Origin of the sequence: Microbacterium aurantiacum (assembly GCF_002872075.1) — a bacterium.
Classification (GTDB): Bacteria; Actinomycetota; Actinomycetes; order Actinomycetales; family Microbacteriaceae; genus Microbacterium; species Microbacterium aurantiacum_A.
Genome location: NZ_PGGU01000002.1, coordinates 56307 through 171649, shown reverse-complemented (window position 1 = coordinate 171649; position 115343 = coordinate 56307). Strand labels below are relative to the sequence as shown.

Annotated in this window: 95 protein-coding genes (2 of these 95 cut by a window edge); 51 read left to right on the top strand and 44 right to left on the bottom strand. The window is 68.7% G+C overall.

Translation table 11 applies throughout. The features are described from left to right. The 3 genes in view from CUR96_RS01305 to CUR96_RS01295 are tightly spaced (at most 14 nt apart) and all read right to left on the bottom strand, a layout consistent with a single transcriptional unit that may run on beyond the window. Window positions 1–37: the start of a hypothetical protein gene (locus CUR96_RS01305; RefSeq protein WP_102191484.1), read on the bottom strand. 545 nt of this gene lie to the left of the window's left edge; only the first 37 of its 582 coding nucleotides appear in the window; the start codon lies at window positions 35–37; its stop codon lies off the left edge, out of view. Beyond that, window positions 34–582, bottom strand: coding sequence for a DUF4352 domain-containing protein (locus CUR96_RS01300; RefSeq protein WP_146008103.1), 549 nt, complete (start codon window positions 580–582; stop codon window positions 34–36). Before CUR96_RS01300 ends, CUR96_RS01305 begins: the two co-directional genes overlap by 4 nt. Before the next feature lie 14 nt (window positions 583–596). Further along, window positions 597–1298, bottom strand: a complete 702-nt coding sequence (locus tag CUR96_RS01295; protein ID WP_146008102.1) for a hypothetical protein — start codon at window positions 1296–1298, stop codon at window positions 597–599. Between the two features lie 199 nt (window positions 1299–1497). On the opposite strand from CUR96_RS01295, the gene CUR96_RS01290 reads away from it, so the two are divergent. The 8 genes from CUR96_RS01290 to rocD all read left to right on the top strand — a co-directional run bounded on the left by CUR96_RS01290 (window position 1498) and on the right by rocD (window position 12315). After that, on the top strand, window positions 1498–3051 hold the full coding sequence (locus CUR96_RS01290) for a Re/Si-specific NAD(P)(+) transhydrogenase subunit alpha (RefSeq protein ID WP_102191481.1): 1554 nt from the start codon (window positions 1498–1500) through the stop codon (window positions 3049–3051). Beyond that, window positions 3048–4445: a Re/Si-specific NAD(P)(+) transhydrogenase subunit beta gene (pntB, locus tag CUR96_RS01285; protein ID WP_102191480.1), complete on the top strand. Its 1398-nt coding sequence runs from the start codon at window positions 3048–3050 to the stop codon at window positions 4443–4445. The genes CUR96_RS01290 and pntB overlap by 4 nt, the downstream gene beginning before the upstream one ends. A 71-nt stretch (window positions 4446–4516) precedes the next feature. Beyond that, window positions 4517–8167 (top strand): proline dehydrogenase family protein, encoded by a 3651-nt coding sequence (locus tag CUR96_RS01280; protein ID WP_102191479.1) that lies wholly within the window; start codon window positions 4517–4519, stop codon window positions 8165–8167. A gap of 142 nt (window positions 8168–8309) precedes the next feature. Then, a complete protein-coding gene (locus CUR96_RS01275) occupies window positions 8310–8774 on the top strand; it encodes a hypothetical protein (RefSeq protein ID WP_245861051.1) in 465 nt (154 codons plus the stop codon). Next, entirely contained in the window at window positions 8774–9004 is a 231-nt protein-coding gene (locus CUR96_RS01270; RefSeq protein ID WP_102191477.1) for a helix-turn-helix transcriptional regulator, read from the top strand. The genes CUR96_RS01275 and CUR96_RS01270 overlap by 1 nt, the downstream gene beginning before the upstream one ends. Before the next feature lies 1 nt (window position 9005). Further along, window positions 9006–10016, top strand: coding sequence for an NAD(P)-dependent alcohol dehydrogenase (locus CUR96_RS01265; protein ID WP_245861050.1), 1011 nt, complete (start codon window positions 9006–9008; stop codon window positions 10014–10016). A gap of 224 nt (window positions 10017–10240) precedes the next feature. After that, entirely contained in the window at window positions 10241–11119 is an 879-nt protein-coding gene (gene ddaH, locus CUR96_RS01260; protein WP_102191476.1) for a dimethylargininase, read from the top strand. Beyond that, the gene (rocD, locus tag CUR96_RS01255; RefSeq protein WP_102191475.1) at window positions 11116–12315 is read left to right on the top strand and encodes an ornithine--oxo-acid transaminase; all 1200 of its coding nucleotides are present in this window, start codon (window positions 11116–11118) and stop codon (window positions 12313–12315) included. Before ddaH ends, rocD begins: the two co-directional genes overlap by 4 nt. A 24-nt stretch (window positions 12316–12339) precedes the next feature. Here the strand turns inward: rocD and CUR96_RS01250 are convergent, their stop codons facing one another. The 4 genes from CUR96_RS01250 to CUR96_RS01235 form a co-directional block, all read right to left on the bottom strand. Beyond that, entirely contained in the window at window positions 12340–12603 is a 264-nt protein-coding gene (locus tag CUR96_RS01250) for a hypothetical protein (RefSeq protein WP_102191474.1), read from the bottom strand. Window positions 12604–12662: 59 nt separating this feature from the next. After that, the gene (locus CUR96_RS01245; protein WP_102191473.1) at window positions 12663–14552 is read right to left on the bottom strand and encodes a BCCT family transporter; all 1890 of its coding nucleotides are present in this window, start codon (window positions 14550–14552) and stop codon (window positions 12663–12665) included. A 77-nt stretch (window positions 14553–14629) separates the two neighbouring features. Then, window positions 14630–15955: an MFS transporter gene (locus tag CUR96_RS01240; protein ID WP_102191501.1), complete on the bottom strand. Its 1326-nt coding sequence runs from the start codon at window positions 15953–15955 to the stop codon at window positions 14630–14632. 5 nt (window positions 15956–15960) lie between these two features. Continuing rightward, the gene (locus CUR96_RS01235) at window positions 15961–16401 is read right to left on the bottom strand and encodes a MarR family winged helix-turn-helix transcriptional regulator (RefSeq protein ID WP_102191472.1); all 441 of its coding nucleotides are present in this window, start codon (window positions 16399–16401) and stop codon (window positions 15961–15963) included. A 65-nt stretch (window positions 16402–16466) separates the two neighbouring features. On the opposite strand from CUR96_RS01235, the gene CUR96_RS01230 reads away from it, so the two are divergent. From CUR96_RS01230 to CUR96_RS01210, 5 genes are all read left to right on the top strand, one after another. Then, window positions 16467–17204 (top strand): copper homeostasis protein CutC, encoded by a 738-nt coding sequence (locus CUR96_RS01230; protein WP_102191471.1) that lies wholly within the window; start codon window positions 16467–16469, stop codon window positions 17202–17204. A 129-nt stretch (window positions 17205–17333) separates the two neighbouring features. Then, the gene (locus tag CUR96_RS01225; protein WP_102191470.1) at window positions 17334–18857 is read left to right on the top strand and encodes a glycoside hydrolase family 43 protein; all 1524 of its coding nucleotides are present in this window, start codon (window positions 17334–17336) and stop codon (window positions 18855–18857) included. A gap of 2 nt (window positions 18858–18859) precedes the next feature. Beyond that, the gene (locus CUR96_RS01220) at window positions 18860–19876 is read left to right on the top strand and encodes a LacI family DNA-binding transcriptional regulator (RefSeq protein WP_102191469.1); all 1017 of its coding nucleotides are present in this window, start codon (window positions 18860–18862) and stop codon (window positions 19874–19876) included. Beyond that, window positions 19873–20688 (top strand): DUF6807 family protein, encoded by an 816-nt coding sequence (locus CUR96_RS01215; RefSeq protein ID WP_102191468.1) that lies wholly within the window; start codon window positions 19873–19875, stop codon window positions 20686–20688. The genes CUR96_RS01220 and CUR96_RS01215 overlap by 4 nt, the downstream gene beginning before the upstream one ends. Continuing rightward, window positions 20685–22007, top strand: coding sequence for a serine hydrolase domain-containing protein (locus tag CUR96_RS01210; RefSeq protein ID WP_102191467.1), 1323 nt, complete (start codon window positions 20685–20687; stop codon window positions 22005–22007). Before CUR96_RS01215 ends, CUR96_RS01210 begins: the two co-directional genes overlap by 4 nt. On the opposite strand, the gene CUR96_RS01205 is transcribed toward CUR96_RS01210, so the two are convergent. From CUR96_RS01205 to CUR96_RS01180, 6 genes are read right to left on the bottom strand one after another with little or no spacing between them, the layout of a single operon-like run. Then, window positions 21997–22932, bottom strand: a complete 936-nt coding sequence (locus CUR96_RS01205; RefSeq protein ID WP_102191466.1) for a carbohydrate ABC transporter permease — start codon at window positions 22930–22932, stop codon at window positions 21997–21999. The two genes, CUR96_RS01210 and CUR96_RS01205, sit on opposite strands and share 11 nt — an antisense overlap. Continuing rightward, window positions 22929–23393 (bottom strand): hypothetical protein, encoded by a 465-nt coding sequence (locus CUR96_RS01200; RefSeq protein WP_102191465.1) that lies wholly within the window; start codon window positions 23391–23393, stop codon window positions 22929–22931. Before CUR96_RS01200 ends, CUR96_RS01205 begins: the two co-directional genes overlap by 4 nt. Further along, on the bottom strand, window positions 23381–24658 hold the full coding sequence (locus CUR96_RS01195) for a glycoside hydrolase family 28 protein (protein WP_102191500.1): 1278 nt from the start codon (window positions 24656–24658) through the stop codon (window positions 23381–23383). The genes CUR96_RS01200 and CUR96_RS01195 overlap by 13 nt, the downstream gene beginning before the upstream one ends. A gap of 25 nt (window positions 24659–24683) precedes the next feature. Beyond that, the gene (locus CUR96_RS01190) at window positions 24684–26204 is read right to left on the bottom strand and encodes an extracellular solute-binding protein (protein ID WP_102191464.1); all 1521 of its coding nucleotides are present in this window, start codon (window positions 26202–26204) and stop codon (window positions 24684–24686) included. Then, window positions 26201–26878: a YesL family protein gene (locus tag CUR96_RS01185; protein WP_102191463.1), complete on the bottom strand. Its 678-nt coding sequence runs from the start codon at window positions 26876–26878 to the stop codon at window positions 26201–26203. The genes CUR96_RS01190 and CUR96_RS01185 overlap by 4 nt, the downstream gene beginning before the upstream one ends. Beyond that, a complete protein-coding gene (locus CUR96_RS01180; RefSeq protein ID WP_102191462.1) occupies window positions 26878–27858 on the bottom strand; it encodes an ABC transporter permease in 981 nt (326 codons plus the stop codon). Before CUR96_RS01180 ends, CUR96_RS01185 begins: the two co-directional genes overlap by 1 nt. A gap of 218 nt (window positions 27859–28076) precedes the next feature. On the opposite strand from CUR96_RS01180, the gene CUR96_RS01175 reads away from it, so the two are divergent. The 3 genes from CUR96_RS01175 to CUR96_RS01165 are packed head-to-tail and all read left to right on the top strand — an operon-like array spanning window position 28077 to window position 30986. Beyond that, on the top strand, window positions 28077–28934 hold the full coding sequence (locus CUR96_RS01175; protein WP_102191461.1) for an alpha/beta fold hydrolase: 858 nt from the start codon (window positions 28077–28079) through the stop codon (window positions 28932–28934). A gap of 34 nt (window positions 28935–28968) precedes the next feature. Further along, the gene (locus tag CUR96_RS01170; RefSeq protein ID WP_102191460.1) at window positions 28969–30018 is read left to right on the top strand and encodes a lipoyl protein ligase domain-containing protein; all 1050 of its coding nucleotides are present in this window, start codon (window positions 28969–28971) and stop codon (window positions 30016–30018) included. Continuing rightward, window positions 29997–30986 (top strand): DNA-methyltransferase, encoded by a 990-nt coding sequence (locus CUR96_RS01165; protein ID WP_245861049.1) that lies wholly within the window; start codon window positions 29997–29999, stop codon window positions 30984–30986. The genes CUR96_RS01170 and CUR96_RS01165 overlap by 22 nt, the downstream gene beginning before the upstream one ends. Here CUR96_RS01165 and CUR96_RS01160 read toward each other — a convergent pair. From CUR96_RS01160 to CUR96_RS01130, 7 genes are all read right to left on the bottom strand, one after another. Continuing rightward, window positions 30983–31705, bottom strand: coding sequence for a glycosyl transferase (locus tag CUR96_RS01160; protein ID WP_102191459.1), 723 nt, complete (start codon window positions 31703–31705; stop codon window positions 30983–30985). The genes CUR96_RS01165 and CUR96_RS01160 overlap by 4 nt on opposite strands. A gap of 66 nt (window positions 31706–31771) precedes the next feature. Further along, window positions 31772–33442 carry an extracellular solute-binding protein gene (locus CUR96_RS01155; RefSeq protein ID WP_102191458.1) on the bottom strand — a complete coding sequence of 557 codons (1671 nt, stop codon included), beginning with the start codon at window positions 33440–33442 and terminating at the stop codon, window positions 31772–31774. 57 nt (window positions 33443–33499) lie between these two features. Next, on the bottom strand, window positions 33500–34432 hold the full coding sequence (locus tag CUR96_RS01150; protein WP_102191457.1) for a carbohydrate ABC transporter permease: 933 nt from the start codon (window positions 34430–34432) through the stop codon (window positions 33500–33502). Further along, the gene (locus CUR96_RS01145) at window positions 34426–35358 is read right to left on the bottom strand and encodes an ABC transporter permease (protein ID WP_245861053.1); all 933 of its coding nucleotides are present in this window, start codon (window positions 35356–35358) and stop codon (window positions 34426–34428) included. Before CUR96_RS01145 ends, CUR96_RS01150 begins: the two co-directional genes overlap by 7 nt. A gap of 156 nt (window positions 35359–35514) precedes the next feature. Further along, entirely contained in the window at window positions 35515–36576 is a 1062-nt protein-coding gene (locus CUR96_RS01140; RefSeq protein WP_102191455.1) for a Gfo/Idh/MocA family protein, read from the bottom strand. Beyond that, on the bottom strand, window positions 36573–37301 hold the full coding sequence (locus CUR96_RS01135) for a cupin domain-containing protein (RefSeq protein WP_102191454.1): 729 nt from the start codon (window positions 37299–37301) through the stop codon (window positions 36573–36575). Before CUR96_RS01135 ends, CUR96_RS01140 begins: the two co-directional genes overlap by 4 nt. Further along, complete coding sequence (locus CUR96_RS01130) at window positions 37298–38428, bottom strand: Gfo/Idh/MocA family protein (RefSeq protein WP_102191453.1); 1131 nt, start codon at window positions 38426–38428, stop codon at window positions 37298–37300. Before CUR96_RS01130 ends, CUR96_RS01135 begins: the two co-directional genes overlap by 4 nt. Before the next feature lie 111 nt (window positions 38429–38539). Between CUR96_RS01130 and CUR96_RS01125 the strand changes: the two genes are divergently transcribed. Further along, window positions 38540–39532: a LacI family DNA-binding transcriptional regulator gene (locus CUR96_RS01125; RefSeq protein ID WP_102191452.1), complete on the top strand. Its 993-nt coding sequence runs from the start codon at window positions 38540–38542 to the stop codon at window positions 39530–39532. A gap of 44 nt (window positions 39533–39576) precedes the next feature. Here CUR96_RS01125 and CUR96_RS01120 read toward each other — a convergent pair whose 3' ends face one another. Beyond that, on the bottom strand, window positions 39577–41043 hold the full coding sequence (locus tag CUR96_RS01120; protein ID WP_102191451.1) for a carboxylesterase/lipase family protein: 1467 nt from the start codon (window positions 41041–41043) through the stop codon (window positions 39577–39579). A gap of 297 nt (window positions 41044–41340) precedes the next feature. Here CUR96_RS01120 and CUR96_RS01115 point away from each other — a divergent pair, with 297 nt between their 5' ends. Then, entirely contained in the window at window positions 41341–42333 is a 993-nt protein-coding gene (locus CUR96_RS01115) for a hypothetical protein (protein WP_146008101.1), read from the top strand. A 264-nt stretch (window positions 42334–42597) separates the two neighbouring features. Here the strand turns inward: CUR96_RS01115 and CUR96_RS01110 are convergent, their stop codons facing one another. Continuing rightward, window positions 42598–43980, bottom strand: coding sequence for an aspartate aminotransferase family protein (locus CUR96_RS01110; protein WP_102191449.1), 1383 nt, complete (start codon window positions 43978–43980; stop codon window positions 42598–42600). A gap of 29 nt (window positions 43981–44009) precedes the next feature. Beyond that, the gene (locus tag CUR96_RS01105; RefSeq protein ID WP_102191448.1) at window positions 44010–45494 is read right to left on the bottom strand and encodes a CoA-acylating methylmalonate-semialdehyde dehydrogenase; all 1485 of its coding nucleotides are present in this window, start codon (window positions 45492–45494) and stop codon (window positions 44010–44012) included. A gap of 141 nt (window positions 45495–45635) precedes the next feature. On the opposite strand from CUR96_RS01105, the gene CUR96_RS01100 reads away from it, so the two are divergent. Beyond that, window positions 45636–47174 (top strand): PucR family transcriptional regulator, encoded by a 1539-nt coding sequence (locus tag CUR96_RS01100; protein ID WP_102191447.1) that lies wholly within the window; start codon window positions 45636–45638, stop codon window positions 47172–47174. Window positions 47175–47371: 197 nt separating this feature from the next. Here the strand turns inward: CUR96_RS01100 and CUR96_RS01095 are convergent, their stop codons facing one another. Genes CUR96_RS01095 through CUR96_RS01085 form a run of 3 tightly spaced genes read right to left on the bottom strand, consistent with a single transcriptional unit; the run spans window position 47372 to window position 49586 of the window. Next, window positions 47372–47719 carry a cupin domain-containing protein gene (locus tag CUR96_RS01095; RefSeq protein ID WP_102191446.1) on the bottom strand — a complete coding sequence of 116 codons (348 nt, stop codon included), beginning with the start codon at window positions 47717–47719 and terminating at the stop codon, window positions 47372–47374. Next, window positions 47716–49119 (bottom strand): NAD(P)/FAD-dependent oxidoreductase, encoded by a 1404-nt coding sequence (locus tag CUR96_RS01090; RefSeq protein WP_102191445.1) that lies wholly within the window; start codon window positions 49117–49119, stop codon window positions 47716–47718. The genes CUR96_RS01095 and CUR96_RS01090 overlap by 4 nt, the downstream gene beginning before the upstream one ends. Then, window positions 49119–49586 carry an Lrp/AsnC family transcriptional regulator gene (locus CUR96_RS01085; RefSeq protein ID WP_102191444.1) on the bottom strand — a complete coding sequence of 156 codons (468 nt, stop codon included), beginning with the start codon at window positions 49584–49586 and terminating at the stop codon, window positions 49119–49121. The genes CUR96_RS01090 and CUR96_RS01085 overlap by 1 nt, the downstream gene beginning before the upstream one ends. A 100-nt stretch (window positions 49587–49686) precedes the next feature. Here CUR96_RS01085 and CUR96_RS01080 point away from each other — a divergent pair, with 100 nt between their 5' ends. Both CUR96_RS01080 and CUR96_RS01075 read left to right on the top strand, forming a co-directional pair. Continuing rightward, a complete protein-coding gene (locus tag CUR96_RS01080) occupies window positions 49687–51123 on the top strand; it encodes a gamma-aminobutyraldehyde dehydrogenase (RefSeq protein WP_102191498.1) in 1437 nt (478 codons plus the stop codon). Window positions 51124–51286: 163 nt separating this feature from the next. Further along, window positions 51287–52489: a hypothetical protein gene (locus CUR96_RS01075; RefSeq protein ID WP_219721942.1), complete on the top strand. Its 1203-nt coding sequence runs from the start codon at window positions 51287–51289 to the stop codon at window positions 52487–52489. Here CUR96_RS01075 and CUR96_RS01070 read toward each other — a convergent pair. Beyond that, window positions 52467–53006, bottom strand: a complete 540-nt coding sequence (locus CUR96_RS01070) for a GNAT family N-acetyltransferase (RefSeq protein WP_102191442.1) — start codon at window positions 53004–53006, stop codon at window positions 52467–52469. The genes CUR96_RS01075 and CUR96_RS01070 overlap by 23 nt on opposite strands. Window positions 53007–53108: 102 nt before the next feature. Between CUR96_RS01070 and CUR96_RS01065 the strand changes: the two genes are divergently transcribed. The 6 genes from CUR96_RS01065 (at window position 53109) to CUR96_RS01040 (ending at window position 60546) form a co-directional block, all read left to right on the top strand. Next, on the top strand, window positions 53109–54581 hold the full coding sequence (locus CUR96_RS01065) for a glycoside hydrolase family 32 protein (RefSeq protein ID WP_102191441.1): 1473 nt from the start codon (window positions 53109–53111) through the stop codon (window positions 54579–54581). A 75-nt stretch (window positions 54582–54656) separates the two neighbouring features. Beyond that, window positions 54657–55994, top strand: a complete 1338-nt coding sequence (locus CUR96_RS01060; protein ID WP_102191440.1) for an ABC transporter substrate-binding protein — start codon at window positions 54657–54659, stop codon at window positions 55992–55994. A gap of 64 nt (window positions 55995–56058) precedes the next feature. Beyond that, entirely contained in the window at window positions 56059–56940 is an 882-nt protein-coding gene (locus tag CUR96_RS01055; protein ID WP_102191497.1) for a carbohydrate ABC transporter permease, read from the top strand. Then, on the top strand, window positions 56937–57848 hold the full coding sequence (locus tag CUR96_RS01050; RefSeq protein ID WP_102191439.1) for a carbohydrate ABC transporter permease: 912 nt from the start codon (window positions 56937–56939) through the stop codon (window positions 57846–57848). Before CUR96_RS01055 ends, CUR96_RS01050 begins: the two co-directional genes overlap by 4 nt. Further along, window positions 57845–58864 carry a LacI family DNA-binding transcriptional regulator gene (locus CUR96_RS01045; RefSeq protein WP_102191438.1) on the top strand — a complete coding sequence of 340 codons (1020 nt, stop codon included), beginning with the start codon at window positions 57845–57847 and terminating at the stop codon, window positions 58862–58864. The genes CUR96_RS01050 and CUR96_RS01045 overlap by 4 nt, the downstream gene beginning before the upstream one ends. A gap of 95 nt (window positions 58865–58959) precedes the next feature. Then, window positions 58960–60546, top strand: a complete 1587-nt coding sequence (locus tag CUR96_RS01040; RefSeq protein ID WP_102191437.1) for a glycoside hydrolase family 32 protein — start codon at window positions 58960–58962, stop codon at window positions 60544–60546. 69 nt (window positions 60547–60615) lie between these two features. Here the strand turns inward: CUR96_RS01040 and galE are convergent, their stop codons facing one another. The 3 genes from galE to galT all read right to left on the bottom strand — a co-directional run bounded on the left by galE (window position 60616) and on the right by galT (window position 64061). Then, the gene (galE, locus tag CUR96_RS01035) at window positions 60616–61596 is read right to left on the bottom strand and encodes a UDP-glucose 4-epimerase GalE (protein WP_102191436.1); all 981 of its coding nucleotides are present in this window, start codon (window positions 61594–61596) and stop codon (window positions 60616–60618) included. A gap of 72 nt (window positions 61597–61668) precedes the next feature. Beyond that, complete coding sequence (gene galK, locus CUR96_RS01030; protein ID WP_102191435.1) at window positions 61669–62886, bottom strand: galactokinase; 1218 nt, start codon at window positions 62884–62886, stop codon at window positions 61669–61671. Beyond that, window positions 62883–64061 carry a galactose-1-phosphate uridylyltransferase gene (gene galT / locus CUR96_RS01025; RefSeq protein WP_102191434.1) on the bottom strand — a complete coding sequence of 393 codons (1179 nt, stop codon included), beginning with the start codon at window positions 64059–64061 and terminating at the stop codon, window positions 62883–62885. The genes galK and galT overlap by 4 nt, the downstream gene beginning before the upstream one ends. A gap of 155 nt (window positions 64062–64216) precedes the next feature. On the opposite strand from galT, the gene CUR96_RS01020 reads away from it, so the two are divergent. After that, complete coding sequence (locus CUR96_RS01020) at window positions 64217–65167, top strand: LacI family DNA-binding transcriptional regulator (RefSeq protein WP_102191496.1); 951 nt, start codon at window positions 64217–64219, stop codon at window positions 65165–65167. 49 nt (window positions 65168–65216) lie between these two features. On the opposite strand, the gene CUR96_RS01015 is transcribed toward CUR96_RS01020, so the two are convergent. Continuing rightward, window positions 65217–66305: a substrate-binding domain-containing protein gene (locus CUR96_RS01015; protein WP_102191433.1), complete on the bottom strand. Its 1089-nt coding sequence runs from the start codon at window positions 66303–66305 to the stop codon at window positions 65217–65219. 142 nt (window positions 66306–66447) lie between these two features. On the opposite strand from CUR96_RS01015, the gene CUR96_RS01010 reads away from it, so the two are divergent. From CUR96_RS01010 to CUR96_RS00980, 7 genes are all read left to right on the top strand, one after another. Further along, window positions 66448–68400, top strand: a complete 1953-nt coding sequence (locus CUR96_RS01010; protein WP_245861048.1) for a DUF2264 domain-containing protein — start codon at window positions 66448–66450, stop codon at window positions 68398–68400. Window positions 68401–68455: 55 nt separating this feature from the next. Continuing rightward, a complete protein-coding gene (locus CUR96_RS01005) occupies window positions 68456–69736 on the top strand; it encodes an ABC transporter substrate-binding protein (RefSeq protein ID WP_102191432.1) in 1281 nt (426 codons plus the stop codon). 86 nt (window positions 69737–69822) lie between these two features. Continuing rightward, entirely contained in the window at window positions 69823–70779 is a 957-nt protein-coding gene (locus CUR96_RS01000; protein WP_102191431.1) for a carbohydrate ABC transporter permease, read from the top strand. After that, complete coding sequence (locus CUR96_RS00995) at window positions 70776–71681, top strand: carbohydrate ABC transporter permease (protein ID WP_102191430.1); 906 nt, start codon at window positions 70776–70778, stop codon at window positions 71679–71681. Before CUR96_RS01000 ends, CUR96_RS00995 begins: the two co-directional genes overlap by 4 nt. 3 nt (window positions 71682–71684) lie before the next feature. Further along, window positions 71685–72353 (top strand): DUF624 domain-containing protein, encoded by a 669-nt coding sequence (locus CUR96_RS00990; RefSeq protein WP_102191429.1) that lies wholly within the window; start codon window positions 71685–71687, stop codon window positions 72351–72353. Further along, a complete protein-coding gene (locus CUR96_RS00985; protein WP_245861047.1) occupies window positions 72350–73324 on the top strand; it encodes a hydroxyacid dehydrogenase in 975 nt (324 codons plus the stop codon). Before CUR96_RS00990 ends, CUR96_RS00985 begins: the two co-directional genes overlap by 4 nt. Before the next feature lie 6 nt (window positions 73325–73330). Further along, complete coding sequence (locus tag CUR96_RS00980; RefSeq protein ID WP_102191428.1) at window positions 73331–75199, top strand: heparinase II/III family protein; 1869 nt, start codon at window positions 73331–73333, stop codon at window positions 75197–75199. A gap of 32 nt (window positions 75200–75231) precedes the next feature. On the opposite strand, the gene CUR96_RS00975 is transcribed toward CUR96_RS00980, so the two are convergent. Then, window positions 75232–75993: a GntR family transcriptional regulator gene (locus tag CUR96_RS00975; protein WP_102191427.1), complete on the bottom strand. Its 762-nt coding sequence runs from the start codon at window positions 75991–75993 to the stop codon at window positions 75232–75234. Between the two features lie 193 nt (window positions 75994–76186). Here CUR96_RS00975 and iolC point away from each other — a divergent pair, with 193 nt between their 5' ends. The 7 genes from iolC to iolG are packed head-to-tail and all read left to right on the top strand — an operon-like array spanning window position 76187 to window position 84364. Beyond that, window positions 76187–77116, top strand: a complete 930-nt coding sequence (iolC, locus tag CUR96_RS00970) for a 5-dehydro-2-deoxygluconokinase (RefSeq protein ID WP_102191493.1) — start codon at window positions 76187–76189, stop codon at window positions 77114–77116. After that, window positions 77116–78012 carry a Cgl0159 family (beta/alpha)8-fold protein gene (locus tag CUR96_RS00965; RefSeq protein ID WP_180968900.1) on the top strand — a complete coding sequence of 299 codons (897 nt, stop codon included), beginning with the start codon at window positions 77116–77118 and terminating at the stop codon, window positions 78010–78012. The genes iolC and CUR96_RS00965 overlap by 1 nt, the downstream gene beginning before the upstream one ends. Before the next feature lie 23 nt (window positions 78013–78035). Next, the gene (locus CUR96_RS00960; RefSeq protein ID WP_102191425.1) at window positions 78036–79577 is read left to right on the top strand and encodes a CoA-acylating methylmalonate-semialdehyde dehydrogenase; all 1542 of its coding nucleotides are present in this window, start codon (window positions 78036–78038) and stop codon (window positions 79575–79577) included. Next, complete coding sequence (gene iolB, locus CUR96_RS00955; protein ID WP_102191424.1) at window positions 79574–80494, top strand: 5-deoxy-glucuronate isomerase; 921 nt, start codon at window positions 79574–79576, stop codon at window positions 80492–80494. The genes CUR96_RS00960 and iolB overlap by 4 nt, the downstream gene beginning before the upstream one ends. Beyond that, a complete protein-coding gene (iolD, locus tag CUR96_RS00950) occupies window positions 80491–82413 on the top strand; it encodes a 3D-(3,5/4)-trihydroxycyclohexane-1,2-dione acylhydrolase (decyclizing) (RefSeq protein WP_102191423.1) in 1923 nt (640 codons plus the stop codon). Before iolB ends, iolD begins: the two co-directional genes overlap by 4 nt. Then, the gene (locus tag CUR96_RS00945; protein ID WP_102191422.1) at window positions 82413–83330 is read left to right on the top strand and encodes a sugar phosphate isomerase/epimerase family protein; all 918 of its coding nucleotides are present in this window, start codon (window positions 82413–82415) and stop codon (window positions 83328–83330) included. Before iolD ends, CUR96_RS00945 begins: the two co-directional genes overlap by 1 nt. 23 nt (window positions 83331–83353) lie before the next feature. Continuing rightward, the gene (iolG, locus tag CUR96_RS00940) at window positions 83354–84364 is read left to right on the top strand and encodes an inositol 2-dehydrogenase (protein ID WP_102191421.1); all 1011 of its coding nucleotides are present in this window, start codon (window positions 83354–83356) and stop codon (window positions 84362–84364) included. A gap of 37 nt (window positions 84365–84401) precedes the next feature. Here iolG and CUR96_RS00935 read toward each other — a convergent pair whose 3' ends face one another. Genes CUR96_RS00935 through CUR96_RS00915 form a run of 5 tightly spaced genes read right to left on the bottom strand, consistent with a single transcriptional unit; the run spans window position 84402 to window position 92286 of the window. Next, the gene (locus tag CUR96_RS00935; RefSeq protein ID WP_102191420.1) at window positions 84402–86093 is read right to left on the bottom strand and encodes a hypothetical protein; all 1692 of its coding nucleotides are present in this window, start codon (window positions 86091–86093) and stop codon (window positions 84402–84404) included. After that, a complete protein-coding gene (locus tag CUR96_RS00930) occupies window positions 86090–89155 on the bottom strand; it encodes an alpha-mannosidase (protein ID WP_102191419.1) in 3066 nt (1021 codons plus the stop codon). The genes CUR96_RS00935 and CUR96_RS00930 overlap by 4 nt, the downstream gene beginning before the upstream one ends. Further along, the gene (locus CUR96_RS00925) at window positions 89155–90057 is read right to left on the bottom strand and encodes a carbohydrate ABC transporter permease (RefSeq protein WP_102191418.1); all 903 of its coding nucleotides are present in this window, start codon (window positions 90055–90057) and stop codon (window positions 89155–89157) included. Before CUR96_RS00925 ends, CUR96_RS00930 begins: the two co-directional genes overlap by 1 nt. Further along, window positions 90051–90989 carry a carbohydrate ABC transporter permease gene (locus CUR96_RS00920; protein ID WP_245861046.1) on the bottom strand — a complete coding sequence of 313 codons (939 nt, stop codon included), beginning with the start codon at window positions 90987–90989 and terminating at the stop codon, window positions 90051–90053. The genes CUR96_RS00925 and CUR96_RS00920 overlap by 7 nt, the downstream gene beginning before the upstream one ends. Before the next feature lie 25 nt (window positions 90990–91014). Then, window positions 91015–92286 carry an ABC transporter substrate-binding protein gene (locus CUR96_RS00915; RefSeq protein ID WP_102191416.1) on the bottom strand — a complete coding sequence of 424 codons (1272 nt, stop codon included), beginning with the start codon at window positions 92284–92286 and terminating at the stop codon, window positions 91015–91017. A gap of 192 nt (window positions 92287–92478) precedes the next feature. Between CUR96_RS00915 and CUR96_RS00910 the strand changes: the two genes are divergently transcribed. Continuing rightward, on the top strand, window positions 92479–95349 hold the full coding sequence (locus CUR96_RS00910; protein ID WP_245861045.1) for a glycoside hydrolase family 2 TIM barrel-domain containing protein: 2871 nt from the start codon (window positions 92479–92481) through the stop codon (window positions 95347–95349). A 52-nt stretch (window positions 95350–95401) separates the two neighbouring features. Here CUR96_RS00910 and CUR96_RS00905 read toward each other — a convergent pair whose 3' ends face one another. After that, window positions 95402–96208, bottom strand: a complete 807-nt coding sequence (locus CUR96_RS00905) for a GH12 family glycosyl hydrolase domain-containing protein (RefSeq protein WP_180968899.1) — start codon at window positions 96206–96208, stop codon at window positions 95402–95404. A 275-nt stretch (window positions 96209–96483) separates the two neighbouring features. Between CUR96_RS00905 and CUR96_RS00900 the strand changes: the two genes are divergently transcribed. The 6 genes from CUR96_RS00900 (at window position 96484) to CUR96_RS00875 (ending at window position 106132) form a co-directional block, all read left to right on the top strand. After that, window positions 96484–97689: a Gfo/Idh/MocA family protein gene (locus CUR96_RS00900; RefSeq protein WP_180968898.1), complete on the top strand. Its 1206-nt coding sequence runs from the start codon at window positions 96484–96486 to the stop codon at window positions 97687–97689. Continuing rightward, window positions 97689–98861 (top strand): dihydrodipicolinate synthase family protein, encoded by a 1173-nt coding sequence (locus CUR96_RS00895; protein WP_102191413.1) that lies wholly within the window; start codon window positions 97689–97691, stop codon window positions 98859–98861. Before CUR96_RS00900 ends, CUR96_RS00895 begins: the two co-directional genes overlap by 1 nt. Further along, complete coding sequence (locus CUR96_RS00890) at window positions 98858–99724, top strand: sugar phosphate isomerase/epimerase family protein (protein WP_102191412.1); 867 nt, start codon at window positions 98858–98860, stop codon at window positions 99722–99724. Before CUR96_RS00895 ends, CUR96_RS00890 begins: the two co-directional genes overlap by 4 nt. A 12-nt stretch (window positions 99725–99736) precedes the next feature. After that, window positions 99737–100492 carry a sugar phosphate isomerase/epimerase family protein gene (locus tag CUR96_RS00885; protein WP_102191411.1) on the top strand — a complete coding sequence of 252 codons (756 nt, stop codon included), beginning with the start codon at window positions 99737–99739 and terminating at the stop codon, window positions 100490–100492. Window positions 100493–100708: 216 nt separating this feature from the next. Next, on the top strand, window positions 100709–104098 hold the full coding sequence (locus tag CUR96_RS00880; protein WP_102191410.1) for a discoidin domain-containing protein: 3390 nt from the start codon (window positions 100709–100711) through the stop codon (window positions 104096–104098). Window positions 104099–104173: 75 nt separating this feature from the next. Next, on the top strand, window positions 104174–106132 hold the full coding sequence (locus CUR96_RS00875; RefSeq protein WP_180968897.1) for a chondroitinase-B domain-containing protein: 1959 nt from the start codon (window positions 104174–104176) through the stop codon (window positions 106130–106132). A gap of 82 nt (window positions 106133–106214) precedes the next feature. Here the strand turns inward: CUR96_RS00875 and uxaC are convergent, their stop codons facing one another. Continuing rightward, window positions 106215–107630 carry a glucuronate isomerase gene (gene uxaC, locus CUR96_RS00870; RefSeq protein WP_102191408.1) on the bottom strand — a complete coding sequence of 472 codons (1416 nt, stop codon included), beginning with the start codon at window positions 107628–107630 and terminating at the stop codon, window positions 106215–106217. Between the two features lie 140 nt (window positions 107631–107770). Between uxaC and CUR96_RS00865 the strand changes: the two genes are divergently transcribed. Both CUR96_RS00865 and CUR96_RS00860 read left to right on the top strand, forming a co-directional pair. Further along, window positions 107771–109105, top strand: coding sequence for a mannitol dehydrogenase family protein (locus CUR96_RS00865; protein WP_102191407.1), 1335 nt, complete (start codon window positions 107771–107773; stop codon window positions 109103–109105). A gap of 2 nt (window positions 109106–109107) precedes the next feature. Further along, a complete protein-coding gene (locus CUR96_RS00860) occupies window positions 109108–110154 on the top strand; it encodes a LacI family DNA-binding transcriptional regulator (protein WP_102191406.1) in 1047 nt (348 codons plus the stop codon). A 185-nt stretch (window positions 110155–110339) separates the two neighbouring features. On the opposite strand, the gene CUR96_RS00855 is transcribed toward CUR96_RS00860, so the two are convergent. From CUR96_RS00855 to CUR96_RS00835, 5 genes are all read right to left on the bottom strand, one after another. Further along, the gene (locus tag CUR96_RS00855; protein ID WP_102191405.1) at window positions 110340–111824 is read right to left on the bottom strand and encodes a polysaccharide lyase 6 family protein; all 1485 of its coding nucleotides are present in this window, start codon (window positions 111822–111824) and stop codon (window positions 110340–110342) included. 95 nt (window positions 111825–111919) lie between these two features. Beyond that, window positions 111920–113203, bottom strand: a complete 1284-nt coding sequence (locus CUR96_RS00850; RefSeq protein ID WP_102191404.1) for an alpha-L-fucosidase — start codon at window positions 113201–113203, stop codon at window positions 111920–111922. Further along, the gene (locus tag CUR96_RS00845; protein ID WP_245861044.1) at window positions 113200–113958 is read right to left on the bottom strand and encodes a tyrosine-protein phosphatase; all 759 of its coding nucleotides are present in this window, start codon (window positions 113956–113958) and stop codon (window positions 113200–113202) included. Before CUR96_RS00845 ends, CUR96_RS00850 begins: the two co-directional genes overlap by 4 nt. A 15-nt stretch (window positions 113959–113973) precedes the next feature. Next, the gene (locus CUR96_RS00840) at window positions 113974–114840 is read right to left on the bottom strand and encodes a carbohydrate ABC transporter permease (RefSeq protein ID WP_102191402.1); all 867 of its coding nucleotides are present in this window, start codon (window positions 114838–114840) and stop codon (window positions 113974–113976) included. Further along, window positions 114837–115343 carry the 3' portion of a carbohydrate ABC transporter permease gene (locus tag CUR96_RS00835; RefSeq protein ID WP_245861043.1) on the bottom strand. The gene runs 465 nt beyond the window's last position, so the window shows 507 of its 972 coding nt (coding positions 466–972); the start codon falls outside the window, past its right edge; it ends in the stop codon at window positions 114837–114839. The genes CUR96_RS00840 and CUR96_RS00835 overlap by 4 nt, the downstream gene beginning before the upstream one ends.

The window sequence follows — 115343 nt, the reverse complement described above, 5'->3', positions numbered from 1 at the left end:
TGGTGACGGCGGGCAGAGGCGGTTCAGGGATCGTCATCGGGCCCAGCCGTTCTCCTGGAGGGTCACCTCGGAGTCGACAGGCAATGCCGCGAGGTCGATCCGCATCTCGATCACGCCGTCGAGCACGGGATTCCCGGTCGCCCCGAGACGTAGCGTCGCGTGCTCGCCCAGGACATCGTCGGGGATCTCGAAAGCCAGGCTTCCGGATCGAGGCACGCCGGTCACCAGGCCCTCGCGGTAGAACGTGGCGCCGCGGTCGGTGGCGCTGAACGTGCGTTCCCCGATGGTCAGGGTTGCGACCCGGAGGCTCGTGCCTTCCTGCTTCACCTGTGCTGCAGCCTCGAGATCGACGACGAGCCAGGTGCCCTCGGCCGACCAGCCCTCGCTGTCGATCACCGTGCGCGCGGCATGCACCTCGGTGACCGTCACGGCGAAGTTCCGTGCGAAGGCCTCTTCTCCGAGTTCTGCGGCAGTGACGAACGGTTCCTGAGCGGACCCCACAGGGAGGGTGATCTTGACCAGTGCCCAGGCGCCAGCCAGCAGCACGACTGTCAGCAACCAGGGCAGGATTACAGTCTTCATCCTGTTCTTCACCATCACGAAGCGGCTGCCTTCTCGACGGTTGCCGTCAGCGTGGCGCCGACGCGGAGATCCTCCCAGAGGTCCTCGCCTCTCAGGACGTTGTCCCCGACGCGATGCGTCGTATCCGGCAGCGTCAGGGACACGACATCGCCGTCGTGGAAGTCGTCCGCGCCGACGCGCCAGGCGAGCAGCAGCCGGGCAGGGACATCAGGCTGCAGCATTCCCGAGCTCTCTCCATCGTCCCGATGGGACAGGGACGGCGTTTCATCCAGGCCGACGATCCGGATGGCGTCGACGGACCCCTGGTTGAGGGGGCTGCTGGTGGCGGACCTCGGCTTCTCGAACGTGTTGACGACGTCCACCGCGACGACCAGCACCTTCTCGCCCTTCTCCTCATCCGGGTAGATCGCGGAGTTTCCCGTTTCGTCCCAGAGTTCGACGTCGACGACGGTGATCTCGAGGCCCGATCCGACGTAGGTGTCGCCGACGGCGACCTCGGGGACCGGATCCGCGGGCGCGGTCGCGAGGCCGCCGAAAGCGGCGGTCGTCGCGAGGAGGACGGCCCCGGCCCCGGTGATCAGCCACGACGTCGGAATCAGGTCGATGGTGCGGCGTGCCCAGCCGAGCACTTTCGCCCGCGCGTCGGCGTTCGTCCGCGCGGCGGTCGCGGCGTCGGCCTGACCCGGCGGCTGAGCCGCTGCCTTGTTCTCCCCCACGGCAACAGCATAGAGCCGGGCGATTCCGGTTGAGGAGGCCAGGAGAGCATCCGGCATCCGCTTTCCTGAAGAACCTCGAATCTTCACGCGTCATACATCCATCGACGGGCGGTGGCCGGCTGCGGCGTCAGTAGTCTGAACCGCAACCCCGGGGGATCCCCCGGGGACCCGTCGATGCGGACGGGCGGAGGAGGTCGCAATGGCAGTCATCGGAATCGTGCGCGAGCCGGCAGGGGAGTCGAGGGTGTCGGCCACCCCGGCGACCGTCGGATCCCTGCGCAAGCTCGGCCATGAGGTCGTCGTGGAGCGAGGGGCGGGCGCCGCGGCGTCGTACCCGGACGACGGGTTCGTCGCGGCCGGCGCCACGATCGTCGATCGGGCGGCTGCGTGGGGGAGCGAGATCGTCCTCGCAATCACGGCGCCGGATGCCGAGGCGATCGGCCTGCTCTCCGACGACGCGACCATCATCGCGCTGCTCTCGCCGGCGCTCCGCCCCGACCTGGTGGAGGCGCTCGCGCAGCGGGGCATCACGGCCCTCGCCCTCGACGCGGTGCCACGCATCTCGCGCGCGCAGTCGATGGATGTGCTGAGCTCGATGGCGAACATCGCCGGCTACCGCGCCGTGGTCGAGGCCGCCCACGAGTTCGGCCGCTTCTTCACCGGGCAGGTCACCGCGGCAGGCAAGGTGCCACCCGCGAAGGTCCTGGTGGCCGGGGCAGGGGTCGCCGGACTCGCGGCGATCGGCGCGGCCAGCAGCCTCGGCGCGATCGTCCGCGCCACCGACCCCCGGCCCGAGGTCGCCGATCAGGTGTCGTCGATCGGCGGCGAATACCTGCCCGTCGACGTGGCCGTCGCCGCATCGACAGACGGCTACGCGAAGGCGACCAGCGAGGACTACGACCGTCGCGCCGCGGAGATCTACACCGAGCAGGCAGCCGACGTCGACATCATCATCACGACCGCTCTCATTCCCGGGCGCCCGGCGCCACGACTGATCACGGCATCCGATGTCGCCCGGATGAAGGCCGGCAGCGTCATCGTCGACATGGCTGCAGGGCAGGGCGGAAACGTCGAGGGGTCTGTCGCCGGTCAGCGGACGGTCACGGACAACGGCGTCATCATCCTCGGATACACGGACCTCGCTTCGCGCCTCGCGACCCAGGCCTCGCAGCTGTACGGCACGAACGTCGCCAATCTCGTCGCCCTGCTGACGCCCGCGAAGGACGGCCGGCTGACGCTCGACTTCGAAGACGTCGTGCAGCGTTCGGTCACCGTCGTCCGCGACGGCGAGGTGACCTGGCCGCCGCCTCCTGTGCAGGTCGCCGCCGCTCCGGCACCCGCCGTGCGCTCCGCCGCTGCCGAGATCGCGACGCCCGCGAAGATGTCCGCCGGGCGCAAGGGGCTGCTCATCGCGCTCGGCGTCGCCGCGCTGTTCGCCGTCAACGCCTTCGCCCCGGCACCCCTGCCGCAGCACTTCACCGTGCTCATGCTGTCGGTCGTCGTCGGGTTCTACGTCATCGGCAAAGTGCACCACGCCCTGCACACCCCGCTGATGTCGGTGACGAACGCGATCTCGGGCGTCATCGTCGTCGGCGCGATGCTGCAGGTGACCTCCGCGAACCCCGTCGTGCAGGCGCTCGCCGCGATCGCGGTGCTGCTCGCCAGCATCAACATCTTCGGAGGCTTCTCGGTCACCCGCCGGATGCTCGCGATGTTCACACTCGGGAGATCAGCACAGGGCGGCCGGAAATGACCGTCGCCGCCCTCGCCGGGGCCGCCTACATCGTCGCCGCCCTCCTCTTCATCCTCAGCCTTGCCGGGCTCTCCAAGCACGAGTCCGCACGATCCGGCGTGATCTACGGGGTCGCCGGGATGGCGATCGCATTGATCGCAACGCTCGCGCTCACGATCACGGATGCCTGGACCACCGGCGCCGTCGTCGGCCTCACGCTGCTGCTCACTGCCCTCGTCATCGGCGCGGCCATCGGCCTGTGGCGAGCCCGGGTCGTCGCGATGACCGGGATGCCCGAGCTCATCGCCCTCCTGCACAGCTTCGTCGGCCTGGCCGCCGTGCTCGTCGGCTGGAACGGACATCTCGCGCACCCGGTGATCGCGCCGCAGCTCGTCGGCATCCACAACGCCGAGGTGTTCATCGGCATCTTCATCGGCGGCGTGACCTTCACCGGCTCGATCGTCGCCTACCTGAAGCTCTCCGCGAAGATGTCGTCCGCGCCGCTCATGCTGCCGGGCAAGAACGCGCTGAACATCGGCGCGCTGATCGCCTTCATCGCACTCACTGTCTGGTTCGTGAACGATCAGCAGCTGTGGCTCCTCATCGCCGTCACCGTCCTGGCATTCGTCCTCGGCTGGCACCTGGTCGCCTCGATCGGCGGCGGCGACATGCCGGTCGTCGTCTCGATGCTGAACAGCTACTCGGGGTGGGCGGCGGCAGCCGCGGGCTTCCTGCTGAACAACGACCTGCTCATCGTCACCGGCGCCCTCGTCGGCTCCTCGGGTGCGTACCTCTCCTATGTCATGTGCAAGGCGATGAACCGCTCCTTCCTCTCGGTGATCGCCGGCGGCTTCGGGATCGTCGCGGCGACATCATCGGATGCCGAGTACGGCGAGCATCGCGAGATCACCGCCGAAGGAGCGGCCGAGCTGCTCGCGAGCGCCACGAGCGTCGTGATCACGCCCGGCTACGGGATGGCCGTCGCGCAGGCGCAGTATCCGGTCGCCGACCTCGTGCGCAGACTCCGCGATCGGGGAGTCGACGTGCGCTTCGGCATCCATCCCGTCGCCGGCCGCCTGCCGGGGCACATGAACGTGCTGCTCGCAGAGGCGAAGGTGCCGTACGACATCGTGCTGAGCATGGACGAGATCAACGACGACTTCGCCGCGACCTCGGTCGTGCTCGTGATCGGGGCGAACGACACCGTGAACCCGGCGGCAGCCGAGGACCCGGGCAGCCCGATCGCCGGGATGCCGGTGCTGCACGTGTGGGATGCCGAGAACGTCATCGTCTTCAAGCGCTCGATGGCCGCCGGTTACGCGGGCGTGCAGAATCCGCTGTTCTTCCGCGAGAACGCGTCGATGCTGTTCGGCGACGCGAAGGATCGGGTGGAGGACATCATCCAGGCTCTCTGACGCGGCTTCCCCCGCGCGGCTGCTGGCGCGGTGCCGACCGCGGGAACAGCGTCAGTCCTAGGGTGGAGAGCATGGCAGAGCCGTCGTCAACTCCTTCGGATGCCGCGGCATCCGTCCCTCTCGCAGAGCAGGCCGTCGAGCTCGCCCGCCGATGGGCGATCGAGGCGGCAGCCGTCGAGGTCGACCCTGCTGCGGAGCGCCTGGCCGGGGTGCTGCAGGACGTCAACGGCCTGCCGTTCACACTCGGCTTCGTCGACGGCGTGATGCGCCCGGAGAGCCTGGGTGCCGCCGCATCTCAGCTGCACCGGATCGCACCGATCGTGCCCGAATTCCTGCCCTGGTACGTACGCGGCGCGGTGCGGTTCGGTGGCGGCGTCGCACAGATCCTGCCGGCACCCGTGGTGCCCATCGCGCGGAAGGTGCTCCGCGAGATGGTCGGGCACCTCGTCGTCGACGCCCGCCCTGCGAAGCTCGGGCCGGCCATCGAGAAGATCCGCGAATCGGGGGCACGGCTCAACCTCAACCTGCTCGGCGAAGCCGTGCTCGGGGAGGCCGAGGCGAAGCGCCGGCTCGACGGCATCCACGAGCTGATCCGCCGCCCAGACGTCGACTACGTCTCGGTCAAGGTCTCCGCGATCATCAGCCGCATCTCGATGTGGGCGTTCGACGAGATCGTCGACGCCGTGGTCGAGCGCCTGCTGCCGTTGTATCTCACGGCGTCCTCGGACGGAACGTTCATCAACCTCGACATGGAGGAGTACCGCGACCTCGACCTCACGATCGCGGTGTTCACCCGCATCCTCGAGGACCCCCGGCTGAACGCACTCGAGTCCGGCATCGTGCTCCAGGCGTATCTGCCCGACGCCCTTCCTGCCCTGCAGGAGCTGACGGCGTGGGCGCGTGACCGCGTCGAGCATGGCGGAGCACCCATCAAGGTGCGCCTGGTGAAGGGGGCGAACCTCGCCATGGAGCGCGTCGAGGCGCGGATGCACGGCTGGACGCAGGCGACCTACGACACCAAGCTCGACACCGACGCCAATTACCTGCGCTGCCTGGACTGGGCCATGAAGCCGGAGAACACCGCGGCGGTGCGGCTGGGGAACGCCGGTCACAACCTCTTCGGCATCGCGTACGCGTGGCTGCTCGCCGGCGAGCGCGGGGTCCGCGACCGGGTCGAGTTCGAGATGCTGCTCGGCATGGCGCAGGGGCAGGTGCAGGCCGTGTCACGCGAGGTCGGCCCGGTACTGCTGTACGTGCCGGTGGTGAACCCCGCCGAGTTCGACGTGGCCATCAGCTACCTGGTGCGCCGCCTCGAGGAGAACGCATCGCCGGCGAACTTCCTCTCCGCCGCGTTCCGGCTGGATCACGACGAGAGCCTGTTCGTGCGGGAGCGGAACCGATTCCTCGACGCGCTGGACCGCTCGACCGACCCGACGCTGCGCACCGGACCGTTGCGCACCCAGAACCGCCTCGCCCCGGTGCACGAGTCGGTGCGCCAGGCACCGGCGATGCCGGCTGAGGAGAAGAACCTCACCCAGGCCGTACTCGGCATCTCCCGCGGATCGGCGGAGGACCCCTTCCTCGAGACGGCGGTGTACTCGGCGCACGAGATCGAGGTCGACGCCGGTGGAGCCCCCGGTTTCGTCAACACGCCCGACAGCGATCCGGCGCTGCCCGCAAGCCGGGACTGGGCGCGCATCGTGCGCGAGCGGATCGCCACGTCGACGGCGGGAGTGCTGACTGTCGAACGGGCGAGGATCTCTGCATCCGACGTCCTCGAGCAGACCGTCGCCCGCGTGCGGGATGCGGCCGGCGCGTGGGGTGCGCGGCCCGCGGTCGAGCGTGCCGAGGTTCTGCTGCGCGCAGCCGCCGCGCTGGAAGGCCGCCGCGGCGAACTGATCGAGGTCGCGGCATCCGAGACCGGCAAGGTGTTCGCCGAGGCCGACGTCGAGGTGAGCGAGGCCGTCGACTTCGCCCGGTACTACGCGGCGAGGGCGCGAGAGCTGGATGCCGTCACCGGCGCCACCTTCGTACCGGCCAGGGTGACCGTGGTGACGCCGCCGTGGAACTTCCCGCTCGCGATTCCCGCAGGCGGAGTGCTCGCCGCGCTCGCGGCTGGTTCCGGCGTCGTGTTCAAGCCGGCCCACCAGGCCCGTCGCTGCGCTGCCGTGCTCGCCGAGGCACTGTGGGAGGCGGGAGTGCCGCGCGACGTGCTCGCGCTCGTCGACCTCTCCGAGCGCGACCTCGGGCGCGAACTCATCGCCCATCCCGACGTCGACCGGGTCATCCTCACCGGCGCGTGGGAGACCGCTGAGCTGTTCCGCTCGTGGCGCCCGGATCTGCCACTCCTGGCCGAGACCAGCGGCAAGAACGCGATGATCATCACCCCGTCGGCCGACCTCGACCTCGCGGTGGCCGACCTCGTGCGCAGCGCGTTCGGGCATGCTGGACAGAAATGCTCCGCGGCGTCGCTGGCGATCCTGGTCGGGCCGGTCGGGCGATCCAAGCGCTTCGCACGGCAGCTCGCGGATGCGACACGCTCGCTGCACATCGGCTGGCCGACGGATCCGCTCGCCGAGGTGGGGCCCGTGATCGAGAAACCCGAGGGCAAGCTCGCCTGGGCGCTCACCGAGCTCGAAGGCGACGAGCAGTGGCTCATCAAGCCGGCACTCGTGCACGACGATCCGAGCGGACGGCTGTGGAGCCCCGGCATCCGCGTCGGGGTGCAGCCCGGCTCCCGCTTCCACCGGGAGGAGTTCTTCGGACCGGTGCTCGGTGTCATGCACGCGCCCACGCTGGCGAGGGCGGTCGAGCTGCAGAACGCCGTCGCCTTCGGACTGACCGCCGGGCTGTACACGCAGAATCCTGATGAGCTCGCCTTCTGGCTCGACCGGGTGCAGGCCGGCAATCTCTACGTGAACCGCGGTATCACCGGCGCCGTCGTGCAGCGCCAGCCGTTCGGCGGCTGGAAGCGTTCCTCGGTCGGGCCGGGCGCCAAGGCCGGCGGGCCGAACTACCTTCTCGGGCTCGGATCGTGGCGCTCGAACGCCGCAGGCGCAGCATCCAGCACCCTGCACCTGCGCGGACTGGACTCGCGCATCACGGCGCTCATCGAGGCGGCGCAGCCGTCACTCGCCTTCGAGCCCTTCGAGTGGTTGCGCCGGGCGGCGCTCTCCGACGCTCTGGCGTGGAATCGCGAATTCGGCCGGGTGCGCGACGTGTCGCACCTCGAGGTGGAGCGGAATCTGCTCCGCTACCGGCCGGTGCCGGTGGCGATCCGGGCGACGGCGGATGGCGCGTGGCAGGAGGTGCTGCGCGTCGTGATCGCCGCGGTGCGCGCCGGCGCAGGGTTCGTGCTGTCCACCCCGGTCGGCCTGCCCGCTCATGTGCGTCATGTGCTCGGCGAACTGCAGGCCGTCGTCTTCATGGAGAGCGACGAGGAGTGGGTCGAGCGCATGCGGCGGCCGGCGTCGGTGGAGGGGGAGGATCTTTCGCAGCCTGGCCCTGACCGGGTGCGCCTGGTCGGCTCGCGGGAGTCCGTCGCGGCGCTGCACCGGATGCTGGCAGTCGGCGTCGAGGGCGACCCCGACCTGGCGGTGTACTCCGGAGAGGTGACCTCTGCCGGCCGGATCGAGCTGCTGCCGTTCGTCCGCGAGCAGTCGATCTCGATCACCGCGCATCGCTACGGCAACCCCGACCCCTGGAGCGCCGCCGTCATCTGAGGCCGGGGTGGGCCGCGACCGTTCAAAGAGCGCAAACGGCTCGATGTTCGCCATTTTTTGAGCCGTTTGCGCTCTTTGAACGAGAGCTGGATGTCGAGGTGTAAAGAATTCTTGACATTGGGCTGCGAGGGGGCGTACTGTCGTGTCAAGAATCTTTTACATCGGAGGCGTCATGGTCTATGAAGAGCGCAACGCGTGGGCGGGACTCGTCGTCGGGGTCGCCTCAATGGCGGTCTACATCTGGCTCGTGCTGCAGCAGGCCGCCGGCGGCCCGCTCACCGAGGTCGATTGGCTGCCCCTGATGCTCTGGACGATCGGCGTGAGCATCGTCGTCATGATCGTGATCAGCATCCTCTCGGGCATCGTCGCCGGCCTGCGCGACGACGGCGGCGTCGGCAAGTCCGACGTCCGCGACCGTGACATCAGTCACATGGGCGGCCGCGTCGAGCAGGCATTCCTCGTGATCGCCGGTCTCGGCGTGATCGCCCTCTGCGGGATCGGTGCTGACGTGTTCTGGATCGCGAACACGATGTACCTGGGATTCGCGGTGTCCAATCTCGTCGGAGGCATCGCACGGGTCATCGCCTACCGTCGTGGACTCGTGTGATGGTCAAGCCGACACTCGTCTCCAACACCATTCGCGTGTTCCGCGAGGATGCCGGAATGACCCAGGCCGAGCTCGCCCGCACGATCGGCGTGACGCGGCAGACGCTCATCGCCATCGAGCAGGGCAGGTACTCGCCCACGCTCGAACTCGCCTTCCAGATCGCCCGCGCCTTCGACGCCGGACTCGACGATCTCTTCCAGTATCCGACGCCTTCCCGTACAGAGGACTGACATGAACGACACGATCCCCGCCACGATGACCGCCTGGCGACGCGACTCCTATGGCCCGGCCGACGGGACGCGTATCGAGAAGATGCCGGTGCCGGCACCCGGCCGCGGTCAGGTGCTGCTGCGCATCAGGGCGACGGCGCTGAACAGCGGCGACGTGCGGCTCATGCTCGGCGACCCCCTCCTCGTCCGGCCGTTCTTCGGCCTCACCCGGCCGAAGAATCCCGTGCGCGGGATGGATGTCGCCGGCACCGTCGTCGCTGTCGGGCCCGGCGTGCTGGGAGCAGAAGTCGGTGAAGACGTGATCGTCGAGCTGCCCGGCGGCGGCGGACTGGCCGGCTACGCCTGCGTCGCGGAGTCGCGCGTGGTCGCGATGGGCCGAGGGCTCGAACCGGAGGCCGCAGCCTGCCTTCCGATCGCTGGAGGCACCGCCTGGCAGGCGCTGGATCTGGCCGGCATCGGCCTGAAGGAACAGGCGACACCGCGGGTGCTCGTCATCGGGGCCTCCGGCGGTGTGGGCACCTTCGCCGTCCAGCTCGCGGCTCTCCGTGGAGCGGAGGTCTGGGCTTCGTGCGGCGATCGCAACGCCCCGCTGGTGGAGGCGCTCGGCGCCGTGCGCACCTTCGACCATCGCACAGACCCGCTGGGCGACCAGCCCGCCGGGCGGTTCGACGCCATCATCGACGTCGCCGGCGGAATCCCGTTGCGGCACCTGCAACGTCTGCTTGCGCCGGAGGGCACGGCGGTGCTGGTGACGGGCGACGGAGGCCGCGTGATGGGACCGATACCCCGGATGCTGAAGGCGGCGCTCCTCTCGATCGGGTCGCGGCGCCGCATCCTCTCCCTCACCACGGTCAACCGGCCCGAGGTGCTGCGCAAGCTGCTCGCGCTCGCCGCCGAGGGCCGCATCGTCCCGGTCATCGAGCGGGAGTACTCCTTCGACGAGGCATCCGCCGCGCTCGCGCACGTCGAGGCGGGGCGCACCGTCGGCAAGGTCGTCGTCCGCGGGGAGTGACGCCCGGGTTCGCAGAGCGCAAACGGCTCGATATCCGGCGGAGATGCAGCCGTTTGCGCTGTCTGACCGTGGAAGGTCCCGCCCTGGCGGCGCACAGCCGACGGATGAGACAATGGAGATCGGCGTGCCCGGGTCGCGTCCTCCTCATCGCCTCAGTGCGTAGCGAGCGAAGAACCGCCGGGCCCCTGGACAGCGTCCGCCGCACCTGTTTCTCAAGGAGCATCATGTCGACGCCCGAGACCACCGTGACGACCGCCCGTACCCGCACGGCGCACCATCGCCGCTACCTGATGTGCAAGCCCGAGCACTTCACCGTGAGCTACACGATCAACCCGTGGATGGAGCCGGCCAAGCCGACCGACACCGCCAAGGCGGTCGCGCAGTGGCAGCAGCTGCACGACCTCTACCTCGAGCTGGGTCACGAGATCGACCTCATCGAGCCGCTCGCGGGCTACCCCGACATGGTCTACACGGCCAACGGCGGGTTCCTCATCGACGGCCGCGCCTACGTGCCGAAGTTCCGTTTCGAGGAGCGCGCGGGCGAGGCCCCGGCCTTCGCCGACTGGTTCCGTGGAGCCGGCTACGACACCGTCATCCCCGAGGAGGTCAACGAGGGCGAGGGCGACTTCCTGCTCGTCGGTGACGTGATCCTCGCCGGTACCGGCTTCCGCTCCACCGGCGACAGCCACCGCGAGGTGGGCGAGGTGTTCGGCCGCGAGGTCGTGTCGCTCAACCTCGTCGACCCGCGCTTCTACCACCTCGACACCGCCCTCACGGTGCTCGACCCGGTGCAGGGCGTCGAGAACGGCGGACCCGAGCGCGCCAACATCGCCTACCTGCCCGGCGCCTTCGACGACGCCAGCCGCGCCATCCTCGAGGAGCGCTTCCCGGAAGCGATCCTCGTCTCGGATGAGGACGGCTCCGTGTTCGGTCTCAACTCCGCCAGCGACGGCTACAACGTCATCATCTCGCCGCGCGCCACAGGATTCGAGGCGCAGCTGCGTGAGCGCGGCTACAACCCGCTCAAGGTCGACCTCTCCGAGCTGCTGCTCGGCGGCGGCGGCATCAAGTGCTGCACCCTCGAGCTGCGCGGTGCAAAATGACGGGGGTTGCTGCCGACACGTCGGTCGAACCGCACGTCGCCGAGAACTACCACCCGCTTCCCGTCACCATCGCTCGCGGTGAGGGCGCCTGGGTGACGGATGTCGAGGGCAAGCGCTACCTCGACCTTCTCGCCGCCTACTCGGCAGTCAACTTCGGGCACCGGCATCCGGCCCTCGTCGCCGCCCTCACCGAGCAGCTCGGGCGGGTCACGCTCACCAGCCGTGCCTTCATGAGCGACCGGCTCGAGCCGTTCGCCGCAGCCCTGGCCGCGCTCTGCGGCAAGGAGCTCGTGCTACCGATGAACACCGGAGCCGAGGCGGTCGAGACCGGCATCAAGGTCGCGCGCGCCTGGGGTTACCGAGTGAAGGGCATCGCGTCCGGCAAGGCCCGCATCATCGTCGCCGCCGGCAATTTCCACGGTCGCACCACGACGATCGTCAGCTTCAGCGACGATGAGCAGGCCCGCGACGACTTCGGCCCGTACACACCCGGCTTCGACCTCGTGCCGTACGGGGATGCGGATGCCATCGCCGGCGCCATCACGGAGGACACCGCTGCGGTGCTGATCGAGCCCATCCAGGGCGAGGGCGGCGTCGTGATCCCGCCGGAGGGCTATCTCCGCCGGATCCGCGAGATCTGCGACGAACGGAACGTGCTGTTCATCGCAGACGAGATCCAGTCCGGACTCGGCCGCGTCGGCGAGACCTTCGCCTGCGACCGCGAGGGTGTCGTGCCCGATCTGTATCTGCTGGGCAAGGCCCTCGGCGGCGGCATCCTCCCGGTCTCCGCCGTCGTCGGCGACCGTGATGTGCTGGGCGTCATCCGGCCGGGTGAGCACGGTTCGACGTTCGGCGGGAATCCGCTGGCTGCCGCCGTCGGCCTGCGCGTCGTCGAGATGCTGGAGTCGGGTGAGTTCCAGGAGCGCGCCCGCGCGCTCGGCGAGCACCTCGCCGCCGCTCTCGAGCCGCTGATCGGCCACGGCATCACCGAGGTGCGGATCGCCGGTCTCTGGGCGGGTGTCGACATCGACCCGGCCCAGGGAACAGGACGGCAGATCGCCGAAAGGCTGCTCGATCGCGGCGTGCTCGTCAAGGACACGCACGGGCAGACGATCCGGATCGCGCCGCCCATCGTCGTCCGCGCCACTGAGCTCGACTGGGCTGTCGAGCAGCTGCGGATCGTGCTCGAGGCGTAGGGGGCACCGCGCCGAGGTTGACGTTCAGGCCGGCGAGTCGTCAGGGTCCAGCGTCTTCAGAGTGTCGCGCTCCGTCGGATTGTCGGCGTCCAGCTGATCCTCGGTGCCCTGATCGCCGCCCAGCGCGGACCTGGAGTCACCGCCCGGCGTCTCTTGGTGGCTTTCGTCATCGAGGCCCTCTTCCGGTGAATATCCGTCCGGGGCGGTGTTGTGCTCGGGTCCGTCGACGCCGGTGGCGCCTTCGGCCGGGTCCTCGGGGTGCGGCGTGCGTTCCATGTTCTCGGTCATGCCGTGAGCGTAGGTCCACGCGGCGCGAGCAGAAGAGGGGATTGACATCCTCAGGATCCTCATCGCGGCGTTCCGGGCGGCTCGTCCTCGCCGTGCTCCGGAACATCCGGGTCGTCGAGTGAGGACAGTTCGTCGGAGGAGACCAGCTCGTCGACGTCGACCGTCGCAGGTCCGGCATCCGATCTGTTCTCCCCGGACAGCAACCACGGAGCGACCCGGTGCGGGTTCGCGGGCGCCACCGGCATCCGGAGTCTCCGCTGGAGGTTGCGCATCCACCGCGGCTGAGCGCCGAGGATCCCGCGCTCGTCGTGCGACTCCACCTCCAGACCGTAGTAGTCGCCGATCCGGTCGATGAGCTGGGCCCGTTCGGCGCGCGCGTAGGCCCGGCGCTCGCGGATGAACGCCAGCATCGTCGCCCAGCAGATGAGCAGCAGCACGACGCTGAACGGCAGGGCGATGGTGATGGCTGCCGTCTGCAGCGCGGTGAGACCGCCGGCCAGGAGCAGAGCGATCGCGAGTGCCGCTGTCACCAGCACGAAGAACGCGCGGATCCAGCGCTTCGGGTTCTGCTGGCCGCCGGTGGCGATCATCCCCATGACGAGCGCGCCGGAATCGGCCGAGGTGATGAAGAAGATCGCGATCAGCAAGAGCGCACCGACGCTCACGATCGTCGTGCCGGGAACATGCTGCAGCAGGGCGAACAGCGCTCCCTGCAGATCGACCTTCCCGTCCGTCGTCAGGGTCCCAGGAGCATCCAGCTCGATCGCCAGCGCTGACCCGCCGAGCACCGAGAACCACAGGATGCCGAGCAGCGTCGGCACCAGGATGACCCCGGCGACGAACTCGCGGACCGTGCGCCCCTTCGAGATGCGGGCGATGAAGATGCCGACGAACGGTGCCCACGAGATCCACCAGCCCCAGTAGAACGAGGTCCACTGCGCCTGCCAGGCCTCACCGGCGTCGCCCTGGAACGCACTGACGTTGAAGGAGAGCCCGACGAAGTTCTGGATGTAGTTCCCGATCGACTGCACGAAATCCCGCAGGAGGAATTCGCTCGGGCCCGCGACCAGCAGATAGATGACCAGCAGCCCGGCCATCATCAAGTTGAGGTTCGACAGCCACTTCATGCCCTTCGTGACGCCCGAGAGCACGGACAGGAGCACGAAGACGGAGATGATCAGGATGATGATCACCTGCGTCGTCTCGTCCGGCTCCGCGATGCCGGCCGACGCGAGACCGGCGCTGATCTGAAGGACGCCCAGACCGAGCGACGTGGCGACACCGAAGAGCGTGCCGACGAGGGCGATGACGTCGATCGCATGACCCCAACCGCCCTCGACGCGCTTCCCGAGCAGCGGCTCGAGGGTCCAGCGGATCGAGATCGGCCGGCGCCGTCGGTGGATCGCATACGCGAGGGCCAGGCCGATCACCACATAGATCGACCAGGCGTGGATGCCCCAGTGCAGGTAGGTCTGGCTGAGGGCCTGCTGCGCGAGCTGTTCGGGGGTGCCGGAGACGCCGGGACGTGGGGTGACGAAGTGCGTCAACGGCTCGGCGACCCCGTAGAAGACCAGGCCGATGCCCATGCCGGCGGCGAACAGGAGCGAGAACCACGACATCACGGAGAACTCGGGCTCGTCGTCGTCGCGGCCCAGCCGGATATCGCCGAACCGGCTGAATCCGAGGAACAGGCTGAACGCCACGAAGACGGCCGCGATGAGCACGTAGTACCAGTTGAAGGCGTTGACGATCGTCGTCTGGACGGTCGAGAACAGCGCCTCGGCGAGTTGCGGCGCCGCGAGGGTGAAGGCCACGAACGCGGCGATGATCGCCGACGCCGGCCAGAACACCCACCGCTGCACGGGCGGAAGCGATCGTCGCGGCGCCTCGGTGTTCGGCGCCGCCGGGGAGGCATCCTGATTCTGGGCGTTGTTCTCCGGTCCGCTCATCCGTCCACGGTATCCGCCGGATAGAGCGTCGTGTCAGGGGGTTGCGGAAGCGGGGGAGAGGAATCCGGCCGGTTCGCTCAGTCCTTGCGCGGCGTCCGGATCGGCGTCGTCTGCGCGGCGGTGTCGCTGAACTCGACCGGGTCGACCTCGTCGACGATGCTCAGAGGGCGCGTCTCATCGAGGGTGAGCAGGAAACGGCTCTCCTCCCGGCGGTGCAGTCGCCCGGACGACAGCACCCACAACGCACCGATCAGGCAGGCGACGAAGCCGGCGGTGCCGCCGAGCATGATCGCCGCTCGGGGGCCGAAGGCATCGGCCACCCAGCCGGCGATCGGGGCGCCGACCGGCGTCGATCCCATGATCACGGCCATGTACAGCGCGAGCACCCGGCCGCGCAGGGCTGCATCGGTGGTGATCTGCACGTAGCCGTTCGCGGTCGTCAGCAGGGTGACGATCATGAACCCGGTGAACATCAGGGTGACCGCGTACGAGGCGTAGGACGGCATGGCGGCCGAGACGAAAGCAGAGACGCCGAATCCTCCGGCCGCTGCGATGACGACCCGCACTCTGGCGCGGTCGCGGCGCGCGGCGAGCAACGCGCCCATCAGCGCGCCGATCGCGAGGATCGAACTGAGCACGCCGTAGCCGTCGGCTCCGCTGCCGAACTCGAGTGCCATCGTCGACGCGAAGATCGGGAAGTTCATGCCGAACGCACCGATGAGGAACACCATCACGAAGACGACGCGCAGATCGCCGCGCCTCCAGACGTAGCGGAATCCCGCCGCCAGGCCGCCTCGGCTGCGGTTCTTTATGCGCGGGGCGAGCAGGTTCGCGCGCATCATCAGGAGAGCGAGCATCATCGCGAGGAAGGTCGCGGCGTTCACGACGAAGACCCAGCCGGAGCCGATCGCGACGATGAGCAGGCCGCCGACGGCCGGGCCGATCATCCGGGCCAGGTTGAACGACGCCGAGTTCAGCGCGACAGCGTTCGACGTCTCTCCGGTGGAGACCATGTCGGAGACGAACGCCTGACGCGCCGGGGCGTCGAAGGCATTGACGACTCCGAATGCGAGCGCGAGACCGAACATCATCGGCAGTGTCATCACGCCGGTGAGCAGGAGCACTCCGGCGGCGACGGCCAGCAGCAGCAGCGCGCTCTGGGTGGCCAGCAGGATGCGGCGGCGTTCGAAGCGGTCAGCGACCCAGCCGGTGAGGCTGACCAGCACCAGGGGAGGGGCGAACTGCAGCGCCATCGTGACGCCCATCGCAGCCGCGTCGTTGTCGGTGAGCTCGGTGAGCACGACCCAGTCCTGGGCCGTGGCCTGCATCCACCCGCCGATGTTGGAGACCAGTGCGCCGGCGAACCAGATCCGGTAGTTGACGTTGGAGAAGGAGCGGAACATCGTGCTCATCGCTCGGCCACCCTTCGCATCAGTGCGCTCGCTTCGCGGAGCGTCGCCAGCTCCGCGTCGGTGAAGTCGACGTCGCCGAGCATGGCGGCGAGCAGCTCGTCACGGCGGCGGATGGTCTCGGCGACGATCTCGATGCCGGCATCCGTGATCTCCACCTGCACGCGCCGGCGGTCCTCCTCATCCGGGATGCGCACGACATAGCCCTGCTCCTCGAGGCCGTTGACCATGCTGCTCATCGAGGGAGCGGTGATGTGCTCGACCAGCGCGAGCGTGGAGATGGTGCGCCGGCCGTGTATCCGCAGGCCGGCGAGCACTGCCAGCTGGGTGTCGCTCATCGAATCGGTGGCGCGGGCTGAGCGCAGGCGTCGCGCGAGCCGGAACGTCGCCATGCGCAGTTCTGTGGCGGTGAGGGAGAGGGATTCGTCAGACGCAGACATTACTTAGACAGTCTATCTAATTCCATCGTGCGCGGGCCGTCCGCCGGTCGCGCCAGAATGGAAGGATGCCGCAGCACATCACCCTGGAAATCGCCGTGCAGGATCCCGCCGGATCGCGTATCGCCCGCGATGTGGGGGCTGCCCGTGTCGAACTGGCTCAGGCGCTCGCCCTCGGAGGCCTCACGCCATCCCCGGCGGCGCTCGAGCTCACGCTCGAAGCCGCCGGAGCCGGCGGCCCAGAGGTCCACGTGCTGATCCGTCCGCGGGCCGGCGGTTTCCACTACGACGCCGACGAACTGGCGATCGCCGAGCGGGACATCCGCTGGGCCGTCGGCGCAGGCGCGGCCGGTGTCGTGATCGGCGCGCTCGACGCAGATGGGCACCTGGACCTCGACGCCATGACACGTCTGCGGGACGCTGCGGGCGGAGCATCCGTCACCCTGCACCGCGCCATCGACGTCACCGCCGACCCGCTCGCGACCTTGGCGGCCGCGCGCGACCTCGGGCTTCGCCGCGTGCTCACCTCGGGTGGGGCATCCGCCGCGATCGACGGCATCGACACGCTCCGCGCACTCGTGGCCGAGGCTGCGGGGCAGATCGAGATCATGGCCGGCAGCGGGGTGGATGCCGCGAACGCGCCGGCCCTCGCGGCCATCGGCGTCGACGCGCTGCACTTCTCCGCGAAGCGGGCGGTCGTCGAAGCGGGCGGCGTGCGGATGGGCTCCGCCTCGGACGGCGTCGGCGGCTATGAGGTCACCGACCGCGATACGGCGCTCGCCGTGGTCGCCGCGCTCGGACGCTGACGCGCCGGCGCTCGCGCCTGGACAGGGCTCCGCTCGACGGCTGTGACGAGCCCGCCTGTACGTGCAGCCCGGTCGGCGAACGCCGCGGCCTCGTGGACAGGAACCGGTTTCTCGACTAGATTCAGAGGGATGAACCTCGTCGACGACGCGAGCACGTATCGCAATCCGATCATTGATGCCGATGTACCGGATCCTGACGCCATCCGCGTCGGGAACCGCTTCTACCTCGTGGCGTCGAGCTTCCATCGCGCGCCCGGGCTGCCGATCTTCGCATCCGACGACCTGGTCGTGTGGGACCGCATCGGGTACGCGCTCGAGCGCAACGAGCCGGCCGCGTGGTTCGCGTTGCCGCGGCATGGGGGCGGCGTGTGGGCGCCGTCGATCCGGCACCACGACGGACGCTTCCACGTGGTGTACCCCGATCCCGATCAGGGCATCTTCGTCGTCTCGGCCGAGGACCCCTCGGGTCCCTGGACGCCGCCGCGCCTGATGCTTCCGGGCCTCGGGATCATCGACCCGTGCCCGCTCTGGGACGACGACGGAAGCACCTACCTCGTGCACGGGTGGGCGCGCTCCCGTTCCGGGCGCAAGAACGTGCTCACGGTGGTGCCGGTCGACGAAGGGCTGACCAGGACGACGGGCCCCGCGGTCGACGTCATCGACGGCGACTCGATCGAGGGCTTCACCACCCTCGAGGGGCCGAAGTTCTACAAGCGCGATGGCGAGTACTGGCTCTTCGCACCGGCCGGCGGGGTCGCCACGGGCTGGCAGACGGTATTCCGGGCCGCGCATCCCCACGGGCCTTACGAGCACCGCATCGTGCTGGCGCAGGGGGACACTGCGGTCAATGGCCCGCACCAGGGCGCCTGGGTCGACGACGGAGTCGGCGGCGACTGGTTCCTGCACTTCCAGGATCGCGGCGTTCATGGGCGCGTGCTGCATCTGCAGCCGATGGCCTGGGACGAGGACGGGTGGCCGGTCATGGGGGTGGACGGATCCGGGCAGCCTGTGCTGGCGCATCCCGCACCGTTCGGAACGCAGCAGGGCGACCGCAGTCTGGCCCGATCCGACGACTTCGCCAACGGGCGGCCGAGCACCGCATGGCAGTGGGAGGCGAACCACGATCCCGACGCGGTCGCCGCTCCGACGATCGACGGGGCGCCCGGGCTGCTGCTGCGCGGTGGGCCGGACGGAGGCAACCTGCGCACTCTGCCGCGCGTGCTCTCGCAGCCGCTGCCCGGGTGGGCGTGCACCGCGAGCATCACCGTCGACCTCGGCGGAGCGCTGCCGGGCGCGCGCGCCGGCCTCGCCGTCCTCGGCCTCGCCTACGCCTGGGCCGGCATCCGGATCACCGCGGCCGGTGCCGAGGCGATCGTGGCGGTGCGGCGACACGACGACCAGCATGAGCATGTGGCGATGACCATCCCGCTGTCCTCTCCCCGTGTCAGCGTTGCGCTCGACGTCGACGACGAGGCGCGCGTGCGCGTCCGGATCACGGCGGATGGCATCGAATCCCGCGTCGACCCCGGCTTCCGGGCCATCGAGGGGCACTGGCTCGGGGCAGCGGTCTCGCTGTTCGCGGCCGGACCGCACGGCTTGGAGGAACCCGTCGCACGGTTCACGGATTTCCGCATCCGGACGGAGACGCGCTGACCATGGCCGGCAAGCGCGCGCGGACCGCGCCCACCCGCGGCACCACGATCACCGACATCGCCAGAGCGGCCGGAGTGTCGAAGGCGACGGTGTCGCGCGTGCTGAACGGCGGCGCCACCGTCAACGAGGAGATGGCGAAGCGGGTGCGCGTCGTGATCGACGAGCTCGGGTACACGCCGAGCCAGACCGCCAGATCGCTCTCCCTCGGCGTGAGCCGCACCGTGGGTGTCGTGGTGCCCGATCTCGGCAACCCGATGTTCCACCAGGTGCTGCACGGATTCAACCGGGCGGCCGCGCGCGACGGATACCGGGTGGTCGTCGCCGACTCGTTCGAGGATCCCGAGAACGAGGCGGAACTCGCTCGGGACCTGCGCGACCGCACGGACGCGGTCGCCCTGTTCGCCCCTCGCATGACGCGCGAGAACCTCCTCGCGCTGCTGCCGCGAGTGGCGCCGGTGACCGTGTTCAACCGCACCACCGGCAAGAACGCCGGCTCGGTGCTCATCGACTACCACGCCGGCGTCATCGAGCTCGCCCGCCATCTCATCGACCTCGGCCATCGCCGTATCGCCTTCCTCGCGGGCCCCTCCGACGCCCGCTCGAACTGGGAGCGCGAACGCGGCCTCGCCGAGGTGCGCGAGGCGGAAGGCGATGTCGAGATCAACGACATCGCCTGCGGGTACTCCTTCGAGGACGGCTATCGCGCTTGGCCGGCCGTGGGCGCCTCCGCCGCGACGGCGGTGATCGCGTACAACGACGTCGTCGCGCTCGGTCTCCTCGGCCGTCTCGCCGAGGAGGGCGTGTCGGTGCCCGGTGACCTCTCGGTGACCGGTTTCGACGACATCCCGTTCGCCCGGTACTCCTCGCCCTCGCTGACGACGATGACCGCGAGCCTCGAGGACATCGGCCGGCAGATCTGGACCGTGCTGCGCGCCGAGATGACCGATTCCCCGATCCGGGACCCACTGACGTTCACGCCGGCGCTGTCGGCCCGAGGGAGCACGAGGATGCTGCCATGACGTTCACGCTGCTGCGCTCACCCGACGGCGCCGTGGAGTATCACGACGGCGTGGGACTGGACCGGATCCTCTCTCCCCGCCCCTATCTGACGGCGACGACGCCCGGCGGCGTTCCGGTGACCGAGGCCTTTCCGGATGACCATCGCCATCACCTCGGGGTGAGCCTCGCTCTTCCCGATGTGGATGGAACCTCGTTCTGGGGTGGCACCACGTACCGGCACGATCAGGGCTCGGTGATGCTCGACAACCACGGCACCCAGCAGGTGCAGGAGCGGGAGTTCGCCCCCGGCGCCGTCACCGAGCGGATCGGCTGGTTCTCTCGGAGCGGCGAGCCGCTGCTGGCGGAGACCCGGGTCATCACGGCCGGGGAGTCTGCGGGAACGTGGCAGGTGCACTGGACATCGGAGCTCGCCGCCGTGCGCGACGAGGTGACGTTCGGCAGCCCCCAGACCAATGGTCGCGGCGGCGCCTTCTACGGCGGCGTGTTCTGGCGCACCCCCTTCCGGCGCGCGCAGGTGCGCACAGCCGGCGGCGACGGAACGGACACGGCCCACGGATCGACGGCGCCGTGGCTCCAGATCACGGGTCCGGAAGCATCCCTGGTCGCGGCGACGAGCACCGGGCTGCCCTGGTTCGTCCGCGCAGACGGATACGTCGGCTTCCTCCCGGCGGTCGCGGTGGCCGAGCGTCGCGTGCTGGCACGTGGAGAGACCCTGCGGCTCGATCTCGCGGTGGCGATCTCCGGCCAGCCGCTCGATGCGCCCGACGACGTCGCCGCGCATCTGATCGACGGCGTGCGGGACGCGGTGTGAGCCTGTCGCTGCGCGAGCTGATCGTGCAGGCGCACGCGGCAGGCCTCACGATCCATTCGCTCGACGTGAGCGTCGAGGGCGAACGCGTCACCAGCCGCGGCGCGGCCCCGTTCGGCCCCGACGTGCCGCACCGGATGTACTCGGTGTCGAAGTCGATCACGGCTCTCGGCATCCTGCTGCTCGCCGACGAGCACCGGGTCGGCCTCTCGGACCCGATCATGACGCACTTCCCGGAGATGGGGGTCGTGCACCCGTGGCTGGCAGCCACCCGGATCGACGACATGCTGGCGATGACCGGCCCGCACCGCCGCACCACCTACGTCGAGGAGCACGGCGACTGGCTGGAATCGTACTTCCGCGTGCCGCCGACCCACCCGCCGGGCACCGTGTTCACCTACGACACGAGTGCCTCCTACGTGCTGGCGGCACTCGTCGAGCGCCTGGCCGGCGTCCCGCTGCTCGAATATCTTCGCCCCCGCCTTCTGGAGCCACTGGGCATCGGCAGGGATGCGCGCTTCCTCACCGGCCCGGAGGGCTACAGTCACGGCGGCTCCGGCCTGGTCGCGCGGCCGTCGGATCTGCTCAGCGTCGCGGAGACGATCGGCGGCGGCGGATGCTTCCGCGGAGCGCGGATCCTTCCCGAGGGCGTGGCGGAACTGCTCATCGAGCGGCGCAGCGACCCCGGCATGCAGACCTGGGGTGCGCCGTTCCGCGCGGGATACGGACGCCAGGTGTGGCTGCCGGCCGACGGTGCGTGGATGATGTTCGGGCTCGGCGGCCAGATCGTCTACGGCGATCCGGCTCGCTCTGTGGCGGCCGTGGCCACCGCTGACACCGGCGCCCTCACCGGCGGCGACCAGCGGTTCGCGGAGCTGCTGCTGCGCGCTCTCGCCGCCGACGAACTGACCGACCCCGGCGCGCTCTCGGCACCGCGGCCGCCGCATGAGCCCGCGCATGCGCGGGCGGTGCGCGGCCGCTGCGCCGCGCTCAGCGGTGAGGACGCGCCGGCTGAGCTGCCCCTCTCGATCGACGCCGACGGCGGCGAGGTGAGCATCCACGGCGAGCGACTGCGCTTCTCCACGACGGAGCCGACCACCGCCACGACGCGGATGGGCGATGCCGTGACGACCGCGGGCTGGACGGCGCCCGGGGTGCTCGAGATCATGGTCAGTGCGGCATCCGACGACATCGCATCCGTGCGCCTGCGTCTGATCGTGACGGAGGGGAACGTGACCGTGCAGTCGCTGGGCTTCGGCCCGGCGATGGATCCGGCGTGGACGTTCGTCGGCAGCTACCGGGCCGCCGGCATCATCCCTTGACCGAGCCGACCAGGGCGCCCTTGACGAAGAAGCGCTGCACGAACGGGTAGACGAGCAGCATCGGCAGGGTGGCGACGAAGATGACGGCCATGCGCACCGACTGCGCCGGCGGCACGATGTCGACGGCCGATTCGCTCGCGTTCATCCCGCTCGCCACGATCACGATCTGTCGCAGCAGCACCTGGATCGGCCACTTCTCGGAGCTGTTGATGTACAGGATCGCGCTCTGATACGTGTTCCAGTAGTAGACGGCGTAGAAGAGCCCGATCGTCGCGATCGACGCGAGAGACAGGGGCAGCACGATGCGCCAGAAGACGCCCATCTCGGAGCAGCCGTCGATGCGGGCGGCCTCCTCGAGGCTCTCCGGAATGCCCTGGAAGAAGCTGCGCATGATGACGAAGTTGAAGGCGTTGATCGCCACCGGGACGATCAGCGACCACAGCGAGTCGATGAGGCCCAGGTTCTTCACGACGATGAACGTCGGGATCATCCCGCCGCTGAAGAGCATCGTGAACAGCACCAGGAAGTTGATCACCCGCCGGCCCTTCAGGTGCTTCTTCGACAGCGCGTAGGCCATGAAGGCGGTCAGGATCAGGCTCAGCACGGTGCCGCCGACCGTGACGATCGTCGACACCCCCAGCGCCCGGAAGATCGTCGGCGTCGACAGGATGTAGCGGTAGGCGTCGAGCGTGAACGTCTCCGGCCACAGGATGAACGGCCGGGTCGCCAGCTCGCCCGGTGTCGCCAGAGAACTGGCCAGCACGTTCACGAAGGGCAGCAGGCACACCAGCGAGAAGGCGATCAGGATCGTCGCGTTGACGATCGCGAAGATGCGCCGGCCCGGCGTGATGTGGCGCCGCTTTCGGTTCTCGCGACGCACCTGGATCGGGATCGTGGCGCTGTCGACGCGCGGGGTGCTGGTCATGTCGAACTCCGTGGTGGGGGTGTGCGCACTGCGAACAGCGCGGCGGCGAGGAAGAGGAAGAAGGCGACCGGGTACAGCACGAACTGCGTGCCGAACAGGCAGGCCAGACCGGCGGCGAGGAACCACCAGCCGGTCGAGCGGCTTCGCGGTGCGTGCACGGCGAAGAAGAACCCGATGGCCGCGAGCAGCGCGACGATCGCGAAGGAGAATCCGAACCAGGCGGCGACGGTGTGCACGATGACGTGCGCCTCGGCATCCGCGATCCGCATGCCCGCATCGCGCAGCCCCGGCAGGATGGATGAGCGCAGCGTCTCGTCGTCGCTGCGCGTGACCACGAATGCGAACCCGCCCTGCAGGACGGCGGATGCGGTCAGACCGATTCCGGCGAGGATCAGTTCGCCCCGACGGCGGAACGGTTCATCGGCGATCTCGACCGGCGATGCCGCGCTCAGGAGAGCCATGCAGGCACGCTCCCCGGATCGGCGAAGCGCACCGTGTCGTCGGCGACCACATCAGGACCGTCCGCGCCGACGATCCGCAGTCCGCTCAGGCGCAGGCCCTCGACGAACTGCGCGTGCACGCCGGCTGCGGCCATCGCCGGCACGCCGTCGGCCATCGCCGGCACGGCGGGAGCGGCATCGGGGGCGAACGAGACGACGACGTCGTCGAGGGTGAGGTCGTCGAGCGGTGCCTCGGGGAGCCCGGACACGAAGGCCGCACAGGCCTGCACGTTCGTCGCGGTGATGTGCGACAGATGGATGCCGCGGAAGCGCGGCGTGCCGTCGCCCACCGGCTGTGGTCTGCGGTCCGAGACGATCGGCAGTTTGCCCTCGGGTCCGCAGAAGTAGAACGGGTTGATGACCAGCGGGCACATCACCCGGTCCATGACGATGTTCGTCACCCGGATGTCGGAGACGGTGCCGCCGCGTCCGCGCCGGGACTTGATCCGGATGCCGCGATCGGTGTCCTGGAAGACGCAGTTCGAGATGACCACGCCGCGCACGCCGCCGCTCATCTCGCTGCCGATCACGACGCCGCCGTGCCCGTGGATCATGGTGCAGTTGGTGATCGCGATGTTCTCGCACGGCACCCGGTCGGCCGAATGCTCACTGCCCGCCTTGATGGCGATGCAGTCGTCGCCGACGTCGATGTGGCAGTCGCTGATGCGCACGTTGCGGCACGACTCGGGGTCGATCCCGTCGGTGTTGGGGGAGTCGGGCGGATTGAGGATGCGGATGCCGGTGATCCGGACGTCGTCGCAGAGCAGCGGATGCACGGTCCAGGCGGGGGAGTCGCGCAGTGTCACGCCCGAGACCTCGACCCGGCGGCATCCGTGGAGTCCGATCAGCGTGGGCCTCGGCAGCGAGAGCGTTCCGCCTCGGAAGGCATCCCACCACCAGGCGCCTCCGCCGTCGATCACACCGCGGCCGGTGATCGCGATGTCGGTCTCGTCCCGCGCGTAGATGCAGGGGGAGTGGACCGTGGTGGCCGCGCCCTCCCAGCGGGCGCCGACAGGCGGGTAGAGGGCGGGGTCGGCGACGAAACGCAGCACCGCTCCGGCCTCCAGGTGAAGTTCCACGCGGGAGCGCAGGCGCAGAGCACCGGTCTCGTGCACGCCGGGCGCGATCGTGACGCGCCCGCCGCCGGAGTCCGCCGCCCGGTCGATGGCGTCCTGGAGGGTGCGCGTCGCGCGTTCCACTCCGCCTCTGCCGGTCAGGAGGTTCATGCTCTGCACCTGCGTCCCGCTCATCTCACTTGGTCTCTTCGTACGAGGCGCTGAGCTCTTCGATGATCGTGTCGAGGCCCTGTCCCTGCAGCTTCTCGATCGCGTCCTCGTAGCCCTTCATGTCGAGCTGACCGACCATGTACTTGTTGTACGCGTCGTTCGCGCCTTGCAGGATCGTCGACCAGCTCTGGTCGAATGCGTCGGAGGAGAGCGGCAGGGTCGGGTCGATCACCGCGAACTCGGCGTTCTCCTCGATCTTCTCGTTGCCCTCATCGACATACGGGCTGCTGCTCTTGAACGTCGTGACGTTGTCGGACGGGCGCGAGGAGTTGTACGGCTGGACCTCCTGCTCCCACTTGGGCTGGTCGGCGATGGTCACGACGCCGTCGGCGTCGACGGTGTAGTGCTCGTCCTCGATGCCGTTGGTCATCAGCGCGAACGCCTCTTCGTCGAGCATCTTGTCGATGAACGCGAGGATGGACTTCAGTTCTGCCTCGTCCTTCACCCTGGTCGTCGAGATCGCGAGCCAGCCGCCGAAGCCGCCGTTGGTGTCGGACAGGATGCGCCGCGGCACGTCGTCGAACGTGATGTCGTTGATCAGCGCCCACTCCATCGGCGTGTTCGGATCGGCACTCGTGGCGAGATTCATGTAGTTCTTCGTCTCGAACAGGCCGGTGACGACGATGCCGCCCTTGCCCTGCGCGATGGCGTCGATCTGGTTCTGCTTCTGCATGGTGACGAACTCGCTGTTCACCGCCCCCTGCTCGTAGAGGCCGCGGTACCACTCCATGGCGTCCTTGAACTCGTCGGTCTGGAACGTCGGGATCACCTCGTCGTCATCCGTGACGACGAAGTTGTTGCCGGCGCCGAAGTAGCCGGCGAGGGACTTGAAGCCCAGCCTGAAGCTCTCCAGCCGGTCGATGAAGCCCGTGGTGTCGTCCTGGCCGTTTCCGTCCGGGTCCTCGGTCGCGAACGCCACGGCGACCTCCCCGAGCTCTTCGATCGTGTGCGGCGTCTCCAGGCCCAGGTTGTCGAGCCAGTCCTGGCGCACCAGCACGCCGTAACGCGCGACCGGCTTCTGGAAGGGCACTCCGTACAGGTGCCCGTCGACGCGAGCCGAGGCGATGGTCTTCTCATCGATCTTCGACAGATTCGGGTAGTCCTTCAGGTACTCCTCGACATCCCAGAACTGTCCCGACTTCAGCGCCTGGCGCACCGAGGTGTTCGTGACGTTGGTCAGCGAGGTGATGTCGGCGAGGGAGTCGGACGCGAGCGCGGCATTGATCTTCTCGTCCTTGGACGCGTCGGGCACCCACTGGAACTCGATATCGGTGCCGGTGTGCTCCTCGAGCGCCGTCTGGATCGGACCGTCGGATTCGGGGGTGGTCGGCGTGTGCAGCATCGCCATCCAGGTGACGCTCTTCGCTGTGGTGGCGGGAGAGTCGCCGCTCGGCTCTTCCCCGCCGCCTGAGCCGCACGCGGTGAGTGCGAGCGATGCGACGGCGACGGAAGCGACGACGATTCCGACTCTGCTGTGATTCCTCATTCTGTGGTTCCTCTCGCAACATGGAGACGGGGCGTCGCGGTGCCGCGCGCCCTGGGGGGTGAAGCAGGGGTGGCCTCCTCGGCCAGCCGGCCGAAGGCGATGCGGGTGACGAAGCCGACGGCCGCGGCCGGGATGCCGACGCCGAACAGCACGAGCACGGGGAATGCGAAGGCGTACAGCACCCACACGGTGCCGGCGACCGTGGCGCTCGCCACGATCGTCCACTGCAGCGAGCCGACGCCGATGAGCAGTGCCGACGTGATCGGTCGCACGATGCCGCGGACGTCGGTCGCCGCCATGACGGGGAACACGTATGCGGTGACGATGCCGACGACGACCAGCGCGATGACATTGGCGAATTGCAGCAGCCAGTCGCCGGCCGAGAAGATGTTGGTCACCGTGATCAGCGTCACGGCCGTGAGGATCCAGCCCATCGCCGCCGCGCGCCAGAACTGGGCGCGGAAGTGGGCGATGAACGCGCGGGTCACCGGCGGCGTCTCGCCGTGGCGGAACCAGCGATCGATGTAGGCCGCCATCGCGTACGAGGCGGGTCCGATGCCGAACACGACGAGGCCGGCGAGCGTGCCGATCAGCCACAGGATGTTGAGATACGCGACCCGGTAGACGTTGCGCAGGAACAGATTGATCCGCATGAAGCCCTCGAAGGAGAACATCAGTACACTCCCTCTTCGCCGACCTTCTTGGCGAGATTGTTGGCCGCGACCACCAGGAGCAGGCCGACCAGGCCCTTGAAGAGTCCGACCGCCGTCGCGTAACTGAGCTGACCGTTCTGGATGCCCGCGGTGTACACGTAGGTGTCGAAGATCTCGCCGACGTCGCGGTTGAGCGAGTTCAGCAGCAGGAACATGTGCTCGAAGCCGAGCTCGAGGAAGTCGCCGATCGACAGGATGAACATCACGACGATGGTCGGGCGGATCGCCGGGAGAGTGATGTGCCAGGTCTGCCGCCAGCGTCCGGCGCCGTCGATCTCGGCGGCTTCATACAGCTGCAGGTCGACGGCGGTCATCGCGGCCAGGTAGATGATCGTTCCCCAGCCGGCGGTTTTCCAGATCTCCTGGATCGTGTAGAGCGGGCGCAGCCAGGCCGGGTCGGTCAGGAACGGGATCTCCGCGAAACCCCAGGCGGCGAGCAGATTGTTGATGCTGCCGCCATCGGTCGTCAGCAGTACGTAGAACAGGGAGACGACGATCACCCAGGACATGAAATGGGGCAGGTAGATCACGGTCTGCACGCTGCGCTGGAACATCTTGGTGCGCACCTCGTTCAGCATGAGCGCCAGGATGATGGGCACCGGGAACGAGAAGATCAGCAGCAGCATCGAGACCACGACCGTGTTGGTCAGCAGCATCAGGAAGGTGTCTTCGGTGAAGAACCGGATGAAGTGCTCGAAGCCGACCCAGGGGCTGTTCCAGATGCCGCGGAACGGCGAGTAGTCCTGGAAGGCGATGACGAGGCCGGCCATGGGCACGTACTTGAAGAGGAGGAAGTACGCGATGCCGGGCAGAGCCATCAGGTACAGCGCCTTCTGGCGCCAGATGCTCTGCCACCAGGGGCGTCGACGCAGCGGCGGCACGACATCAGCGCTGGTCGAGTGGTCGGGCTGCACGTCCGGCGCCGCGGCCAGAACGGTCATGCGCGCGTCCGTATCGTCGCGATCTCGGTCGCCATCGGTGTGCCTCTTCCTGCCCTCAACATCGAGTCCGGGACGGTTTGCTGCAGTGAGAAAACGCTTCCTCCAGTAACCGGTTTCCCGAGAGTAGCACGGGATGCGACCGGCATCAACCGTCGTTTCAGGACGGCGGATTCGCCCCGTCGCTGAAGCCCGACCTCGGCATCCGTAGACTCGTCGACATGGGACGCACAGCCGAATTCACGGATGCTCACGGCATCGCCATCGTCTACGACGTGCACCCCGCACAGGGCACGCCCCGGGGCGTGGTGCAGTTGCTGCACGGAGTCGGCGAGCACGCAGGCCGCTACCCGGCGCTGATCGGCGCCCTCACCGCCGCCGGGTTCGTCGTCTACGCCGACGACCACCGCGGACACGGGCGCACCGGCATCCGTCAGCACGGGGGCCCGGCGAACCTGGGGCGTCTGGGCAAGGGCGGCCTGCACGCGGCGAAGGACGCGATCTGGCAGCTCACGGGCATCATCCGCACCGAGAATCCCGACCTGCCGCTCGTTCTGCTCGGACATTCCTGGGGCTCGTTCCTGGCGCAGATGCTCGTCAACGAGCATCCCGAGGCGTGGGATGCCGTCATCCTCTCCGGCTCAGCCCTGCGCACGCCGACCATGATGAACCCGGCGCCGCTGAACGCGCGCTGGAAGGGAGCGGAGGCCACCGGCTTCGAGTGGCTCTCGCGCGATCCGGCCGTCTGGGCGGCCTTCGATGAGGATCCGCTCACCACGGATGTGCCGCTTCTGAAGCTGTTCGGCCTGGTCGAGGCCGCGAAGCTGTACGGCCGTCCCGCGAAGGACCTCGGCCGCGACTTCCCGATGCTGCTGCTCGTCGGGCGCGACGATCCGGTCGGCGGCCCGCGCAGCGTGCACAAGCTGGCCGCCGAGTACCGCACCCGCAGCGGACTCACCGACGTGACGACGCTGGTCTATCCCGATGCGCGGCACGAGATCTTCAACGATCTGCAGCAGGACGAGGTGCGCGCCGACGTGCTGTCCTGGCTGGACACGCACATCCCCCGTCGGGATTGACCGCCCCCGCCAGACCGCGCCTTAAGCTGGACCGGTGCACGGTGAATACAAGGTCCCTGGTGGAAAGCTCGTCGTCGTCGACCTCGAGGTCGAGAACGGAGCCATCGCCCGGTTCCGCCTCGCCGGCGATTTCTTCCTCGAACCCGACACGGCGCTCGACGACATCAACGCGGCGGTGACGGGGCTGCCGGTGGAGACGGATGCCACGGCGATCGCCGCCGCCGTCCGGCAGGCGCTCCCGGACGGAGCGCAGCTGCTCGGATTCACTCCGGACGCCGTCGGCACCGCGGTGCGCCGCGCCCTGGTCACCGCACCCGGTTGGCGCGACTTCGACTGGGAGATCGTGCACGACCAGGCGGTCTCGCCGCGGATGAACCTCGCCCTCGACGAGGTCCTCACCGCGCGGGTCGGTGAAGGCCGTCGGCGCCCCACCCTGCGGATCTGGGAGTGGGATCAGTCTGCCGTCGTGATCGGCTCGTTCCAGTCGTACCGCAACGAGGTCGACCCCGAGGGCGCAGCCCGGCACGGCTTCGACGTCGTCCGCCGCATCTCCGGCGGCGGCGCGATGATGATGGCCGCGGGGCAGATCATCACCTACTCGCTGTACGTTCCGGCATCGCTCGTGGCGGGCATGACGTTCGCCGATTCCTATGCCTTCCTCGACGACTGGGTGCTGCAGGCGCTGCGCTCGCTCGGCATCGACGCGGTCTATCAGCCGCTCAACGACATCGCGAGCCCCACGGGCAAGATCGGCGGAGCCGCGCAGAAGCGCCTCGCCAACGGCGGCGTGCTGCACCACGCCACCCTCTCGTACGACATCGACGGTCAGACGATGACCGAGGTGCTGCGCATCGGCCGTGAGAAGCTCAGCGACAAGGGCACGACGTCTGCCGCGAAGCGCGTCGACCCGCTGCGCAGTCAGACCGGACTCAGCCGCGCCGAGATCATCGAGCGTTTCAAGGACACCTTCCGTTCGCTGACCGGCGCCGAGGACGGCGCGGTCGCGACCGACGAACTGGCCGATGCCGAGGCTCTGGTGGAGTCGAAGTTCGCCACCGAGGCGTGGCTGCAGCGGGTGCCGTGACGCTTCCGGTTCCCGAGCCCGTCGAAGGGCCGGCGATCGGCGCCGTCTCGATCATCGAGGGCGACAACCTCGCGGCTGCTCGCGGCCTGCCGTCGGCATCGTTCACCCTCGTCTACCTCGACCCCCCGTTCAACACCGGCCGGGCGCAGGAGCGGCAGATCGTCACCGCCCGCCGGGCGTTCACCATTCAGGAAGAAGCCGCCGAACCGGGTGCGGATCGCGATGAAACACCGGTCACCGGGTCGGATGTCCTGAATTCTGAACCGGAACCGGCCGCGAGCGAAGTCCGGCACGGCTTCCACGGTCACGCCTACGAGCGGGTGCGCGGCATGCTGCGCACATACGACGACCGGTTCGACGACTACGGCGCGTTCCTGATGCCGCGGCTCGAGGAGGCGTGGCGGCTGCTCGCGGACGACGGCACGCTCTACCTGCACCTCGACTACCGGGAGGCGCACTACGCGAAGGTGATGCTGGATGCCGTCTTCGGACGCGACTGCTTCCTCAACGAGCTCATCTGGGCCTACGACTACGGTGCCAAGTCGCGGCGGCGCTGGCCGACGAAGCACGACACGATCCTCGTCTACGTCAAGAATCCGCGCGAGTACGTGTTCAACTCCGACGACATCGATCGTGAGCCGTACATGGCGCCGGGCCTTGTCACGGCTGAGAAGGCGGCACGCGGCAAGCTGCCGACCGACGTCTGGTGGCACACGATCGTGCCGACGACCGGCCGCGAGAAGACCGGCTATCCGACGCAGAAGCCGGAGGGCATCCTGCGGCGGATCGTGCGCGCGTCCAGCCGCCCGGGCGACCGGGTGCTCGACCTCTTCGCCGGCAGCGGCACGACAGGAGCGGTCGCATCGGCTCTCGGGCGCGACGCCGTGCTCGTCGACGACAACCCCGAGGCGATCCGGGTGATGCGCGAGCGGATGCCGCACGCCGAGGTGACGGCGCTCGGAGGCTAGCGAGCAGAATCCGGTGCTGCGGGACCGGGCACTGTGAACCTCGTCGTCACATCGTCGAACACGGGGCGGGCCATCAGCGCGATCAGGGCGACGAACGCCCAGAGCGCGAGCAGGAGGACGAGCTCGGACGCGGCCAGCACGATGAAGGCCGAGACGACCAGCAGCGCGAGCACGCCCAGTGAGAATCGCCACTGCGGCAGCAGCTGCGCGAGCGCGATGCGCGCGGCGTCTCGCGTGCGGAAGCGGAACCCCGCGGTGAGGACGAGCATGTGGCCGCTCCACATCACGATGAGCGCAGCGGCGACCAGGAGAAGGGGGCGCACCGCGCCGCCGCCGTCGACGGCATCGAGGTGGACGAGGTTGAACGTCAGGAGCGCCAGGGCGAGGTGCGCCGGCACCGCCCAGATCAAGGTCGTGAGCACGTCGCGCCGGTACGCGCGGAAGAAGTGCCGCCCGGGGGAGAGGTCGGGATGGACAGCCGCTGCTCGGAACGCGGCGACTCCGGCCACGAGCGCGGGCGCGAGCGGGAGGAGGGTCAGGACGAACAGCGGCAGATTCGACGCGTCGCGATCGAGCGTCAGGATCGCGACGATGGCCGGTGCAGAGGCGAGCACGAGCTGCACCTCGAGCACGAGCACGCGATAGACCACGGCGGCGGCACGGGAGAGCGGACCTCGCCCGATCTCGTCGTCGACGTGCGTTCGGTGCTGGATGCTCACTTGCTCTCCTCTGTCAGATGGATGCGGGCCGGATGCGGGGCCGGGCGTACCCGGCCCCGCATCCGCTCATTCCTTGCTGCGTCCGCGCTCGAGCGCGGTGTTGATGGTGTCGATGAGCTGATCGGCGCCGAGGCCTTCGATTTCGGAGACGTATGCGTCCCAGTCGTCTTCGATCGAGCGCTGACCGGTGATGAACCCGGCCGTCGCAGCCTGCACCGCGTCGGAGAGCTGCGTCTGCAGCAGCGAGGTCTGCTCGAGTTCGAGCTCGTTCAGCAACGGCGCGGGAGGCGTCTTCAACTGCTCCTTCGCGGCGAGCTGCCGCTCGGTCCATTCCGCGATGTCCTCGGTCATCATCGAGAGCACCAGGTCTCGGGAAGAGCCGTTCGCGAGGAGGAAGACGCCGTTGCTGTAGCCGTAGTCCGCGTTCAGGAGCTTCGGAGCTCCCGCGTTGATGGAGCTCCAGGCGATGTCCGGGTTGAGAACGCGGGTGCCGTCAGCATCCTTCGTGAAGGTTTCGCCCTCGACCCCCCACTGCGCGAACTCGAGTCCCTCGTCGGAGTAGTAGAGCCAGTCGACGAACTGCAGCAGCGCCTTGAAGTAGGGCTTCTCGGCCGTGTCGCTGCTGAGCATCAGCCCGGATGTGAAGCGCCCGCTTCCGATGTTCGACCCCGCCGGCCCTCCGGGGACGTCGATCAGCCGGATCGGGACGTCGCCCCTGCCCGCGTCGGCGAGCTTGGTGCGGTACTCGGAGAGAGCCTGCGTGTTGCCCGAGATCGCGGCCGAACGCCCGGAGACGAATTTCTGCACGGCCTGGTCGTCGCTCTGCGTGACCTCCGGGTCGAGCACACCGGTCTCGACGAGTTCGGCGGCCGCCGAGACGACCTCCCTGTACTCGTCGGAGGTTCCGGTGAAGACGTACTTCTCGGCATCCCGGTCGTACCACGTGTTGGAGTAGCCCCATCCGGCGGCGGTGCCGTAGTTGGGTCCCATCACCGAGAGAAGGGACCCCAGGGTCGTGGCATCCGTCCAGCGGTCCGACATGGCGTAGTCGAGGTCGGGGTTCGCCGCCTGGACCTTCTCGAGCTGCTCGAGGAACTCGTCCCAGGTCGCCGGGTCCTCCGTGATGCCCGCCTTCTCCCAGAGATCCTCGCGGATCACGACGGAGTACTGCATGTCGGGCACCTCGCGCAGACCGGGCAGGTGGTAGATCTTGCCGTCGTCCTGGCGACGCGTCTCGAGGTCGGCCGTGAGCTCCCACTCGTCGATCTTCTGCCTGAAGTTCGGCATGTAGTCGAAGTAGTCCGACACCGGCAGGATGGATCCGCCCGAGACGAACTGCGCCTCGGTGCCCGCGTAGCTCACCGAGACGATGTCGGTCGCCTCGCCACTGCCGATGAGCAGGGACTTCTTCTGATCGAAGTCGGCCATCGGGATGTCGGTGCGCGAGAAGGTGACGTTGTGGTCCTGCTCGAGGTGCTCGAAGATCGACCAGTCGTCCTGGACGGGATAGTTCGGGTGGTCGCGGTACATGAGTGAGAACTCGACGGGCTCGGTCGCCTTGAACGTGTCGCCGACGTCATAGTCCTCCATCGCACCGACGGACTGCGCCTCACCGATGGTCACGCCGCCGTCCTCGGCGGCCGCCTCCTCGCTCGGCGGACCGGAGCATGCAGCCAGGGCGAGGGCGAAGACGGCGATGCCTGCCACGCCCGCGATCCGGTTGTGGGTGATTGTCATGGTTCTCTCCTTCGGGAACAACGTTGTTTCGATGGTGGGGTTCGATGAGTGCGGGCATCAGCCCTTGACCGACCCGAGCATGACGCCCGAGACGAAGTAGCGCTGGATGAACGGATACAGGCAGATGATCGGCAGGACGCTGAGCAGCATCGTCACCGCCTGGATGTTGGAGGCGATCTGGACGGCTTCACCGCCCCCGGTGATCTCCTGCGTCCCGGTGGCGGCGGCGATGAGGTTGCGCAGGTAGATCGTGACTGGGAAGAGCGACTTGTCGTCCATGAACAGGAAGGCGCTGAACCATGAGTTCCACAGGCCGACCGCGTAGAACAGGGTCATCGTGGCGAGCACCGCTTTCGACAGCGGCAGGACGATCCGCAGGAAGATCCCGTACGTCGACAGGCCGTCGATCGCCGCCGCCTCTTCGAGTTCGGTGGGGAAGTTCTCGAAGAAGGATTTCATGACGAGCAGATTGAACACGCTGAGCGCCCCGGGCACCACCACAGCCCAGAGGCTGTTCCGCCAGTCGAGGTAGTTGGCGATCAGGATGTAGTTCGGGATGAGCCCGCCGCCGAAGAACATGGTGAACACCGCGATGCCGACGAAGAACGAGCGCCCCTTCAGATGGGGTTTGCTGAGCGCGTACGCGTAGGTGGTCGTGATCGCCATGGCGATGATCGTGCCGATCACCGTGTAGAGGAACGTGTTGCCGTAGTTGGTCCAGAACAGGCCGTCGCCCAGTACGGCGCGGAACGTGTCGATGTTGAATCCCCGGGGGATCAGGTTCACCTCCCCGGCGGCGATGTATCCCTCCGACGAGAACGCCTTCGCGATGAGGTTGACGAAGGGGTAGAGCGTGGCGGCGCAGATCAGGACGAGACAGATCGCGTTGACGACGCGGAAGGAGCGGTAGCCGAGAGACTCGCGGATGACGCCCGTCTCCTTGCGGACGTGCACGATATCGGGCTTGTGCGGGAGGGCTTCGGTCACCATAGCGAGGTTCCAACCAGTCGACGGGAGATGAGGTTCGCGAACAGCACGAGTACGAGACCGATGAGCGCCTCGAAGAGTCCGATGGCGGTTCCGTAGGAGAACTGGGCGGACTGGATGCCGACGCGGTAGAGGTAGGTCGAGATGACATCGGCTGTCGAGTAGATGAGCGGGTTCTGCAGCAGCAGCACCTTCTCGAATCCGACCGACATGAAGGAGCCGATGTTCAGGATGAGCAGGACCATCATGGTCGGGCGGATGCCGGGGAGCGTGATGTGCCAGGTCTGCTGCCAGCGGTTGGCGCCATCGATGCGCGAGGCCTCGTAGAGCTGATCGTCGATCGTCGTGAGCGCCGCCAGGTAGAGGATCGTGCCCCAGCCCACGGTCTGCCACGCCTCGGAGGACACATAGATCGTGCGGAACCACTCCGGTCGCTGCATGAAGGGCACCGGGTCGGCGCCGAGAGCCTCGACCGCCTGATTGATCGTCCCGTTGAGCGAGGTCAGCTGCAGCACGAGTCCTGCGACGATGACGATCGACATGAAGTGCGGCAGATACGAGATCGTCTGAACGAGGCGCTTGAACCTGCGTGAGCGCAGCTCGTTGAGCATCAGGGCCAGGATGATCGGCAGCGGGAAGCAGATCAGGAGGGTGAATCCGCCGAGGATCACCGTGTTCCAGAACACGGTCCAGAACTGCTGGTTCGTGATGAAGGCTTCGAAGTAGTAGAACCCCACCCACTCGTCGCCGAAGATCGATCCCCCTGGGCGGAACCGCCGGAAGGCGATGATGTTCCCGAGCATCGGGATGTAACGGAAGATCAGCAGGAACAGGATCGGCACCAGCAGGAACGTGTAGATCCGCCAATCCCTGGCCAGCGCGCGACGCCAGCTCTGTGTGGCACGCGGGGTCCGATCGCGGCGGAACAGGCGCCGCGGCGGGCGAGCGGTCGTGATCAGCCGTGTCTCACTGGACGGCTGAGCGGAGCCTCTGATGGACAGAGGTGCTTCGACGGTTTCAGGCAATTCAGCTCCACCTCCTTGTGGATCTCGAGAGAGTGATCTGCGCGTGCGCGCAGTCGTCGTCTAGGGCGAGAGAACCTCCGCCGCGGCCTGAGCCTGCAGGCTCAGCTCCGCAGCCTTGAAGGCGTGCGCCTGGGTCATCGCGGTTTCCGTGCGGTCGATGCAGTCGCGGATGAGTTGTCCGAAGTAGGGGAAGCCCGTCATCCCGTTCGAGTTGAACCGGTACTGGTCCTCCTGGTTCACCAGCAGGACCTGCCCGCCGCCGTTGTCGGTGCCGATGTCGATGTACTTGCGCAGCTCGATGTATCCCTCGGTGCCGAGGATGATCGTGCGCCCGTCGCCGAACACGCCGAGCCCGTCGGGGGTGAACCAGTCGACGCGCACGTACCCGGATGCACCGTTGTCGAGGATGACGTGGGCGTCGCCGAAGTCCTGCAGACCGGGGGTGTCGGGGTGGGCGTAGTTCGCGACGGCCGAGCTGGCGACACGCCCGTCCGTCGCGCCGGTGTAGTGGAGGATCTGGTCGAAGTTGTGGCTTCCGATGTCGCAGAGGATGCCGCCGTACTGCGCAGGGTCGAAGAACCATGCCGGGCGCCCCTTGCCCACTCGGTGCGGTCCGAATGAGGCGACCTGCAGCACCCGGCCGATCGCGCCCCGCCGGATGAGCTGATCGGCCAGCACCGCCGACTCCGTGTGCAGGCGCTCGCCGTAGTAGACGGCGTACTTCCTGCCGGTGCGCGCCGTCGCCTCGCGCGCCGCCTCGAGCTGCGCGAAGGTCGTCAGCGGCGCCTTGTCGACGAAGGCGTCCTTGCCGGCTTCGATCGCCCGCAATGCGACGGGTGCTCGCTCGGATGCGATCGCGGCGGTGGCGACGAGGTGCACGGCCGGATCTTCGAGGATCTCCTGTTCCGAGGACGCGATGCGTGCGCTCGGGTACCGCTCCGCGAACGCGGTGGCCTTCGCCGCATCCTGATCGAAGACCCAGGTGACGCCGGCGCCGGCTCCGAGAAGTCCGTCGGTCATGCCATAGATGTGCGCGTGGTCGAGACCGACCGCGGCGAAGCAGAACTCATCCGGTGCGACCACGGCCTCTGGAAGCGCGTCGAACGTGAAAGGGTGGTTCATGGTGCATTCTCCTGATCGGTCACGTCGTAGGTGCGCAGGCGACCGCACATGCCGAAGCCGCGTTCGCCGGCGGACGGCAGCGCCTGCCGGAGCCTCGCCTCGCCGAGGTGGCTGAGATCTCCGCCGGCGATGGCGTCGGCGAGCTCCAGCGACCGCTCGGCCTGCGCGAGCGGTCGCTCGCGGATGAGGTCTGCCCAGCCGGCCGCGCGATCACGGACGAGGGCTCCGGCGGCGATGTGGAAGGTCTCGAGGGGGCGGCGTTCGCCCGCGAGCACCGCGTCGCGAAGTGCCTCGAACCCGGCAACCGCAAGGTCTCGGCGCCGCGATGCCCGCGCCGCGCGCCCCTCGAGATCGCCTATGGAGATCGCTTCCGCATAGGCGGCGGCGTCCGAGACGATTTCGGCAGGGAAGGTCATGACCGCATCGCCCGCTTCGGGGAGCCCGGCATTGCTCATGAGCACGACGACCTTGAGATCGCCCCTGTTCACGGCGCGGTGGATCGTGCCCGGTGTGAACCACACCACGGAACCGGGCACGAGAGGGGTCTCGCGGAACCCTGCGCCGTCGATGGTCTGGAGCGCGCCCGTGCCGGACACCACGACGTAGGCCTCGGTCGAGACGAGGTGCATGTGCGGTGTGCCCCCGCAGATGCCGTCCGGGGCCGCGTCCTGATAGACGTCGAGGTGCGACAGCGAGGTGCCGCCGGGGAAGGTTGACGCGCTCATGCCACGACCTCGACGAGCGGTCGTCGCATCTCGTTGAGGCGCGGCGCATGGGCGACGAGGTGACCGGCGCGATAGTAGTGGTCATCCGCCCTCAGCGGGAGCGAGACGAGTTCATGCTCGATGCCGGCCTTGTAGATCGCGGTGACGACCTCGATCGCGTTCCGGCCGTCTCGACCGTCAGCGATCGGTGCTCGGCCATCGATGATGGCGGAGAGCAGATCGCCGATCTGCCCCTGGTGTCCGTGATGCACGAGCGGTTCCCTGGTGGCGGCGAGTGCCTCGATGGCGGCGACGAGTTCGGGGTCACCGCCCTTGGCGGGGAAGCCGCCTTCGTCGGCGCGTTCCGCCTTCACGCTCCACGGCTGCGAGACGCGTGCACGTGCGCCCTGGATGACGATCTGCTGCTCCTCGCCGTGGTGCACGACAGAGCTGGTCAGCTGCGCGAGGCCGCGCTCGTAACGGAGCACCGCGACCGAGAGGTCTTCCACCTCGCTGTTGTCGTGCTGCGCGTTGGCGAGCATGGCGGTGATCTCGGTGGGCGTGCCCAGCAGCCAGAGGAGCAGATCGATGTGATGGATGGCGTGGTTGAGCGTGCAACCGCCGCCCTCCTTCTCCCAGGTGCCGCGCCACCACAGGTCGTAGTACGCCGAGCCGCGCCACCAGGCCGAGTCGACGCGCACGTGCGAGATGCTGCCGAGCAGGCCGGAGTCGACCACGGCCTTCAACGTCGCGAGGTCGTCGCGGAAGCGATTCTGCGCCACGACGGAGAGCAGCTTCCCCGAGCGCTGCTGCGCGGCGAGCATCGCATCGCATTCCTCGAGCGAGGGCGCCATCGGCTTCTCGACGAGCACGTGGATGCCGGCCTCGAGGGCGGCGATCGCGAGGGCGGCGTGCGTGGACGGCGGTGTCGCGATGCTCACGAGGTCCAGGCGTGCGTCGGCGATCATCCGGAGCGGGTCGTCGTAGCCGATGGCGGCGGAGAGGCCGGAGTCCTGGGCCTTCTGCGCCGCCTTGCCGGGGACGACGTCGGCGAGAGCCACGATCTCGCACTGGCCGGAGAAGGCCAGATACCCGTTGATGTGGGCGTCGGCGATCCCGCCGGTTCCGATGATTCCGATTCTGAGCATTGCTTCCTCGCATCTGCTAATACGTAGTACTAAGACGTAGTAGGTACTATCGACGGAACGGGCTCCGTCCGTCAAGCGTTTTCTGAAGTTTCGAAAAGTCAGTGAGAAGAAATGGATCAACGTCCGACCAGCCGAGATGTCGCACGGCTCGCGGGTGTGTCGCAGTCGACGGTCTCGTTCGTGTACACCGGTCGTGACGGCATCTCGGATGCGACTCGCGAGCGCGTGCTGAGTGCGGCGGCCACGCTGAACTACCGTCCCAACCTCGCTGCGCGCGCCATGCGCACCCGCCGGACCGGGCGGCTGGCCGTCGTGATCCCGGTGGGTGCGCTGAGCCCGTTCTCACTTCTGCGGGGTGCGACCTCCGCCGCCGAGAAGGCAGGGTTCGTCGTCGAGGTCGTGAGTCTTCCCGACGACCCGGTGGAGCGTGCGTCGCGCCTCGCCGAGCTGATCGACGGTCGTCAGTACGAGGGCTTCCTCTCGTTCACACCGCTTCCGGCTCCGCCGGCGGACGGCGACGGTGCGCCGGTCGTGCTGTCGGTGTCGGAGTTCGACGACATGATGCACGTGACGGGTGAGCTCACGGATGCGCAGCCGATCGTCGAGCTGATGGAAAGACTCGCGGAGCTCGGCCATCGGCGCTTCCTGCATGTCACCGGTCCTCTCGATTTCCCGGCCGCGGTGGCGCGCCGTGATGCCTACGTCGCCACCGTCGAGCGGCTCGGTCTCGAGTCCCTCGGCGTGATCGAGGGCGACTGGAGCGGCCGCGCGGGCCTGGACGCCGTGGATTCGCTGCCGGACGGCGCTCTGCCTCTCGCGCTGATCGCCCCCAACGACTACGTCGCCGCCGGCGCCATCCGGGCCGCCACGCTGCGCGGCTGGTCTGTTCCCGGTGACCTGAGCGTGACGGGGTGGGACGACGTCGGCATGAGCGCGCTCCTGGTTCCGTCGCTGACGAGTGTCGTGCAGGATCGTGAGCGTCTCGGTGACTATTCGATGCGCCGTCTGATCGCCGCTCTTCGGAAAGAGACGCCGCCCGAGCGGCCGACGGACTTCCACAGGGTCGTCTGGCGCGAGTCGATCGGCGCGCCGCGCACGCGATGACCGCGGGCGCTCGGCGGCTGCGATGCCTCGAGTCGCAGGAATCGTCAGAGCAGCGCGAGCGTGCTGTCGTACGCGGTCTCGCTGATCTCGGGCCCGGAGCCGCCGAACACGCGCGACGTTCCCGGCTGAGTGCGCCAGGCCGGCCAGCCCGGATCGGCATCGCTCACGAACGCGACCGCGGCGGAGTGCATCTCGTCGGCGAGGCTCTGCGGCGGTGCGTCCCCGGCGAGGTCGTGCACCCGCTCGAGGTCGAGACCGTCGAACCAGAACGGCACGTCGAGGCAGTGACACGCCCAGCCTTTCGCCGGCGACACCCAGGAGAAGCGGTACGCCCAGGTCGGCGCCTCGGTCGACGCCCTGGCCTCCGCGGCACCGGGAACGACGACCCGGAAGATGTGGTCGCTGACGTAACGGCCGGCCACAGCCGCGGTACCCTTCGCTCGCTGTTCCGCATTGGCCTCGAGGTATGCGTGACGGACCTCGCGGTCGCGGAGGAAGGGGCGCAGCAGTAGTCCCGGCGGGATCAGCCGCAGCTTCGACTCCTCGGCCTCGGCGACCATCGTGAACTCGTCGTCGGCCGCGCCGAGGAGCAGCGGCTTGTCGCCGCCGATTCCCGAACGCAGCGATTCGAGCGTCGGAACGCGCACCAGGTCGCCGTCGACCATCGGCCCCCAGGGGGAACCCTGCTCGATGAGGTCGGTGAGGAGGCCGATGCCGCGTTTGGCGCTCTCGGCCTTGCGCTGCAGCGCGTGGATGCGCTCCTCAGGCACCGTACGGAGTTCCTCGAGGGTGGGCGCGACGCCGGTCAGCGCCGCGAGGCGCTCGGCGCGCTGGCGGGCGATGTCCACCGGAACGTCGGCGAGGGCGGCAGAGACGGCGAACGCCGAGCGGAACAGGTGCTGCGCCGTCGGCATCCCGAGCAGTGTGAGCACCGCCCCGCCGCCCGCGGACTGCCCGCCGACTGTGACGCGGTCCGGGTCGCCGCCGAAAGCCGCGATGTTCTGACGCACCCATTCGAGCGCGGCGAGCCAGTCGCGCACGCCGCGGTTGTGCGGTGCGCCGTCGATCCAGCCGAAGCCGTCGAACCCCAGCCGGTACGAGATCGTCACCGTCACGACACCATCGCGGTTGAACGCCCGGCCGTCGTACCACGGGCTCGCCGGGGATCCCGCGGTATAGCCGCCGCCGTGGATCCAGACCAGCACGGGGAGCGAGCCTTCGGCGTCCGGCGTGAACACGTTGACGTTGAGCGTGCCGTCTCCCGGGATCGCCGGTTCCGGAATGAGCGTGCCGCCCGGATCATGCCGGAGCGCCGTCGCGCCGTACCCCGTCGCATCGCGCACGTCTGTCCACGGCTCGGGCGGCACCGGTGCGGCGAACCGCAGCTCTCCCACGGGCGGCTGTGCGAACGGAATGCCGAGGAACGCCGCCGACGGCCGGTCGAGCTCCTCGCGCCAGAATCCGCGGACCGGGCCGGCGGAGGTCTGCACGATCGGGGCGTCAATCACCATGCGCTTCAGGGTATCGGGGTGAGGAGGCGCCGGAATGCTCCGCCGGCCCTGCGCCCGCACCTCTCGGGTGGCACTCGTGGTCGGTGTGTGGTGGTGATTCCGACCGGAGGTGCCACCTCGAGGCGTGCGGGGTTGGTTCGGGTGGTGCCTATGGTCGGTCTGGGCAGGCCAGAACGGCAGGAGGTGCCACCCGAGCGGATGCTGCACTCGTTCTGCACGAGCTCACCATCTGAGGAGTTGTGTACAGACGCTGGAAGACGGCAATCGGTGGGTGTCGGGATGTCGCACACTCGGTGGATGACTCGACGACCACGTCCTTTGCCGACCGAGCTCGGGGCGATGTTCACCCCGACGCAGGCCCGTGCCGCCGGCGTCACCGCTCGACGCCTGCGGGCACGAGACCTCGAGCATCCGTACCGCGGGTTGATGGTCGTTCGGCCGGAGAGACCCCTTGAGGAGGAGCAATCCGACGCCGACGCGACTCCATTCGCCCGCGACCGAGCGCAGCGGAAGGCATTGCTGCGGCGCGCTCGCGAGTATCGACCGCTCATGGTCTCGCATGCGTTCTTCGTCGGGCGCACCGCCGGCGTGCTGCACGGGCTGCCGCTCGACCCGCCTGAGGAACTGGAGGTCGGTGTGTGCGCCCCGCATCGCGCCCCACGGCGGCGGGGTATCCGGGGCCGCAAAGTCGCTCCAGGGCTGGTGTCGATCCGGGAGATCGACGGGCTGCGAGTCGCGAGTCCGGCATCGACCTGGGCGATGCTCGCTTCGGAGCTCTCCGTTCGAGAACTGGTCGTGGTCGGCGATGCCATCGTGCACGTTCCCCGTGATTCGTGGGGACGTCCGCAGTCGACGGCGGCGCTCGGCACGACGGCGCAGCTGCACGCAGCGGTCGATGCCGGACGCAGGCCGGGGCTGCACAGACTTCGAGAAGCCATCACATCGATTCGCGTCGGGAGTGCGTCGCCCTTGGAGACCGAGTATCGGCTGGATGCTGAAACGGCGGGCCTCCCCGAACCCGAACTCGACGTGCAGATCCGCGAATCGAGCGGACGTCTTCTCGGCATCACCGAGATCGTCTATCGAGATCTTCGGGTTCTGGTCGAGATCGAGGGCGATCATCACCGCACGTCGAAGACTCAGTGGAACCGCGACATCGAGAAGTATGCCGCGTACATCGCCGACGGCTGGGAGCTCGTGCGGCTCACGTCATCGCACATCCGCGGGCCGAATCCGCGTGCGACGGAGATGGTTCGCGCAGCGCTGATGCGCCATGGCTGGCGTCCCTGAGCGGACGTTCCTCTCCGTCGCGCGGTGGGGTCGGAGCGCACCTTGCTTGGCAGTTCTGAGCTTGGGCTCTGGGCTGAGGTGGCACCTCGTGACGGAATCCGCGCCCTATTCCGGCCGTAGGCGCCACTCGAAGCCCGTGACTTCGAGTTGGAGTGGCACCTGTTGTCGGAAAGCGCGTCTCTTACCGGCAACAGGTGCCACCCGAAGAGGGTTGGAGGTACTCCCGGAGGATCACCGAGTCAGGGCTCGGACCAACCCCGGCGCTCAGCCCACGTGCCCGTCCGCGACGGTCAGCGCCTCGTCGAGCACACTCAGCCCGCGGACCAGATCCTCCTCGGAGATCACGAGTGGCGGCGCGACGTGCATCCGGTTGAAGTGGGTGAAGGGCCAGACGCCACCCCGCTTCGCCGCCGCCGCGAACTCGGCCATCGGCGCAGCATCCGCGCCGCTGGCGTTGAACGGCACCAGTGGCTCGCGGGTCTCCTGGTCGCGCACGAGCTCGACGGCCCAGAACAGGCCGCGTCCTCGAACGTCTCCGACCGAAGGGTGCTTCTCCAGCCAGCCCTCCAGGGTCGGCTCGACGACACGGGCTCCGAGGTCCCGCACCCGCTCCAGGATGCCGTCGCGTTCGAACACCTCGAACGTCGCGACACCTGCGGCGCAGGCGAGCGGATGCCCCGAGTAGGTGAGCCCGCCCGGGAACGGCGTCCGGTCGAAGTGCGCTGCGACCTCGGAAGAGATCACGACGCCGCCGAGCGGCACGTATCCCGAGTTCACGCCCTTCGCGAAGGTGATCAGATCGGGACGAGCATCGAACGCGTCGATGCCGAACCACTCACCGAGGCGCCCGAAGCCGACCATGACCTCATCGGCGATGTACAGGATGCCGTGGCGATCGCACAGCTCGCGGACACCCTGCAGGTAGCCGGGCGGCGGCACCAGCACGCCGTTCGTGCCGACGACGGTCTCGATGATGATCGCCGCGATGGTGCCCGGGCCCTCCAGCAGGATCGTCTGCTCGAGGTGCTCCAGGGCGCGCTGCGACTCCTCCTCGATCGTCGAGGAGTGGAACGCCGAGCGGTACAGGTACGGGCCGAAGAAGCGCACGGTCGCGATGTCGCTCGGGTCGTTGGCCCAGCGCCGTGGGTCGCCGGTCATCGAGATCGCCGTCGACGTCGACCCGTGGTAGCTGCGGTACATCGACAGCACCTTGCGGCGGCCGGTGACCTGGCGTGCCATCCGCACGGCGTACTCGTTCGCCTCGGCGCCGCCGTTCGTGAAGAACACCTTCTCGAGGCCCTCGGGGGCCACCTCGGCGATGCGGCGGGCGAGCTCCCCGCGCACGTCGTTGGCGAGAGCAGGCTGGATCGTCGCGAGACGGCCGGCCTGCAGCTGGATCGCGGAGACCAGATCGGGATGCTGATGCCCGAGGTTCAGGTTCACCAGCTGGCTGGAGAAGTCGAGGTAGACATTGCCGGCGTAGTCCCAGAAGGTCGAACCCTCGCCGCCGGCGACGGGCAGGGGATCGATGAGCGCCTGCGCGCTCCAGGAGTGGAAGACGTGGCCGCGGTCGTCCGCGCGCACCTGCGCCTCGGCATCCGGGGCGGGGAGAGCGTGAGCGGTGCCCTGCCGGTCGGTGAAGTTCATGGGTGACTCCTCTGGAATCGGATGCTGCGTCAGTGGTTGCTCGGGAAGCCCAGGTCGACCTGAGCGGGCGTGTGGTCGGGCCAGCGTGTGGTGACGACCTTCGACCGCGTGTAGAAGTGGACCGACTCGGGGCCGTAGATGTGCGAGTCGCCGAACAGCGAGTCCTTCCAGCCGCCGAACGAGAACGCCCCGACCGGGACCGGGATCGGCACGTTCACGCCGACCATCCCGACCTCGATGTCGAACTCGAACTGACGGGCGGTGCCACCGTCGCGGGTGAAGATCGCGGTGCCGTTGCCGTAGGCGTTGGCGTTGATCAGCTCGACGGCATCCGCATAGGTCTCGACGCGCACGACCGACAGCACCGGTCCGAAGATCTCGTCCTCGTAGACCTTCATTCCGGGCTTGACGTCGTCGAGCAGGCTGACGCCGATGAAGAACCCGTCTGCGGCGAACGACTTCCGGGTGCCGTCGACGACGACCGTCGCCCCCTCGGCGGCGGCGCCGGTGACATAGGAGGCCACCTTGTCGCGGTGTTCGCGGGTGATCAGCGGGCCCATCTCGCTGGACGGGTCGGTGCCGGGACCGATCTGCAGCGTGGCGATGCGGTCGCGGATACCGGCGACGAGGTCGTCGGCGATGTCTCCGACGGCGACGAGCACCGAGACGGCCATGCAGCGCTCGCCGGCCGAACCGTAAGCGGCGGAGATCGCTGCGGCGGTCGCCGATTCGATGTCGGCATCCGGCATCACGACCATGTGATTCTTCGCGCCGCCGAGTGCCTGCACGCGCTTGCCGTTCGCCGAGGCGCGCTGGTAGATCGAGCGGGCGATCGGGGTCGAGCCGACAAAGCTGATCGCGGCGACGTCGGGGGAGTCGAGCAGCGCGTCGACCGCGACCTTGTCGCCGTGCACGACGTTCAGGACGCCGGCGGGGAGTCCCGCCTCCAGGAACGCCTTCGCCAGCCAGACCGCCGCCGACGGGTCCTTCTCGCTGGGCTTGAGCACGACGGTGTTGCCGCAGGCGATCGCCGACGCGACCATCCACAGTGGCACCATCACCGGGAAGTTGAAGGGCGTGATCGCCGCGACCACGCCGACGGGCTGCTTGACCGAGTGCACGTCGACGCCGCGCGACACCTGCTCGGCGCGCTCGCCCTTGAGCAGGTGCACGAGGCCGGCGGCGAACTCGACGTTCTCGATGCCGCGGGAGACCTCGCCGACGGCATCGGAGAGCACCTTGCCGTGTTCGTCGGTGACGATCGCGGCGAGCTCGCCGGTGCGATCCGCGAGGATCTGGCGCAGTCGGAAGAAGACATCGGCGCGCTTGATGAGGCTCGACGAGCGCCACCCGGGGAGAGCGGCCTTCGCGGCGGCGACGGCGGTCTCGGCCTCCGCCGCCGAGGCGAAAGCGACGTGTCGCTGCACGGCGCCCGTGGCCGGATTGAAGATGTCGCCGGTGCGCGCGGCCTCGGCGGTCTCTTGGCCGTCGATGAGGTGGAGGACAGTGCTCACGGAGGGGCTCCCGATATGAAGTGCAGTGATCGAACGTTCTGACCGGCGAGGTGATCTCGCTTGCTTTCCATGTTTTCAGAGGGCAGGATCGATGGGAGGCGGCAGAGCGTCGCGAACTTCGGCAGATTCCGGACAGAGTGTATGAAGCTTCACGCAGAGCAGCTCGCCGGATTGCCGGACGTCGCCGAGGTGCTGTCGATGCACGCGGTGCAGACGGGATTTCCCGACGTCCTCACCGACCCGGCCAGCCTGGAGGCGACTCTCCGCTGGGTCCACGTCTCGGACAGCCCCCGTGTCGCCGCGTTGCTCGACGGCGGGGAGCTGCTCCTCTCGACCGGTGCCGGCTGGCCGGGAGATGCCGAGGGTCTGTCCGTCCTGGCATCCGAACTCGCGGACGCCGGCGTCGCCGGGGTCGTGCTCGAGCTCGGCACCCGATTCGCCGTGGCTCCTCCCGCTTTCGTCGAGGCGTGCCGCCGGGAGCGCGTCGCCCTCATCAGCCTCGAACGGGAGGTGAAGTTCGTCGCGGTCACCGAGGCCGTGCACAGGCGCATCATCGCCGGGCAGCTCGACGCGCTGCAGCGTCGGCAGCAGCTGCATGAGCTGTTCACCGCACTGAGCCTGCGCGGCGCGCCCGCCGACGTCATCGTGCGCGAGACCGCTCGCGCGCTCGGCACCGGCGTCGTGCTGGAGAACCTCGCCCACGAGGTCGTCGCCGCCGGCTCCCGTGACGATGCGGGCCTTCTGGACGGCTGGGGGGCGCGTTCGCGGCGGATCGCCGACGGGCACGAGCAGGGCTGGAACGTGGTCCCGGTCGAGGGCCGGGGCATCCGGTGGGGGAGTCTGCTCGCAGCCCCCGGACCTTCCCATCCGGCAGGGCGCACGACTGTGCTGGAACAGGCGGCGACCGCGCTCGCACTGGCACGGCTCGCGGACGGCGAGGGGGCCTGGGAGCTGCTCTCGCAGCGCCGGCTGCTCGCGTCGCTGGTCGAGCAGCAGTACACGACGACGGCGGATGCGCAGGCACGGCTGGAGGCGAGCGGCTTCCCGGTGCGCAGGCGGCGACTTCAGGCGTTGGCGGCGGATGCGGTGTCACCGGACGTGTCCGACGCCGCGCTCGCCGCCGTCCGCGATGCCGTGCCCGGTGCCGGCTCGATCGGCGCCGCCATCGATGGCGTCATCGTCGTGCTGCTGTCATTCCCCGCCGGTGAGTCGCTGGGCGATGCTGCGGCTCGGCGCATCGCCGGTGGCATCGGACGGGGACTTGCCATCGGCGCCGCATCCGATTCCGTCGCAGAGCTGCTGGACTCCCTTCCTGCCGTCCGCGCCCTCGCGCCGGGGCTTGCGGACGGCGGCTTCCGGCGCGTGGACGACCGCCCGCTCACGCGCCTGGTGAGCGCCCTGCAGGGTGACCACCGGCTGCAGGAGCACAGCGAGCGGATGCTCGGACCGCTGATCCGGCACGACCAGGACTCCGGCGGGGATCTGCTCTTCGTGCTCGGCGCGCTCGTGCAGCACCCCGGCAACCGCACGGCCGCAGCAGCAGCATCCCACCTCTCCCGCTCGGTGTTCTATCAGCGGCTGACGCTCATCGGCGATCTGCTGGACGCCGACCTCGACGACGGTGAGATGCTCGCCGCCCTGCATCTCGCGCTCTCGGCGTACACGGCCGCATCGCGCTGAAGGGGCGCGCACGGATGTCTCACCCGCGCCCGCCCGTTCGGGTGGCGCCTGTGGTCGGAATCTGGGTGCCAGAGCGACCAGAGGTGCCACCCGAAGGAAGCGTGCACGCGCTCAGGTGGCACCTGCAGTCGGAATATGGGCGCCAGAGCGACCGGAGGTGCCACCTGAAGGACAGATGCGGATGCAGGAAGAGCGACTCAGGCGACGTACACCTTGCGCAGGGTCTCGGTGACCCTCCACACGGTGCGCATCCCCTCGGCGAGGCGCACCACGGAGCCGGGGCCGACCTCGAGATCGGGGAGCGCAGGATCCTCGAACGCGATCCGCGCGCGCCCTGACAGCACGACGAACACCTCGTCGACCTCGGTGTCGGATGCCGTGCCCGGCGACATCTCCCAGATGCCGACCTCGGTGCGGCCGACGCGGGCGAGCGGGTGGAGGGCCGTCGTCGGTTCACCGGACAGCACCGAATCGGCGGGCAGGGGTTCATGCGCGAGCGCGAGAGCTGTGGCGTCCACCCCGGTCCCCGCCGCGATCCCGGTCATGAGTCGAAGCCCATGCCGACGGCGTCGAGCGCCTTGAGGAACAGGTTGCGCCGGCCTCCGTTGTGATCCGCCTGGTTCATGGCGGCCCGCACCAGGTTGATTCCGACGGACGCGGCCGGCTCGGGCGGGAACGGGATCGGCCTCTCCCGCACCATCCGCAGCTCGGTGCGCTCCGTGGCGACGCCCGACAGCTTGTCGAGCATGACGTCGGCGGCGAAGCGCGCGGCACCGACGCCGAGCCCGGTGAATCCGGTCGCGTAAGCGACCCGCCCCCGGCGCGCTGTTCCGAAGAACGCGCAGAAGCGGCTGGAGGAGTCGATCGCCCCCGCCCAGCGGTGCGTGAAGCGCAGGCCCTCCAGCTGCGGGAAGGTCGTGAAGAAGTGCTCGGCGAGGCGGCGATGGCTCGGCATCCGGTTCTCGTACTCCGGGCGCACCTTGCCGCCGAAGTGGTAGATCGCGTCGTATCCGCCGAACAGGATGCGGTTGTCCGCAGAGAGCCGGTAGTAGTGGAACTGATTCGCGCTGTCGGCGAGGCCCTGCCGGTTCGACCATCCGATGTCGGCCAGTTGCGACGCGGTGAGCGGCTCGGTCATCAGCACGTAGTCGTAGACCGGAACGGTCATCAGGCGGTTGCGGGTCAGGAGCGAGGGGAAGACGTTCGTGCCCAGCGCGACCGCCTCGGCCGTGACCCGTCCGCCGTCGGTCTGCAGCGCGATCGGGCCGGCACCGTCTCCGTCGACACCGCGCACGCGCGAGTGCTCGTAGATCTCGACGCCGAGCTCGGTCGCCACGCGGGCGAGCTCGAGGCCCAGCTTGGCCGGGTGCACCAGGGCGCAGCCGTCGCGATCCCATGCTCCGGCGAGGTACGTGTCGGAGTTCACCTCCGCTCGCACGGCGTCCTGATCGAGGAAGCCCTCCTCTTCGCGGAGCCACTCCACCTGATGCGGTTCGACGGCCACCGCGAGCTGCCCGGTGCGCTCGAAGTCGGCGTCGATGCCGTAGCGCCGCACGGTGTCGCCGATGCCGTCGAGGTTCTCCGCGCCCAGCTCCTCGAGCCGGTCGATCTCCTTCGGCCAGCGGTTCACGCCGTTCTCGTGACCGTGCGTGAGGCTCGCCTCGCAGAACCCGCCGTTGCGCCCGGATGCCGCCCACGCGACGCGCGAAGCCTCCAGCAGCACGACGCGACGGCCGGGATCGCGTTCCTTGGCCCGGATGGCGGTCCACAGTCCGGCGTAGCCCCCGCCGACGATCGCGAGGTCGGCGCGGACGTCGCCCGCGATGCGTGGGTACTCCGTGCGTCGCACGTCGTCGAGCCAGAAGACGGCGAACGAGGTGCTCTGCAGCGCGTGGTCGACGACGGATGCCGCGGGCCGGCGGCGCTCGAAGACAGTGGTTCCCATCAGCGCGTCCCCCAGTTGTAGAGGTCCTTGTAGAGACCCGCGTAGAGCAGGCTCTCGGTGTGCGTGACGCCGGGGATGGTGCGGATGCGCGTCGCGATGAGGTCGATCAGATGCTCGTCGCTCTCGCAGACGGCCTCGACCAGGATGTCGAAGGTGCCCAGGGTGACCACGACATACGCGAGCTCTGTGATCTGGGTGAGCTCCTCGGCGATGGTGCGCGGATCGCCGGAGACGCGGATGCCGATCATCGACATGCGGTGGAATCCGAGTTGCATCGGGTCGGTGACGGCGACGATCTGGATGGTCCCCGCCTCCGTCATGCGCTGCACGCGCTGCCGGGCAGCGGCTTCGCTGAGGCCGACCGCGCGGCCGATCTCGGCGTAGGGGCGGCGGCCGTCCTCCTGGAGGAGCTCGATGATCTTCTTCGAGACATCGTCGAGTGCGGGCTGCTTCCGTGTGGCGCTCATCCGTCGATATTGACACGGAGACGTGCTCGATGCAACTGATTCAGTCGTGTAGATCCATTTCGACTATCGAAATAGTGGGCCTCTGGATAGGATGGCCGCCATGCGCACACAGTCTTCCCTGCAGAACTTCATCGGCGGTCGGTACGTCCCCGTGCACGGAGGCGGCACGATACCGCTCATCGATCCCGCAACGGAGGAGGTCTACGGCTCGCTCCCGGTCTCGGACCGCCGCGATGTCGACGCGGCGTACGCGGCAGCATCCGCCGCCTTCCCGCTGTGGCGCGAGACAACCCCGGCAGACCGTCAGCTCGCGCTTTTCCGGATCGCCGATGAGATGCAGGACCGCGCGGAGGAGTTCGCCGACCTCGAATCGCAGGACACCGGTAAGCCGCGCGCGACGCTGGTGGCGGACGAGATCATGCAGTCCGTCGACCAGCTGCGGTTCTTCGCGGGTGCCGCGCGCAGCCTCGAGGGGCGCTCGGCCGGGGAGTACCTCGCCGGGCACACCTCGTTCGTGCGCCGCGAGCCGATCGGCGTGATCGGCCAGGTCACGCCCTGGAACTACCCCCTGAACATGGCGGTCTGGAAGATCGCACCGGCGCTCGCCGCGGGCAACGCCGTCGTGCTGAAGCCGGCGGAGACGACGCCGCAGTCGACCCTGCTGCTCGCCGAGATCGTGGCGAAGCACACGCCGGCCGGAACGCTGAACGTCGTGCTCGGCGATCGCGACACCGGTGTGGCCCTCGTGGAGCATCCGACGCCGCAGATGGTGGCGATCACCGGTTCCGTGCGGGCCGGCATGGCCGTCGCGCGATCGGCGGCGAACGATGTCAAACGGGTGCACCTGGAGCTCGGCGGCAAGGCGCCGGCGATCGTGTTCGCGGACGCCTCCATCGAGAAGGCGGTGGAGGGGATCATCACCGGGGCGTTCTTCAACGCCGGGCAGGACTGCACGGCGGCGACGCGGGTTCTCGTGCATGCGTCGAAGCACGACGAGCTCGTCGCGGCCCTGGTCGAGCGGGCGAGGACGGGTGCGCGCGCCGGCGGTCCGCACGAGGCGGGCGTGCTCTACGGTCCGCTCAGCAGCGCGGCCCAGCTCGACCAGGTCTCGGGCTTCATCGAACGGCTTCCCGCGCACGCGAAGATCGAGATCGGTGGCCGGCGGCAGGGTGAGCGCGGTTACTTCTTCGAGGCGACCATCGTGACGGGCGTTCGCCAGGACGACGAGGTCGTGCAGGGAGAGGTCTTCGGTCCGGTGCTCACCGTGCAGTCCTTCGAGACCGATGAGGAAGCGCTGGAGCTCGCGAACGGCGTCGACTTCGCGCTCGCGTCGTCGGTGTGGACCGCCGACCATGGGCGGGCGATGCGGTTCTCCCGTGACCTCGACTTCGGCTGCGTCTGGATCAACACGCACATCCCGTTCGTGTCGGACATGCCGCACGGCGGCTTCAAGCACTCCGGCTACGGCAAGGATCTCTCCCAGTACGGCTTCGACGACTACACGCGCGTCAAGCACGTGATGAGCGCGCTCGGCTGATGCCGAAGATGTCGCCGGAGAAGTCGCCGGACGCGTCGCCGGACGAAAGTCCGGCAGCACACGACGAAGGTCGAGTATCGGCGGTGGAGTCGCGGCAATAGAGTGACGCTGTCGTAAGCGTGCGCTGGGGAAGTGGCCGATCTACGGGAATGGCACTCCTTCAATGAACGCCTACGAAAGAGGACTCGTGCGCACACCCGTCAAAGCCGCCGTTGTCGTTGCAACCACGGCTTTTCTCATTCCCGTCTTCTCCTCACCCGCCATCGCCGCCGACGAGATCCCGGTGCTGCTGGGAACGAACACGTCGGCGGCCGCCGCCGGTGACGTCCTCACCGATCTGGCCGTCGCCGGCGGGCAGGTCTACTCCAGTTACGGCGACTACGACGCCAACACCGGGCCGGTCGATCTCAACTCCCTCAGCGTCACCACGGGAGCGCTGACGAAGCAGCTGACCGTGAACGGCGAGGAGCTGAAGGCGCTGCGTGTCATCGACGGAAAGGTCTACGCCGCCGACGTCGACCCGAAGGCGCCCTGGACGGCTCCTGTCGGATACGCCACGAACGCCGGCGGATCCTGGACCTACAATGCCGCCACCCCCTTCCAGCACGTCTTCGACATCGCCAGGAGCGGCAGCGAGATCTTCCTCGCCGGCAGCGTCGTCAACCCGGATCCCGCGCTCTACGGGCCGACGCCGGATCTCGCCGCGATCAAGAAGAGCTCCGATGGCGGGAAGACCTGGACGATCACCAAGGCGAGGGCGTCGGCCGGCGGGTCCAGTGCCTACGACCGCTATTACTGGATGGCGGCGGTCGGCGGGAAGGTCGCGGCGATCGCAGAAGTCCGTGATGCGGCCGGGAATGCCAACCGACTGCTCGATGTGTACAGCGGCGGCCGATGGACCTCGATCGATCTGGGGCGCTTGTTCTCTCTCGCACAGCGCCACGAGCCGACCAAGTACGAGGTCCTCGGTACGAAGATCATCCTGTCCGACAGCAACAGCACCGGATACATCGACCTGAACGCCAAGGGGAAGACGGGCGGAGTGCAGATGTCCAACCTGCCCGCATCCTTCGCCTCGCGGGACATCACCGTGCACAACGGGGTCGCGTACTCGGTCGGGAACTGGTTCTCCGGCACGGGGATCGACATGACGAAGAACGTCGTGTTCGCGACGAGGGACGGCGTGAACTGGACGCAGGTGGCGACACCGGCCGTCATCCCGGCGACGACCTACTGGGACCACGGTGGCGGGGAGATGATCCCGAACTACGGCGAGTACACGTCGATCGCCGTGGACGGGGCGACGATGTATCTCGGTGGAGATGACGCCAAGGTGTACAGGATCAGCGCTCCCGCGGTGCCGTGACGAGCACCTTCACGCGGCGGTGCTCGGCGAGGGTGAGGCCGGGGCGTTCCTCGATCTTCGTCACGCCGTCGGCCACCCAGCCCTGGCGGCCGTAGAACGAATCCGCCCGTTCGTTGCCGTCGAGCACCCATAAGTACGCGCGGGAGTGACCGGCATTCGCGATTCGCTCTTCTGCGGCGGCGAGGAGCGCCTGCCCGACGCCCGTCGACCAGGCGGCGGGGTCTGCGTAGATTCCGTAGATCTCGCCGTCGGCGCTGCCGTCTTCGTCTCGACCCGACCCGAATGACGTCCAGCCGACGACGGTCCCGTCGCGCACGGCGACCAGCAGGGCGAGTGTCGTCGGCAGGGGCTCGACGACGAATCCGCGCCAGGCCTCAGCGCGGTCGGCGATCGACAGCCCGTCGAGGATCTTCTGATCGATGAGTCCGCGATACGCGGCCTGCCAAGAGCGCACGTGCACGCCCGCGACCTCCTCGGCGTCGTCTATGAGGGCCTCGCGGACCACCAGCTGCGTCATCCGTCCACGATAAGGCGAGCTTTTGATTAACCGCTTGACCAGGCGCAATACTTCGCGTTAGCATCTGCGTAACCGATTAACCAATGAAGTGATGGGACGCGAATGAGCCAGCGAGGGTTCTACCGGCCGACGGACGGATGGGTGGGGGATGTGATCCCCTGGCAGGAGGACGGTGTGTTCCACCTCTTCTACCTGCATGAGACGCGGCGCACCCCCAAAGAGGGCATGCCGTGGCATCGGGTGACGACGGAGAACCTCGTGGACTTCGCCGAGATCGGCGAAGCGATCGAGTCCGGCGGGCCCGGAGCATCCGACTTCAACATCTACACCGGCAGCATCGTGCTCGATGACGACGGCACCCACCATGCGTTCTACACCGCTCAGAATCCTGCAGAGCGAGGCGCGGACGGGCTGCCCCTGCAGCTGGTCGCCCATGCGACGAGCCGTGACGGCATGCGCTCCTGGGAGCGCCGGCCGGCGGACACCTTCGGCGCCACGGCCGGATATGAGACAGCCGACTGGCGAGATCCCTTCGTCTTCTGGGACGAGGGCGACCACCTCTGGCGGATGCTGATCACCGCCCGGCACACGCAGGGGCCAGCACGTCGACGCGGAGTGATCGCGCAGTGCGTCTCGAGGGACCTCGAGTCCTGGGAGCCTGCGGAGCCGTTCTGGGATCCGCGCCGCTACATCGCCCACGAATGCCCCGAAGTCTTCTCCTGGGGCGACTGGTGGTACCTCGTCTCGTCCGAGTTCAGCGACTCGTTCACGACGCGCTACCGAATGGCGCGGAGCCTCAGGGGTCCGTGGATCGTCCCCGAGCACGACACTCTCGACGGCCGCGCCTTCTATGCGGCGAAGTCGGCGGCCCGGGGCGACCGCCGCCTCTTCTTCGGCTGGATCGCGTCGCGGGAGGGCGCACGTGATGACGGGGCCTGGCAGTGGGCCGGCACCCTGTCCGTGCTCGAAGCCGAGCAGCGCGACGACGGCACGCTGGCCTTCCACCCGCCCCGTGAGCTGCGCGAGACGTTCACCGGTCAGGGCGACGTGCTTCCCGCGGGGACGTCACTGCGTGCCCCGGACGGATACGCGGATGTCCTCACCGCGACGAACACGGCGGATTCCTTCCGCCTCGTCGTGCGGTTCGACATCGCGGAGGGCACGCGTGAATGCGGCGTGCTGCTGCGTGCGAGTGCGGACGGCGACACCGGATACGCCCTGCGGCTGGAGCCTCAGCGGGGGCGCCTCGTGCTCGACAGGTGGCCGCGTCCGTCCACCGGAGGCGAGCAATGGCAGATCTCCGGCGATGTTCCGTTCGCCATCGAGCTGGAGCGGCCGGTGGACCTCGCCCCCGGCGAACACGAGCTCGAGGTGATCGTCGACGGCGATCTCTGCGTCGCGACCGTCGACGACTCCACGGTGCTCAGCACGCGACTGTACGACCACCGCGTCGGCCGCGTCGGGGCATTCGTGGGCGAAGGCGAGGTCACTCTCACCCAGTTCACCGTGCTCACCCGTGACGCTCGGGACCACCCGGAGCCGATGAGGAGCGATCTCATCGCGGCGACGGCCTGACGTCGAACCCCCGCCCCGCACCGACCACTACCCGCACCGACCACCACCCGCATGACGAATCAAAGGAGATCGACCATGATCCGACCTGTACGCAGGATGGCGTTGTTCGCCGTCGCCGTCGCCGCCGCCCTCGCCCTCTCGGGCTGCGCCGGTGCCTCCGCCGGCACCGAACCCACCGACATCGATCCTGAGGGAGAGGTGGTCCCCCGTGAGATCTCGTGGCTGCTGTCACGGCCGGCAGACGGCGGCGTGATCACCACGATGGAGCAGATCGCCGAGGAGTACGCGCAGGAGCACCCTGGCTTCTCGCTCAACCTGATCACGACGCCGGACCGCCCGTCGTACATCCAGAAGTACGAGACGCTCGCTGCCGCCAACAAGCTGCCCGAACTGTTCGACACCGACGCGACGCCCTTCGCGCAGAAGCTCGCCGGTCAGGGACGGATGGTCGACGTCGAACTGCTGCTGGACGATCTCGGGCTCGCGGACGAATACCGAGAGGCCGCGCTCAACTACCAGCGCTTCGACGACGGGTCGCTGTACATGGTGCCCTTCGAGTTCCAGCTGGAGTTCTTCTGGTACAACACCGCGCTGTTCGACCAGGCCGGCGTCGCCGTCCCCGCCACGCTCGATGACTTCCCGCAGATGTGCAAGGATCTGCGCGCTGCCGGGATCACCCCGATCGCCCTGGACGGGGCGGACCAGTGGCCGCTGGAGCGCTACATGGCCTACTACCCGTTCCGGCTGGCCGGCCCCGACTACGTGCAGGATCTGAAGAACGGCGACGCCTCGTTCGCCGACCCCGCCGGACGGGCGGCCGCGGAATGGCTGTATTCGCTCGGACAGGCAGGATGCTTCGCGGAGGGCTTCTCGTCCACGGGCTACGCGGATGCTCAGGCGCTCTTCACCTCCGGCAAGGCGGCCGTCTACAACATCGGCACCTGGGAACTCGGCAACCTCGCGACGGATGCCCTCGACCCGGCGGTGCGCGACTCGGTGGACTACTTCACGCTGCCGACCGTCGACGGAGCCGTCACCGCGGACAACGAATACGTCACGCCGTCCGGTATCGGCATGGCCGTGAACGCGAGGACCTATGACCCCCTCGTCCGCGACTTCCTGGCGTTCGCGCTCGAGCGTTACCCCGAGCTCTACGCATCCACCGGAGCGCTGTCTCCGACGGCGGGCGCGGCGACGACCATCCCGGACAACGCCACGGAGCTGTACTCGCGTGCCGTCGACCAGACGAACGATGTCGGCTCGGCGATCGCGATGCCGTGGGACACCCAGCTGGACCCGGCGACGAACACGCGGCTGCAGCAGGAGCTGACGCTGCTCGTGCAGGGTGAGATCACGCCGGACGACTTCATCGAGACCATGGACAAGGCTCTCGCGGAGAACAGCGATGGCTGAGATCGCACAGGCCGAGGTGGGTGCGGTGCGTCCGCGCCCACCCCGGCGGCCGATGTCGACGTCAATGCTGCCACGACGCTCGGCGCTGTCCGTCGCGGTGTTCCTCATTCCGCCGCTGTTGCTCTACGGCGTCGCCGTGCTGCTGCCCATCGTGCAGTCCCTCGTGCTCAGCTTCTTCCGCTGGGACGGGATCACCGACATGGTCTTCGTCGGCATCGACAACTACATCAAGATGCTCAGCCGTGACGACGTGTTCTGGACCGCCTTCGGCAACGCGCTCGGCTACCTCGCCATCTGCCTGGTCCTGCAGCTCGGCGGAGCACTCATCGTCGCCGGCCTGCTCACGGCGCTGCCGAAGGCGCGCGAGCTCGTCAAGACGCTGTACCTGCTGCCCGCCGTCATCTCCACCGTCGCCATCGCCTTCCTGTTCCAGCGGGTGTACTCGCTGGATCCCGCAGGCCTCATCAATCAGGGCCTCGCGTGGATCGGTCTCGAAGGGCTGCAGACCGCGTGGCTGTCGGACGTGCAGACCGTGCTCGCCGCCGTGTCGATCCCCGAAGGCTGGCGATTCACCGGTCTCTACATGCTGATCATCTATGCCGCGCTCATCGCCGTGCCTCGTGAACTCGAAGAGGCCGCCCGCCTCGACGGCGCGTCGTGGTGGCAGGTGTTCTGGCGCATCCGCTTCCGGTACATCCGGCCGGTCTGGATCACGACCACGATCATGGCGACGACCTTCGCCCTGCGCGGGTTCGACATCCCGTACCTGCTCACCGGAGGCGGTCCGGGTCAGGCGTCCGAACTGCTGACCACGTACATGTACAAGACGGCCTTCGTGCACACGGACTACGGCTACGCCAGCGCGATCTCGGTGTTCATCGTCGTCGAGTGCCTCGTCGCCGTCGGCCTCATCCTGCTCCTGCTTCGTCGAAGGGACGACTCGTGACCGCCTCCGTCCTCACCGCGCCGGCTGTATCGGTGCCACCGCCCGCCTCGCGCCCCCGGCGTCGACGCCGTCGCTCCACACGGCTCCCGGTGCAGCGGACGCTGCTGACCGTGACGATCGCGCTGATCGTGGTGGTTCAGGTCTATCCGCTGGCCTGGCTGTTCATCACGAGCTTCCGCACAGCGGCGGACTTCGCGGGCGGGAACCCGTTCGCGCTGCCGTCTGAGTTCACGCTCGAGAACTACGAGCGGGCTTTCGCAACCGGCAACCTCTGGCTCAGCATCCTGAACAGCCTGATCGTCACCCTGGGTTCGAGCGTTCTCATCGTCGTCGCGGGGATGATGGCCGCCTTCGCGTTGCAGGTGCTCGGCTTCCGGTTCAGCAACGCCGTGCGGGCGCTCTTCCTCCTCGGCATCATCGTGCCGGTGCAGATCGCGCTGGTGCCTCTCTTCATCGACTACTCCCAAGTGGGACTGCTGGACACGCATCTGTCGATGATCATTCCGCTCGCGGCGTTCGCGCTGCCCATGGCCGTGTACCTGTTCTCCTCGTTCTATGAGTACATCCCGAGGGAGACCTACGAGGCGGCATCGCTCGACGGCGCAGGTCCGTACCGGATCTTCGGCCGGATCACATTCCCGCTGTCGGTGAACACCATCATCACGGTGGTCCTCGTCAACAGCATCTTCATCTGGAACGACTTCATCTTCGCGAACACGTTCGTGCTCTCCGATGGCCTCAAGACCATCCCGCTCGGTCTGCAGAACTACATTGGGGCGATGGGCAACACCGACTGGACGGCGACTTTCGCCGCGGTGTGCGTCACGGTGACGCCGCTGCTGCTGGTGTTCCTCCTGCTGAACAAGGCCATGATCTACGGACTCGAGAGCGGAGCGACAAAGGGATGAGCACCTCAGCACGCGGTTCCCACACGCCCAGCGTCACGATGCGAGATGTCGCCGAAGTCGCCGGTGTCTCCGTGGCGACGGTCTCGCATGTCGTCAACGACAAGCCCGGCGCGCGGATCGGCGAGGATGCCCGCCGCAGAGTGCAGGAGGCGGTCGCGTCGCTCGGCTATCGTCCGAATGCCCTCGCGAAGACCCTCTCGCAGGGGACATCCCGGTTCATCGGACTCGTGGCCGACCAGATCGCCACGACGCCGTTCGCCGGTCAGATCATCCACGGTGCCCAGGACGAGGCGTGGAAGCACGGCTACGTGCTCCTGGTCGCCAACACGGACGGCAACGACGAGGCCGAGGCCGAGGCGATCGCGATGATGCTCGAGCACCAGGTGCACGGCGTCCTCTATTCGACCTGGTACCACCGGGAGGTCGTCGTGCCGGAAGCGCTGCACGCGACGGACACCGTGCTCGTCGGATGCTTCGCCGCCGAGGGCGGACTGCCTGCCGTCGTCCCCGACGAGGAGCAGGGCGGCCGCACCGCGACAGAGGAACTGCTCGCCGCCGGGCATCGCCGTATCGCCTTCATCAACACGACCACACCGTCGCCCGCGCAGACCGGCCGCCTGGCCGGATACCGGTCCGCGCTCGAGGGAGCGGGAGTCGAGTTCGACGATGCGCTGGTGTTCCCGGCGTCGCCGGAGCAGGGGGGCGGGTACGCCACGACGCCGCGAATCGTGGCGTCCGGTGCGACAGCCGTGTTCTGCCACAACGACCGGGTGGCGATGGGCCTCTATGACGGCCTCCGCGAACAGGGACTGCGTATCCCGGAGGATGTCGCCGTGATCGGCTTCGACAACCAGGACGTCATCGCTGCTCATCTGCGCCCGCCGCTGTCGACCGTGGCGCTGCCGCACTACGAGCTCGGTGCGGCCGGGGTGCGCATCCTTCTCGGAATCGACGCCGACACCGGATCGGAGCCACGGCTCATCGTCTGCCCGCCGATCCTCCGGCAGTCGGTCTGACGGGACCGCACCCCCACTTCTTCCCCCTCCCGCCCATCGATGATGTTCACCGTGCCGGGCGCATCGTCGCGCCCGGACGACTTGAGAGGAATGCAATGAAGCAACCCATCTCCCGCCGCAGCATGCTGCAGGGCGCCAGTATCGGAGCGCTGACGTTGTTCTTCGGCAACGCAGCCCCTGCCGCCGGCCACGCTCAGGCGGCTACGCAGATCTCGTCGCCGAACGCCGGTTCGCTGCGCGCGATCTACCACATGACGCCTCCGTCAGGGTGGCTCTGCGATCCGCAGCGTCCCGTCACGACGAACGGCGCCTATCAGCTGTACTACCTGCAGTCCGGTCAGAACAACGGCCCAGGAGGCTGGGATCACGCGACCACTGCCGACGGAGTCTCGTTCACGCATCACGGGACGGTCATGCCGCTGCAACCGGACTTCCCGGTGTGGTCCGGCTCGGCTGTCGTCGACGTGGACGACACGGCGGGATTCGGCGTCGGAGCCGTCATCGCCCTCGCGACGCAACCGACCGACGGAATCCGCAAGTACCAGGAGCAGTACCTCTACTGGTCGACGGACGGCGGCTTCACCTTCACGGCGCTCGCCGACCCAGTCATCGTGAACGCCGATGGGCGCACGGCATCCACACCGGCCGAGGTAGAGAACGCCGAGTGGTTCCGAGACCCGAAGATCCATTGGGATGCGGCCCGCGCGGAGTGGGTCTGCGTCATCGGACGGGCTCGATACGCATCGTTCTACACCTCGGGGAACCTGCGCGATTGGCAGTGGACATCGAACTTCGACTATCCGAACCACGCCCTCGGCGGAATCGAATGCCCGGATCTCTTCGAGATGAACGCCGACGACGGCACGCGGCGCTGGATCTTCGCGGCGAGCATGGACGCGTACGGCGTGGGCCTTCCGATGACCTACGCCTATTGGACAGGTTCCTGGAACGGCACGCAGTTCACCGCAGACGATCTCACCCCGCAGTGGCTCGACTGGGGATGGGACTGGTACGCCGCCGTCACCTGGCCGAAGGCCGGCGCGCCGGATGACAGGCGCCTGGCGATCGCGTGGATGAACAACTGGAAGTACGCCGCGCGCGACGTGCCCACCGACGCCTCGGATGGGTACAACGGGCAGAACTCCATCGTGCGCGAGTTGCGCCTCGTCCACGAAGGAGGCCGGCACGTCCTGCTCAGCAGCCCGGTCGAGGCACTGTCGGGGTATGCCACGGCGACGACATCGCTGCCGGATCGCACGGTCGACGGCGGTGCGGTGCTGCCGTGGAGCGGGCGGGCATACGAACTGGAGCTGGATATCGCCTGGAATGACGCGACGAATGTCGGAGTGTCGGTCGGCCGGTCCGCGGATGGAAGCCGGCACACCAATATCGGCAAATACGGCGATGAACTCTACGTGGATCGAGGGCCGTCTGACCTCGCAGGATTCGTGCTCAGCCCGTACGCGCGGGCCGCGGCGCCGATCGACGCGAACGCACGTTCGGTGCACTTGCGCATCTTCGTGGACACGCAGAGCGTCGAAGTGTTCGTCAACGCCGGTCACACCGTGCTTTCACAGCAGGTGCACTTCGCCGAGGGCGACGTGGGGATCTCGTTCTACTCGGACGGCGGCCCGGCGACCTTCTCCGGGATCACGATCCGGGAGTTCGGCAGCCCGATCTGACCACATGCCCGGCGGCGACGGCTTCCCGATGCTGCGCCGCCGGGGTCGGCCCGGCGCCGGACTCCGCGATCACAGGTCGGCGTGGCGCCGGGCCTCCCAGCCGGTGCGCACCATCTCGTCGACCGAGTAGCGCATGGTCCAGTCCAGGTCGCGCGCGGCGAGCTCGCCGGTGGCCACGATGCGGTCGGGGTCGCCGGCGCGGCGGGGGCCGACCTCGGGTGTGAAGTCGATGCCGGTGACGCGGGCCACTGCATCCATGATCTGCTTCACGCTCAGCCCGTCACCCGACCCGAGGTTGTACGCGGCCTCGATCGGTTCGCCCGCGGCGAGCCGCTGGGCCGCCGCGACATGCGCCGCAGCGATGTCGCCGACGTGCACGTAGTCGCGCACGTTCGTGCCGTCTTCGGTGGCGTAGTCGTCGCCGTTGATCCGCGGTGTCTTCCCGGCCAAGAGCGCCTCGAACACGATCGGGAAGAGGTTGTGCGGGCTCACGTCGTAGACGGCCGGATCGGCGGACCCGACCACGTTGAAGTAGCGCAGGGAGGTGTGGCGCAGCGGACGGTCGGAGCCGGCGGTCGCGATCGCCTGATCGCGCAGCAGCCACTCGCCGATGAGCTTGGACTCCCCGTAGGGGCTCGCTGGCTTCTTCTCCGTCTCCTCGACGACGAGGGAGACGTCGGGGGTCCCGAAGACGGCCGCGGACGACGAGAAGACGATGTTCGCCACGCCCGCCGCCTCCATCGCCTCGAGGATCACCCGGGTGCCCTCGACGTTCTGCGCGTACGTGTGCAGCGGGCGCTGCACGGAGACGCCGGCGTACTTGAAACCCGCGACGTGGATGACGCCCTCGGCCGCGTGGTCGCGGAGCGTCTTCTCGACGATCTCGCCGTCGAGGATGCTGCCCTGCACGAAAGGCACGCCCTCCGGGATGAACGAGGCGACGCCACTGGACAGGTCGTCGAGGACCACGGGGGTGAGTCCGGCATCCGCGAGTGCGCGCACGACGTGCGCTCCGATGTAGCCGGCGCCGCCGGTGACGATCCAGGACATGTGTTCCTCTCCTTGCGCGGGCGCGCGATGCTCATTCTCCCAGTTGTGCTCCTGGGATCTTCTTCCTGAGGCTCAGGCGTCGCGGTGCGCGCCGGCAGAAGGCGTCACCGTGAACAGGTGCGGTTCGGTGAAACCGGATGCCGCGAACGCGGCGCGCACCGCATCGGCCACGTCCGCCACCGCATCCTGTTCGACGAGGGCGATGGCGGCGCCGCCGAACCCGCCGCCGGTCATCCGTGCGCCGATTGCTCCGGCGGCCAGCGCCGAGGCGACCGCCGTGTCGAGCTCGGGGACCGAGATCTCGAAGTCGTCCCGCATCGATGCGTGCGAGGCGACGAGGAGGTCGCCGATCGCCCGCGCGCCGTGCTCGCGGAGCATCCGCACCGTGTCGAGCACGCGCTGGTTCTCGGTGACGATGTGCCGCACACGACGGAACGTCACGTCGTCCATCAGGGTGGCCGCGCGGTCGAGGTCGGCGACCGAGACGTCTCGCAGGCTCGGTACGCCCATGATCGCGGCTCCGCGCTCGCACGCCGCGCGGCGGTCGCGGTAGCCGCCCGTCGAATGGGCGTGCTGCACGCGGGTGTCCATCACGAGAATGGCCAGTCCCGCCTGGGCGACGCCCACCGGTACGAGATTCGCCTCCAGCGATCGGCAGTCGAGGAAGATCGCCGCATCCGGTTCGCCGAGCATCGACGCCATCTGGTCCATGATCCCGGTGGGCGCGCCGACGGCCTCGTTCTCGGCGCGGCGGCCGATCCGGGCCAGCGCCGCACGGTCGAGGCCGGTGTTCCAGAGGTCGTTGAGGGCCGACGCCGTCGCGCCCTCGATCGCGGCGGAGGACGAGAGTCCTGCTCCGACCGGGACATCCGAGGCGATCGCGATGTCGATGCCGCTGAACCCGTTCCCCGAGCCCGTCGAACGGGTCGCCTGCTGTAGCGCCCATGCCACACCGAGCGGGTAGGCGGCCCACTCCGGGACCGCGGGTTCGCTGCCGGTCGCTGTCGGGAAGAGACGATCCAGCTCGTCGAGTCCGACCTCGATCTGCTCATCGGTGAAGGTCGAGGCCACACGGATGCGGGCGTCGTCACGAAGACCGACCGCCGCGACCGTCCGATGCGGGATCGCGAACGGGAGGACGAACCCCTCGTTGTAGTCGGTGTGCTCGCCGATGAGGTTCACGCGCCCCGGCGCGGACCACAGGCCCGCCGGAGCGTGGCCGGTGAGCGCGGTGAGGAGCGAACGCGCGGCCTCCTGCGAAGCGGTCTCCTGGGGAACCGGAAGGCTCATGCGGTCACCTCGTCGATGCTCGCGATGGCCTCGCGAAGACGCGCCGCGGACTGCTCGGGCGGGATCTCAGCGGTCCACGCCCACATCGCCGCCTCCGATCCGGCGAGGAACTTCAGCTTGTCGGCGGCCCGGCGGGGGCTGGTCAGCTGCAGGTGCAGCCGCACGGTCTCGCGCCCGACGTGCACAGGGGCCTGATGCCACGCGGCGATGTACGGGGTAGGCGAGCCGTAGAGGGCGTCCACGCCGCGCAGCAGGCGCAGGTACAGGGGGGCGAGTTCGTCGCGCTCGGCGTCCGTCGTCTCGGCGAAGTCCGGCACGTGCCGGTGCGGCATCAGATGCACCTCGAGAGGCCAGCGTGCGGCGAAGGGCACGAACGCGGTCCAGTGCTCACCGCGGAACACGACCCGCTCGGAGGCCTGTTCGAACTCGAGGAGGTGCTGGAAGAGGCCCGGGGCGGTGCGGTCGATGCTGTCGAGCAGACGGGTCGTGCGCGGGGTCACATACGGGTAGGCGTAGATCTGGCCGTGCGGATGCGGCAGGGTGACGCCGATCGCCTCGCCACGGTTCTCGAACGGGAAGACCTGCTCTACGCCGGGCAGCTGCGACAGCGCGGCCGTGCGATCGGCCCACGCCTCGATCACGGTGCGGGCGCGGGTGACGGACTGGGTGCCGAACGACCCGGTGTGCTCGGGGCTGAAGCAGACCACTTCGCAGCGTCCGACCGAGGTCCGGGTGCGGCCCAGCCCGAGCGCACCGAGGTCGTCGAGGCCGCGCGGCGCATCCTTCGCGGCCGGGGCCTCGCCGAGCGCCTCCGCCAGTGCGGGACCGAAGGCGGGGGAGCGGTTCTCGAACACGGCGACGTCGTAGCGCGACGGCACCTCGGACGGATTGGTCGGCGTCTGCGGGGCCAGCGGGTCGGCGTCGGCGCTCGGCATCATCACCCGGTTCTGCCGGTTCGCAGCCACCGTGATCCAGTCGCCGGTGAGCACATCGAGACGCATCGTGGCGGTGTCGCCGCGCGGATCGAGCGAGCGCGTGTCGACCGCGCGGTCGGCGCCGAGCGTCGTGCCGGGGTCGTCGTAGTAGATCAGATCGCGGCCGTCGGCGAGCCGGGTGGCACGCTTGGTGACGCCGGCACCGAGCTGCTCTGTCCACAACTCCGGAGAGATTTCCATGTTCACGTCAACATGGTACGTCGGCGACGGTGATAACGTCAACATTCAGGAGTTGTGGACGGGGGAAGCGCATGACCGGTGATGATCTCAGCTTCGGACCGGGCCCGGGTGCCGGTCGGACACCGCGTTCCGGCCGCAGCTCCGGCCGGGTGTCGATGGCGACGGTCGCTGCGCGGGCGCGAGTCTCCGGGCAGACGGTCTCCCGTGTCGTGAACGGCAGCCCCCGCGTCGACCCCGGCACGCGGGAGCGCGTCGAGCGGGCCATGGCCGAGCTCGGCTACCGGCCGCATCGCGCCGCACGGGCGCTGCGCACCGGCCGCTCGCAGACCATCGGGCTGGTGGTCACCACCCTCGCCACGGTCGGCAACTCGCGGATGCTGCAGGCTACAGCGGAAGCGGCCGGGGAACGTGGCTATGCCCTCACCGTCATCACGGCCGGCGTCACCGTGGCGGATGCCTTCGAGCGGCTCGCCGAGCAGGAGGTTGACGGCGCGATCGTGCTCAACGAGGCCTCCGCACTCGTGCCTGCCGCCCAGCGCCCGGCCGGACTTCGGCTGGTCGTCGTCGACGCGCTGACCGATGACGGCTTCCGCTCCGTGCACAGCGACCATGCGGGCGGCGCGGCCACCGCCACGGCGCACCTGCTCGGGCTCGGGCACAGCGCTGTGCACCATCTCGCAGGCCCCGCCGACTCCTTCGCCGCCGCCGAACGCGAGCGCGGCTGGCGTGAGACGCTCAGGGCCGCCGGCATCCGTCCTCCCGCTGTGGTCCGCGGAGACTGGAGTGCCGAGTCGGGCTACGCGGCCGGCACCGCGCTGGGCGCGGCATCCGCTGTCTTCTGCGCCAACGATCAGATGGCACTGGGCCTGCTGCGTGCGCTCGCCGAGAGCGGTCGGCGCGTGCCGGAGGATGTCAGCGTGATCGGCTTCGACGACGTGCCGGATGCCGCGAACTACCGCCCGCCGCTGACCACGATCCGTCAGGACTTCACAGCGCTCGCGCAGCGCGCGGTCGAGGCGCTCGTCGCGGATATCGAGGGGGCTGACGCGGCACCGGGCCCATTGGTCGTGCCGACGGCGTTGATCGAGCGCGCGAGCGCCGGCTGACGTCGCCCTTGCGGGTGGTGCCCTCCGGCCGTGATCAGGGGATCACGATTCAGCGCGCGGGCGCCGTGGATTCGCGCGCGTGCAGAGTCGGACTCAGGGTCACCCGGTGCACGGGACGCGAGGGGTCGGCGAGGCGCCGGGCGAGCAGATCGACCGCTGCAGCGCCGACCGCACCGCGCGGAGGGCTGATCGCGGTGAGCGCCGGGGTGAACAGCTGGGCGACCTCGTCGTCGTAGGCGATGACGGACAGGTCCTCCGGCACGGCGAGCCCCCGGTTGAGGGCGATGTCGATGAACGCCATCGCCGCGGGGTCCGGGTGGACGAGCAGTCCGGTCACGCCCTTCTCGAGCGCGGTGTCGATGGCGGTGTTCACGGCCGAGGTGAAGCCGGGGACGTTGCGATCAGGGATCAGGCTCTCGAAGTGGGCGTCTGGGCCCAGCTCGAGCTCCTCGCACGCGGCGGCCCATCCCCTGACGACCTTGCGGCCGGTGGGGGAGTCGCGCGACACGATGAGACCGAGCCGCCGGTGTCCGAGTTCAGCGAGGTGCCTGGCGGCGAGCACGGCGCCGAAGGCATGGTCGGTCGTGACGCTCTCGACGGGCTCTCGCCCCGGGAGCACGACCGCATCGCGCTCGACGAACACGCTCGGGATGTCAGACGACGCGAGCCACTGCACCACATCCTGCGCGTGGGCGGCGTCGGGGTTCGGAGCCACGATCAAGCCCCGGATGTCATCCGACGCCACGAGGCGCTCCAGGACGGGTCGCTCGTCCTGGAGCTCGTACGACGCGCCGCGGAGCACCAGGCGCAGACCGCGACGCTGCGCCTCGGCCTCCATTCCGCGGAACACGCCTGGCCAGTAGTACGCGAGCGAGGGGACCAGAACAGCGATCGCTCCGCCGGTGGCGGGCTGCGCGGCATCGACGGGCGCCGCAGCGGCCACGGGAACGGCACCGCCGTGGACCCGCTCGAGGTGGCCTTCCTCCTCGAGTTGCTGGAGATCCCGGCGGAGGGTGACCGGGGCGACGCCGAGTTCCTCGGTGAGCTGCGAGACCCGCACGATCCCGTCGCGCACCAGGGCGGCGAGGATGTGCGCATGGCGCGCCGGCGCCAAGGGGGCGTGCTGCTGATCGGTCATGGACTCAGCATAGCTGATCGAAAATGATCGAATGTGGATTATTCACGGGTTGTCTTGATCGAAACAGAATGATAATCTCCAAACGATCGCGACCGAAGGCTCTGGTCGCGGCATCCCGGAGCAGCATTCAAAGGAGAAGTCCGTGGCGTTCGAGCGCACCAGCGAAGCGGCGAAAGAGCACCGTAGCGAAGTGACGGAGGAGCATCGCGCCGATGCGGAATGGACCCGCGCCGATCTGCTCGCGTACGCCGACGGTCTGCTCGCCGCCGTCCGCCCCTGGGCCTCCGAGAACGGCGCCCGCATCACGCTCCCCGGGGCCTCCGGCGGCTACGGCGTCGACGTCGACGGGCTCGAGGGCTTCGTGCGCACCTTCCTGCTCGCCGGCTTCCGCATCGCCGGTGCCCGCGGTGAAGGAGTCGAGGATCTCATCGACTTCTATTCGCGCGGCATCGTCGCGGGTGTCGACCCCGAGAGCACCGATCGCTGGGTGCGCCCCGACGAGCATGGCCAGGCCAAAGTCGAAGCCGCCTCGATCGCGCTCATCCTCGACATGACCCGGCCGTGGATCTGGGATCGCCTCGATGCGATCACCCGCGAGCGCGTGATCGACTACCTCTCGCCGATCGTGGGCGATGAGACCTATCCGGCCAACAACTGGCTGTGGTTCCGGGTGGTCGTCGAGACCTTCCTGCGCTCGGTGGGAGGCCCGTGGTCGCAGGCCGACATCGACGACGACCTGGCCCGCCATGACTCCTTCCTCCGCGAGGGCGGCTGGATCTCCGACGGAGACGAGCGCGCCTACGATCACTACGTCGGCTGGGCGTTGCATCTCTATCCCGTGCTGTGGGCGCGGATGCAGGGCGCAACCGAGCTCGCGAACGGCCGCACAGCCGGCGACATCGCGCGTCTCGACGCCTTCCTGCAGGACGCGATCGCGATGGTCGGCGCCGACGGCTCCCCCCTCATCCAAGGGCGTAGCCTCGTCTACCGCTTCGCTGCTGCCGCCCCCTACTGGGCCGGCGTGATCGCGGAGGTGCCGTCGGTTCCGGCCGGGCAGCTGCGCCGCGCGGCATCCGGCATCGTCCGCCATTTCGCCGCCAACGGCGCGCCGAACGCCGACGGGTTGCTCGACCTCGGCTGGCACGGCGAATGGCGTCGCCTCGCGCAGAACTACTCGGGCACCGGGTCACCCTACTGGGCGGCCAAGGGGCTGCTCGGCATCGCCCTGCCGGAAGATCACCCCGTGTGGTCCGCGCCGTCCGTGCCCCTGCCCGTCGAGACCGCCGATACGCTGCGCGTCGCCGTCGCTCCGGCCTGGATCATCTCCGCCACCGTCGACGACGGCATCGTGCGCGTCGTCAACCACGGCGCCGACCACGCGCACCCCGGAGACCTCGTCGGGGATTCACCGCTGTACGCCCGCCTCGGCTACTCCACGGTCACGAGCCCGCTGCTGAACGGCGACGCCTGGGCCGAGCCGCTCGAGCAGTCAGCCGCCCTCCTGCACGCCGACGGGCGGGCGAGTCATCGCGCCGGCATGCGCACGCTCGGCGTCCGTCTGGACGGAGATGTCGCGATCGCGGGATCCACGGCGACCGCGCACTGGATAGCCCCGGCCGCAACCCAGACCCGGCACGGTTCCGGCATCGTCGGTGACGTGGAGATCGCCGGCACCGTCACCACCTGGTCGATCGTGCGGGGAGCGTGGGAGGTGCGCCTCGTGCGCGTCGACACCGTGGAAGCGGATGCCGCGCCCGCCGCGCTGCGCATCGGCGGCTGGGCGATCGCGGCGGATGCCACAGACGACGCCGTATCGGACGACGGTGCGACGGCCGCCGCCCGCGGCCGCTGCAGCACGATCGTCGCGCTCACCTCCGGCGGCACGCCCGCGGTCGAGACCCGCCAGGATGCGAGCCCGCTCGGCGATGCGGCATCGGTTCCGGTCATCACCCACCCGGTCGCGATGGGCGAGTGGATCGTGACAGCCGTGCACCTGTCCGATCGCGCCCCGGCATCCGCCCCCTCCGTCCGGATCGACGGCGACATCGCCGTCACCTGGCCCGACTCCACCGTCACCGAACACCGGCTCGCCTGAGCCGGAGACCCCGTCCCGTCCCTGGGCATCCGCAATTGCAAAGGAGCAGTACCTCATGAACCGCAAGATCCTCGCCGCCGGCAGCATCGCCGCAGTCGCGACCCTGGCCCTCGCCGGTTGTTCCGGCACACCCGACGCCGCGGAGAGCGCCGACCCCGACGCCCCGATCACCCTGACGCTGTCCGGGTGGAGCATCGACACCACGCCCGAGTTCCAGACGCTCGCCGACGCGTTCACGAAGGAGCACCCGAACGTCACGATCGAGCTCAAGGAGTACGACGCCGCCGAGTACAACACGCTCGTCACCGCCGACCTCGCCGCCGGTTCCGGCCCCGACATCATCACGCAGAAGGAGGTCAAGTACGTCACCACCTTCCAGGAGGGCGGCCAGCTGCTCGACGTCTCCGATGTGAAGCTCCCCGATGGCATCAGCGGCGCCGAGTCCTACGAGGTCGACGGTGCTGCGTACGCCGTGCCCTACCGCCAGGACTCCTGGGTGCTCTTCTACGACAAGGACCTCTTCGACGCCGCAGGGGTCGAACACCCCGACGGCTCCTGGACCTGGGACGACTACGCCGACGCCGCCGAGGCGCTGACCACCGACACCGTCAAGGGCGCGTACCTGCACCGCTGGCAGTCCACCGTGCAGGGCTTCGCGAACGCGCAGACCGGCACCAGCGTCCTCGACGGCGACTACGGCAACCTGAAGGACTACTACGACAACACGCTGGCGCTGCAGGCTGCCGGCGACCAGGTCGACTTCAACACCTCCACCGCCAACCAGCTCACCTACCAGGGCGAGTTCGGCACCCAGAAAGCGGCGATGATGCTGATGGGCACCTGGTACACGGCCACCCTGATCGCCCAGCAGGCCTCGGGCGACGCCAACGACTTCGAGTGGGGCATCGCCCCTGCGCCGCAGCTCGACGACAAGACCGCCGGCACCGACAACACCCCGGTGACCTTCGGAGACCCGACCGGCTTCGGCATCAACGCGAACATCGACTCTGCGAAGGCCGATGCGGCCAAGCAGTTCCTCGAGTTCGCCGCGTCCGAGGAGGGCGCTCAGGCGCTCGCCGCGATCGGCATCACCCCGGCTCTGACGAACGACGCCGTCGTGGAGAGCTACTTCTCGGTCGAGGGCGCTCCGACCGATGACCTGTCGAAGTTCGCCTGGTCGACCCACGAGGTGCTCCCCGAAAACCCGACGTCCAGCAAGACGGCGACGATCCAGGGCATCCTCGCCGACCTGCACACTGCCGTCATGTCCGGCTCGGCGTCGATCGACGACGCGATCAAGACAGCCGAAGACCGCGTGAAGAACGAGGTCGGCTGACCCTGTCGGGGGCCGGCCGCCGGTCGGCCCTCGACATCGCGCCCCCGCGCCGCATCCACCGCCGCCTCATCCAGGAGACGAAAGACATGACCACCACCGAGGCCCCGCCCCGCGGCACGGCCCCACGGCCGGCGAAGAATCCGAAGCCGCCGAAGCTGCCGAAGCGCCGCTCGGCGCTGCGCCGCCGCAACGCCCTGATCGGCTGGAGCTTCATCCTGCCGAACTTCATCGGATTCGGGTTCCTCACCCTGCTCCCGGTGCTGATCCTCTTCTACATGGCGTTCACGAACTGGAACGTCTTCGGCAAGGCCGACTGGGTGGGGTTGACGAACTTCCAGCGCCTGATGGGCGACGGCAGCTTCCACATCGCGTTCTGGAACACCATCTACTACTCGGTGATGCACATCCCGCTGACGATGGTCGTCGCGCTGGGACTCGCTCTCCTGCTGAACAACAAGCTCCGCGGCGTCGCCTTCTTCCGCACCGCGGCCTTCTTCCCCTACATCACCTCGATCGTCGCGATCGCGGTCGTCTGGAACCTGCTCTTCAGCCCCGACTACGGGCCCGTCAACGAGGTCCTTCGCGCGATCGGGATCTCCGAGCCCCCCGGCTGGCTCACCTCCTCGGAGTGGGCGATGCCCGCCGTCGTCATCGTCAGCACCTGGCGCGACATGGGCTATTACATGATCCTGTTCCTCGCCGGTCTCCAGACCGTGCCGCGTGAACTGCACGAGGCCGCGCGCGTCGACGGCGCGAGCGTCTGGCAGCGCTTCGTCAACGTGACGCTGCCGTGCCTGCGGCCGACGATGTTCTTCGTCACCGTGATGCTCACGATCAACTCCTTCAAGGTCTTCGACCTGATCCTCGTGATGACCGACGGCGGGCCCGGCCAGTCGACGCTCGTCCTGTCGCAGTTCATCTACAAGAAGGGCTTCGAGGAGTCGCAGTTCGGCTACGCGTCAGCCGCGGCCGTGGCGCTGTTCTTCCTCTGCATCCTCGTCACCGTCGGCCAGTTCCTCTGGAACAAGAAGCGGAGCGCATGATGACCGAGACCCAGGTCCTCGTCACCGGAGGCACGCTGCGCAAGCTCAGCGGCCCCGCCCCGGCAGCCCGCGTGCGCGCCGGCCGCACCGCCGGCCGCATCGTCGGCTACATCGCCCTGATCATCGCCGCGATCGGCCTGCTGGCCCCGTTCGCCTGGATGGTGATGAGCTCGCTGAAGAACGCCAACGAGGTGTTCTCGGTGCCCGTGGTCTGGGTGCCGGAGATCTTCGTGTGGCAGAACTACGTCGACATCTGGACGAAGTCGGACATGCTCGTCTGGATCCGCAACACACTGTTCCTGGCCGTCAGCGTGACGTTCCTGCAGGTGCTCACGGGATCGTTCGCCGCCTACGGCTTCGCGCGCATGCGCTTCGCCGGGCGGGACATCCTGTTCCTCGCCTACATCGGCACGATCGCGGTTCCGTGGCAGTCGTACATGATCCCGCAGTTCATCCTGCTGTCGAACCTCAAGGTGTCGAACACGCTGTGGGCGATCATCCTGCTGCAGGCGTTCGGCGCCTTCGGGGTGTTCCTGATGAAGCAGTACTACGAGACGATCCCCGAGGAGCTGAGCGAGGCCGCGCGCCTGGACGGGCTCAGCGAGTACGGCATCTGGCGCCGCATCATGCTGCCGCTGTCGATCCCGGCGATCGCGAGCCTCACGCTGCTCACCTTCGTGAACACGTGGAACGACTATCTGGGGCCGCTGATCTATCTGCGCAATCCCGACCTGTGGACGATCCAGCTCGGACTCAAGAGCTTCGTCTCGAACCTCTTCGACACGAACTACGCGCTGCTGTTCGCCGGCCTGACGATCTCGGTCCTGCCCATCGCGATCATCTTCCTGCTCGGCCAGAAGTACTTCGTCGAGGGCATCGCCACGAGCGGGATGAAGGGCTGATCGATGAAGCGGATCTCGCACGACGCCTGGGCGACCATCCTCGGCGTCGTCTATCTCGGCCTGATGTCGAACTTCCTCGTCCTCCTCGCGGCCGCACCCCTCGTGGTGCTGCTGATGACCACCGACCCGATGCTGTCCTGGCCGATGCTGGCTCTCGCGGCGCCCGTGGCGGCTCCGGCTCTCACGGGCGCGTTCACGGCGTTCCGCGAGTTCGGGCGCGGCGAGCCGCAGGTGGTGCGGTCGTTCTTCCGAGGCTGGAAGACGACCTGGCGCAAGGGGATGCTGATCGGGGCAGCCGCCGCGGCATCCGTCGTCGTCCTGCTCGTCGACGTGCGTGCGGTGGCTGCACTGCCGGCGTCCGTCGTCGTGGTCCCGGTGCTGGTCCTGCTCACCGCGATCGCCGTCGCGACCGCGCTCGTCGCGCTCGTCGCACTCGCCGAGGCGCCGCAGGCACGCCTGCGCGACATCCTCAAGGCGGCGCTCTACCTGAGCGTGCGGCGCTGGTATCTGAGCGTGCTGTCGTTCGCGGTGCTGGGCGTGCAGTTCGCCCTGTTCACCACGATGCCGGCGATCGCGATCGGCCTGACCTGCGCACCGGCCCTGTACGTCGCGTGGGCGAACAGCCGCTACACGCTGCGCCCGGTTCTCGACCTCGAAGAGGTGCGGGCGTGAGGGTGCGCACCGCGATGAGTCCCGAGGTGTTCGACCTGCTCTTCGACTCCGCTCGCCTGCAGCGGCTGCAGGCGCTGACCTCGTCTTCGCCTCTCGCGATCGACCACGGCGACCTCGCGGACACCGAGATCCTGCTGACCTCCTGGGGGGCGCCGCGGCTCGACGCCGAGATGCTCGACCGCATGCCCCGGCTGCGTGCTGTCGTGCACGCCGCCGGCAGCGTGCAGGGCCTCGTCTCCGACGCGCTGTGGAGGCGCGAGATCATCGTGACCTCCGCGGCCGACGCCAACGCGGTCCCGGTCGCCGAGTACACCTTCGCGACGATCATCCTCGCGTTCAAGCGCGCCTTCCTGCACATGCGCACCCCCTCGGCCATCCTCGGCTGGGGCGATCTGGTCGGCTCGCTGAAGTACGGCAGCGTCGGCAGGACGGTGGGTATCGTCGGATTCTCGCGGATCGGTCGCCGGGTGGTGCGGATGCTCGGCCAGCTCGACGATGTTCGCATCCTCGTCGCCGACCCGTTCGTCGCGCCGGAGGTCGTCGCAGCGGCGGGGGCGGAGCTCGTCTCTCTCGGGTCATTGCTCGGACAGGTCGATGTGCTGTCGTTGCATGCCCCGGCGCTGCCGGAGACGCACCACATGATCGGCGGTACCGAGCTCGCCGCCCTGCGCGACGGCGCCACCGTGATCAACACGGCGCGCGGCTGGATCCTCGATCACGACGCGCTGCTGCGGGAGTGCGCCTCCGGGCGGCTGGACGCCGTCCTCGACGTGACGGAGCCTGACCCGCTGCCGGCCGACTCGCCGCTGCGCGAACTGCCGAACGTGGCGCTGACCCCGCATATCGCCGGATCGATGGGCACCGAGGCGCGCCGGCTCGCGGACTCGGCCCTCGATGACATCGAGACGCTGCTCCGCGGGGGGATCCTGTCGCAGGTGATCACCCGGCGGGACATGGAACTCAGCGCGTAGGTCGACATGGACGGACAGGATGAGGGTGATGCCGGGCTGATCGAACGCGGAGCGCTGCTGCACATCTGGCAGTCGTCGCAGGGCGATGCCATCCCGCATCTCGTGCCCAGCTCTTCCGACCGCGCCGCCTGGCAGTCCATCGATCAGGAGGCGCGGGATCTCATCCTGGCGGCGGCCGACGCCGCGCACGGTGAGACCTGGATCGTGCCCCGGCTCTCGCAGTGGTCGGACTTCGCGCGGACCGGGGATCGCCGAGGCTACGAGTCGGTCGACTTCGCGCACAAGCGGCGTATTCGACTGGCGGTCCTCGCCGCCGCGATCGACCCGTCGCCTGCACGTGTGATCGAGGCGGCCGACGGGCTGTGGACCCTCTGCGAGCAGTCGACCTGGTGCTGGCCCGCGCACGATGACGCATTCTCTCGGGGGCTGCTCACCACCGACGTCGACCGCCCGTTCCTCGATCTGGGGGCGGGGGAGTGCGCGGCGCTCGCCGGGTGGGCGGCTCTCATTCTGGGCGACGCCCTCGACGTCGAAGTGCCCGGAGTGATGCCGCGACTGCGCGCTGAGGTCGAACGCCGCATCCTGACACCGCTGATGCAGCGCCGTGACTGGTGGTGGGAGAACCGCGAGATCAACAACTGGCTGGCATGGATCGTCGGCAACGTCATCCCCGCGGCCGTCGCGTTCAGCGAAGGGGAGCGTCAAGAGCGGCTGCTCGAGAGATGCGTCGACGGCCTCGACCGCTACCTGTCGCATCTCCCCGCCGACGGTGGCATCGACGAGGGCTTCGCGTACTGGTGGCAGGGTGCCGGTCGGGCATTCGACGGCCTCGTGCTGCTCGATACGCTCTCCGGCGGCCGGATCGGGTCGGAGGCGGTCGGCGGAGCGCTGTCCGGGCTGCGCGAGCTCGCCCGGTTCCCCGAGCGGATGCTGCTCGGCGATGACTGGGTCGCCAGCTACTCCGACGCGGAGGCGCGGATCGGGGCGGACGTGCCCTGGTTCTCGCTGTTCCGTGCGGCGCAGTTCTGCGGGCTCGAGGAAACCGCGGCGTTCGCGGCCGGCCGGAGGGTGGCGGGCCGCACCCTCGGGCTGCAGGCCGATACGGTCGGCGGGATCGGCCGCATGATCGGCGAGTCGTTCGATGCCCGGTGGCGCGCGACTCCGCCCCGCGGAGCGCCTTACCCGCGGCAAGCGGAGTTCGCCTCGATCGCCGTCGGCATCCGGCGGGAGCGCGAGGGCGACTCCACCGGGCTGACCGTCATCGTGAAGGCGGGGCACAACGCCGAGAGTCACAACCACAACGACCTCGGATCGGTGTCCGTGGCGGTCGACGGGGTGCCGCTGCTCGCCGACCTCGGCCGCGGGGTGTACACCGCGACCACCTTCTCCGAGCAGCGGTACTCGCTGTGGCATCTGAGCAGCGAGTGGCACAGCCTCCCGCATCCTCACGGGCTCGAGCAGCTGCCGGGCCGGGAGTGGGAGGCGCCGCTGCAGCCCCTCGATGAAGGCTGGTCGATCGACCTGAGCGGGGCGTACCCCTGGCCGGACGGAGCGGACCGCGAGTGGACGAGGCTGGTCCGACTCAGTGACGGCGAAGTGCTCGTTCGCGACGAGGGAGCCGCCGTCGGCGCGGAGGGCACCCGCATCGCCATCGTGTGCGCCGGCGTGCCCGAGCGGGTGGGCGACCGCATCCTCGTCCCCGGGCGGCACGGCTCCCGCCCCCTGATGCTGGTCCACGACCCGGCGGAGGTCGTGATCGAGACGCGCGCGACCGGCGACCCCTATCTCCAGGATTCCTGGGGGGACGAAGTGTCGCGGATCCTGTTCGCTCCGCGCCGCGGCGTCGATTCCTGGGAGCTGCGCGGAAGGATCTGACTCAGATCGAGTCGCGCACGATCGAGATTCGGCTACCGAGCGACGACGGTCGTCTCGAAGCTGTACATGTCGGGGCGGTAGCAATGGTGACCGACCTCGACGGCGCGTCCGCTGTTGTCGAAGGCGATGCGCTGCATCGTGAGCACGGGTCCGCCGCGATCGATGTCCAGAAGTTCGCTCTCGTCGCCGTGCGTTCGGCGGGCGCCGATCTTCTGCTTCGCCACGCTGATCGCCACCCCGCGGCCTCGGAGGATCTGATAGAGGCCCCGCGCCTCGAGCTGGGCGGGCGTGATGTCGGCGAAGTCCACGGGAAGAGTGTTCTCCAGGATCGCGACCGGTGTGGTGCCGGTGAATCGCAGGCGTCTCAGGTACAGGATGTCGGCGCCGACAGCGATGCCGAGGGCTTGGGCGACCTCGTCGGTGGCTGGGCGCACTTCGAGATCGAGGACTCGAGTCGCCGGCTCCTGCCTGGCGTTCTGCAGGTCTTCGTACAGGCTGGTCAATTCGACCTGGCGAGTGACCTGCCCCTGGACCACCTGAGTACCCACCCCCCGGCGGCGGACGAGCAGTCCCTTGTCCACCAGCTCCTGGATTGCGCGCCGGATCGTCGGCCGCGAGAGCCCGAGCCGCTCCGCGATCGCGATCTCGTTCTCGAGGCGGGAACCGGGAGGGATCTCTCCGGAGCGGATCGCCGCTTCGAGGCGACTGGACACCTGGAAATAGAGAGGCACGGGTCCCGAGCGGTCGATATCGGCCGCGAGATCTTCCGGCCACACTGTTTCTCCGGCGCTCATTGGTCCACTCCGCTCGCGTTCATGACGGCGAAACCGTCGAATGTCCCGACAATATAGCTTTTCGTCTCCTCTGCGCATGCGTCCCGAGGAAGTCCTGTCCAGGCCGCACCGTATGAGCTATTGTTAGAACATGAATTCCGGCATCCCCTCTCGGGTGCCCGTGCGCGACGAGCACGAGGCATCCGACACGCGCATGGACGTGTTGGCCTTCGGACGTCTCGGGGTCGACCTCTATCCGCTGCAGTCCGGCGTGGGCCTGGAGGATGTGGAGACGTTCGGGAAATCCCTCGGCGGCAGTGCCGCCAACGTCACGGTCGCTGCGGCCAAGTACGGCCATGCAGCTGCACTGATCTCCCGCGTCGGCGACGACCCGTTCGGTCGCTACCTCATCGCGGAGCTGGGCCGGCTCGGCGTGGACGCTCGTTTCGTCGGGGTCGACTCGAGCCTGAAGACCCCCCTGACCTTCTGCGAGATCTTCCCGCCCGACAACTTCCCGCTGTACTTCTATCGCGAACCGCTGGCCCCCGACCTGAACGTCGGCCCGGCCGACCTCGACGGCGATGCCATCCGCTCCGCGGGAGTCTTCTGGCTCACCGTCACCGGATTCAGCAAGGAGCCGAGTCGCGCCGCCCACTTCGATGCTCTCCGGATTCGCGACCGTGCGGAGTTCACCGTCCTGGACCTGGACTACCGCCCGATGTTCTGGGAGCGTCGCGAGGATGCGACCGCTCAGATCGAGAAGGCGCTGGAGTACGTCACCGTCGCCGTGGGCAACCAGGAGGAGTGCGAAGTGGCCGTCGGGGAGAGCGAACCGCTCCGCGCCGCCGACGCGCTGCTGGAGCGCGGCGTGCAGCTGGCGATCATCAAGCAGGGTCCGCGCGGGGTGCTGGCGCGCACACGCGACGAACTCGTCGAGGTGCCCGCGCATCTGGTCGATGTCGTCAACGGCCTCGGCTCGGGCGACGCCTTCGGCGGCGCGCTGTGCAACGGCCTCCTGCGGGGATGGGATCTGGAGGCCACGCTGCGCTACGCGAATGCCGCCGGCGCCATCGTGGCATCGCGCCGGGAGTGCTCGACCGCCATGCCGACCGGCGCTGAGGTCGAAGAGGTCCTGGAGGGATGATGGAAACGATCGACGGCGCCATCGATCTGCCGCGCCTGCGCGAGGGACGCGCGACTCACCCGGAGGCGATCGCTCAGGCCTTCGCGACCCGGCGCCGCAGGCCGCTCCTGCGGGGAGACGGCCGGCTGTTCATCATCGCCGCCGACCATCCTGCGCGCGGCTCGCTGGGCATCGGAAGCGATGCCCTCGCGATGGCGAACCGCAACGAGCTTCTCGCCCGGCTCGCGGTGGCGCTGCGTCATCCCGGAGTCGACGGCGTGCTCGGCACCCCCGACATCCTCGATGACCTCGCCCTGCTGGGGCTGCTGGATGACAAGATCGTCGTCGGTTCGATGAACCGGGGTGGTCTGCGTGGCGCGACGTTCGAGATGGACGATCGTTTCACCGCGTATGACGTGCCGTCGATGATGTCCAGCGGGATCGACTTCGCCAAGACGCTCATGCGGATCGACCTGGGCGACCCGGCCACCGCGACGACCATGGAGGCGACCGCGGCGGCGATCACGGCCGCGGCCAACGCGCGGCTGCCGATCATGGTGGAGCCGTTCCTCAGTCGCCGTGACGGCGGCCGGGTCGTCAACGACCTGAGCGCGGATGCGGTCATCCACTCCATCGCGATCGCTTCCGGTCTCGGGGCGAGCAGCGCGTACACCTGGATGAAGCTTCCGGTCGTCGACGAGATGGAGCGCGTCATGGAGGCGACGACGTTGCCGACTCTGCTTCTGGGAGGCGACAACGGAGCCACCCTCGACGAGACCTACGCCAGCTGGGTGCACGCCCTCGCTCTTCCCGGAGTGCGCGGGCTCACCGTCGGTCGCACGCTCCTCTACCCGCCAGACGGCGATGTCGCCGCCGCCGTCGACATCGCCGCCCGACTGGTCCACGCGGCCCATTGATCCGCCCTCGAAGGGAAGCACACATGCCAACGAGTACAGCACCGGCTGCATCGGGAACCGTCCCCGCCATCCCGCACTGGATCGATGGGGGTGAGCATCCGTCGCAGAGCGGGCGCACCGCCCCGGTGTTCAATCCCGCCACCGGCGCTGTCACGGCCGAGGTGGCCCTGGCCGACGAGAGCGAGATCGCCGCCGCGATCGCCTCCGCATCCCGGGGGTTTGCCGTCTGGAGCGGATACTCCGTCGCGAAACGCCAGACCGTGCTCTTCGCATTCCGTGAACTGCTCAACGCCCGCAAGGGCGAACTGGCCGAGATCATCACCGCCGAGCACGGCAAGGTGCTCTCCGACGCCATGGGCGAGATCCTGCGCGGTCAGGAGGTCGTCGAGCTGGCGACCGGATTCCCGCATCTGCTCAAGGGCGCGTACACCGAGAACGCGTCCACCGGGGTCGATGTCTATTCCCTGAAGCAGCCGCTGGGCGTCGTGGGAATCATCAGCCCGTTCAACTTCCCCGCCATGGTGCCGATGTGGTTCTTCCCGATCGCGATCGCGGCAGGGAACGCCGTGGTGCTCAAACCCAGCGAACGAGACCCGTCCGCGTCGCTGTGGCTCGCGAAGCTGTGGAAGGAGGCCGGACTCCCCGACGGCGTCTTCACGGTGCTGCAGGGCGACAAGCTCGCCGTCGACGGTCTGCTGTCCAGTCCCGAGGTGCAGTCGATCTCGTTCGTCGGTTCGACCCCGATCGCCCAGTACATCTACGAGACGGCATCGCGGAACGGCAAACGCGTGCAGGCGCTGGGCGGCGCGAAGAATCACATGCTCGTGCTCCCGGACGCCGATCTGGATCTCGTCGCCGACCAGGCGATCAACGCCGGCTACGGAGCGGCGGGAGAGCGCTGCATGGCGATCTCGGTCGTCCTGGCGGTCGAGCCGGTCGCCGACGCGCTGATCGAGAAGATCGTCGAGCGCATCTCGAGGTTGCGCGTGGGCAACGGCGCCGGTGACGCGGACGGCGAGCCCGACATGGGACCGCTGATCACCGGCATCCATCGAGACAAGGTGTCATCCTACGTCGACATCGCCGAAGCAGACGGGGCGAAGATCGTCGTCGACGGACGAGGTGCACTCGTCGACGGTCACGAGGACGGGTTCTGGTTCGGACCGACCCTCATCGACGACATCCCGACGTCGTCCAGGGCCTACCAGGAGGAGATCTTCGGTCCCGTCCTGTCGATCGTCCGGGTCGCGACGTTCCAGGAGGGCATCGACCTCATCAATGCCGGCACCTTCGGCAACGGCACCGCGATCTTCACCAACGACGGTGGCGCCGCACGGCGGTTCCAGAACGAAGTGCAGGTCGGCATGATCGGCATCAACGTGCCGATCCCCGTTCCCGTCGCCTACCACTCCTTCGGAGGCTGGAAGCAGTCCCTGTTCGGCGACGCGAAGGCGTACGGCGCGCACGGATTCGACTTCTTCACTCGCGAGAAGGCCATCACATCGCGGTGGCTCGACCCTGCGCTCCACGGCGGCATCGACCTCGGCTTCCCGCAGAACTCATGACCGGCATCGAATCCCGCCGCTGGTTCCATCCCCGGGGCTCCCTGGCCCGACCGGGATGGGAGAGCGTCGTCGATGCGACCGTTCCCGGGTGGGCGCACACCGGTCTGCGTGTGGCCGAACTCTCCGACGGCGACGAGATCGTCTGCGAAGAACCCGGCACCGAGCGTGTGGTCGTTCCGCTCAGCGGAGCGTTCGCGGTCGTGCACACCGAGGAGGGCCGGGTGACCGAGACGCACCTGGCCGGGCGTGCATCGGTGTTCGACGGACCCACCGATGTGCTCTACCTCTCCGCCGCGGCCGGCGCACGCATCACGGGTCGGGGCCGCGTCGCCGTGGCCGAATCGCCGACGACCGACCTGCGCCCGACGCGGCACATTCCCGCATCCGAGATCCCGATCGAGTTGCGCGGTGCCGGTTCCTCCAGCCGACAGGTGCACAACTTCGGCACGCCCCAGGCGCTGGATGCCGCGCGGCTGATCGTCTGCGAGGTGATCACCCCTGCCCAGAACTGGTCGTCGTACCCGCCGCACAAGCATGACGAGCACGTGCCGGGAGCGGAGTCGCGCCTGGAGGAGATCTACTACTTCGAGTCGGCGCCGGTCGCCGGATCACCGGCATCCCCGGATGCCGCGTTCGGACTGTTCAGCGCGTACGCCTCCCCGGCGGGGGACATCGAGATCGACGCCCAGGTGCGCAGTGGCGACATCGCACTCGTGCCGTACGGTTATCACGGCCCGGCCGCCGCGGCACCAGGCTACGACCTGTATTACCTCAACGTCATGGCAGGACCGGATCCCGACCGGAGCTGGCTGATCTCTGACGACCCCGCCCATGCGTGGGTGCGAGACACCTGGGAGCGGACCCCGGTCGATCCCCGGCTCCCCTACGGCGACACGACGGAAGGACCCCGACGATGACCGCGACGAAGCGGATGACCGTCAGCCAGGCGCTCATCGAGTTCCTGGCGAACCAGTGGACCGTCGACGGCGAGATCCGCGAGCGCACGATTCCCGGTGTCTTCGGGATCTTCGGTCACGGCAACGTCGCCGGCGTCGGACAGGCACTGGCGCAGCTGCATGCACGGGAGCCCGGTCTCATGCCATACCACCAGGCCCGCAACGAGCAGGCGATGGTGCATCAGGCCGTCGGCTACGCGCGGATGCACCGACGTCGGGCGACCTTCGCCGCTGCCGCCTCGGTCGGACCGGGTGCCACGAACATGCTGACCGGGGCAGCGCTCGCCACCACCAACCGGCTTCCGGCGCTGCTGCTGCCCAGCGACACCTTCGCCACACGCGTCGCCGACCCTGTCCTGCAGCAGCTCGAGCAGCCCTGGGACACCGGGCTGACGGTGAACGACGCGTTCCGGCCGGTGTCGCGGTACTTCGACCGGGTGCAGCGCCCCGAACAGCTGTTCTCCATCGCGCTCGCCGCGATGAGGGTGCTCACCGACCCCGCCGAGACCGGCGCGGTGACGATCGCCCTGCCAGAGGACGTGCAGGCCGAAGCGCTCGATGTGCCCGTCGAGTTCCTCCAGGAGCGCGAGTGGCGCATCCGTCGCCCGCTGCCCGAGCGGGCCGCCCTCGCAGACGCGCTCCAGGCGATCCGCAGTGCGCAGCGGCCGTTCATCGTCGCCGGTGGCGGCGTGCTCTACTCCGGCGCCGAAGACGCGCTGCGTGCGTTCGTCGAGCTCACCGGCATCCCCGTCGGCACGACGCAGGCCGGCGGCGGTGCGCTCCGGTGGGACCACCCGCAATACGCCGGGGCGGTCGGCGCGACCGGCACCACGGCCGCCAACCGGCTCGCGGCCGACGCCGATCTCATCATCGGCATCGGCACGCGCTACAGCGACTTCACCACCGCATCGCGGTCGGCGTTCCAGCACCCGGCCGTCCGGTTCGTCAACATCAACGTCGCTGCGTTCGACGCCGTCAAGCACGGCACCCGCGTTCCCGTCGTCGCCGATGCGCGCGAGACGCTCGTCGCCCTGACCGACGCGCTCGCGGGATCGGCAGTGCCGCAGGAGTACCAGGAGCGCGTCGCGGCGGAGAACGCCCGGTGGGATGCCGCGGTGGATGCGGCCTTCGCGCCGTCAGGGCGGGACCGCCCCGGCCAACCCGAGATCATCGGGGCCGTGCAGGAGATGACGGCGCCGGAGGACGTGATCGTCCAGGCTGCCGGATCGCTGCCGGGCGATCTGCACAAGCTGTGGCGTGTGCGCGACGCGCTCGGCTACCACGTCGAGTACGCCTTCTCCACGATGGGTTACGAGATCGCCGGCGCATTGGGCGCGAAGCGCGGACTCCTCGCTGCCGGTGATGACCGGGACGTCATCGCGATGGTGGGTGACGGGTCGTACCTCATGCTCAGCTCCGAACTGGCCACCGCAGTCGCCGAGCGGATCAAGATCATCGTGATCATCATCCAGAACCACGGCTACGCCTCGATCGGGCGTCTTTCGGAGACCGTCGGCTCGGAGCGATTCGGCACCCAGTACCGGATGTACGACACGGCCGCCGGCGACTTTCAGGGACCCGAGCGCCTGCCGATCGACCTGGCGGCCAACGCCCGCAGCTACGGTGTCGACGTGATCGAGATCGCTCCGGGCCCTGATGCCGTCGACGCGCTGCGACGGGCCATGGCGGCGGCGAAGGAATCCGACACGGCGACGGTCATCCACATCGAGAGCGATCCGGGCATCTCCGCGCCGGACGGGCACGGATGGTGGGATGTGCCGGTGCCGGAGGTCGCGACGCTGGAATCCACTCGCACGGCGCGCGCGCAGTACGAGCGCGAGCGCACCGCACAGCGCCCGCTGCTCGGGGAGGGGAACTGATGGATATCACCGTCGCCGGCGCTCCCGTGAGCTTCGGGGTGTTCGAACTGACGCCGGAAGGGGCGGCCACCGTCTCCGCGGACGAGATGATCGACGTGCTCGTCGATGCCGACTACGCCGGCATCGACCTCGGCCCGATCGGCTTCCTCGGCGAAGAGGAGCAGGTGCGGCGCCGTCTGGACCGCGCCGGGCTGCACCTCGCCGGCGGCTGGGTGCAGTTGCCGTTGTCCGACGATGAGGCATTCGCGGCGGCCGTGCCGGCGCTGCGGCGCGCACTGCGCACCTTCAGTGCCGCGGCGGAGACGGGACCCGCCCGACTGCCTCTGCCGACGCTCGCCGACGACGGCTCTGCGAGGCGGCAATCGGCCCCCGGGCGCGGTGCCGAGGTCGATCCCCTGCCGGATGCGGCCTGGGACAGGCTCATCGCCAACACGGAGCGTGCTGCGGCGATCGTGCGCGAGGCGGGCCTCGAGCCGACGTTCCACCACCATGCCGGTACCTTCGTCGAATCGCCGGAGGAGATCGACCGGTTCCTCTCCCTGGTCGACGTCGATCTGACGCTGGACACCGGTCATCTGTTCATCGCCGGCGGTGATCCGCTGGACGCGGTCGCGCGCTGGGGCGATCGCATCAACCATCTGCACCTCAAGGACGTCGACCTCGCGGTGCTCCACCGCGTGCTCTCCGCCGGCGGCGGGATGAGGGAGGTGTGGTCGTCCGGATGCTTCGTCGCGTTCGGGCGTGGCGATGTCGACCTCGCCGGCGTGATGACCGCGATGGCCGAGCGCGACTTCGACGGCTGGGTCGTCGTCGAACAGGACGTCCTGAACCGACCCGACATCTCCATCGACGACTTCCGCATGGCGCGTGCCCAAGACCAGCGCATCAACCGCGAGGCGCTGCGCCCCTGGGCGTGAGCCCCGAGACCCGAGGACTTTCCGTGAACACTCAGCCCCTTCGCTTCGGCCTGATCGGCACCGGACGCATCGGACAGGTGCATGCGGCGAACGTCGCCGCATCCCCGGACGCCGCTCTCAGCTGGGTCGCCGACCCCTTCGTCACGGGCGCGCAACGCGTCGCCGAGGCATTCGGCGGTCGTGCGACGGACTCCGCCGACGAGATCTTCGCGTCAGGCGAGGTCGACGCGGTGATCATCGCATCACCCACGCCGACGCACATCGACCTCATCGCCACCGCCGTCCGGGCGGGCGTTCCGGTGCTCTGCGAGAAGCCGATCGACCTCGACATCGCTCGCGTCGATGCCCTGCGGCCGCTCGTCGCCCAGGCCGGGGTCCCGGTCGCACTCGGATTCAACCGGCGCTTCGACCCGGCGTTCGCCGAGGTGCACCGCCGCGTCGGCGCCGGTGAGATCGGGGCCCTCGAGCAGCTGACGATCATCAGCCGCGACCCCGCTGCGCCGCCCGCGGACTACATCGCGGTCTCCGGCGGGATCTTCCGCGACATGACGATCCACGACTTCGACATGGCCCGGTTCTTCGTGCCGGATCTGGTCGAGGTCTTCGCCACCGGGGCGGCGGCTTTCGACCCGGGCGCGCGCGAGCACGGCGACGTCGACACCGCGGTCACGGTGCTGCGCGCAGCATCCGGCGCCGTCGTCTCGATCACGAACTCCCGCCACAGCGCGAGTGGCTATGACCAGCGTCTGGAGGCATTCGGCGCGGCGGGATCGCTGCAGGTCGCCAACGCCGGCACCAGCCTCGTGAGCCTGTCCACCGCGCAGTCCGTCGAGGCACGCCCGCCGTACCAGGACTTCTTCCTCGAGCGCTATGCGGCTTCATACGTGCTCGAGCTGGCCGAGTTCATCAGGGCCGCGCGGGGTGAGGCGTCGACGAGTCCGACATTCGAGGACGGCCGTGCAGCGCTCATCCTCGCCGATGCCGCGCGCAGGTCGCTGGATGATCGCGCCGCTGTCACCGTCGACCTGAGCTGAGCCCGCGCGCCCCGGTCGGGCGCGGTCGTCGCGGAGGTCAGGAGACGGTGCGGATCGTGACGACGGTGCGCCCCGGGGTTCGGCCCGAGAGGTATACCCGGGGGCCGGCCATCGCATCGGTGCCCCCGAGGTAGGTGTAGTCCTCGCCCGGAGCGTAACCGCCGCGGCCGCCGTGCACCGGGGCGGCGGCGAACTCGATCGCGGCATCACCGATGCGGTATCGACCGGGTCCGGCGCCGAACTGCAGGATGCCGTCAGGCCGGTACTCCACGCCCTCGAAGGCGCCGCCATCGCGAAAGGCGAGTTCGAGGGACCAGGCGCATTCCGGGCCATCGGTGTCGATCATCAGGTCGACACCGTCGGGCTGCGGAATGATGTCGACGCGCGTGCGAAGCGACACGACGTCGATCGGACGTCGCGGAAAGGACATCGCCGCAGCGAAACGTCCTTCATCACTGATCTCGTACCGCCCCTCGGGCTGTCGATCGGCGCGGGGGAGCGGCTGATAGTAGCCCGGGGTCAGCTCCTCACGCAGGATGAAACCCTCGGGCGTCTCCTCGATGCCATCGGCGCGGAACGGTCCGAGGCCGAAGAAGTCCCGCGACAACCTCACGGAATCCAGGACGACGCGACCGGCGGACATCCGCAGGAAGGTGGGATTGTTGGCGAGCCCGGAGCGGATGCGGCCGAAGGTCGCGTAGTCCGATCCGCCGTACACGGTGAGCGTGCGTGCATCCGACGCGTCGATCGCCAGTCCGGAGCCGACCCAGCGCGTGCGTCCGACGGTCACCGCCGTCTCGGCATCGGGCAGCGGAGTGGCCAGCGCCGGATGCAGCAGCAGGTCGGTCAGAGCGGTCTGCGGCTCGGCGACCTCCCGGCTCAGGGCGAGGCCCGCGGCGGCGGCGAAGTCCGCGCGCCCCCGCTCGATCGCGAAACGCCGATAGTGCAGGGCGTAGGGAGCGAGAGGGAACCGCAGTTCCTTCTGGTCCTGACGTCGCGACTGCACCGTCTCGACCGAGCCATCAGCATGGATGAGCCCGAGGGTGGCGGCGAGGTTCTGCTCGACGATGTCGCGCAGTTCCGGCTTGTCCAGGACATCGGCGATCGCCAGCAGCGAGGGGTTGGTCACGAAGGCGGCGTAGTTCGGACTGCGCTCGGAGTAGAGGCCGTCCGCGTCGATGTCGATGCCCTCGTCCAGCCAGTGCTCGACGCGTTCGATGATCTTCGGATCCGGCCGGAACCGATACAACCGGGTGAGGGCGGCGGCGAGTTCCCACCGGTGGTTGGGCGTGTGGACGCCCCCGCCGAGCATCGCGGGGATCGCGCGTTCGGCGATGCCGGCGAGGATACCGGTCACCTCGGCGAGCTCCGGCCGAATGCCTGCCTGACGCAGGAGTTCGAGCACATCGCCGAGATCGTTGATCGTGAACCCGGAGTCCGGAGGGGACTGCGCGTTGTCCCCTCCGAGGAACAACCCGGACGGGCTCTGCAGCGCCTGCAACGCACGGGAGTACGCCTCGGCGGAGGCGAGGGCGGCCGCGGAACCCTCGTGGGTCGACGTCGGTGCGAGGTACACGGCGACCAGCAGCTTCACGCGGCGCATCGACTCGCGATGGGGTCCCAGCGGTGCGTCCTCGAGCGGGGGGACGTCGCCGTTCAGGAGGCGGGTGGCCGCGGCATCCGCGGCGCTGACGACCGTGCGGACGAAGTCGTCATCGACGGCGTTCATACACGGGTCCCTTCCAGGAGCGGCGTCATCCGCAGAGTCAGCACCTCGAAGGGGCGCAGCTCGACCGGGATCGTTCGGGGATCCTGGGCGCGGAACGCATCCAGCCGGGTGCCCGTCGTCTCGACGAGATCGCAGACGCGCGCGTCGGCGACATCGATGTTCAGATGCAGCGCGGTGGTGGCGCGCGAGCCGCGTTGCTCATAGAGGCGGACGATCAGGTCTCCGCTGCGGTCAGCGGCGAGCTTGACGGCGGAGATGACGACAGACGCGCCGGGGTCCGTGCGCACGAGCGGTGCGGGAGCGACGGCCCCCGTCACGGTGCGCAGCGGCGTGCCCACGATCGCCCCCCAGCGGGCAGCGTCACCGGTGGTCGCTGCGGGGGCGAGCACCGATACGAACTCGTGCACGCCTTGGTCGGCATCCGGGTCGGGGAACGTCGGCGCCCGCAGCAGCGACTGCCGAACGACGGTCACCACGCGCCCGTCGACGCTCTCGCGGGTCACATCGTGCCCGTAGAGACCGTCGTTGACGATCGCGACACCGAATCCGGGCTCTCCGACGTGCACCCAGCGGTGCGCGCAGACCTCGTAGCGGGCTTCGTCCCAGGAGGTGTTCGTGTGCACGGGGCGGCGGACATGACCGAACTGCGTCTCGTACGAGGCATCCGGCGCGTGCACGTCGAGCGGGAACGCCAGTTTGAGCAGCCGGTGTCTCTCGTGCCAGTCGACACGCGTGCGGATGCGGACGCCGCCGCCCTGGGGGTCGATGCCGATCCACTGTTCGATGCGGCTGGTGCCGAACTCGCGCACCACGTGGGCTTCGCCCTCTCCGGTGAGCGAGACGGTGCCCGCGTCGAGATCCTCGACCGACAGCCGGTACGACCTGTCGAGCTCCCACGCATCCCATTTCGCCGGCGCATCGACGTGGATCTGCAGGAGGTTCGCGCGCATGCCATGGGGGATGAGCTCCCGCCGCGCGGTGCGGTCCACCACGCTGTGCAGCGTGCCGTCCGCGCCCACGACGACCGTCAGCGCATCGGAGGAGAATCTGATGGACCCGTCATCGAGCGCCGTACCGACGACCGGAGCGGCGGCATCCGCCTCACCGCCACCGAGCGCGTCGATCCCCGACGAGGCGAAGGGGGCCGCGTTCATCGCGATCGGACGGTCCCCGACGCCGACGAGCCGGCGCAGCGCCTCTTCGACGATGCCTTCGAGGCGCGCGGTGGTGCGCGCGTGCGATTCCTCGGCTTCGCGATGCACCCAGGCGATCGCGCTCCCGGGCAGGATGTCGTGGAACTGCAGGAGGAGAACCTCGCGCCAGAGAGCATCCAGCTCTTCATGCGGGTAGTCGGCACCGCGAATGAGTGTCGCCATGGAGCACCACAGCTCGGCCTCGACGAGCAGCCATTCGTTGCGGCGATTGCCGCGCTTCGTCCGTGACTGCGACGTGTAGATGCCGCGGTGGAACTCCAGGTACATCTCACCGGACCACACCGGCGGTGACCGGTACTCCTGTTCGGCGTCGACGAAGAACTCCCGAGGCGTGCCGACGCGCACGCGGGGAGACCCCTCGAGGTCGGCCTGCAGCCGCAGGTCGGCCATCATCTCCCGGGTGGGGCCGCCGCCGCCGTCGCCGAAGCCGAACGGCATCAGCGAAGTGCTCGCACCGTCGTGGTCGGCGAAATTGCGCACGCTGCGAGCGAGTTCGGTGGGGCGAAGATCGCCGCTGTAGGTGTTGTTCGGCGGGAAGTGGGTGAAGATGCGACTTCCATCCAGTCCCTCCCACTGGAACGAGTGGTGCGGCATCGTGTCGGCGTCGTTCCAGCACATCTTCTGAGTGAAGAACCAGCGCAGGCCAGCGCCGCGCAGAAGCTGCGGAAGGGAGGCGGGGAACCCGAACGAGTCGGGCAGCCAGCCCACGTCGCTGCGTGCACCGAACTCCTCCTCGAACAGGCGGGTGCCGTACAGGAGCTGCCGGGCGATCGACTCGCCGGAGGGCATGTTCACGTCGGATTCGACCCACATGTTGCCCACCGGGATGAACCGGCCGCCGGCGACGTGCTCCTTCACCCTCGCGAACAGACGCGGATCGTTGTCACGCACCCAGGCGAAATGCTGAGCCGATGAGCTGACGAACACCGCCTCGGGATCGCGGTCGAGCAGGTCGACGACGTTGGCGTACGTCCGGGTGATCTTGCGCACGGTCTCGCGGCTCGGCCACAGCCACGCCGAGTCGATGTGCGCGTGTCCGGTCGCGACGATGCGGTGCGCCGAGGCAGCGGCGGGGGAGTCGAGCAGAGGGCGCAGGAACTCGCTGGCGGTGGCGGCATCGCGTTCCGGTGCGTCCGGGTCGATGAGATACAGGGCTCGTTCGACGCCGTCGAGGATGCGGGCACGGCGTGGATCGCTGTCGACGAGTTCCCGGGCCAGCCCGCACAGCACGGTGATCTCGCGTTGGAGCTGCTCGACGGCGTGATCGATGAGGCGCACCTCGAACGCGCCGAGGCGATACATCGGGGCCGCGCCCGCCGTGGCCGGGTCGCCCAGCGCGGTCGGCGCGAAGGCCGTCCCGCTCTTGAAATCGTCGCCGCCGGAGAGGTCGGGATTCGAGGCGCCTTCCACGTACAGGCGGAAGGACTCGCCGGGCGTCTGCGTGAGGGGGACGTGGTGATTGCGCGGCTCGAGGCCCTTCACCGCAACGCCGTCCGCGGTGCGCACCAGGCCTTCGCACTGGAATCCGGGTTTGGCCTGGTTGAAGCCCAGGTCGAGCGACAGCTCGATCCGCCCGGTGCGGCCGGCCCACGCGGACGGCACTTCACCCTCGACCGTGAACCACGTCGTACCCCAGGCTCGCCCCCACGCGTCACCGGCGGCGATCGCGGTGAACGTCGCCTCCGCGGCCCGGGCGAACGAGGCGGGTTCGCCCGGGCGACCGGGGGTGCCGGGAACCTCCCATGCGCTCACTCGGACCGGCCGGCGGTCTGCGACGACGCCGGCGGCGAGATACTCCTGGACGAACCGATCGGCGCGTTCCAGGACGAGTCGTGGGTGGGACAGCATCAGTCCTTGAGTCCGGTGTTGATGTTCGACGAGGTGATGTAACGCTGGAACACAAGGTACAGAGCGATCAGGGGGAGCATCGACAGCACGGACGCCGCGAGCAGGACGGTCCAGTCGATGTTCTCCGCGCCGACGAGTGCGCGCAGTGCGATCTGCAGCGTGAACTTCTCCGGGTCGCCGAGGATGATGAGCGGGAAGATGTAGTCGTTCCAGCGCCACTGGAACGAAACGATCGCCAGCGTCAGCATGATCGGCCGGGCGAGGGGGAGCATGATGCGGAAGAAGATCCCGTACTCGCTCGCGCCGTCGATCCGGGCCGCCTGCATCAGCTCGTCGGGGATCGTGACGAAGAACTGCCGGAACATGAACACGCCGGTCGGGGTGATGATCGACGGGATGATCACGCCCCACAGCGAGTTGTACAGCCCCAGGTCCCGCACCACGATGAACATCGGGTTCAGGATGACTTCGCCGGGGAGCATCGTCATCGACAGGATGCAGAGGCCGAGCACGCTCAGCCAGGGGTTCTTGTACTTCGCCAGCGCATAGCCGGTCGTGGCGCACAGAGCCACGGTCAGGACGGTGGTCACCGTTGCGACGATCGTGGTGTTCAGCAGGTATTGCGCGAAGTCGATGCGCTCCAGCGCGGCCGCGTAGCCATCGAGCGTCCATTCCCGGGGGAGGAAGGAGAGCGGATAGGTGAAGAGCTCACCGCCCGGCTTGAAGGAGGACAGCAGGAACCACAGCAGGGGGAACAGCATGAGGATCGCGAGCGCCCAGAGCAGCGTGGTCGGGAGCAGCGTGCGCTTGAATCGTGCTCGTCGGCGCCGTTCGGCTTGACGGCGGTCGAGGTGACGGCCCTTCTTGTCCGTCGGGACGGTGATCGTGTAGGTGCTCACCATGACTCGGTGCTCCTTCGGCTGATGCGGAGCTGGACGATCGCGATGATCATGAGGATCACCAGCAGGACCATGGATGCCGCGCTGGCGTAGCCGATCTCCGACTGCTTGAAGCCCGTCTCGTAGATGTACTGCACGATGAGGCGGTTCTGCGTGCCCGGGCCGCCGCTGTTGAGCGCCTGGATCATCGCGAACTCCTTCATGCTGCCGAGCGTGGACAGCAGGATCACGAGCACGGAGGTGGGCGCGATGGAGGGGAGGGTGATGTGGCGGAAGCGCTGCCAGCCGTTGGCCCCGTCGAGTTCCGCCGCCTCGTAGTAGGACTTCGGCACGTTGTTGAGTGCGGCGACGAAGAGCAGCATGTTGAAGGCCGCCCCGCCCCACGACGAGGCGAGGATGACGACCAGGAGGGAGAGATCGGCGTTGGACGACCAGGGGATGCGCTCGCCGCCCAGCGCTCCGATGATGAAGTTGACGAAGCCGAAGTTCTCTCCGAACATCCACCGCCAGATCACACCGGCGACGATGGGGGAGACGAGCCACGGCAGGAAGAAGATGATGCGCGCGGCCGTCTTGCCTCGCGAGAACGCCGCGTTGATCGCCACGGCCATGCCGAGCGACAGGGCGTAGCCCATCGGGACGGCGAAGACGGTGTAGACGAGGGTCCGCCCGAGCGCGCCGTAGAAGGTCGGATCCTGCATGAGCGCGACGTAGTTGTCGAGGCCGACGAAAGTCGCCTCGCCCCACCCGCGGTAGTCGGTGAGGGAGTACGACAGCCCCAGCACGCCGGGCCAGAAGAAGAACAGGCCGAACAGGGCCGCGGTCCCGATGGTGAACAGGAACGGCGCCATGCGGTAGCGGCCGAACGGACGCCGCCGCTTCTCGGGCGCGGGTGCCCCCGCCGCGCGAGCGGGGGCACCCGTTGTCGTTGTCATAGTCATGCGATCGTGTCCGGTCCGATCAGTCCGAGAGCATCGCGGTCGTCGCCGCGTCGATGTTCTCGACCGTCTGCTCGAGCGTCTGCTCGCCGTTGAGGTACTTCACCGTCTCATCCTTCAGCGGCTCGGAGTCCAGCGACTTGCCCTCGTAGCCGAAGCGGACGCCGTCGGTGGTCTGGACCGCCGAGATGGCGGGCGATGCCGCGATCTCCGCGTTGTAGAGGTCGAACGCGTACGCGTCGTCGCCGTAGGTGACTTCGAGTCCGTCGATGGAGGGCAGGCAGCCGGAGAGCTCGCAGTAGGCGCGGTAGTTCTCCTCGGTGTACATCCACTTGACGAAGTCGAGGGTCTCCTTCTCGACGCCGGTTCCGTCGAACGCGACGATCCAGGACGCGGCTCCGTAGTTGGTGGCGCGCACGGACTCCTGCGGCAGCGGCACCGACAGCCATTCGAAATCGGTGATGTTCGCCTGGAAGTCCGCGATCTGCCAGACCCCGGACATGTAACCGGCCACACGACCGCTCTTGAAGGTCGCGCTCGGGTCGTCACCGGCACCCCACACCGATGCCGGCATGAAGCCGGAGTCGTGCATGCCCTTGAAGTACTCGAGCGCCTCGGCGCCCTTCTTGTCGAGCGCCCACGTTCCGTCGGACTGCTCGGTGACACCCTCGCTGCCAAACTCGTACAGGAGCGCGCGCAGGCGATGGGCCGAGGCGTCCATGACGGCGCCGTACTCGGCATCCGTCGCGTCGACGACCTGCGTCGCCTTCGTGACGTACTCGTCCCATGTCCACGACTCGTCGAGAGACGTGGGGTAGGTGACGCCCGCCTGGTCCCACAGCGACTTGTTGATGAACATTCCCACGGCGGTGAGCGTCGTGGGAATCGCCTTCACCTTGTCGTCTGTGGGGTCGGCGACGCTCAGCGGCTCGATGATGCCCGCCTCGTCGAAGATATCGGTGAGGTCGAGCAGGCGCTCGGTCCATGCCGGGTCTGTCGCCGGCGCTGCCGCCAGGGCGGGGAGGTCGTTGGCCTGCGCGGCGGTGCGCAGTCGGGTTCGCACGTCGGAGTTGGGCACCTCGACGACGTTGACGCGCACGCCCGTCTCTTCGAAGTACTTGTCCGCGAGCATGGCGTAGCCGCCGCCCTGGTTGGCGTCACCGGATTGCACGAGCTCGAGGACGACCTCGCCGTCGGCGTTCGAACCGCCGCCGCCGGAACAGCCCGCCAGGGCGAGGGCGCCGATCGTCGCACCGGCGAGGATGACAGCGTGGATCTTGCGGGAACTCTTCATGGTTTCTCCTTATTGCGCTCGCCAGCGAGCAGACCACCTGATGCTGTCGGGATGCCAGCATCGCAATTGTCGGCATGTCATGACAATGTTAAGAACATACGCCAGCCGGTGCGGGGAGTCCAGCAGATTTTCCACGTCCGCTCAGAATCGGGCCCGGCGCAGCACGGCTCCACGAGAGAGGGAGACATTTCGGTGGACATCGCAACCACGCTTCCCGGACGGGGCGCAGTCGTGCCGCGCGCCCGCCTCCGCACCGACCGCCCCGCGCAGTCGCTCGACGGCCGCTGGAGGTTCCGCGTGTCGCCGTCGTTGCGCGGTGCGCCCGACGACGGGTGGCAGCGGAGTGCGGTCGCGGAATGGGGCGACATCGAGGTGCCGGGGCACTGGAATCTGCAGGGATACGGCCTTCCCGCGTACTCGAACGTGCAGATGCCGTTCCCCGTCGATCCGCCTCATCCTCCGGATGCGAATCCGATCGGCGACTACCGGGTCGATTTCGATGCCGACCCCGGGGTATGGGATGCTCCGCGCCGGTTGCTGCGCTTCGACGGCATCGAGTCAGCTGCCGAGATCTGGCTGAACGGGGTGTCGCTCGGCACGACGCGTGGCAGCCGCCTCACTCACGAGTTCGACGTCACGGACACGCTCGTCGAGTCCGGGAACCGACTCGCGGTGCGGGTTGCGCAGTTCAGCGATGCCACATATCTCGAGAACCAGGACATGTGGTGGCTACCGGGGATCTTCCGCAGCGTCACGGTGCACGGCGAACCCGTCGGGGCTGTTCGCGACGTCTTCGTCCAGGCGGATTTCGACCCCGAGACCGGCGCCGGCACGGTGCAGATCGACGTCGATGCGACTGCTTCTGCGCATCTCATCATCCCGGAACTCGACATCGACGTCGCGGCGAGCGGCACGATCCACGTGGGGAGCGTCGAGCCGTGGTCGGCGGAGCACCCCCGCCTGTATGACGCGCAGGTGCGGACGGCGGCGGAGTCGGTGACGCTGCGCATCGGGTTCCGTCGCGTCGAGGTGCGTGATGCGCAGCTGATGGTCAATGGCGCCCCGATCATGCTGCGCGGGGTGAACCGGCATGAGCATCGTGCGCGGCACGGCCGGGTCCACGACGCAGACGTCGTGCGCGAAGAGCTGCTCCTGATGAAACGCCATCACATCAACGCGGTGCGCACATCGCACTACCCGCCGCATCCCGACGTCCTCGATCTGTTCGACGAGCTGGGCTTCTGGGTCATCGACGAGTGCGATCTGGAGACCCACGGCTTCGAGCACGTGCAGTGGCGGGGAAACCCGAGTGCGGACCCGCGCTGGCGGGAGGCGTTCGTCGATCGGATGCAGCGCACCGTGCACCGGGACAAGAACCATCCGAGCGTCATCATGTGGTCGTTGGGCAACGAGTCGCACACCGGCGCCAACCTCGAGGCGATGGCGCGCTGGGCCAAAGGCTACGATCCGAGCCGTCTCATCCACTATGAAGGCGATCACGCCAGCACGTATGTCGACATCTACTCGCGGATGTACGCCTCGCACGATGAGGTCCGCGCGATCGCCGAGGAGCAGCCGGCGGGGGAGGACGAGCACCGGCGTTCCCTGCCCTTCATCCTCTGCGAGTTCGCGCACGCTATGGGCACCGGCCCCGGTGGGATGCAGGAGTACTGGGACCTCTTCGAGGCCCATCCGCGCCTCGCCGGCGGGTTCGTCTGGGAATGGATCGAGCAGGGCATCGAGGTCGACGGTCCGGATGGCAGCGCACGCATCCTCTACGGTGGGGACTTCGGCGAAGACGTGCACGACGGGAACTTCGTCATCGACGGGCTCGTCGACGTGCACCGGCGACCACGGCCGGGGCTGCTGCACTATGCCGCAGTGATCGCACCCGTCTCGATCGAGGTCGACGCCGACCGCTCGGCCGCGACGATCGGCAATCGCTATGACACGCTCGGTCTGGCGGGGGTCGCGCTGCAGTGGTCGCGCACCGTCGACGGCGAGGTCGTCGCCGCCGGAGACCTGATCGCACCGGTCTGCGGTCCGCGAGAACGGGTCATGGTGGCTCTTCCGGAAGAGGCGCGCGCTGAGGGTCGCGCGTCGCAGGCCGATGTGCTGACGGTCGAGGCGGTCACGATCGAGGACAGCACGTGGGCGGCGGCCGGGCATCTGCTCGGCAGCGGGCAGCAGGTGGAGCTCGCCGCTGTCGACGTGCCTCCGCCTTTCGAGGCGGTGGTGACCGACGCGGAGGTGGGTGCCGCCGAGATCGACCCTGTGACCGGACGGGTGCAGGCGCTTGCCGGATTGCGCATCTCCGGGCCGGATGTCGGCGTGTGGCGTGCGCCCACCGACAACGATCGCGACGTGGGTGACGACGAGCCCGACCTTCCGTCCTACGCGCAGCGGTGGCGGGCCGCGGGAATGGACCGCACGGTGACGAGACTTCTCGGCATCCAGCCCGACGGTGGCACCCTGGTCGTCCGTTCCCGCACCGGCGTGCCGATCCTCGACTGCGCACTGGAGGCCCGGATGCGATGGACGCCGCTCTCGGAGACCGCAGTGCGGCTGGATGTCGAGCTGACGCCGAGCGGGCCGTGGCCGACCGAGTGGGCCCGGCTGGGCCTCGACCTCGAGCTGGAGGGGAATCCGCAGGGCGTGGACCTCGTCGGGGAAGGGCCGATGCCGTCCTACCCCGACCTGCGTTCGGCCGCTCGGTTCGGGTGGTGGCGGCTGGACGCGGACGATCTCACGATCGACCACGTGCGCCCGCAGGAGAGCGGATCGCGCATGGGTGTGCGGGAGGCGGTCATCCGTGCACGCGACGGTGCGGTGCGCATCCGCACCCTGGGCGCATCGTTCGCGCTCACGGTGTCACGGCACAGCAGGCGCGCGCTGGACGGGACCCCGCACAATTGGGAGCTGCCCGACGAGGCGCGCACCTTCGTCTCGATCGATCTGGCTCAGAGCGGTGTGGGCACGGCCACCTGCGGCCCGGGGGTGCTGCCGCAGCACCGCCTCTCGCCGCGCGCGGCGGCCGTGTCCCTCGTGCTCGAACGGCTCTGATCGCACCACGGTGAGCGGTCATCGCGACGATGACCGCTCACCGCCTCGCCGACTACTGGACGTCGACCCAGTAGCTGTGCGTGTTCAGCTGGCCGTTGCCGGTGAAGACCTCAGTGCCAGCCTGGACGCTGGTGAGGTACTTGTTGCTGCTGAGCCACCCTCGGTTCACGAGATTGCCGGTGAAGTCGCGCAGATTGAAGTTCACCGAGGTGGTGTTCGACGTGCGGACGAATGAGAAGACGTTCCATCCGGTGCCGTTGCCCGCGTCGATCCAGCCGCGGTACAGGTCCCAGTTCCCGCCGCCGATGTTGACGTTCGCCTGGAGTGTGCCGGCGGGGCCCGCCCCACCCGACTTGTACGGCCAGATCATGATCTCGTCGCTGGGACCGCTCGATGCCCCGGGGTTCGACTCGTTGTGCAGCCAGAGGTCGTAGGCGACGTTCATCGTGCCCGAGCCGGTGACCTCGTAGCTCCAGGTGGTCGGGATGCTGCGGTTCGCGCTCAGCCGGACCGGGAGCTCGGTGCCCGGACGCTGCCACCCCCAGTGCCAGCCGAGGATGATGCTCGAGTAGCTCTTCACCGAGTTGGACTGCCCGCTCCACTGCCAGTTGGTGCCCCAACCGGCCGTGTCGCCGGACTGCCAGTTGTCCCATACGCACTGCCATCCGGAGCCGGACCCGTTCCCCCAGAGGTTGTTGACGACGTAGTACTTGCCCATCGCGATGTTGCCGCCGCTCGCGCAGGTGCTGGCGGCCTGAGCGGGCGCAGCAGAACCCACGACCGGGACCACGGCGAGGCACAGCGCGGCGACGGTGCCGGTGATCCTGTGTCGGATCGATGCGTTTCGACTCTGAGGCATCTCTGTCCTTTCAATCACGTTTCGCCGAGCCGCCATTGGCCCGACGAGATCCGCTGAGATAGCGGTGAAGCCCATGATGGGGGCGGACTTTCCGGAAAGTCCAGGGTTTGACCGATATTCGTCGAAGCGCTTCCGCGCATACGGGACAACGGTTCTTCTCAAGTGCGAGCGCAGGGGCGCTCCATCCGGTACTTGCGGAACGCGCCGTCCGGTGTCAGGATGAACGCAACTGGAAAGCGCTTACCCGATTTTCGAGGATGAGCCGAGCAGAAGGAATGACAGTGTCAGACACGACCACCCTGGACGCACCCGCCACAGAGCTCTCCCACGCGAAGGTGCGCGAGATCGGGATCATCATGAACGGCGTCTCCGGACGCATGGGCTACCGGCAGCACCTGGTGCGCTCGATCCTCGCGATCCGTGATCAGGGCGGCATCGAGCTCTCCGACGGCACCCGCGTCACGGTGAAGCCCATCCTCGTCGGCCGCAATGAGCAGAAGCTGGCCGAACTCGCCGCGCTTCACGGCATCGAGGATTACACGACCGACCTCGACGCGGCGCTGGCCGACCCGAAATGGGAGATCTACGCCGACTTCCTGGTGACGAAGGCACGCGCATCCGCCATTCGCAAGGCGATCGCCGCAGGCAAGGCGATCTACACCGAGAAGCCGACCGCCGAGTCTCTCGAGGAGGCGCTCGAGCTGGCCCGCCTCGCTCAGGAGGCCGGCGTCAAGACCGGCGTCGTGCACGACAAGCTCTACCTGCCCGGGCTGCAGAAGCTCAAGCGCCTCATCGACTCGGGCTTCTTCGGGCGCATCCTCTCGGTGCGCGGCGAGTTCGGCTACTGGGTGTTCGAGGGCGACTGGCAGCCGGCGCAGCGCCCGAGCTGGAACTACCGCGCAGAAGACGGCGGCGGCATCATCTCGGACATGTTCCCGCACTGGAACTACGTGCTGGAGAACCTGTTCGGCGAGGTGAAGAGCGTCTATGCCCAGGCGGCGATCCACATCCCCGAGCGCTGGGACGAGAACGGCGACAAGTACACCGCCACCGCCGAAGACGCCGCTTACGGGATCTTCGAGCTCGAGGGCGGTATCGTCGCCGAGATCAACTCGAGCTGGACCGTCCGGGTGAACCGCGACGAGCTGGTCGAGTTCCAGGTCGACGGCACCCATGGCTCGGCGGTCGTCGGCCTGTTCGGCGCGAAGATCCAGCCGCGCAACGCCACCCCGAAGCCGGTCTGGAACCCCGACCTCGAAGACACCCGCGACTACGACGCCGACTGGCAGAACGTGCCGACGAACGACGTCTTCCTCAATGGGTTCCGTCAGCAGTGGGAGGAGTACCTGGAGTCCTACGTGCTCGGCACCGACTACCCCTTCGACCTGCTCGCGGGCGCCAAGGGCGTGCAGTTCGCCGAGGCCGGTCTCATCTCCAGTGCCGAAGGACGCAAGGTCGCCATCGAGAAGCTCTCGCTCTGATGGCAGCGCTGACGCTTCTCGCCGCGGACGGTTCTCTGTCGGATGCCGCCCTCAACGATGCGGGCGCCTACGGGCGTCCGTCGGCGCCCCTGCAGAGCCGGGTCGCCTACGCCGCCGCGCACGTCGTGCCACGCGTCTCCGCCGACAACACGCCGGGGCAGCCCGCCGACATCGACTGGGACGCCACGCTCGCGTTTCGCCGCAACGTGTACTCCTGGGGTCTCGGGGTCGCCGACGCGATGGACACCGCGCAGCGCAACATGGGGCTGGATGCCGAGGCCACTCGCGAGCTGATCTCCCGCAGCGCCGAGGTGGCGCGCGAGGAGGGGGGCTCGGTCGTGGTCGGCGTGAACACCGACCACGTCCTCGACTCCCGCATCCCGCTCGATCAGGTGATCGACGCCTACAAGGAGCAGCTGCACTTCACCGAGGAGCAGGGGGCGGGTCCCGTCCTGATGGCCTCCCGCCATCTCGCCCGGGTCGCTCAGGATGCCGCGGACTACCGCCGTGTGTACCGCGAGGTGCTCTCGTCAGCAACGGTCCCCGTGGTGCTGCACTGGCTGGGCACGGCGTTCGACCCGGAGCTCGCCGGATACTTCGGAGCAGACGACTGGCAGACGGCATCCGCGGTGCTGCTCGACATCATCGGCGAGAACCCGGACAAGGTCGCCGGTGTGAAGATGAGCCTCCTGAACGCCGAGTCCGAGATCTCGGTGCGGGCGCAGCTGCCGGACGGCGTGCGCATGTTCACCGGCGACGACTTCAACTACGTGTCGTTGATCGGCGGCGATACGGTCGGGCAGGGAGACAACCACTCCGACGCTCTCCTGGGTGCGTTCGCGGCGATCACCCCGGTGGCCTCGGCGGCGATCCAGGCGCTCGATGCGGGTGATCCGGCGCGCTACCTGGAGATCCTCGGGCCGACGGAGGAGCTCAGTCGTCAGGTGTTCGCGGCGCCCACGTTCTACTACAAGACCGGTGTCGCGTTCCTCTCCTGGCTGAACGGGCACCAGCCGGCGTTCCAGATGGTCGGCGGCCTGCACTCGGCGCGCAGCCTGCCGCACCTGAGCCGCATCGTCGAGCTGGCGAACGCCTCGCTCGCCCTCGAGGATCCCGAGCTCGCGCTCGAGCGCTGGCACGGGATGCTGCGCCTGAACGGAGTCGAGGCATGACCGCTGTCGACCCCCGCCTGTCCATCAACCAGGCCACCATCAAGTACGCCGACTTGGCGACGGCGTTGCAGGTCACGGCCGGGGCCGGCGTGCAGTCGATCGGACTCTGGCGCGAGCCGGTGAACGAGGTCGGCCTCGACATCGCCGCCCGGATGCTGTCGGATTCCGGTCTGCGATTCTCCACGCACTGCCGCGGTGGGTTCTTCACGCTGCCGCACGGACCGGAACGGGATGCTGCGCTCGAAGACAACCGCCAGGCGATCGAGGAGACCGCGACGCTCGCCGCAGCGGGGGCCGAAGGCTCCACAGCAGTGCTCGTGCTCGTCGCGGGCGGGCTACCGGCCGGGTCACGGGATCTCGTCGGCGCACGTGAGCGCGTGCGCGACGCGATCGGCGCGCTCGCACCGGATGCGAAGGCGGCCGGGGTGACGCTCGCGATCGAGCCGCTGCATCCGATGTACGCGTCCGACCGCGCCGTCGTCTCGACGCTCGGTCAGGCGCTCGACATCGCCGCCGACTTCGACGCCGATGTGGTCGGCGCCGCCGTCGACACCTTCCACGTCTGGTGGGACCCGCAGGTGCTCGAACAGATCGCCCGAGCCGGCCGCGAGGGGCGCATCGCCACCTACCAGGTGTGCGACTGGAAGACGCCGCTGGCCGCGGACGTGCTGCTGTCCCGGCACTACATGGGCGACGGCGTCATCGACTTCGGTGCGCTCACGCGCGCCGTGATCGAGACGGGCTACGACCGCGACATCGAGGTGGAGATCTTCAACGCCGACATCTGGGCGGATGCTCCGGCCGATGTCGTCCGTCGCACCGCCGAGGCCTTCGGTGCCGCGGTCTCCCCGCACCTGCCCTGACAGGATGGATCCATGACCACGATCAGGCCGGGGCTGTGCTCTGTGACGTTCCGCGAGCTCAGCCCCGAGCGGATCGTCATGCTGGCCGCTGATGCCGGACTCGAGGTCATCGAGTGGGGCGGCGACGTGCACGTGCCGCCGGGAGACACCGTGCGGGCGGCGCAGGTCGCGCGTGCGACGGCGGATGCCGGGCTCGCGGTCTGCTCGTACGGCTCCTACTTCCGAGCGGGCGCCGGGGAGGAGCTCACGCCGATCCTCGACAGCGCGGAGGCTCTCGGCGCCGACCGGGTGCGGGTCTGGGCCGGGTCCGTCGGCTCCGCGGAGGCGACCGTCGAGGATCTCGCCGGCACGGTCGACAGGCTCCGGTCGGCAGTGTCCGAGGCCTCCGCGCGGGGGATCGGCTTGGCGCTCGAGTTCCACTCCGGCACCCTCGCCGACACAGCGCCGACGACCCTGCAGCTGCTGGCAGACGTCAGCAGCCCCGCGCTCACCACCTATTGGCAGCCGACCGTCGCCGCGCCCGATGACGTCGCGCTCGCTGAGTACCGCGCGATCGCCGCGCACACGAGCGCCGTGCACGTCTTCTCGTGGTGGCCGGCGAAGGAGCGGCTGCCGTTGCGTGCGCGGGACGAACTGTGGAGCCGCTTCTTCGCGGCAGCATCCGCCGCCGAGCGCCCTCCCCGCGACGCCTTGCTCGAGTTCATCCCCGACGCCGATCCCGATCTCCTCGCCGCCGAAGCGGCGACCCTGCGCGGGTACCTGGTCTGAGCGGCCTGCGCGTCTTCTTCGCGCCTTCTCCGCCGCGCCCTCGGCGTGCCCGGCTGTCATCGTTCGGAGTGTTCGGGGTGCAGTTGATTTTCTCCATTGAATGGCAACCGTTTGCCAGATACTCTGGTGCGGCACGCTACTGAATGGTAAGAACGCTTACTAACGACGTGGCGTACGCACCGTCGTGGAGCAGTTCCCGCCGAGTAGGAGACACCGATGTCGCACGCTCACCGTCCCGTCCGTCGAACCTTGGCCGCGCTCGCCGCTGTCATTGTGGCGATCCCGCTGGGCCTTGCGGTGCAGTCGGCCACAGCTCCGGCATCCGCTGCCGAACCCGGCATCACGGACGGCCTCGATCTCGGTGCCGGCAACCGCCGCGCACCCATCCCCGGACTCTACGACTGGAGCAAGGCCGGCTATCGGGGCGGGGCGTCGCTTCCCTACACCGCCGCACTCGCACCTCGCGCCGCGTGCGACATCACGGCCGCGGAGATGACCGCTGCGCACGGCGTGACGGCGGGCGACGGCGTCGACGACACGGCCGGAATCCAGGCCGCGATCGACGCGATCCGCACCGGCTGCTCGCCGACGGCCGGCTTCGACGACCTCAGCCGCATCACGCTTCCGGCCGGCCGGCTCGACGTCACCGGCGAACTGCACGTCGACGCCGACTACCTCGTCATCCGCGGTGCCGGATCTGCGGCAGCCGGTGGGACGACTCTGGTCTACAAGCCCGACGTCAACACGCGTTACGACGCCGTCACCCCCGATGGATCCGAATGGGACAAAGACGGGATGGACTACGGGCAGGGAAGCGGCGGTTGGCTCTGGCCCGGGCGCGGGCTGTTCCGCGTGCAGTCCCGCGGTGTGAACGCGGCGTACGCCACGGATTACGCCGCGGCCCCGGCGAATCGCAAGGATCTCTTCGAGGGCACCGTCAACGCGCACTGGAAGGTCGGGATCGCGTTGCGCGCCAAGACCGGCGATGCCGGGTACTCGGCTCGGGCCGGCGACACCGTCGTGCACCTGGCGACGAACGGCGCGATGACGAACCTCGCCGTCGGCGCGATCGTGAACATCAGGGTCGCGAACTCCGTCGCGTTCTATGCGGAGCAGAAGGCGCTGCCGACGACGCATCCGCTGCAGAACCTGCACATGCGTCAGCAGATCTTCCGCATCGTCGCCAGCAACTCCGCTGACCGCACGATCACGCTCGACAAGCCGCTGGAGTACGACGTGCCGGTGAACTCCACATCGGACGGATCTGCGGCCATCGACGGAAAGGTCTATGCGTCGAAGGCTTCGCCGATCCTCGACCCCGTCGTCGGAGTCGGCATCGAGTCGATCGCCTTCACCCAGGAGATCGCGGGACTCACGCCGGCCGTCGCCGCGCACAACTACGGAAACCTCGCCCCGGATCAGGCCATGCACGGCATCGTGTTCAAGTGGGCCGTCGACTCCTGGGTGCGCGGGGTCCGGGCCGAGATGACCGGCTCCCACCCGATCGTCACCGAAGAGGCCAAGAACCTGCAGATCGTCGACAACCAGCTCGACGGCGCCTGGAACAAGGGCAAAGGCGGCAACGGTTACTTCAGAGGATCCCGCGTCTGGGACTCGGTGTACGCGGGGAACACGTCCCGCAACCTGCGTCACTTCACGTTCCAGTGGTCGGCGTCCGGCAACGTCGTGATCGGCAACGACTTCGATTCCGACCTGAACCTGCACGGCGGTTGGGAGCGCAACAACCTGTTCGAACTGAACAAGGTGACGGTTCCCTACGCGCACCGCTCGGGCAACTGCAGTTCCCACTGCGGCGAGGAGGGCGGCGGCGGCCCGGACGACTCGAACTGGTACCCCGTCTGGTGGGGCGCCGGACAGAAGGCGGTGAAGTGGTCGGGGTCCTCCGGTCCGCGCAACGTCTTCTTCAACAACGACATGAGCAAGCAGCTCGGAAGCGACTCGGCCGCCTTCACGCCGTACCTGGCGGATCGGCACCGCATCCTTCAATTCGGATGGAGCGGCACCGGCTGGAAGCACCTCGATGCCGGCGGAACGGCCATCCCCGACTGGGCGTCTCGCGAGACTCTCGACTACGGCGAGGGACACGGCGTGCACGACGACCTGACAGACGCCGCGGAGTCCCTCTTCCTGAAGTCCGTCACGGGCGGCGGTGGTGGCACTCCGACTCCCACGCCGACTCCCAACCCCACGGAGACGCTGATCTCGCAGGGGAAGCCGGCCACGGCATCCTCCGCGGAGACCTCCGGGTTCCCCGCAGCCCACGCTGTCGACGGATCCATGACGACGCGATGGGCGAGCACCGAGGGGATCGACCCGCAGTGGATCACCGTCGACCTCGGGACCGGCGCCGCAGTCTCGAAAGTCGTCCTGAAATGGGAGGCCGCCTACGCATCGAAGTACCGCGTGGAGATGTCGGCCGACGGCTCGACGTGGACGCCGTTGAAGACGGAGACCGCGGGCAACGGCGGCACCGACGAGTTCACCGGCCTGGCCGGCAGCGGCCGGTACCTGCGCGTGTTCGGCACGGCGCGCGGCACCGCGTACGGCTACTCGCTGTGGGAGCTGCAGATCTACGGCACCGCGGGAACGCCGGGAGGCCCCGTCGATCCGGGCCCCGGTGCAGGTGACTTCGTCGATGTCGACACGGCGGCCGAGTTCAGCGCCGCTCTCACTGCGGCCGAACCAGGGCAGACGATCCGGCTCGCAGCCGGCACTTATCGGGGGAGCTTCGTCGCGACGGACTCCGGCACGGCGGCGAAGCCGATCACCCTCACGGGGCCGCGCAGCGCGATCATCATCAACGACGGCTCCTCCGGGGCCCTGTCCGGGTGTCCGCAGCCGACCTCCGGCTGGAACTCGGGCTACGGGCTCTGGCTGTTCGGGGCGTCGCACTGGAACGTGACGGGCCTCACCGTCGCGGAGTCGAAGAAGGGCATCGTGCTCGACACGGCCACCCACGTCACCATCGACGGAGTGCTCGTGAGGGACATCGCAGAGGAGGGCGTGCACTTCCGTCGGTCCTCGGCTGACGGAACCATCCGGAATTCGGAGATCACCCGCGTCGGTTTGGTCAAGCCGGGCTACGGCGAGGGCGTCTACCTCGGCTCCGCGAACTCGAACTTCGATTGCTACGGCGACTCCAGCGGACGAGATCGTTCCGACCGGGTGCAGGTGCTCGACAACACCTTCGGTCCTGGCATCGCCGCCGAGCACATCGACATCAAGGAGGGTACCGAGGGAGGCGTCGTCCGCGGCAACACCTTCGACGGCAAGGGCATCTCCGGTGAGAACTCGGCCGACTCCTGGATCGACGTGAAGGGCAACGGATACCTGATCGAGAACAACACCGGCACCTTCTCCTCGCCGGGCGTCTTCGCCAACGGCTACGAGACGCACAACCCGCTCACCGGGTACGGATGCGGGAACATCTGGCGCTCCAACACCTCGAACCTCGGCGGCGTCGGCAAGTACGCCGTCTTCATCTCGTCCACGTCGAAGTGCTCGAGCAACCCGAACAAGGTCTACGCGTCAAACACCGTCGCGAACGCCGTCACGGGACTCACGAACGTCGCGGTCACACCGTGACGATGCGAGTCCCGTGCGCCACCCCTCGGTCCTGACCTCCTCGAAGGACCACCGTCAATGAAGATCGGAACAGGAATGACAACCACTCAACGAGTCCTCGCCGTGCTGGCGACGGCATGCCTGCTCGCTGCGGGCGGCACCGCCGCACACGCGAGCGCCCCGGCATCCGTCCCGGCGACGGCGTTCGGCCAGGCCGGCCCGCTCAGCGCGACCGAGGTCGGTCCGCTCGCCGAGACCCTCATCTCGCAGGGGCGGCCCGCGACGGCTTCCTCGGTCGAGACGGCCTCCTTCCCGGCGAGCAACGCCGTCGACGGATCGGCCACCACGCGATGGGCGAGCCTCGAAGGCGTCGACCCGCAGTGGATCACGGTCGATCTGGGCGCAGGCGCGACGGTCTCGCGCGTGCTCCTGAACTGGGAAGCCGCCTACGCCAGCAAGTACAAGGTGCAGATCTCGGTCGACGGCACGACCTGGACCACGCTCAAGGACGAGACGGCCGGCAACGGCGGCACCGACGACATCACGGGCCTCAGCGGCACCGGCCGCTACCTGCGCGTCCACGGCACCGCACGTGGCACGACCTACGGTTACTCCCTGTACGAGCTGCAGGTCTTCGGCAGCACCGGCGGCGGCACGCCGACCCCGACCCCGACTCCGACGCCGACAACCCCGACCGATGAGACGGTGGTGACCTCGATCTCACAGCTGCAGAGCGCGATCAACAGCTCCGATCCCGGTGACACGATCGTGCTGAAAAACGGCAGCTACAGCGTCTCCACCGCGGTGAGCCTCGGATCCAGCGCCTCCGGAAGCTCGTCCGCGCCGGTGACCATCAAGGCCGAGACCGTCGGCGGTGTGACGCTCACGGGCGCGTCGAGCTTCACCTTCTCGAGCGTCCACGACATCATCATCCAGGGCTTCACGTTCACGCAGTCGACGACGATCGACGTGGGTTCCAGCAGCAAGGCGGTGGACTTCGTCCGCAACGAGTTCGCCTTCTCCGACGCGGCGGAGCACAACCTGATCGTCCGCTCGGACGACTCGGAGATCGCGTACAACTGGTTCCACGGCAAGGACTCGCTCGGCGTCTACCTCGGCATCGAGGGCCCCGGCAGCGACACCGTCGCCAAGAACTCCCACATCCACCACAACTACTTCTCCGACCACAACTTCACCGGCACCAACGGCGGCGAGTCGATCCGGCTCGGCACCAGCCCGAAGGCGCTATCCAGCGGCGGCGCGATCGTGGAGTACAACCTGTTCGAGAACGCCAATGGCGACCCCGAGGCGATCTCGGTCAAGTCCAGCGGGCACACCATCCGCTACAACACGATCCGTGACAGCAAGGGCGGCATCGTGCTGCGCCACGGCAACAACAACAAGGTGCTGTCGAACTACATCACGGGTGGCAACAACGGCATCCGGATCTACGGCAACGACCACGTCATCATGAACAACTACGTTGCCGACCTCACCGAGGTGACCGGGTCCAACGGCGCCGGGATCACCGTCGGGTCGGGCACGCTGCGCGATCACTTCGTGGGCGAGAGCAGCGAATCGCGGAAGAAGTACGACGCCCCCGACCGCGTCCGGATCGGCCTGAACACGCTGGTGAACAACGCCAGCGGCATCGTCGGCGAGACGCAGCGCACGGTCGTGCCGCTGAACGTGACGATCGTGGACAACATCATCCAGGGTTCGGCGGGCGTGCTCGCCGACGTGCCGCTCATGCAGGACTTCTACTGGCGCGGCAACATCCTGTGGGGTTCGGCCGCCAACGGGAACATCCCGACCGTGGGCTACACGCGGGTGAACCCGCAGCTCGCCCAGGACTCGGCCGGCGTGTGGAAGATCGGCTCGTCGAGCCCGGCGGTGAACGCGGCGTTCATGACCGACCACGGCACCTGGGTCACCGACGACATCGAGGGGCGCCAGCGCTCCGGCACCTACGACGTCGGTGCGCATGAGGTCACCAGCAACGCTGCGACTCGCGCCCCGCTGACCACGCCGAACGTGGGGCCTGCCGCCCCGTAGTCGGGGTAGAGAGATGGAAAAGGCCGGTGAAGATCACTCTTCACCGGCCTTCTCCATCCCTGTGGGCGCGGATGCCGCGCTGTCAGGGCTGCGGGATGCGGAAGGTGTCGTAGGGGATGCGGCGGACCAGATCGTCGGCGATGTCGGCGGCATCGGCCTCGGTGAGCCGGTGGGTGGCCACGAGGGAGGCGAGGTACGAAGCATCCGCTCTGCGTGCCATGTCGTGCCGCGCCGGGATCGAGCAGAACGCCCTGGTGTCGTCGATGAACCCGGAGGTCTTCGCGAAACCGGCGCTGTCGGTGATCGAACGGCGGTAGCGCTCCATCGCATCGGGGGTGTCCAAGAACCACCAGGGAGCCCCGACGTACACGCTGGGGTAGAAACCGGCGAGGGGCGCGAGCTCCCGCGAGAATGCCGTCTCATCGACGGTGAACAGCACGAGACGCAGCTGCGTGTCGGTGCCGAAGTCGTTCAGCGCCCGCCGCAGCGGCTCGGTGTAGGTGGTCGGCAGCGGCAGGTCGTGGCCGGTGTCGGCGCCGTGGCGTTCGAGCGTGGGTTCGTGGTGGTTGCGGTGCACGCCGGGATGCAGCTGCATCACCATGCCGTCCTCGGCCGACATCTCGATGAGGCGGTAGAGGATGTCGCGCCGATAGGCCGTGCCCTCGGCGACAGTCGCTGTGCCGCGCAGGCCCGCGGCGTGGATGCGCTCGGCCTCGCGGTGGCCGAGGGGGAGTGCCCAGGCATCCGCCACTCCGGTGTCGGTGGCCGTGCCGCCCGCGGCGCGGAAGTACGCGCGTCGTGCGCGCAGTGCGGCGAGCAGGCCCGCGTGGGTGTCGCACGCGATGTCGGATGCCGCCGCGAGCCGGTCGAGCGCCTCGGCCCAGCCCGACGCGGCCGGGTCCATGATGCGGTCGGCCCGGAACGTCGGCAGGACCCGGCCGGCGAATGTCGGGTCTTCAGCGAGAACGCGGTGCGCGGCAAGGTCGTCGGCGGGGTCATCCGTGGTGGCGAGCACGTCGACGCCGAAGCGCTCGAACAGCGCGCGCGGCCGGTATCCGTCGTCCGTCAGCCGTTCGGCGATCTCGTCGTACACGCGGTCCGCCGTGCCGGGGGTCAGCCGGGTGGTGACCCCGAACACCTCGCCGAGCTGATACTCCAGCCAGTACTGCACGGGGGTGGCGCGGAACAGATGCCAGTTCGCGGCGAGCACGCGCCATGCCCCGCGGGGGTCGACGGGCGGAGCTCCCGCCGGCGCCTGCACCTGGCCGAGCGGCACGCCGGCGCCATGCAGCACCCGGGTGACGTAGTGATCGCCGGTGATCAGCAGATCGGTCGGCGAGGCGAACGGGGCGTTCTCGGCCAGCATCGAGGCCGGGACGTGACCGTGGGGCGAGCAGATGGGGGCGTCGCTGACTCGGAGATAGAGATCCCGGGCGATGTCACGGGTGACCGGATCGCTGGGAAAGAGGCGGTCCGGGTGCATCATCGTGGTCGGCATTGTGTCCTTCGGGGGTCGTGCGTGGCAGCGGAGCGGCCGCCGCCACGCACGACGCTACCGGTCATCCAGCGCGATGGCAACCGTTTGCCATAGAATGTCGGAAAGACGACATCGCAGTCGGCGGAACACGAGGAGACGGCATGGCGCAGAGCCAACCAGGCAACGACGGACACACCATCGCCCACCTGGGCGTCGGTGCGTTCCACCGCGCGCACCAGGCCTGGTACACGCATCTGGCTTCCGGTCGCGACGATCCATGGCGCATCGTCGCCTTCACCGGTCGATCGGCCGAGCAGGCGCACATCCTGCAGGCGCGCCAGGGGGCGTACACGCTGATCACCCGCGGCGCCGACGGCGACGCCTTCACCCAGGTCGCCAGCATCCGCTCCGCTCACGACGGCGCCGACCGTGCGCGATGGGAGTCCGTGATCTCCGATCCGCAGACGCGGATCCTCACGCTGACCGTCACCGAGGCCGGGTACCGGCTGGGAGCGGACGGCCTGCTCGACACCGCCGCGCCCGCCGTCGACGCCGACCTCCGCCACGCCCTGCGCTCCCCGGAGGCCCCGATCGCGACCGCCCCGGTGCGCCTCGCTCTCGGTCTCGCCGCACGCCGCGCCGCCGCCGCGCCGCCGCTCACGGTCATCAGCTGCGACAACGTCAGCGGCAACGGCGAGATCACGCGATCGGTCGTACTCGCAGCTGCCGCGGTTCTCGACCCTGGCCTGCCGGCCTGGATCGATGAGAACGTCGCGTTCCTCTCCTCGATGGTCGACCGCATCACGCCGCGCACCACGGCCGACGACGTCGCCGAGGTCGAGCGCGCGACCGGCATCCGCGACGAAGGAACCGTCGTCGCCGAGCCCTTCTCCGAGTGGGTGATCGAAGACGGCTTCGCCGGGCCACGACCCGCGTGGGAGCGCGTGGGAGCGCGGCTGACCGTCGACCTCGCCCCCTACGAGGAGCGCAAGCTGCGCATCCTGAACGGCGCGCATTCGCTCCTCGCCTACCACGGGCTGCGCCATGGATTCGATGATGTGGCCGGCGCCTTCGCCGACCCGCACCTGCGCTTCCTCGTCGAGGACTACTGGGCGGTCGCTGCGGCGAGCTGCGTCCTGCCGGCCGGCGACCTCGACGAGGCGATCGACGCGACCCGCCGGCGCTTCGCCAACCCGCGGATCCGTCATCAGCTGGCGCAGATCGCGCTCGACGGCGCGCACAAACTGCCGCATCGCATCGTGCCGGTGCTCGAGCACGCGGTGCGATCGGGGGCGGCGCCCGAGGTGCCGGCATCCGTCATCGCCGCCTGGTGCCTGCGCGGTGATCATTCCGCCGATGACGCCGCGGCGCTCCTCTCCGGGGTCGACGACGCATCCGCCGCGGAGACGATGCTCGCGGTGATCGGGCGCGAACTCCGTAGGCTGGAGGACGATCCCGCCGGCGCCGCCCGACGCGCCGGTGCAGTGAGGAGCTGAGCATGGCCGACGATGGACCCATCGACGCCGAGATGCGGGCGGAACGAGCGTCGGACGCCCCTGCGGAGAGCGTGACGATCTACGACGTCGCCAAGCTCGCCGGTGTGAACCCCTCCACGGTCTCCCGTGCGCTGAACCGGCCCGGCCGGGTGAACGCGGTCACCGAGCGGCGGATCCGCGCGGCCGCCGAGTCGCTGAACTACCACGTGAACCCGATGGCCCGCGCGCTGCCGACGGGGCGCACATCGATCATCGGCCTGGTCGTCTCCGACATCACCAACCCGGTGTTCTTCGACGTCATCCGCGGCGCTGAGGCGGCCGCGACCCGGGCTGGATACACCCTGGTCCTCACCGAGTCCGAGGAATCGGAGGAACGCGAGTACGAACGCGCCCTGCAGATGCTGCGGATGGTCGACGGCCTGCTGCTCGCGACGCCACGTATGTCGGACGACCAGATCCGCGCGCTGGCTCGGCAGAAGCCGGTCGCCGTGGTGAACCGCCTGGTCGAGGACGTGCTCTCCGTGGTGCCGGATGTGCAGCACGGGATCGCCGAGGCCGTCCGGCATCTGCGCAGTCTCGGACACAGCAGGATCGCATACGTGCCCGGCCCTGCACTGTCGTGGATGGCTCGACACCGAGGTGAGCTGCTCGCTCAGCGCTGCGAGTGGGCGCACATCGAGCTTCTGCAACTGCCCCCGGTCGCGCCCACCGTCGTCGGCGGGCGCAACGCGGCCATGGCCGTCAGGGACAGCGGAGCGACGGCGGTCATCGCCTACAACGACCTCATCGCGATCGGGCTGATGCAGGAGCTCGTCGAGACCGGCATCCGCATCCCGGCCGACATCAGCGTGCTCGGCTTCGACGACATCTTCGGCGCCGACTTCACCTCGCCGCCGCTCACCACAGTCAAGTCGCCGCTGCGCGAAGAGGGCGATCATGCCATGGCGGCGCTGCTCAGCCGTGTGACCGAGGGGACGATTCCCACCGTCGGTTTCGACCTGGCGACCAGTCTCGTCGTGCGTGGTTCGACGGGGACCGCCGCGGGCTGAACGGGGTCGTCGGGGGTCGCTCCGTCCCGCTGAGCGAACCGACGGTACCTCACGCAACAGCGGCCGACCAGCGCTCAGGAATGTCCACGACTCAAGCGCCGGCCGGCCGCCGAATGGGCCGCCGAGGCGACCGCATCGAGGCCGGGATCATCCGCCGAAGGGGATGATCCCGGCCTCGAAGTCCGTCAGGGGGCGAGGGGCCCCACATCCGCCGGAGTCAGAGGAGCGCGCTTCACGGCCGCCGCACCCGGCTCATGGGCGCCGACGTCCGCCGCACCGATGCGCTTGCGCCCGTCGATGTCGTCACGCACCTGACCGGAGTGGTCCTGCGTCGCCGCGTCCACGGCAGGGCTCGATGCGCTGATCCGCCAGACGTCGGCGGAATCCCGCTCGAGCTGCGGGTCGACGCGGGTGAATCCGGTGACCGGCAGGTCTCCGTCGGCGGCGGCGCCCCAGAGGATGTTGCCCGCCCACGTGAAGCCCTGCGAGACCGGCACCTTGGCGAGGGTCCCGACGTCGCCCTGGATGATGTTGTCGACGATCACGCAGTCGTTCGGCTCGATCGGCCGGTGCGTCTCTCCGGAGATGCCCCCCGTGTTGCCGATGAAGTTGTTCAGGGCGATGCGCACCCGATCGGCCGCATCGTTCTTGTTGCGCGAGTTGGCGGGCTCACCCTCGTAGTGATCGCGCAGCGTGCCGGCGCCGAGTACGAGCGCGGTGTCCGCGGTCTCGCCGACGTAGTTGTTGACGATCACGTGGTCGTTTCCGTAGATGCGGATGCCGCGCAGGCCCCGGATGATGTGGTTGGACTCCACGCGGGTGCGGTTGCCGTGGCGGAGCACGATGCCGCCGCCGCTGTCGCGGATCGTATTGAACCGCACGGTGTTGTCGCTCGACTTCACGGAGATGGCCTCTGGATCGCCGTTCGTGCGCTCGAACAGGTTGTACTCGACGATCGCGTGCGCGCTGCTGAGCGCGCGGGGGCTGACGCCGAGGCGGATCGGCTCGCCGCCGTTGTCGCCGGCGAAACTGTGATCCGAGAAGTAGTTGTGGTGGATGTGCACGTTCTCGGCCATCTCGGTGGACCCGGCGCCTTCGACGCCGAGGAAGATGCCGAGCGTCGACTTGCTGTGGAAATGGTTGTACTCCACGACCGTGTTGTCGGCGCGGACCATCACGCAGTGCATGCCCTCGATGTCGGCGAGCACGAACTCGTTGCGGCTGAGGGTGATGGCCGTGCAGCTCGCCGGTATCTCGAACGTCGTCGACTGCGTGAACACGAAGCCCTGGAGCACCAGGTCGTGCGTGGCGTCGAAGGCGAAGCTCGCGGTGCCCGTGAGAGTGACGCCGCCGATGGTCGCGGCCATGATCGTGAGCGGCTTGTTCCAGCGGCCGCCCGCACCGGCGAGGCTGATCGGGGCGCCGTCGGGCACCGCGTAGGTGCCGTCGGCGACGATGATCGTGCCGCCGTTGGTCATGACGGTGATGGCCGCGCGCAGCTCGTCCAGTGTCGAGACGTGCAGGTACGGCCCGCGGCCGGGAAGCATCGGGGCGATGCGGGAGGCTGCGGATGCCGAGGCCGGGCCGAAGACGGATGCTCCCGCCTGCTGCGGGATCGCGATCGCTGCCGCACCGGCGACAGCGGACAGGATGAACGTACGACGCTTCATGTTTCCTCCTCGTTGAGGTGGGCCCTTCGACGAGCTCAGGGACCGGGGGTTGGGGTCGGGGACCCGGGGTGGGTCGGGTGGGGGAGAGGTGCGGGTCAGGGGGTCTCGGTGAGGAACAGTTCGATCACGGGGACGGGGGTGTCGGGGCGCTGCACCGGGAGCTGGAGCGTGAGCGTGCCGTCGGGCAGCCCGCCCATCAGGGTGTTCTGCGCCTGGCGGCTCGGGTCGATGTGCAGCGGGACGAGTTCCGAGGCATCCGACATCAGCTGCGCATAGCCGACCTTGCCGGCCAGACCCGGCAGATGCAGGTGCTTGAACGGCCAGGAGAAGAGGTGCACGTAGAGGCGGTCGCCGCGCAGCGTGTAGCGGGCGTCGTTCGGCGCCTGCCACGGAGCCGCGCCGGCACCGCGGATCGATCGAGCATGGTCGTCCATCCATGCGGCGATCTCATCGAACGTCCGCTGCGCCGTGCGGTCGATCCGGCCGCGGCCGTCGGGACCGACGTTCAGCAGCAGGTTCCCGTTCTTCGCCACGCCGTCGACGAGCAGCTTGATCAGCGATTCCGAGCTCTTCACGTCGAGGTTGTCGCGGTCGTAGCCCCAGCTGCCGTTGAGCGTCTGACACGCCTCCCAGGCAACCGGTTCGCCGTCGCGCTCCATCGGCTTCAGGGGCTGGTACTGCTCCGGGGTGACGATGTCGCCCGGGATGCCGAGGCGGTCGTTCACGATGCAACCGGGCTGCAGCGCCCTGACCAGGGCGAGCAGGTTCTCGGCGTCCCAGTCGGCGGCGCCCTTTCCGCCCCAGTAGTCGGGGCGGTGCGTGTAGGAGAAGTCGAAGAAGAGGTAGTCGATCTGGCCGTAGCCGGTGAGAAGCTCGCGCACCTGGCCGTGCAGGTAGCGCTGGTAGTCGCGGATGTCGCGGTCGGCGGCGGCCGACTTGAACTCCTCGTCATCGCGTTGCGGGTGGGTGCCGTCGACGGGGAAGCCCTCGTGGTGCCAGTCGATGAGCGAGTAGTAGATGCCCACCCGCAGGCCCTCGGCGCGACACGCCTCGACGAACTCGGCGACCGCATCCTTGCCGTATGGCGTGTTCATGACCGTGTAGTCGGTGAGCTTCGAGTCCCACAGGCAGAAGCCGTCGTGGTGCTTCGCCGTGAGGACGACGTAGCCGGCACCCGCGTCCTTCGCGGTTCGAGCCCACGCGCGGGGGTCGTAGCGGTCGGGGTCGAAGTGATCGAAGTACGGCTGGTACTGCGCATCCGTCAGGTGCTCGCGGTTCTTCACCCACTCGTGGCGGGCGGCGAGGGAGTAGAGCCCCCAGTGCACGAACATGCCGAGGCGGGCGTCGGTGAACCACTCGAGGTCGGCGGATGACGTCATGACGAGACTCCTGGAAGGGTCGGTTCGGGTTCGACGAGCGCACTGCGCAGCGCGCTCAGTTCCTGCGTGGAGAGACCGTGGGCGATCAGGTAGCCGGCGGCCGAGCCCCACTCGGCGTCGAGGTTCGCGAGGGTCTCGCGCATCACCTCGGCGGGGGATTCGGTGGCGAGCATCCAGGCGTGGCTGGACTGCGGATACTTCTTCGCCAGCCGCTCCGAGGTCGCCTTGCGGTGTTCCGCCGGAATGAGGTCGCCGGTCGACGCGTAGTCGGCGACGACGGCCTCGCGATCAGCGCCGACGGCGGCGAGGGCGAGGGCGATCGTGACGCCCGTGCGATCCTTGCCCGCCGTGCAGTGCACGAGGGTCGGCTCGCCCTCGGCGATGATGCGCACCGCATCCACCAGCCGGTTCGAGCCTCCGCTGAGCAGGTGCGCGTAGATCTCGCCGAGGCTGTAGTCCTCGAGGAAGAACGAGCGGGCCGAGCCGAGGTAGAGAGGCAGGCGGGTGATCTCGACGCCGGTGAGCGGCGTGGCGTCTGCGGCCACTTCGTCATCGGCGCGCAAGTCGACGATGCGGCGCACGCGGGCACGGACCGCATCCGCGCCCTGCGCACCGAGCCCGGCGAGGTGACCCGAGCGGAACAGTCGCCCGGTTCGGATCACCCCGCCGTCCGCGGGAATGCCGCCGACGTCGCGGAACCCGGTCACGCCGTCGATCTCGGGAACCGTCATCGGCTCAGGGCCCGTCGTGGTCATCGTGCGAACTCCCGATCAGCCTTTGAGCGCACCGGACGTGAGTCCGCGAGCGAAGGACCGCTGGAACAGCAGGAACACGATCACCGAGGGGGCGAGCGCCAGCAGTGATGCCGCCATGACGACGCCGGGCGTCACCTCCGGCTCGATGCGCAGGGTGCGCAGCGCCAGCGGCAGCGTGTAGGTGTCGCTCGAGGTCGAGACGAGCAGCGGCAGCAGGTACTGATCCCAGATCATCGTGAATCCGAAGACCCCGATGACGCCGATCGCCGGCTTGCACAGCGGCACGATGATCTGCGCGAACACGCGCAGCTCGCTGGCACCGTCGATGCGCGCGGCCTCTTCGAGCTCGAGGGGCACGTCCTTCATGAACTCGGTCATCACCAGGATCGAGAACGCCCACGCGCCGATCGGCACGATCATGCCGGCGAGCGTGCCCATCAGGTTGATGTGCAGGAAGGGGATGTCAGCCAGCAGGATCGACAGCGGCAGCGCCAGGATCTCATCGGGCAGCATCATCGTCGCGAGGATCGCGACCAGCGCCAGCGCGGAGAAGCGGAACTTCTTGCGGGCGAGGGCGTAACCGGCGAGGACCGAGACGACCACCTGCAGGAGGAGCCCGAAGCCGACCACGAAGAACGAGTTCATGAGGTAGCCGAGCACGCCGAAGTCGAACGCGACGGAGAAGTTCTCCAGCGTCGGCCGGTTCGGGATGATGCTGAGCTCTGTCGGGTCGGTCACCTCGCTGAAGGCGCCGGAGAGCAGCGCGACCAGGGGGCCGGCGAACAGTGTGACGACGACCGCGTACAGCAGCACCTTCACGCCGATCCCGACGATGGTGCGGCTCTCGGTGAGTCCGAGGGCGGTATCCGTTCCGGCGGTCATGCGTCCTTCTTCCTGCGCATCATCAGCTGCACCGCGAGGGTCAGCACCAGCGTCGCGAGGAACAGCAGCACGGCTCCGGCGGAACCGACACCGAGCTTCTGCTGTTCCAGGCCGAGCTTGTAGAGGAGGGTCATCACGACCTCGGTGGCGCCATTCGGGCCGCCGTTGGTCATGAGGTAGACCTCGGTGAACACCCGGAAGCCGCGGATGGCGGCGAGGATGAACAGGATCGAGAACACCGGGCGGAGCCCCGGAAGCGTGACGTGCAGGATGCGCTGCCAGCGGTTCGCACCGTCGACGGTCGCCGCCTCGTAGAGTCCGCGGTCGATGCCGGCGAGCCCTGCGAGGATGATCATCATGTCGTAGGGGCCGCCGCGCCAGATGCCCATCAGCATGATCGACCACATCGCCGAGTCCGGGCTGTTGATGTACTCGCTGGGGGCGAGGCCGACGATCCCGATGATGGAGTTCAGGAACCCGTTGTCGGTCGGGTGGTACATGAT

Excerpts from the sequence above, each read along its gene's own strand:
- CUR96_RS01300 (WP_146008103.1), bottom strand. The coding sequence starts at position 582 with ATGAAGACTGTAATCCTGCCCTGGTTGCTGACAGTCGTGCTGCTGGCT.
- CUR96_RS01290 (WP_102191481.1), top strand. The coding sequence starts at position 1,498 with ATGGCAGTCATCGGAATCGTGCGCGAGCCGGCAGGGGAGTCGAGGGTG.
- pntB (WP_102191480.1), top strand. The coding sequence starts at position 3,048 with ATGACCGTCGCCGCCCTCGCCGGGGCCGCCTACATCGTCGCCGCCCTC.
- CUR96_RS01280 (WP_102191479.1), top strand. The coding sequence starts at position 4,517 with ATGGCAGAGCCGTCGTCAACTCCTTCGGATGCCGCGGCATCCGTCCCT.
- CUR96_RS01270 (WP_102191477.1), top strand. The coding sequence starts at position 8,774 with ATGGTCAAGCCGACACTCGTCTCCAACACCATTCGCGTGTTCCGCGAG.
- CUR96_RS01265 (WP_245861050.1), top strand. The coding sequence starts at position 9,006 with ATGAACGACACGATCCCCGCCACGATGACCGCCTGGCGACGCGACTCC.
- ddaH (WP_102191476.1), top strand. The coding sequence starts at position 10,241 with ATGTCGACGCCCGAGACCACCGTGACGACCGCCCGTACCCGCACGGCG.
- rocD (WP_102191475.1), top strand. The coding sequence starts at position 11,116 with ATGACGGGGGTTGCTGCCGACACGTCGGTCGAACCGCACGTCGCCGAG.
- CUR96_RS01250 (WP_102191474.1), bottom strand. The coding sequence starts at position 12,603 with ATGACCGAGAACATGGAACGCACGCCGCACCCCGAGGACCCGGCCGAA.
- CUR96_RS01245 (WP_102191473.1), bottom strand. The coding sequence starts at position 14,552 with ATGAGCGGACCGGAGAACAACGCCCAGAATCAGGATGCCTCCCCGGCG.
- CUR96_RS01240 (WP_102191501.1), bottom strand. The coding sequence starts at position 15,955 with ATGTTCCGCTCCTTCTCCAACGTCAACTACCGGATCTGGTTCGCCGGC.
- CUR96_RS01235 (WP_102191472.1), bottom strand. The coding sequence starts at position 16,401 with ATGTCTGCGTCTGACGAATCCCTCTCCCTCACCGCCACAGAACTGCGC.
- CUR96_RS01230 (WP_102191471.1), top strand. The coding sequence starts at position 16,467 with ATGCCGCAGCACATCACCCTGGAAATCGCCGTGCAGGATCCCGCCGGA.
- CUR96_RS01225 (WP_102191470.1), top strand. The coding sequence starts at position 17,334 with ATGAACCTCGTCGACGACGCGAGCACGTATCGCAATCCGATCATTGAT.
- CUR96_RS01220 (WP_102191469.1), top strand. The coding sequence starts at position 18,860 with ATGGCCGGCAAGCGCGCGCGGACCGCGCCCACCCGCGGCACCACGATC.
- CUR96_RS01215 (WP_102191468.1), top strand. The coding sequence starts at position 19,873 with ATGACGTTCACGCTGCTGCGCTCACCCGACGGCGCCGTGGAGTATCAC.
- CUR96_RS01205 (WP_102191466.1), bottom strand. The coding sequence starts at position 22,932 with ATGACCAGCACCCCGCGCGTCGACAGCGCCACGATCCCGATCCAGGTG.
- CUR96_RS01200 (WP_102191465.1), bottom strand. The coding sequence starts at position 23,393 with ATGGCTCTCCTGAGCGCGGCATCGCCGGTCGAGATCGCCGATGAACCG.
- CUR96_RS01195 (WP_102191500.1), bottom strand. The coding sequence starts at position 24,658 with ATGAACCTCCTGACCGGCAGAGGCGGAGTGGAACGCGCGACGCGCACC.
- CUR96_RS01190 (WP_102191464.1), bottom strand. The coding sequence starts at position 26,204 with ATGAGGAATCACAGCAGAGTCGGAATCGTCGTCGCTTCCGTCGCCGTC.
- CUR96_RS01185 (WP_102191463.1), bottom strand. The coding sequence starts at position 26,878 with ATGTTCTCCTTCGAGGGCTTCATGCGGATCAATCTGTTCCTGCGCAAC.
- CUR96_RS01180 (WP_102191462.1), bottom strand. The coding sequence starts at position 27,858 with ATGACCGTTCTGGCCGCGGCGCCGGACGTGCAGCCCGACCACTCGACC.
- CUR96_RS01175 (WP_102191461.1), top strand. The coding sequence starts at position 28,077 with ATGGGACGCACAGCCGAATTCACGGATGCTCACGGCATCGCCATCGTC.
- CUR96_RS01155 (WP_102191458.1), bottom strand. The coding sequence starts at position 33,442 with ATGACAATCACCCACAACCGGATCGCGGGCGTGGCAGGCATCGCCGTC.
- CUR96_RS01150 (WP_102191457.1), bottom strand. The coding sequence starts at position 34,432 with ATGGTGACCGAAGCCCTCCCGCACAAGCCCGATATCGTGCACGTCCGC.
- CUR96_RS01140 (WP_102191455.1), bottom strand. The coding sequence starts at position 36,576 with ATGAACCACCCTTTCACGTTCGACGCGCTTCCAGAGGCCGTGGTCGCA.
- CUR96_RS01135 (WP_102191454.1), bottom strand. The coding sequence starts at position 37,301 with ATGAGCGCGTCAACCTTCCCCGGCGGCACCTCGCTGTCGCACCTCGAC.
- CUR96_RS01130 (WP_102191453.1), bottom strand. The coding sequence starts at position 38,428 with ATGCTCAGAATCGGAATCATCGGAACCGGCGGGATCGCCGACGCCCAC.
- CUR96_RS01125 (WP_102191452.1), top strand. The coding sequence starts at position 38,540 with ATGGATCAACGTCCGACCAGCCGAGATGTCGCACGGCTCGCGGGTGTG.
- CUR96_RS01120 (WP_102191451.1), bottom strand. The coding sequence starts at position 41,043 with ATGGTGATTGACGCCCCGATCGTGCAGACCTCCGCCGGCCCGGTCCGC.
- CUR96_RS01115 (WP_146008101.1), top strand. The coding sequence starts at position 41,341 with ATGACTCGACGACCACGTCCTTTGCCGACCGAGCTCGGGGCGATGTTC.
- CUR96_RS01110 (WP_102191449.1), bottom strand. The coding sequence starts at position 43,980 with ATGAACTTCACCGACCGGCAGGGCACCGCTCACGCTCTCCCCGCCCCG.
- CUR96_RS01100 (WP_102191447.1), top strand. The coding sequence starts at position 45,636 with ATGAAGCTTCACGCAGAGCAGCTCGCCGGATTGCCGGACGTCGCCGAG.
- CUR96_RS01095 (WP_102191446.1), bottom strand. The coding sequence starts at position 47,719 with ATGACCGGGATCGCGGCGGGGACCGGGGTGGACGCCACAGCTCTCGCG.
- CUR96_RS01090 (WP_102191445.1), bottom strand. The coding sequence starts at position 49,119 with ATGGGAACCACTGTCTTCGAGCGCCGCCGGCCCGCGGCATCCGTCGTC.
- CUR96_RS01085 (WP_102191444.1), bottom strand. The coding sequence starts at position 49,586 with ATGAGCGCCACACGGAAGCAGCCCGCACTCGACGATGTCTCGAAGAAG.
- CUR96_RS01080 (WP_102191498.1), top strand. The coding sequence starts at position 49,687 with ATGCGCACACAGTCTTCCCTGCAGAACTTCATCGGCGGTCGGTACGTC.
- CUR96_RS01075 (WP_219721942.1), top strand. The coding sequence starts at position 51,287 with ATGAACGCCTACGAAAGAGGACTCGTGCGCACACCCGTCAAAGCCGCC.
- CUR96_RS01070 (WP_102191442.1), bottom strand. The coding sequence starts at position 53,006 with ATGACGCAGCTGGTGGTCCGCGAGGCCCTCATAGACGACGCCGAGGAG.
- CUR96_RS01065 (WP_102191441.1), top strand. The coding sequence starts at position 53,109 with ATGAGCCAGCGAGGGTTCTACCGGCCGACGGACGGATGGGTGGGGGAT.
- CUR96_RS01060 (WP_102191440.1), top strand. The coding sequence starts at position 54,657 with ATGATCCGACCTGTACGCAGGATGGCGTTGTTCGCCGTCGCCGTCGCC.
- CUR96_RS01055 (WP_102191497.1), top strand. The coding sequence starts at position 56,059 with ATGCTGCCACGACGCTCGGCGCTGTCCGTCGCGGTGTTCCTCATTCCG.
- CUR96_RS01045 (WP_102191438.1), top strand. The coding sequence starts at position 57,845 with ATGAGCACCTCAGCACGCGGTTCCCACACGCCCAGCGTCACGATGCGA.
- CUR96_RS01040 (WP_102191437.1), top strand. The coding sequence starts at position 58,960 with ATGAAGCAACCCATCTCCCGCCGCAGCATGCTGCAGGGCGCCAGTATC.
- galE (WP_102191436.1), bottom strand. The coding sequence starts at position 61,596 with ATGTCCTGGATCGTCACCGGCGGCGCCGGCTACATCGGAGCGCACGTC.
- galK (WP_102191435.1), bottom strand. The coding sequence starts at position 62,886 with ATGAGCCTTCCGGTTCCCCAGGAGACCGCTTCGCAGGAGGCCGCGCGT.
- galT (WP_102191434.1), bottom strand. The coding sequence starts at position 64,061 with ATGGAAATCTCTCCGGAGTTGTGGACAGAGCAGCTCGGTGCCGGCGTC.
- CUR96_RS01020 (WP_102191496.1), top strand. The coding sequence starts at position 64,217 with ATGGCGACGGTCGCTGCGCGGGCGCGAGTCTCCGGGCAGACGGTCTCC.
- CUR96_RS01015 (WP_102191433.1), bottom strand. The coding sequence starts at position 66,305 with ATGACCGATCAGCAGCACGCCCCCTTGGCGCCGGCGCGCCATGCGCAC.
- CUR96_RS01005 (WP_102191432.1), top strand. The coding sequence starts at position 68,456 with ATGAACCGCAAGATCCTCGCCGCCGGCAGCATCGCCGCAGTCGCGACC.
- CUR96_RS01000 (WP_102191431.1), top strand. The coding sequence starts at position 69,823 with ATGACCACCACCGAGGCCCCGCCCCGCGGCACGGCCCCACGGCCGGCG.
- CUR96_RS00995 (WP_102191430.1), top strand. The coding sequence starts at position 70,776 with ATGATGACCGAGACCCAGGTCCTCGTCACCGGAGGCACGCTGCGCAAG.
- CUR96_RS00990 (WP_102191429.1), top strand. The coding sequence starts at position 71,685 with ATGAAGCGGATCTCGCACGACGCCTGGGCGACCATCCTCGGCGTCGTC.
- CUR96_RS00980 (WP_102191428.1), top strand. The coding sequence starts at position 73,331 with ATGGACGGACAGGATGAGGGTGATGCCGGGCTGATCGAACGCGGAGCG.
- CUR96_RS00975 (WP_102191427.1), bottom strand. The coding sequence starts at position 75,993 with ATGAGCGCCGGAGAAACAGTGTGGCCGGAAGATCTCGCGGCCGATATC.
- iolC (WP_102191493.1), top strand. The coding sequence starts at position 76,187 with ATGGACGTGTTGGCCTTCGGACGTCTCGGGGTCGACCTCTATCCGCTG.
- CUR96_RS00965 (WP_180968900.1), top strand. The coding sequence starts at position 77,116 with ATGGAAACGATCGACGGCGCCATCGATCTGCCGCGCCTGCGCGAGGGA.
- CUR96_RS00960 (WP_102191425.1), top strand. The coding sequence starts at position 78,036 with ATGCCAACGAGTACAGCACCGGCTGCATCGGGAACCGTCCCCGCCATC.
- iolB (WP_102191424.1), top strand. The coding sequence starts at position 79,574 with ATGACCGGCATCGAATCCCGCCGCTGGTTCCATCCCCGGGGCTCCCTG.
- iolD (WP_102191423.1), top strand. The coding sequence starts at position 80,491 with ATGACCGCGACGAAGCGGATGACCGTCAGCCAGGCGCTCATCGAGTTC.
- CUR96_RS00945 (WP_102191422.1), top strand. The coding sequence starts at position 82,413 with ATGGATATCACCGTCGCCGGCGCTCCCGTGAGCTTCGGGGTGTTCGAA.
- CUR96_RS00935 (WP_102191420.1), bottom strand. The coding sequence starts at position 86,093 with ATGAACGCCGTCGATGACGACTTCGTCCGCACGGTCGTCAGCGCCGCG.
- CUR96_RS00930 (WP_102191419.1), bottom strand. The coding sequence starts at position 89,155 with ATGCTGTCCCACCCACGACTCGTCCTGGAACGCGCCGATCGGTTCGTC.
- CUR96_RS00925 (WP_102191418.1), bottom strand. The coding sequence starts at position 90,057 with ATGGTGAGCACCTACACGATCACCGTCCCGACGGACAAGAAGGGCCGT.
- CUR96_RS00920 (WP_245861046.1), bottom strand. The coding sequence starts at position 90,989 with ATGACAACGACAACGGGTGCCCCCGCTCGCGCGGCGGGGGCACCCGCG.
- CUR96_RS00915 (WP_102191416.1), bottom strand. The coding sequence starts at position 92,286 with ATGAAGAGTTCCCGCAAGATCCACGCTGTCATCCTCGCCGGTGCGACG.
- CUR96_RS00905 (WP_180968899.1), bottom strand. The coding sequence starts at position 96,208 with ATGCCTCAGAGTCGAAACGCATCGATCCGACACAGGATCACCGGCACC.
- CUR96_RS00900 (WP_180968898.1), top strand. The coding sequence starts at position 96,484 with ATGACAGTGTCAGACACGACCACCCTGGACGCACCCGCCACAGAGCTC.
- CUR96_RS00895 (WP_102191413.1), top strand. The coding sequence starts at position 97,689 with ATGGCAGCGCTGACGCTTCTCGCCGCGGACGGTTCTCTGTCGGATGCC.
- CUR96_RS00890 (WP_102191412.1), top strand. The coding sequence starts at position 98,858 with ATGACCGCTGTCGACCCCCGCCTGTCCATCAACCAGGCCACCATCAAG.
- CUR96_RS00885 (WP_102191411.1), top strand. The coding sequence starts at position 99,737 with ATGACCACGATCAGGCCGGGGCTGTGCTCTGTGACGTTCCGCGAGCTC.
- CUR96_RS00880 (WP_102191410.1), top strand. The coding sequence starts at position 100,709 with ATGTCGCACGCTCACCGTCCCGTCCGTCGAACCTTGGCCGCGCTCGCC.
- CUR96_RS00875 (WP_180968897.1), top strand. The coding sequence starts at position 104,174 with ATGACAACCACTCAACGAGTCCTCGCCGTGCTGGCGACGGCATGCCTG.
- uxaC (WP_102191408.1), bottom strand. The coding sequence starts at position 107,630 with ATGCCGACCACGATGATGCACCCGGACCGCCTCTTTCCCAGCGATCCG.
- CUR96_RS00865 (WP_102191407.1), top strand. The coding sequence starts at position 107,771 with ATGGCGCAGAGCCAACCAGGCAACGACGGACACACCATCGCCCACCTG.
- CUR96_RS00860 (WP_102191406.1), top strand. The coding sequence starts at position 109,108 with ATGGCCGACGATGGACCCATCGACGCCGAGATGCGGGCGGAACGAGCG.
- CUR96_RS00855 (WP_102191405.1), bottom strand. The coding sequence starts at position 111,824 with ATGAAGCGTCGTACGTTCATCCTGTCCGCTGTCGCCGGTGCGGCAGCG.
- CUR96_RS00850 (WP_102191404.1), bottom strand. The coding sequence starts at position 113,203 with ATGACGTCATCCGCCGACCTCGAGTGGTTCACCGACGCCCGCCTCGGC.
- CUR96_RS00845 (WP_245861044.1), bottom strand. The coding sequence starts at position 113,958 with ATGACCACGACGGGCCCTGAGCCGATGACGGTTCCCGAGATCGACGGC.
- CUR96_RS00840 (WP_102191402.1), bottom strand. The coding sequence starts at position 114,840 with ATGACCGCCGGAACGGATACCGCCCTCGGACTCACCGAGAGCCGCACC.